The sequence below is a fragment of the Microbacterium sp. I2 genome, from assembly GCF_051364985.1.
Classification (GTDB): domain Bacteria; phylum Actinomycetota; class Actinomycetes; order Actinomycetales; family Microbacteriaceae; genus Microbacterium.
Map to the genome: position 1 here is coordinate 173,015 of NZ_JBLWIH010000009.1, position 115,343 is coordinate 288,357.

The following is a 115,343-nucleotide window of genomic DNA, read 5'->3' on the forward strand; positions in this document are numbered from 1 at the left end:
GCGGGAGTCGGCGAGGAATCGCTGCAGGGCTGGAAGGAACTCGTCGATCTCGGCGACCACGTCTTCGTCTCGGGCGAAGTGATCTCGAGCCGTCGCGGCGAGCTGTCGATCATGGTCGCCGACTGGCGCATCGCCTCGAAGGCGATCCTGCCACTGCCGAACATGTACTCCGAGCTGAGCGAGGAGAGCCGGGTTCGCAGCCGTTTCCTCGACCTGATCGTGCGCGACCGGGCCCGCGAGACGGTGCTCGCACGGGCGAAGGTCAACGCGAGCCTGCGCGAGACGTTCGCGGCGCACGACTTCGTCGAGGTCGAGACCCCGATGCTGCAGGTGCAGCACGGCGGGGCATCCGCTCGTCCCTTCATCACGAGCTCCAACGCGTTCGACGCAGACCTCTACCTGCGCATCGCGCCGGAGCTGTTCCTCAAGCGTGCGGTGGTCGGCGGTATCGACCGCGTGTTCGAGATCAACCGCAACTTCCGCAACGAGGGGGCGGACTCCACGCACAGTCCCGAGTTCGCGATGCTCGAGGCCTACCAGGCGTACAGCGACTACAACGGCATCGCCGACCTCACCCAGGAGCTGATCCAGAACGCCGCCGTCGCGGTGACGGGGTCGACCACTGTCACATGGGCCGACGGCACCGAGTACGACCTCGGCGGGCAATGGGACCGGCTGTCGATGTACGAGTCGCTGTCGGAGGCCGCGGGCCGGAAGATCACGCCCGAGACACCCCTCGACGAGCTCCGTGCGCTCGCGGCGTCGGCCGGCGTCGAGGAGCCGCCGCATGTCATCCACGGCAAGCTCGTCGAGGAGCTGTGGGAGCACTTCGTCAAGGCGGAGCTCACGCGCCCCACGTTCGTCATGGACTTCCCGCTCGACACCAGCCCGCTCGTGCGCGAGCACCGCAGCATCCCGGGCGTCGTGGAGAAGTGGGATCTGTACACCCGCGGCTTCGAACTGGCGACGGGATACTCCGAGCTCGTCGATCCGGTCATCCAGCGCGAGCGCTTCGTCGAGCAGGCCAAGCTCGCCGCCCGTGGCGACCTCGAGGCCATGCGCATCGACGAGGAGTTCCTCCGGGCCCTCGAGCACGGCATGCCCCCGACGGGCGGCATGGGCATGGGAATCGACCGGCTCCTCATGGCGATCACGGGGCTCGGCATCCGCGAGACCATCCTGTTCCCGCTGGTCAAGTAGCACGCGGCGGCAAGCCGAGCGCGTCACAAACGCTCGGGCCGGCGGAACGCCCAGTCCGGCAGGTGGCCGGCGTGCACGAACGACAGCACGATCTCGGACAGGCCGTGCTCGGGCTCGATCTCACAGGCCTGTGCGGCATACGCCTCGGCGTGCGTCGATCGGCCGAGCGCCCACGACAGCCACGCGCACATCGCGAGCGGTCCGGGGCGCGACGCGCGGGGCGCGTCCGCGGCGATTCGGCGGACGAGGTGCAGCGCCGCCTCGAGGCGGCCGGGATCCGGCCGGTCGCCCTCTCCCCACATGCGCATGGCCAGGTGGGTCGGGTACTCCTCGCCGTTCTCCCACCGCAGCTGCGCGTCGAAGGCCTCGTCGCCGTGCGCCATCGTGCCGCTCCACTGCACGAGGGCGACGTCGCGCAGCGACGGGCGCGACAGGCACCACACCAGCACGGCGGCGCGGTACGGGTCGACGGCGTCGAGGTTCCAGGTCAGCGCGTCCTCGAAGAGGTCCGGCAGGTCGTCGAGCAGGCACACCGCCTCCAGCGCCAGCGGATCGATGCGCGCGCCGGCGCCCGCCACGGCGGACCCGGTTTCGGCACGGCCAGCGCCGCCGTCCGGATCAGTGTCGTCCGGTTCCACCTCGTCCGGATCCGTGTCGTCCGGAGCGAACGGGCCTCCCGGCCGGCCTCCGTCAGTGCCGTCGGGGCCGCATAGCACCGCGACGGCGGCCTCCAGCGAATTCAGCGCCCGGCCGACGAGCTCCCGCTCGGCGAGGTCGACGGCGGGAAGGTCGGCGCCCGATGCCTGGTCGCCCACAGGCGCCGGCAGCTCCGCCAGCTCCGGCGCCACCGCCGCAAGATCGGCGAGTGCGCGTCCAGCATCGGGACACGACGGGTCGAGGTACGAACCCCACGCGTCGGCGGCGACGCACAGCGCGTCGACGACGCGCAGGCCGCACTCGTCGGCGCGGCCGGCGAGCGCCTCGGCGAGCTCGCGGTGCGGCATCCCGTCGTGCTCCGCGAAACTCGCTCCGGTATACGCGACCGCCGCGAATCCGTCCGCTTCGGCAAGACGGCAGACCATGCCGATGACCGTGGAGGCGACCGCGTCGGCCGAGGTGCTCGCCGGGTCGGGCAGATCGATCCGCATCGCCCCGAGGGTGCGCGACCCGTGGAACGGGATCACGACGAGGCTCCGCGTCGGGTGGTAGCCCAGCATGCGGGGCACGAAGGAAAGGAACTGCGCGGCATCCGCCGCCTTCACGATGGTGGTCGTCATGTCGACCGACTCTCGGGCCGCGACGGCTCGCCGCGGAAGACCTGTGGATGGATGCCGCCCGCCCCCGCGCTCCCACCCCGCCTGTGGAGGAACCGCCCATAGGCCCGGCGTATCCTGGAGGGCATGGACGACTACTGGCTCGCAGTGCTGTGGACTCTGCTGCCGACCGTCGTCGTCAGCGCGATCTTCTTCTTCGTGCTCCGCAGCATCATTCGCGCCGACCGCAACGAGCGGCGCGAGTACGCCCGCATCGAGGCCGAAGAGCGCGCCAAGCGCGGCCTGCCTCCCGCCGCCTCCGAGCTCTGACCCCGGCCCCCACTACGCTGGGGGAACCGCGCCGTCCGGCGACGTGTGGAGGGGGCCAGGTGATATCCATCACGATCGATGCGACGTGGTGGGTCCTTGTCGTCTTCGTCGTTGATCTCGCCATCCGCATCGCGGCGATCATCATCGTGCCGCGCAACCGCAGGCCGACGGCCGCGATGGCCTGGCTGCTCGCGATCTACTTCATCCCGATCATCGGCGTGTTCCTGTTCCTGCTGATCGGCAACCCGCGGCTGCCCCGCAAGCGCCGCCGCAAGCAGGAGCGCATCAACGAGTACATCCACGACACGAGCGAGTCGCTCGACTTCGGCACGCTCCGCCCTCACGCGCCCGACTGGTTCACGTCGCTCGTGACCCTCAACCGCAATCTCGGCGCGATGCCGCTCGCGGGCGACAACTCCGCCCACCTCATCCCGGGCTATCAAGACAGCCTCGACGCGATGGCCGACGCGATCCGCGAGGCCGAGCGCTACGTGCACGTCGAGTTCTACATCTTCCAATCGGATGCCTCGACCGACAACATGTTCCGCGCGCTCGAAGAGGTGGCGGCGCGAGGCGTCACGGTGCGAGTGCTGCTCGACCACTGGGCCAACCGTGGCAAGCCCTTCTACCGGCGCACACTCAAGCGGCTGGACGCGATGGGCGCGCACTGGCATCTGATGCTGCCGGTGCAGCCGTTCAAGGGCAAGTACCAGCGACCCGACCTGCGCAACCACCGCAAGCTGCTCGTCGTGGACGGGCGCATCGCCTTCACCGGCTCGCAGAACATCACGGACTCGACGTACAACCTCAAGAAGAACATCCGGCGCGGCCTGCACTGGGTCGACCTCATGGCGCGGATCGAGGGCCCGGTCGTGGCATCCGTCAATGCCGTCTTCCTGAGCGACTGGTACAGCGAGACCGACGAGGTGCTCACCGACGAGATCGATCTGTTCGACGTGAAATCCGGCCCCGGCGACCTCGACTGTCAGATCATTCCGTCCGGCCCCGGATTCGAGTTCGAGAACAACCTCAAGCTGTTCGCAGCGCTCCTCTACGCCGCCCAGCGCCAGATCATCGTGGTGAGCCCCTACTTCGTGCCCGACGAGGCGCTGCTGCTCGCGGTCACCACGGCGTGCCAGCGGGGCATCCATGTCGAGCTGTTCGTTTCGGAGGAGGGCGACCAGGCGATCGTCTACCACGCCCAGCGCAGCTACTACGAGGCGCTGCTGCGCGCCGGCGTGAAGATCTGGATGTACAAGAAGCCCTACATCCTGCACACCAAGAGCCTCACGATCGACGACGAGGTCGCGATCATCGGCTCGAGCAACATGGACATGCGCTCGTTCGGTCTGAACATGGAGATCTCGATGCTCGTGCGCGGCGAGGAGTTCGTCCGCGAGATGCGCGTGGTCGAGGACCAGTACCGCTCCCTGAGCCGCCACCTGACCCTGGAGGAATGGGAGAAGCAGCCGCTGCGGTCCACCGTCCTCGACAATCTCGCGCGGTTGACCTCTGCCCTGCAGTAGGCGGAGGATCGTGACCGGGGTGTTATCGAAGGCCTGAGATTTCCGGCCCGGTTGCGACACCATAGGGGGGACGGATGCCTGGCCTCACGGCATCCCGGATCGAAAGGCCCTCGCATGCCACGTCGCTCAACTTCCGCCCTGGCCGGATCGTTTCTGGTGCTTCTCGTCGCCGGCGCTCTGACCGCGTGCGCGTCCACTGCCGGTCCCGGCTCGCCGGCCACGCCGTCCTCCAGCGCGGGCGGCTCGTCGGGCGGTGCCGGCACCGAGATCGAGGTCGATGCCGCATGGCTCGACAACGGCCGCATGATCGGGATCGTCACCGAGGGATCGTCCACCTGCGTCCCCACGGCCGGTGAGGTCGCGCTCAACGGCAACGTGCTCGAGGTCGAGCTCGTCGACCCGCCCGCCGACACCGCCTGCACACGCGACCTCGTGCCGCGCGCGACGGTCGTCGGGCTGCCCGAGGGCGTCGACCCCACACAGGAGCTCGAGATCCGCGTGACGTACGGGGACAACCACGGCGACACCGACCTCGACGGCGTCGCCGGCCTCGACCCCAGCGGCGAGACCGACTACCTGCCCAGCGCCGGCTGGACCGACGACGACGGCGAGTTCATCGTGCTGACGTGGGGCTCGTCCTCGTGCGTGCCGGCCGTCGAGGGAGTCACCGCCGCCGGGTCCGAGGTGACCGTGACGTTCGCCACGCCGCCCGCCGACCAGGTGTGCACGATGGACATGGCCCCGCGCGGCACGCTCGTCCAGGCCGAGGGTCTCGACGACGACTCCGAGGCCTTCGCGATCCTCACCGGCGCCGAGTTCGACAACATCCGCATCCCCATCATCGGCAACGACTGACGCGTCGGATTCCGGATGCCGCGAGCCGTGGCATCCGGAATCGTCTCGCCTGTGCCCCGCGGCGAGGGATCCACCGCTGTGTCGGCTCTGCTGCTCGGGTCTCCGCCCGGCGGAGGTTCGGCCCGGGATCGGAGTATCTCGCGCGAATCCTCCGCCGATGCCGCGATTCTCCGCCGGGCGGGAGCGCGTTTCTCCGCCCGGCGGAGGCGCGCTCCCGCGTGGCGCTGCGCCCGAGACGCGGCCAGGGTCAGAGCGACGCGTCGGCGCGGACGAGGAGGTCGCCGATCTCGCAGTCCAGGGCGCGGCAGATCGCCGACAGCGTCGAGTAGCGGATAGCCCGGGCCCGGTCGTTCTTGAGGATCGACAGGTTCACGACCGAGACGCCGACGAGCTCGCTGAGCCGGGTGAGCGTCATCCCACGCTCGAGCAGCAGCTCGTCGAGCCGGCAGTGGACCCCGCTCGGTCCCTCATCCTCCGCGGGGGTCACACCAGTCCTTCGGTCTCGCGCTGCAGGCGGGCGCCGATCGCGAACGATGCGGCGACGAGCGCCAGCGCGAAGCCCCAGCCGACGGGTGCGAGGTCGAGCTCCACGAGGAATATCCAGAAGACGTCCGTGACTTCGGGAGAGGTCGCTGCGAGGTCGTCCACCAGCATCGCCCGACCGAAGGCGCCGAGCAGCTGGCCGAAGAGGCCGCCTGCGAGGACGAGGCAGGCGACGACGCCGATCGCGTTCGACATCGCGGGACGGAACGGCCGGGCCCGCATGAGCGAGACGCCGAGCCACCACGCGACGATGCACACGCCGATGGTCGCGAGTGCGGGGAGCGCCTGCTCGAGCAGCAGCATCCAGCTCACGCCGGCCGGAAGCGAGGTGAAGGTCACCTCGGCCGTCGCGTAGGTCGCCGCCGAGATCTCGGGGACGTCGGCCAGTGCGGTCACCTCACCACCGGTCACGGGCATGCGGATCGTCGGGTCGCTCCCGAAGATCGCGAATGCGGCGCGGACGACCGCCACCAGAGCCGCCACCGCGACGCTGACCGCGCCGGTCGCGATCAGTCCCAGGGCGAAGCCTTCGCCGCGCGACACGTGCGGGCGTGCTGTCGTTGACATCGGATCACCATTCCATATCGATAAACGTTGTTATCGAAAAACGATAATCCCATCGGATGCCGGAGGTCAAGGTGTCACCAGAAGTCCAGACCGCTATGCCCACGGCGAACACGGGTATGCGGCATCCGCCCGCTGGTTACCCTCGATGTAAGGCGCCAGCAGTGCATCACCGCAACCGTGCGCCCCGGAGGAAAAGACGATGTTCGAGAGATTCACCGACCGTGCCCGTCGTGTGGTGGTGCTCGCCCAAGAAGAGGCGAAGATGCTCAACCACAACTACATCGGCACCGAGCACATCCTGCTCGGGCTGATCCACGAAGGCGAGGGGGTCGCCGCCAAGGCGCTCGAATCCCTCGGCATCTCGCTCGACGCCGTCCGCGAGCAGGTCCAGGACATCATCGGTCAGGGCCAGCAGCAGCCGACCGGGCACATCCCGTTCACGCCGCGTGCCAAGAAGGTGCTCGAGCTCAGCCTCCGCGAGGCGCTGCAGCTCGGCCACAACTACATCGGCACCGAGCACATCCTCCTCGGCCTCATCCGCGAGGGCGAGGGCGTTGCCGCCCAGGTGCTCGTCAAGCTCGGCGCCGACCTGAACAAGGTGCGCCAGCAGGTCATCCAGCTGCTCTCGGGCTACCAGGGCAAGGAGCCGGCCGCCGTCTCGGGCGCCGCGAACGAGTCCGCGACAGGTGCGCAGGGCGGCTCACAGGTGCTCGATCAGTTCGGTCGCAACCTGACGCAGGCCGCGCGCGACAACAAGCTCGACCCGGTGATCGGGCGCGAGAAGGAGATCGAGCGCGTCATGCAGATCCTGTCGCGCAGGTCCAAGAACAACCCCGTCCTCATCGGCGAGCCCGGTGTCGGCAAGACCGCCGTCGTCGAGGGTCTCGCACAGGCGATCGTCAAGAACGACGTGCCCGAGACGCTGAAGGACAAGCAGGTCTACTCGCTCGACCTCGGCTCGCTCATCGCCGGCTCCCGCTACCGCGGTGACTTCGAGGAGCGCCTGAAGAAGGTCACCAAGGAGATCCGCACGCGCGGCGACATCATCGTCTTCATCGACGAGATCCACACGCTCGTGGGTGCCGGTGCCGCCGAGGGTGCGATCGACGCCGCGTCGATCCTCAAGCCCCTCCTCGCGCGTGGCGAGCTCCAGACGATCGGTGCCACGACGCTGGACGAGTACCGCAAGCACTTCGAGAAGGATGCCGCGCTCGAGCGCCGCTTCCAGCCGATCCAGGTTGCCGAGCCGAGCCTGCCCCACGCGATCAACATCCTGAAGGGGCTGCGCGACCGCTACGAGGCGCACCACAAGGTGCAGATCACGGACGGCGCCATCGTCGCCGCCGCGAACCTCGCCGACCGCTACATCGCGGACCGCTTCCTGCCCGACAAGGCGATCGACCTGATCGACGAGGCCGGCGCGCGCCTGCGCCTGTCGATCCTGTCGAGCCCGCCCGAGCTGCGCGAGTTCGACGACAAGATCGCCAAGGTCCGCGAAGACAAGGAGCGCGCCTCCGAGGACCAGGACTTCGAGAAGGCCGCCGGCCTGCGCGACGAGGAGAAGTCCCTCCTCGCCGAGCGTCTGCGCCTCGAGAAGCAGTGGCGCTCGGGCGACGTCGCGAGCCACGCGGTCGTCGATGAGGGTCTGATCGCCGAGGTGCTCGCCCAGGCCACCGGCATCCCGGTGTTCAAGCTCACCGAGGAGGAGTCGAGCCGTCTCGTCTTCATGGAGAAGGCGCTGCACCAGCGCGTCATCGGCCAGGAAGAGGCGATCGCCGCTCTCTCCAAGACGATCCGTCGTCAGCGCGCGGGCCTCAAGGACCCCAAGCGCCCCTCGGGCTCGTTCATCTTCGCCGGCCCCACCGGCGTCGGAAAGACCGAGCTGGCCAAGGCGCTCGCCGAGTTCTTGTTCGACGACGAGTCCGCGCTGATCTCGCTGGACATGTCGGAGTTCGGTGAGAAGCACACCGTCTCGCGTCTGTTCGGTGCCCCTCCCGGATTCGTCGGGTTCGAAGAGGGCGGCCAGCTCACCGAGAAGGTGCGCCGCAAGCCGTTCTCGGTCGTGCTGTTCGACGAGATCGAGAAGGCCCACCCCGACATCTTCAACTCGCTGCTGCAGATCCTCGAAGAGGGTCGCCTGACCGACGGTCAGGGCCGCGTCATCGACTTCAAGAACACCGTGATCATCATGACGACCAACCTCGGTTCGTCGGCGATCGCGGGAGGCCCGGTGGGCTTCCAGGTCGAGGGCGATCAGGGCACGACCTACGACCGGATGAAGGGCAAGGTCAACGAAGAGCTCAAGCGCAACTTCAAGCCCGAGTTCCTCAACCGCGTCGACGACATCATCGTGTTCCCGCAGCTGAACAAGGGCGAGCTGGTGCAGATCGTGGATCTGTTCACCAAGCGTCTCGGCGAGCGGCTGCTGGACCGCGACATGACGATCGAGCTGTCGCAGGCCGCGAAGGAGAAGCTGATCGAGATCGGCTTCGACCCGGCGCTAGGCGCGCGGCCGCTGCGTCGTGCGATGCAGCGCGAGGTCGAGGATCGCCTGTCGGAGAAGATCCTGCACGGCGAGCTGAACTCCGGCGACCACGTGACCGTCGACGCCGAGAACGGCGAGTTCGTCTTCGAGAACGGCCCGCGCGGCGAGAAGGTCGCCGTCGGCGTCGTCCACAACGGCGAGATCACCGCGACCCCGGACCTCGCGGCGAACGCGTAACCACTGACGAGAGAGAGCGGATGCCGCGGCTAGAGGCCGCGGCTGGGCCCCCGCCCCCCGAGGCTCCGGGCGACGCGCCAGCGGCGCCTGGAGGGGAAGCGGGGACCGCTCTTCGTCTGTCAGTCCGAGAACACCGCACGCAGCGCGGGCGCCACGTCACGGTGCGTGCGGATCACGCGGCACCGTCCGCGCCCGCGCGCTGCGAGCTCTCTGCCGAGCGGCAGGTCGTGCTCGCCTGAGACATCGAGGAGCACGTCCAGGCGCGGCAGGCGTGCGGCGATCGGCCGTGGATCGGGTCCGGCGTTGTGTACGCAGTCCGAGAGGAGCAGGACCCGGGCGTCCCGCGCCGGAACGCGCGCGAGCTGGCGAATGGCGAGCTCGAGGGGGAATCCGACGTTCGTCAGCCCGCGGGCCGGGAGCCGCAGCAGGGCATCGAGCACGCGATCGGGGACCACCGGATCGCCCAGGCTCAGCAGCAGCGCCGCGTCCGACCAGAACGCGATGGCGGCCAGCGCGTCGCGATGAAGTTCGCCGGCGAGCGCCCCGACCGTGGCAGCCGCGGTGCGGATGCGCTCACCGCGCATCGATCCCGAGACATCGACGAGGAGCACGACCGATCGCCGCGTCCGGACGCGCTCGCGGACGATGATGTCCTCGTCGTCGGGCACCGGCCGCTCGGCCAGGACCTCGATCGTCCGATCCAGGTCGATGTCGTCCGAACCGGCGCGATACGGAACGCTGAGGAGTTCGCCCACGCCCCGTCGCGAGGTGACGTCCCGCCGCGCTCGCGGCACGGCGAGCCGGGCGGCGATCTGCCGAGCCCGGGCGCGGACAGCCGGATCGATGGCCCGAGCGTCGTCGGGCACCGGCACGACCGTCCCGGCCTCGTCGGTCTGCGCAGCGGCCGTCCCGCCTGGCGCCGCCGGTGCCGCCCCGCGGTCGCCCGATGCCGGCATCACGAGCCCCGCCGATCCGGGGGAGACGTCGAACACCTGCGGAGGCGCGTCGAGCTGCTTCGGCCGACGGCGGAGAGGCGTGCCGCGCGTCGCCGCGCCGCGCTTCTCACGCGCAAGCGGGGAGTCTGCCGCGACTTCTCTTCACCCGGGCGCCGCCTGGTGCGGCTCGAGGATGAACCGGTCCTCCCAGATCTCGCGGAGCAGGCGCTCCGGCGTCGTCTCGGCGGCCTCATCGAGATGGATGCGGCCCGAGAGAGCGACGATCATGGCGTCGAAGACCAGCTCGGCGTAGTCCGTGGCCGTCGGGTCCTCGAGGCCGCGCAATGCCGCGAGCTGAGTGGCCACGAGCGTCGTGTCGATCGCCCCTCGCACGCTCGAGCCCTGACGGACGTCGGGATGCCCGCGGGTCGCGCGAGTCACGGCGACCGCGTCTTGCAGCATCCGCTCCCCGAGGGCTCCCATGGCTCCTGTCCGCAGCGCGACGATGCGCTCCTCCGCGTCGGCGTCCTGGTAGTCCACCGAAAGCCGGTTGAGACGATCGTGGACGCTGGTCGAGAGCCGCGTCGTGCCCACGTTGTCGTACGGATTCATGGACGCGATCACCCGGAACGACGGCGCAGCCGTGATCCGTCCGACGCGGGGGACCGCGATCGAGCGGTCGGCCATCGCCGTCAGCAGCGTGTTGAGGGTGTCTTCGGGTGCCCGGTTGAACTCCTCGATGTACAGGAAGCCGCCCTGTTGCATCGCCTCGACGAGCGGGCCCGGAACGAAGTTCTCTGCCGAGTAGTCCTCACGCAGCACCCGTGCCGGATTGTGATGCCCGACGAGCTTCGCGGGAGTCAGATCGGCGTTGCCTTCGACGAACATGAGCGGGATGCCCCATTCCCCGGTGATGGCGGCGAGCATCGTCGTCTTGCTCGTGCCGGGGGGACCTTCCAGCACGATGTCGCGTCCCGCGGCCACGGCCGCCAGGGTGAGCTCGAGCTCACGCTGGCGGCCGATGATCCGCTCGGCGATCCGGTCGTGACTCCGGCGCAGGTCGGCGGTGCTCGCCGAAGCATCCATCGTCGACGTGCTCACTTGACGGCGGCCCCGGCATCCACCGGCAGAGCGACGCCGGTGACGTACCGGGCCTCGTCGGAGGCGAGCCACAGCAGTGCGTTGGAGATGTCGACCGCCTCGACCCACGGAATGGGGAGAGCATTCATCTGGGTGGCGGCATCCGCGAAGTCCTGCTTGGTGGGATGTTCCAGATCGGGCCGGAACAGCCGGTAGATCTGCTCGTTCTGCACCATGTCGGTATCGACGGTCGTCGGATGGATGGAGTTCACCCGGATCATGTCGGGCGCAAGCTCGAGGGCCAGCGTGCGCATGAGCCCCACCACGCCGTGCTTGGCCGAGACGTAGTGCGCGATGTTCTCGTACGCGAACAGCCCCGCGTCGGAGCTCGTGAGGACGATCGAGCCGCCTCGGCCCCCCGTACGCAGGTGCGGGATCGCCGCTTTGACGGTGCGCCACACACCCGACAGATTGATGTCGAGCATGTTGGTCCACTCGTCGTCGGGGATGTCCTCCGACTTGTTCGGGCTGCCCGAGATGCCCGCGTTCGCGGACACGATGTCGAGCCGACCGAGCTCGGCGACGCCATGGTCTACCACTGCCTTCAGCTGTGCGAAATCGCGCACGTCGGCCTTCTCCGCCACGATCCGCCGATCGAGCGCCTCGACCTGCCGCACGGTCTCTGCCAAGTCCTCCTCCGTGGCCGGATCGTACGGATTCTCGGGGATCGCCTCGCAGATGTCGATGGCGATGATGTCGGCGCCCTCCTGCGCGAGGCGCACGGCGTGCGAGCGCCCCTGGCCGCGAGCGGCCCCCGTGATGAAAGCGACCTTTCCTTCTACCCGTCCCATGTCTTCTTTCCCTTCTCCAGGAGTGTCGGAATCAGTACTGCGTGTTGCCGGCGTCGACGGTCATCGAGAGCGCCGTGACGTAGCGGGCCTCGTCGCTCGCGAGGAAGAGCACGGCGTTGGATTGGTCGCGTGGCTGCGTGGTCTCGATCGGCAGCATGTTCGTGAGCATCCCGCCCACGCGAGGGTGCTTCTCCAGCAGCGGCGGGTACGCATCCGCCATCTCACCCATCGCGGTCTCCACGCCCGTCGGGTGCAGCGTGTTGACGCGGATGTTGTGCTCGGCCAGCTCCGTCGCGAACGCCTTGCCGAGCCCGGTCACGCCGAACTTCGACGCCACGTACGGGGTGAGGAACGGCAAGCCCTTCAGTCCCGCGGCCGAGCTGGTCAGGATGATCGACCCGCCGCCGGCGGCGATCAGGTGCGGCGCGGTGAGCTGGACCGTGTTGAACACCCCGGTCAGGTTGGTCGAGATCGTCGTGTCCCAGATCTCCGGGGTCACCTCGTCCCACGGCGCGATGATGCAGATGCCGGCGTTGCCCACGACGATGTCGAGTCGGCCGAGCGCCGCGACTCCCTCGTCGATCGCTGTCTTGAAGGCGTCGCGGTCGCGGACGTCGGTCACGCTCGCGACGATCCGCCGGTCGAGCGCCTCGACCTGGCGGACGGTCTCGGCGAGATCCTCCTCCGTGGCCGGCGAGTACTGCAGGCCCTGGACCGGACCGCAGATGTCCACCGCGATGATGTCTGCGCCCTCTTCTGCCAGGCGCAGGGCGTGGCTGCGGCCCTGCCCGCGTGCGGCTCCGGTGATGAGGGCGACCTTGCCGTCGACTCTTCCCATGTGTGCTTCTCCTTCGGGTCAGGTCCCGGCCTACTTGACCGGGTCCGGGTTGTAGCCGGGTTGCAGGAGATGGCCCGCGTCGACCGGCACCGAGATGCCGGTGACGGCCGAGGCCAGCTCGGAGTTGAGCCACAGTGCCGCGTCCGCGATGCGCTGCGGCGAGAGGAAGCCGGCGCCTTTCAGCGCGTGGAAGGAGTATCCGGCCTCGAGCATGTCCGCCTCCGTGCCCTGCCCGGCCGGTTTGCCCGACATCATGTCCCACGCCCCCTGCCAGCTCGTCATCGGAGTGAGGATGGCGCCGGGATGAACGGCGTTCACGCGGATGCCGTGCCGCGCGTACTCCAGCGCGAGGGTCTTCATGACGCCGACGACGCCGAACTTCGCGGCGCAGTAGTGGACGTAATTGGCGCCGGGCTCGAGTCCGTTGATGGACGACGTCATGACGATCGACCCGCCGCCGCGCTCCATCATGTGCGGCAGCACCGCCTTGGCCGACTTCCAGACCCCGGTGAGATTGACGGCGATCATGTCGTCCCACATCTCGTCGGTCATCTCGTGGGCCGGGGCCAGTGAGAAGATCCCCGCGTTGGCGATCAGCGCGTCGATTCTGCCGAGTTCGGCAATGCCCTCGGCCACCGCGCGGTCGAGGTCGGCCTGGCGGCGAACGTCGCCCACGACCGACACGATTCTGCGATCGAGAGCCTCGACCTGCTGGGCCGTCTCGTCGAAGTCCTCCTGGGTCGCCATCGGATAGTCGACCGTGCCGATCTGGTCGAGCGTGTCCATGATCACGACGTCGGCGCCTTCACGCGCGCTGGTGACGGCGTGTGCCCTGCCCTGTCCGCGCGACCCGCCGGTGACGAACACGACCTTGCCCTCCAGTAGTCCCATGCTCCCTCTCCCTTCTGATCGCGGGCACGCCGCTGCCACCCGAGTGAGCGCACAGCCGGATCGGCGCCCACGTCATCGCGGGCGTGCAAGGGCTGCGGGCTCAGCGGGAGTCGGGGCGGCTGCCCTCCTGCTGGCATCGTTCGATGCCGGTTGACTCGGGGTCGTGCGGTGATGCCGGCGCGAACGCGCCGAGGCGGTGAGAACGCCGCGCGGACCGCGCACCAGCCAGGGCTACCCCAGCCTGCGGCGTCCGACGGGTACCGGCATCCATCTGCGATGCTCCTTCTGCGAGGTCCGCCCTCATTGGCGGATCTCCGTAGTGGCACGATACTAATGACACTCGGTGCCTAATGGAAGGGGCCGGATGAACCACCTCGACGCTCCCGCCGCGCGTCCCCGCATCGGGCGCTCACCCGCGACCACCCGTGGCGAGCTCAGTCACATCGCGCTGGGGCTGTTTCTCGAGCGCGGTTTCGACGAGACCACCGTCGATGACATCGTGAAGGCCGCGGGCATCGGGCGGCGCACGTTCTTCCGCTACTTCACATCCAAGAACGACCTGCCGTGGGGAGAGTTCGACGACCTCTTGGACGGGATGCGCGCGCATCTTGCCTCGGTTCCCCGCGATGTGCCGCTGATGGAGGCGCTCCGCCAGGCCGTCGTGGAGTTCAACCGGTTCCCGGCCGACGAGATCCCCTTCCACCGGCAGCGCATGTGGCTGCTGCTGAACGTCCCCGACCTCATGGCCCACTCCACCCTGCGTTACAGCGGGTGGCGGCAGGTCGTCGCCGAGTTCGTTGCAGATCGGCGCGAAGAACCGGCGAACTCGCTCGCGGCGCAGGCGATCGCCTGGGTCTGCCTGAGTCTGTGCCTTGCGGCATACGAGCAGTGGCTCGAGAGGGAGGACGCCGACCTGCTCGACTTGCTCGATGAGGCGTTCGACCGCATCGCGGAGGCGTTCGGCGAGGTCTAGCCGCGAGGGAACCGGGGAGGGGGCCCGCGAGGGCACGAAGCGGGCTCTACGCTGGTTCGATGAGCGAGTTCACGGTGCGGCCGGCCCGCACGAAGGACGTCCGTGGCATCCAGGCGATCCTCGAGCCGTTCGTGCAGCGCCGGATCCTGCTCGGCAAGGACCTCGTCGTGCTCTATGAGGCGACGCAGCAGTTCGTCGTCGCCGAGGACACCGACGGCAACCTGGTCGGATGCGGCGCGCTCCACGTCATGTGGGAGGACCTCGGCGAGATCCGCACGCTCATCGTCGTCGACGAGTGGCTGCACCACGGCGTCGGCCGTGCCATCGTCGAAGCCCTCGAAGACAACGCCCGCACGCTCGGGATCTCGCGCCTGTTCTGCCTGACATTCGAGGTGGACTTCTTCACCCGCCGCGGGTTCGAGCCGATCGGCGAGCAGGTCGTCGATCCCGACGTGTACTCGCAGCTGATCCGCTCTCCCGACGAGGGCGTGGCGGAGTTCCTCGACCTTGCGCACGTCAAGCCGAACACCCTCGGCAACACGCGCATGCTCAAGCAGCTCTGAGGCGGGACACCGCCGCCGGGCTCAGTCGAAGAGGTCGCTGAGCCAGTGCTCCTTCTTCTTCTTGCGGTGGTAGCCCTGGTCGTATCCCTGCTGTCCGTAGCGCGGATCGTACGCCTGCGGCTCGGGGTAGCGCGGGTCGGCGTAGCCGCGATCCGGCTGTCCGTACGCGGGCTGCCCGCCGTAGGCAGGAGGGGCAGGAGCGGCCGGGGCCGCCGGGCCGACCGGGCCGGCGGGACCGGCTTCGCGCTCCGCGCGCTCGAGGATCTTGTCGAGCTCGCCGCGGTCGAGCCACACGCCGCGACACGTCGGGCAATAGTCGATCTCGACGCCCGAGCGTTCGCTCATGACGAGCACGGATCCATCGGTGGGGCACTTCATGGGGTCCTCCTGGGGTCGATCCGACCCTAGCGATCGGGGCTCTCCGTCTCCTGTGAAACCAGGCTGTCAGCGCGCCGACCAGAGGGACGAATGCCTCGGCCTTACCCTGTTGTCATGACCGGCACGCCCGCCCGACGACGCCACTCCCCAGCGGTGTATCGTCGTCGCCGGCTGGTGCTGATCATCGCCCTCCTCGTGATCGCGGGAGTGATCTGGCTGCTCATCGCGCAGCCGTGGCGAGGGTGGGGCGCCGAGAGCACCGGTGACGACGCGCGGCCGCAGACTCAGAACACGGCGACCTCGCTTCCCGTGCCGACGTCGCCGCAACCCCATCCCACCGGGACCGGTGCCGTCGAGGGGGCGGTCGTCGAGGGCACGTCGGCCCCGTCGGCCACGCCCGGGGCGACTCCGACCGCGCAGCCGTGCGTCGCCGGCGACATCGTGGTCGAACCCGTCACGACCCAGGATTCGTACACCAGTGATCAGAGCCCGCAGTTCCTGATCTCGCTCACCAACAACGGCGCCGACTGCACGCTGAACGTCGGAACGAGCGCCCAGTCCTTCACGGTGACCAGCGGCAGTGACACGTGGTGGAGGTCTACCGACTGCCAGAGCGAGCCCAGCGACATGATCGTGCTGCTCGGTGCCGGCCAGACGGTCACGAGCGCCGCCCCGCTCACCTGGGATCGCACTCGCTCTGCCGTCGGTACCTGCGACGACCCGACCCGTCCGCGAGCACCTGGCGGCGGCTCGTCGTACCACCTGGCCGTCGAGATCGGCGGCATCGCCTCGACGCAGTCGAAGCAGTTCCTGCTCTACTGAAGATCCGCCCGGAAGTACGGGAAAGATCACGCTGCAGTCCGCAACTCGTCCGCTGCACTACCGGCCGCATGCCCTTGACGCCCCCTCGGGCTTCCCGTCACCCGGACGAGTTCGAGGGGACTTTCGTTCTGCTGCGTTCAAGGCCTATGAGCCCGCAGCAGTCTTGCGTTCATTGCGTGGAGAACGTAGACCACGCCGATTCGCGTATGCCAAGGTGAGCGTGGCTCTATGACACGGCCCGGCCATCCCCAGTGGCCACACAGTGGGTCTGAGCGCACCGCCCCCAGCGGAGCGCACGCGTCGTAGATGCCCGGTCCCCCTCGAGCTCGGGTCGTTGTCAGGCTACGGGCTCGAGGGGGTCCGCTTAGAAAGCGTCCGCGCATGCCCGGCCGTTCCCCAGTTTCCCCAGTGGTTGGTCGTGAGGCGAGACTCCCACAGTCTCCCCAGTGCCCCACAACGTCACCACGATCAATGTAGCGTGTCCCCCAAAAGGGGGACATCCAAATCCGGGCATCTTGCGGAAATCTTGCGTTCTCCTTCACCGCCCGTTCAGGCGACCGCGCTCTCGCGGCCAGATCGAGCTCGTTGGAGTCGGCGGACGAAAGCCCGTGCTCGTGCGCGACTCGAGCTAGCTCGCGTCGCGACCGTCTCGTGCACTTCATCGACGGTGTGGTTGGCGAGAGAGGGAGCGATCGGAGGGCCGCTTGGCTCCTGGGCTCAGCGCCTCGCCAATGAGTTCTCGCTGGCCAGAGCGGCCACGGGCTAGAGTGATTCCGATTCCGGCCCTGAAAGTCGCCGCCGCGGTGCCCCCAGCATCATGGCCCGAAACCCCAGTGCCGGGCCGCGACCGCCCCCAGCGGTCATGGCGGTGAGGGCGAGGAATCAGGTCCCTCGGGTGCCGAGCACGGCACCCGAGGGACCCTTGCTGCGAAGTTCAGTGGCCCCAGATTCCCCAGAAGATCCCAGCTACTCCCCAGTGCACCATCCACGACTCCCCAGTCGTCGGAGGGCACTCCAAGATAACTCCGCAGCGGCGCTTTGTCCACCATTTGGGGGACACGGTTTGGCGGCATGTCAAGGCGGGTATTCCACAGTACGAATGCGGGGCGGCCGTCCCCCCGGATCGGCCCGCCCCGCGTCCCCGTCCGTCACGGCTTGTCGCCGAAGACCTCTTTCTCCATCGTGTCGTAGCCCTCTTCCTGCGGGTCGCGGTGCTCGCCGCCCGACAGGGCGTACTCCTCTTCGGGCGAGAGCACGAGGCGGTGGCGGAAGAAGAAGGCGAAGCCGGCGAGCAGTACGACGTACACGATGCCGATGGCGATGATCGCAGGCAGGAACGTCGGGTTCAGCAGGAAGCCGACGAAGATCAGCAGGGCGATCGCGGCGGCGATCACAGCGCCGGTGATGCCCCACGGGCTGAGGTACGGTCGCTCGGCGTTCGGGAACTTGCGGCGCAGGATGATGAACGAGACCATCTGCAGGAAGTAGGCGAGCACCGCTCCCCACACCGCGATGTTCAGCACGATCGCGCCCGCGACGCTGCCCGACCCGCCGGCGAACTCGATGATCAGGAGCGCCACGAAGCCGATGACCGCACCGACGACGAGAGCCACCCACGGCGTCTTGCGCTTGCCGGTCAGCGACAGGAAGCGCGGGTAGTAGCCGGCCCGCGAGAGCGAGTACATATTGCGCCCGTACGCGAACATGATGCCCTGCAGCGACGCGAGCAGTCCGACGAGTGCGAACAGGGCCAGCACGGCCGCGAGCCCGTCGCCGACGATCGCGCGGAAGCCGTCGAGCAGCGGCTCGGCCGCGACGCCGGTCGCTTCGGCTCCCAGGACCCCGGTGTTGAGGAAGAGCACAAGGAGGCCGGTGACGATGAGTGTGCCGCGGGCCCAGAAGCCGGCACGCGGGATGTCGCGGACCGGGTCGTGCGACTCCTCCGCGGCCAGCGGCAGCTCTTCGATGCCGAGGAAGAACCACATCGCGAACGGCAGGGCGAACAGGATCGGAAGCACGCCGTGCGGCAGGAACTCGGTCTGGCCCGGGTCGGGCGCGATGTCCCACAGGTTCGCCCACGAGAAGGCGCCCGAGAAGATCGCCATCACCGAGAAGACGAGGATGATGCCGATCGAGATGATCGAGACGACGATGGCGAATTTGAACGAGATCGCGGCGCCTGCGGCGTTCAGCGCGATGAAGACCAGGTACAGGATGATCCACCACACCCAGCCCGGCAGCGAGACGCCCAGAAGCTCGGATGTGATCGCGTCGGCGTAGGAGGCCGAGAAGAAGACGATGACGGCGGTGGTCGCGACGTATTCGATGGTCTCGGCGGCGCCGGTGATGAGGCCTCCCCAGGGCCCCATCGCCGACCGCGCGAAGGAATACGCGCCCCCAGTGTGCGGCATGGCGGCCGCCATCTCGCCGATCGAGAAGATCATCCCGTAGTACATCGCCACGAGGATGACGAACGCGATCAGCATTCCGCCGAAACCGGCGAAGTCGATCCCGAAGTTCCAGCCCGAGAAGTCGCCCGAGATCACCGCCGCGACCGCGAGCCCCCACAGCCCCCAGACACCGGCGGAGCGCTTGAGCCCTCGCCTCTCGAAGTAGTCCTGACCGGCGCGGGTATAGGTCGCCCCAGCGACCTTGGCCGAGTCCTCCCTCGCCGCGGGAGGATTGCTGGGCTGTGGTGCACTGCTCGCTTGGGACATCGGTCCTCCGGGAGTCGGATACGGACGTGCGCTCGGGTCGGCGCCACGATGCGCCTGCGCTGATTGTGGTGCCTATTGGTGGGCTGTGTCTACCTTTGAATCGAATTTCCCCATAGAGTGATCGCGTGAGCGCGGTTCGGGGGAACCGCGCTCGCGACGCGCAAGAAGCCGATAAGAGGAGGACGGATGCCGGGCAACCTCACCGTCGAGCAGCTGAACGACCGCATCGCGGCGGGCGAGATCGACACCGTCGTCGTGGCATTCGCCGACGCGCAGGGCCGTCTCTCCGGCAAGCGGGTCTCGGCCCGGCTGTTCCAGGAGGAAGTGCTGCCTCACGGCGCCGAGGCCTGCAACTACCTGCTCTCGGTCGACGTCGACATGAACACCGTCGACGGCTATGCCATGTCGAGCTGGGACACCGGCTACGGCGACATGATGCTGCGCCCCGACCCGGCGACGTTGCGCGTGCTGCCGTGGCACCCCGGCAGCGCATTCGTCATGGCCGACCTCACGTGGGAGAACGGCGACCCGGTCGCGCAGTCGCCCCGCGACATCCTGAACCGCCAGCGCTCTCGCCTCGCCGACCGGGGTCTCGTCGCCTACTCGGGCACCGAGCTCGAGTTCATCGTCTTCGACGACACCTACCGGGATGCCTGGGCCAAGGGTTACCAGGGGCTGACACCCTCGACCGACTACAACGTCGACTACGACCTGCTCGCGTCGGGACGGCTCGAGCCGCTGCTGCGTGACATCCGGCGGTCGATGGATGCCGCGGGCCTGTACACCGAGGGCGTCAAGGGCGAGTGCAACCTGGGCCAGCAGGAAATCGCGTTCCGCTACGCCGAGACGCTCGAGACCGCCGACCAGCACGCCCTGTACAAGAACGGCGCGAAGGCCATCGCCGACGCCCACGGCAAGTCGCTCACGTTCATGGCCAAGTTCAACGAGCGCGAGGGCAACAGCTGCCACATCCACCTGTCGGTGCGGTCGGACGAAGGCGAGCCGGTCATGGCCGGTGACGGCCGCCACGGCTTCAGTCCGTTCATGGAGCACTGGATCGCCGGCATCCTGGCCACCCTGCGCGAGTTCACGCTGCTCTACGCGCCGAACATCAACTCCTACAAGCGCTTCGCCAAGGGATCGTTCGCGCCCACCGGCATCGCGTGGGGCATCGACAACCGCACCTGCGCGCTGCGGGTGATCGGCCATGGCTCGTCGCTGCGGGTCGAGAACCGCGTGCCCGGCGGCGACGTCAATCCGTACCTCGGCATCGCTGCGATCATCGCGGGCGGCCTGCACGGTATCGAGCACGAGCTGCCGCTGCCCGACCCGCTCGCCGGCAACGCGTACACGTCGGGCGTCGACCACCTGCCGACGACGCTGCGTGAGGCCGCGCGGCTGTTCGACGAGTCGGCGATCGCCCGCGCCGCCTTCGGCGACGACATGGTCGAGCACTATCTGAACCAGGCGCGCATCGAGGTGGAGGCCTACGACGCCGTCGTGACGGACTGGGAGAGGGTGCGTGGCTTTGAACGGCTCTAGGCGTCCGGTGGTCGGCCTGACGACTTACCTCGAGCAGGCCAAGCAGGGGGTCTGGGACGTGCGCGCCGCCTTCCTCCCCGAGCAGTACTTCGACGCCGTCACCGCATCCGGCGGCATCGCGGTGCTTCTTCCACCGCAGTCGGGTCCGGATGCTGCCGCACCGGCGGTGCTCGACGGTCTGGACGGACTCATCCTCACCGGGGGCCTCGACGTCGACCCTTCGCTGTACGGCGCGGAGCGGCATCCGCTCACCGACGCTGCCCGGCCCGAGCGCGACGCGTGGGAGCTGGCGCTGTTCCGCGGCGCGGAGGAGCGGCGGATGCCGGTCCTCGCGATCTGCCGCGGGCTGCAGCTCGTCAACGTCGCGCGCGGCGGGACACTGCACCAGCACCTTCCCGAAGCCCTCGGCACCGAGCGCTACCGCGTGGGCGGCGGCGTCTTCGCGACGAACGAGGTCGCGGTGCAGGACGGTTCGCGGCTGGCCGAGCTCGTGGGCGGTGGGCCGATCGAGGTCCACAGCTACCACCACCAGGGCGTCGACCGGCTCGGCGACGGTCTCGTCGTGACGGCGCGCACCGACGACGGACTGGTGCAGGCAGTCGAGTCGGACGGCGACGGCTACCTCGTGGGAGTGCAGTGGCACCCCGAGGAGAACCGCGAGGATCGCCGGCTGTTCGCGGGACTCGTGGCCGAGGCATCCGTCTACGCCGAACGCCGACGTGAAGGAGCCCTGGCATGAGCGCCACCTTCACCCTGATCAACCCGGCGACGGCGCAGCCGATCGGCGAGGTCGCACGCGCTTCGGTCGACGAGGTCGACGCCGCCGTCGCGCGCGCCGTTGTCGCGCAGCGTGCCTGGGCCGGGCTGCCGCCGGTCGCCCGAGCCGACGCGCTGCGGTCGTTCGCCCGGGCGGTCGAGTCGCACGTCGAGGAGCTTGCGCAGCTCGAGGTGCGCAATTCGGGGCACCCGGTCGGTTCGGCCCGCTGGGAGGCCTCGCATGTCGCCCAGGTCCTGAACTTCTACGCCGGCGCGCCCGAGCGGCTGAGCGGGCAGCAGATCCCGGTCGCCGGAGGGCTCGACGTGACGTTCCACGAGCCGTACGGGGTCGTCGGGGTGATCGTGCCGTGGAACTTCCCGATGACGATCGCATCGTGGGGCTTCGCGCCCGCGCTCGCCGCCGGCAACGCGGTCGTGCTCAAGCCGGCCGAGCTCACCCCGCTCACGGCGATCCGGCTCGGCGAGCTCGCGCTCGAAGCCGGTCTGCCCGAGGGTGTCTTCCAGGTGGTGACCGGCTCGGGTTCGGTCGTCGGGCAGCGGTTCGTCTCGCACCCCGATGTGCGCAAGGTCGTGTTCACGGGGTCGACGTCGGTGGGGACGGATGTCGCGGCCGGCTGTGCACGAGAGCTCAAGCCCGTAACGCTCGAACTCGGCGGCAAGAGCGCGAACATCGTGTTCGCCGACGCCGACCTCGAGAAGGCGGCCGCCTCGGCGCCGGGCGCGGTGTTCGACAACGCCGGGCAGGACTGCTGCGCGCGCAGCAGGATCCTGGTCGAGCGCTCCGCGTACGACCGCTTCCTGGAACTGCTCGAGCCGGCCGTCACGGCGTGGCGTGTGGGCGACCCCGCACAGGAGGGGACCGACATGGGGCCCCTGATCTCGGCATCCCATCGCTCCACCGTCGAGGGATTTCTCGGCGGTGCCGACGTCGCCTTCCGCGGGTCGGCTCCAGACGGCGACGGGCCGCTCGGCGACGGATTCTGGCTGCCGCCGACCGTCGTGCTCGCCGAGCGCGGTGACCGTCTCGCGCGCGAGGAGGTGTTCGGGCCGGTCGTGGCGGTGCTGCCGTTCGACGACGAGGCCGATGCGATCCAGCTTGCGAACGACACGATCTACGGCCTGGCCGGCTCGATCTGGACCGAGAACCTCGGCCGCGCCGTGCGGGTCGCGCGGGGTGTGAAGAGCGGCGTGCTGTCGGTCAACTCGCACTCATCGGTGCGCTACTGGACCCCGTTCGGCGGCATGAAGGCGTCGGGCCTGGGCCGCGAACTCGGACCTGACGCAGCCGAGCACTTCACCGAGACCAAGAACGTCTTCTTCGCCACGGAATGAACACCCTCGCCCACCGCGCCGGCGCGCGACGAGATGAACGCATAGAGAGAGAACACGATGGATCTGACGCAGCGCCTGAAGGATCGGGTCGCCATCATCACCGGGGGCGCGTCCGGGATCGGGCTCGCGACCGCGCGGCGGTTCGCCGCGGAGGGAGCGAAGGTCGTGATCGCCGACCTCGACCCGCAGACCGGCGAGGACGCGGCATCCGACGTCGGCGGCGTCTTCCGCAGTGTGAACGTCGCCGACGAAGCGCAGGTCAACGACGTCTTCGACGGCGTCGCCGCGGAGTTCGGGCGCCTCGACATCGCGTTCAACAACGCCGGGATCTCGCCCGCCGACGACGACTCGATCGAGACCACCGAGCTGCCGGCGTGGGACAAGGTGCAGGACGTCAACCTCAAGAGCGTGTACCTGTGCTCGCGCGCGGCGCTGCGCCACATGGTGCCGGCCGGCAGGGGATCGATCATCAACACGGCGTCGTTCGTCGCTCTGCTGGGCTCGGCGACGTCGCAGATCTCGTACACCGCCTCCAAGGGCGGCGTGCTCGCGATGACCCGCGAGCTCGGCGTCCAGTTCGCGCGCCAGGGCATCCGGGTGAACGCACTGTGCCCGGGGCCGGTGAACACGCCCCTCCTGCAAGAGCTGTTCGCGAAGGATCCCGAGCGCGCGCAGCGCCGGCTCGTGCACGTGCCGATGGGCCGGTTCGCCGAGCCCGAGGAGATGGCGGCCGCCGTGGCGTTCCTCGCTTCGGACGACGCCTCGTTCATCACTGCGACCGCGTTCGTGGTCGACGGCGGCATCACCAACGCCTACGTGACTCCGCTATGAGCGGGGCCGTGGTTCGCAACTCAGTCCCGGCGGCCGCCGCCGGCGCTGCAGGCGGCGTGTCGTGGGTGAGGCCTCGCGCGCAGACTGCGTTGCGAACGGCCGGGGGGCGGCGATGACCGACGCGCCGCTGCACGAGGTGCGCAAGGCCGTGTACCGCCCGGTGCGCGAGGGCAATGCCCTCGAAGACACGATCGCCCGGCTGGTCCAGACCATCCGGCTCGGCGTGGTCGCGCCGGGCGAGTCGCTGCCGTCCGAGCGCGAGCTCGCCGTGCTGTACGCCGTCAGCCGCGACACCGTGCGGGAGGCGATCCGCGAACTCGCCGACACCGGATACCTGGTGCGGCGCCGCGGCCGGTACGGCGGCACGTTCGTCGCCGACCCGCTGCCGCAGGCGCCGCATCCTGACGACGTCGATGCGTCCGACCTCGAGGATGTGCTCGGCATGCGCCGCGTCATCGAGGCGGGTGCCGCCCGGGCCGCGGCTGCTCGCACCCTCGAACCGGCGGCCCGCGATGACCTGTGGGCACGGTACGAGGCGGTGGCCGCGGCATCCGAATCCGACTATCGCCGACTCGACACCCTGCTGCACCTGGCGATCGCCGAGATCGCCGGCATCCCGTCGCTCGTCGCGCTCGCCGCCGAGAATCGCGCCCGCGTGAACGAATGGCTCGACACCTTCCCGCTGCTGCGGCGCAACATCGAGCACTCGAACGCGCAGCACGAGCGCATCGTCACCGCGATCCTCGCGGGGCGACCGGATGCCGCAGAAACGGCGATTCTGGAGCATCTGGCCGGGTCCGAGGCCCTGCTGCGCGGCTTCCTCGCCTGACCGCCGCCAGCCGCCGACGCCTCGTCCGGGCGTCGTCGCCGAGGCCTCGCCGCCGAGCCGTCGCGAATGGCCGTGTGGGGGACCCCACATGCGGTCACATGCGACGGTTCGGCGCCCGCGCGGGCGCGGTCGCGGGAGAGGTGGGGCGGGATCGCGGAGACGACTCGATACCCTGGTGGGGTGGCAGGAAAGAAGCGTGCGAAGAAGGAACCTCTCGAGTTCCGCAACGTTCTGCTGAGTGACGCCCTGCAGACGCAGGACATGGCCGCCGTCGCCTTCGCGCTGCGACACGGACCCACGGTGGTGCCCTTGATGCGGCCGGGTCAGCGCGACGACCCGCGCGATGCCGGCGAGGTGTGGACCTACCGAGACCCCAAGAGCGGCGACGTCGCCCTGCTGCTGTTCAGCGACGCCGCGCATAAGCCCGCGACCCTGCCGCCGGGCGTCGCCCTGCAGTCGCCCGCTTGGCTGCGCACGTTCCTCGGCGCTCACGAGGACGAGATCACCACGGTGTTCTTCGACATCGCCGGTCCCCACCCGATGCAGGCATCCCCCACCGACCTCATCGCCGCTCTCGACGCCTGAACGGACGCGTCGAGGCCGCCGGATCGGCGAAACTCCGGGTTCTGGGTCGCGCCCGCTCCCTCGACTGTGGCACGCTCGCCGGATGGACTACCTCGTCGTGGGCATCGTGTGCGCCGCCGGTCTGGTCATCCCGCTCGCGCTCGGATACGCGCGCGTGCGGAACGATCGTCGTCCACGCGGTCGCTGACGCGGGCGGGGATCAGAAGTCCGGAGCCTCTTCCCCGGGACCGCTCCTCGTCCGGACTCGCACATCGGAAAGGGCGCTGCGCAGCTCTTTCGACCGGTTGTCGATGACGTCGCGATAGCCCAGACGAGCGGCTTCGGAGCGACGCTGCGCGGCCTGGGTCACCGGCCGGATCTCGCCCGCGAGGCTGAGCTCGCCGACCGCGGCGATGTGCCGCGGGATGGCGCGTTCGGTGACCGAGCCTGCGACGGCGAGGGCGATCGCGAGATCGGCGGCCGGTTCGGTGAAGCGCACACCGCCCACGGTGGAGACGTAGACGTCCTTGTCGGACGTCTTGATGCCGGCCTTCTTCTCGAGCACCGCCAGCACCATCGCCACGCGTGCGGCGTCGACGCCGTTGACGATGCGCCGAGGGTTGGGCGCCTTGGTCTCGATGGTGAGCGCCTGCACCTCGACGGGCATCGCCCGGCGGCCCTCGAGGGCGATGGCGACGCACGTGCCGGCCTCGGTGCTGCCGTGGCCGAGGAAGAGGGCGCTGGGGTCGGCGACCTCGGCGATTCCGGCGCCGGTCATGTCGAAGCATCCGACTTCGTCCGTCGGCCCGAAGCGGTTCTTGAGCGCGCGCACGAATCGCAGCGAGGTCTGCCGGTCGCCTTCGAACTGGCAGACGACGTCGACGAGGTGCTCGAGGATGCGCGGCCCCGCGATCGACCCGTCCTTGGTGACGTGTCCAACGATGATCGTGGGCAGACCGCGATCCTTGGCGACGCGGATGAGCGTGGCGGCGACTTCGCGGACCTGAGACGGATGCCCCGCCATGCCCTCCGACATCGCGGACGACACCGTCTGCACCGAGTCGACGATCAGCAGCTCGGGCTTCACTTCATCGACGTGTCCGAGGATCGTTGCGAGGTCGGTCTCGCTCGCCAGATACAGCTCGTCGTGGAGGGCACGCGTGCGCTCGGCGCGCAGCCGGACCTGGGCCGTGGACTCCTCGGCGCTCGCGTAGAGGACACGTCGCCCCGCTCGAGCAGCCTGCGCCGCGACCTCGAGCAGCAGGGTCGACTTGCCGACACCCGGTTCGCCCGACAGCAGGATCGCCGCGCCGGCGACCAGTCCGCCACCGAGGACGCGGTCGAACTCGCCGACTCCGGTCGTGCGCCGCGGCGCGTCGGTGGTGTCGATGCGGGTGATCGGCTGGGCCGAACGTCCCGCGCCGGGGGCGACCGGCGCGACTGAGCGCGTGAGTCCGGTGGGCTCGGATGACTCGACCACGGTGCCCCACTGCTGGCACTCGCCGCAGCGCCCCACCCACTTGAGCGTGGTCCAGCCGCACTCGGTGCACTTGTAAGGCGCTGACTGGGTGGATCGGCGCGCAGCGGGCATGGGATCAGCGTACGGGCGAGGGCGGACATCGATGGATGCCGCGACCGCGGGTGGCGGCATCCATCCGCTCCGACTGCCGGGTGGTCAGCCCAACGCTGCCGCGAGAGCCTCGAACACGGCAGGTGCCGGTACCTCGCCGGAGGGCAGCGGCACGTCGGTGTTCGCGACCACGACGATCGTGGCGTCCTCGTCGTAGCTGTGGAAGACCGACGTCGTGAACCCGGGGATGGTGCCCGAGTGCCCCCACCACCCGTCGGGACGCTCACCCCAGCCGATTCCGTAACCCGACTCGGCATCGTTCGGGGCAGGCGAGGACAGGATGGAGTCCCGGCGCAGCTGCTGCGTCTCTTCGTCCAGGACGCCCTCGCCCGTGAACAGCGCGTGCGCCCAGAGCGTCAGGTCGTCGAGGGTCGAGACCACCTCGCCGGCGGTCGATGCGAAGGACGGGCTCCAGTCCGTGGCATCCTCCACTGGTCCGGTCGGATTGCGCTGATTCGTCAGTCCGACGAGGTGGGGCTCGTCGATCGCGGCCGAGCCGCCGGGATACACCGTGTCTGCCATGTTCAGCGGCTCGAACAGTCGCTCGGCGAACACGTCGGCGATCGGCTGCTCGAGCACGCTCTCGATCACCATCCCCAACAGCACGTAGTTCGTGTTCGAGTACTTCCACACCTCGCCCGGCGCACCGTCCACCGGCAGCGTGTTTGATGCGTCGACGAGTTCCTGGGGAGTGAAGAGCACGAACGGGTCGCCGAAGTACTTGGCCTCCCAATCCGGATCGAGCGAGTAGGACGGGATGCCGCTGGTCATGTCGGCGAGCTGCCGCAGCGTCGCCGCGCCGTTGGGCGAGTCGGGAACGTACTGCGAGATCGGGTCGTCGAGCGAGACGAGCCCTTCCTCGACGAGCTGCAGCAGGATCGTCGCGGTCATCGTCTTGGTCAGGCTGCCGATCCGTGTGCGGTCGTCCGGGGCGGGTGGCGTGTCTCCGTCGGGCGCGGCCGATCCGGAGGTTCCCGTCCACGTGCCGTCGGCCGTCACGACGCGTGCGATCACGCCGGCGAACTGCTCGCCGCGCGTGTCGTCCAGGGCGGCTTGGAGCGCCGCCGCGGTGTCTGCGGGGAACTCCGCAGGCGCCTCGGTCGGAGTGGGCGTCGACGTGGCTGCCGGCGCCGCGCCGGAGCATCCGGTCACCGCCATCGCCGCTGCCAGCGCGAGAGCGAGCGCGCCGAGACGCATGCCGGACGTAAGTGTGTGTGTGCGCACGAGGACCCCCGAGTCGTGAATGCGCTTCGACGCTATCGAGCGCACATCGGCGACACAGGGGACCTGAGTCGCCGGTCTTCGCGATGGAGGGAGCGCGGGTCAGCGCGCCGAATGCGGGCGCTCCCGCGCGCCTCCGGCTCCGAGCGGGTCAGTGCCGCAGCGACTCGGCGACCTCACGCAGCGTCCCGGCGGAACGGTGGAACAGCTCGAGCTCGTGACCGTCGAACTGGGTCTCGCGGACCGGCACGGCGCCGGCGGCGCTGACGACCGAGGGCACCGACAGTGCGACGCCATCGACACCGTGGAAGTCGTGCAGCACCGGCGAGACCGGCATGACGGCGTGCTCGTCGTTCAGGATCGCCTCGATGATTCGTGCGCTCGACAGCCCGATCGCATAGTTGGTGGCGCCCTTGCCCTGAATCACCTTGTAAGCGGCATCGCGCACGTCGACCGCGATCCGGTCGAGCTCCTCCACCGTCATGCGGTCACCTCGCGGCGTCACCCAGTCGAGGATCGGCACCGTGCCGATCGTGGCCTTGGACCACAGCGGGAACTCGGTGTCGCCGTGTTCGCCGACGATGTAGGCGTGGACGCTCGACGTCGAGACACCGGCGCGTTCGGCGAGCTTCCACCGCAGCCGCGATGTATCCAGGACGGTGCCCGACGCGAAGATCCGCTCCGGGGGCAGGCCGGTCTCCTCCTGGGCCAGCACGGTCAGTACGTCGCACGGGTTGGTCACGATCACATAGATCGCGTCCGGGGCGGCTTCGAGCAGCTGCGGCATCATCTTGCGGATGATGCCCGCATTGACACCGGCGAGCTCGATGCGGGTCTGCCCGGGGTCCTGCTTGGCGCCCGCGGTGATCACCACCACGTGCGAACCCTCGACCACGGCGACATCGCTGCCACCGGTGATGTCGCTCGAACCGGTGAACTGCGTGCCATGGGCGAGGTCGAGCACTTCGGCTTCGACCTTCTGCGTCGCGATGTCGTACAGCGCGACGTGCCGGGCCGATCCGCGGATCAGCGCCGCATACGCCGCGCTGGATCCGACGCTGCCGGCTCCGACGATGGTGACTTTGGAGTTCTCGATCACGGCCATGCCGCCAGTCTTGCAGGGGTCCGGATGATCACGGTACAGCAGCCGTGCGCGGCCGGCGCGCGGCATCCGTTCCCCGTCTTCAGGCGGCGGGTTCGTCGTCGGGAGTGACCGCGTGCGGAGGGTTGCGGATGCCCAGGAACGAGACGATGCCGCCCCCGATCATGAGCACCGCCGTCACGATGGCGGCGCGGTGGAATCCGTCGAGGTCGAGCGAGCCGCCGACGATCGCGGCGAGCGCGGCGATCGTCAGGAGTCCCGCGACACGGGCGACCGCGTTGTTCACGGCAGACGCGATGCCCGAGCGCCCGGATTCGATGGCACCGAGGATGGCCGACGTCAGTGGGGCGACGGTGAGCGAGAGCCCGAGGCCCATGATGATCATGCTGGGCAGGACCTGCCACCAGTACGAGAACTCGGTGCCCACGGTGAGCAGAAGGAGGGCGCCGATCCCCATCGTGATCGGGCCCACGGTCATGAACAGGCGCGGCCCCCAGCGGCCGCTGAGCGCGCCGACTCGAGAACTGAGGAGGATGAGGAGGATCGTCATCGGCAGGCTGGCCAGCCCCGCGAGGGTCGCCGGAAGCCCTGCGCCCTGCTGCAGGTAGACCACCACGACGAAGCCGTTGAGCGACAGCGCGCCGTAGATGAAGAGAGTCGCGACGTTGCCCGTCCAGAAGTTGCGCACGCGGAACAGGTCGAGGGGCAGGATCGGGCTGCGCACGGACCGCTGCCGCAGCACGAAGCCGGTGAACAGGGCGAGTCCGGCGGCGAGCGGGATCCAGATCGCGGGCGAGGCCCACCCGAGGTTCGGCTGCTCGATGAGCGCGAACACCATCGCACCCAGGCCCAGCGTGCACAGAACGGCGCCGACCCAGTCGACCGAGGCATCCGGCTTCCGCACATCGCGGATGCCGCCACGTGCGAGCAGTATCAGCGTCGCCGCGATCGGCAGGACGTTGATGAGGAACACCAGCCGCCACGACAGCAGGTCGACGAAGACGCCGCCGATCAGCGGACCGACGATCATCGCGGTCGTCGTCATGGCTGTCCACGTGCCGATCGCGCGCCCCTGCGCCGGCCCGGTGAAGTTCGAGGTGATGAGGGCGAGCGAGCTCGGCACCAGGAACGCGCCGGCGGCGCCCTGCACCGCCCGGGCGATGATGAGGAACTCGGCGGTGGGTGCGGCGGCGATCGCGACCGACGCAATGCCGAAGCCGATGAGCCCGATGCGCAGCACGAGGACGCGGCCGTACGCGTCGCTCACCGATCCCGCGACGAGGATGAGGGCACCGAGGGTGATCAGGTAGGCGTCGACGACCCATTGCTGCGTGGTGAGTCCGCCGCCGAGCTCATCGCTGATCGCGGGCAGCGCCACGTTGACGACGGTGCCGTCGAGGAATGCCACGAACGAGGCGAGGATCGCGATCCACAGGACCGAGCGCTGTGTCGCGCTCATGCGCGACGTCGTCGCGAGAGGTTTGTCGGCCACGTGGTTACCGTACGCCCCGTGGAGGACACCGGGGCGGCATCCGTTCGAGTGCGCGCAGCAAGGCTTCCGGCCCTGGCCGCGCAGGGCTACACTCGCGGGCAGACGGGCGACGACGGAGCCGTCGGGGCGAGGCGCGATGGACGATCCGATGCAGCCGGTGATCCTCGTCGCCGAGAAGGACGCGCTCTCTGCGGGCCAGGACGTCGCGGAGGTCGTTCGCCGTCGCTTCGGTGCAGACTATGCAGTGGTCCGTGCGGATGCCGATCCGCTCGCCTCGCTCGCGAGGCTCGCGTCCGAAGGTCGCCCTGTCGCGCTGGTCCTGGCGGACGACGACAGAGCGAGCGCGGCGGGCGAGACGCTCTTCGCGCAGGCGCGGCGGCTGTTCCCCGACGCGCGGCGCGGGTTGATGCTGACATGGGGCTCCTGGGCCGACCCCGCGACCGCACAGCAGGTCCTCGCGCTGATGTCGCAGCTGCAGATCGACTACTACGTGGTGCGTCCGCACGGTCCGGCCGACGAAGACTTCCATCGCACCATCACCGAACTTCTGCGTGAGTGGCACGTCGCCGCCGGTGGTCGCGTCGGATACACCGTGGTCGGTGAGGACCACGCGCCGCGTACGCACGTGCTTCAGCAGCTGCTCTCACGCGCGGGCGTGTCGGTGGCGCAGGTGGATCCCCATTCCGATGCCGGCGTGCAGGTGCTGACGGAAGCGGGCATCTCCTACGCAGGAGCGCCGGTCGTCCGCACCGCGGACGGCCGCGTGCTCGTCGATCCCGACGACGCCGAGATCGCCGCGTCGCGAGGTTACGGCACGGCTCTGCCCGACCGGCCGGTCGACGTCGCGATCGTCGGTGCGGGGCCGGGTGGCCTCGCCGCCGCCGTCTATGCCGCGTCAGAAGGGCTGTCCACGCTGGTGCTCGAGCGCGAGTCGCTCGGGGGACAGGCGGGGGGCAGCTCGCTGATCCGCAACTACCTCGGCTTTCCTCGTGGGGTCAGCGGTGCGGAACTGGCCGACCGCCCGTACCAGCAGGCGTGGGTCTTCGGTGCGCGGTTCTGCCTCGCCCGCGCAGTGACCGGCCTCGAGGTGGACGACGGATTCCTGCTCCATCTGGGCGAGGAGCGGGTTGCCGCCGGTGCCGTCGTACTGGCGACCGGGGTGTCGTACCGCAAGCTGCGTGTGCCAGGGCTGGGGCGCTTCGTGGGCGCGTCGGTGTTCTATGGTGCGTCGTCAGTGGAGGCGAAGGCGCAGCGCGGGCGCGTCGTGTTCGTGATCGGTGGCGGCAACTCCGCAGGACAGGCGGCGCTTCACTTGGCCAGGTACGCGGCATCCGTCGCCCTCCTGGTGCGGGGACCGTCGCTCGCCGCGAGCATGTCGTCGTACTTGATCGAGCAGCTGACGGCACTCGGGGTGCAGATCGTGACCGACAGCCGGGTGGTCGATGCTCACGCGGATGCCGCGGGGGAGCGGCTCGCACAGATCGAGATCGAGCATGTTCCCACCGGTGATCGCCGGCGCGTGGCGTGCGAGGCCGTGTTCATCACGATCGGCGCGCGCCCGCATACCGAGTGGCTCCCTCCAGAGGTGATGCGGGATCGCTGGGGCTTCGTCTTCACGGGTGCGTCGGAGGCCGACGAGGACGCGCCGGAGCCGTGGGCCGGGCGCGTCGTACCGGGCCCGCTCGAGACTTCCGTGCCCGGGCTCTACGCCGTCGGCGACTCGCGCCGGAGTTCCGTGAAACGCGTTGCGTCGGCGGTGGGCGAGGGCTCGGTGGTCGTCTCGTCGGTCCACCGGCACTTGAGCCGAAGAGGCGCTCGGAGGCCGTGAGCCCGCCGATGTCGCGATTCGCGGGCGTGCGGGCGGTGACGTACACTTGTCGGCGGTGACGTGTCCGAGCGGCCGAAGGTGCAACTCTCGAAAAGTTGTGTAGGGTAACCCCCTACCGTGGGTTCAAATCCCACCGTCACCGCCACGCCAGAAGCCCCCGAGATCCGCAGAATACTGCCGGAGTCGGGGGCTTCTTTCCTACTCGGAGATATCCGGCGGCAACACGGTGGCAACAATCGAACTAGAACGGGCCTGGTCGAGGGCAGCTGAGACCCGATCTAGATCGTCGTCGAAGAGGTCGGCATAGGTGTCGAGGGTCATGGCTGCGGACGCGTGCCCAAGCATCCGCTGTACTGCTTTGACGTTCGCCCCGGCGCTGATAGCGAGGCTTGCGACTGTATGGCGGAGGTCGTGGGGAGAGATTCGTGGGAACGTCGGGTCGTCCTTCTGGGCCCGCTTCACTGCGGCGGCGAACCAACCATCCTGCGACTGCGGTCGGCGATGATGTCCTTCCTCCTTGCCGAACACGAGCTCATCAGAGTCCTTGCCCGCGCATGCGACTCGAAGCGGGGTGGAGTGGCGGAGGCTGCCGACGGCGCGTGCGCCCCATCCGGGTTCCACGTGGATCCGCCAGGCCGAGCGCAACGAATGGTATGTCGAGGGCTTCACGATCGACTCGCGTGCAGCGAGCCACTCCTCACCGACCTTCGCTATGGTGATGCGCGCGTCGGTGGGGTTGATGTAGTCACCGCGCGCCTTGGCCGTTTCCACCTGCGCTAGGTAGAGGTCCGCCTGCTTCTTGGCCGGCAGGTCGCGTTTGCCGGTCAGTTCGCCGCGGAGTCTGTAGCGCGACGTGCGGTGTTCAGGAGGCCCAATTCGTGGGCGCGTGCGAGTGCGGCGTGACGTCGGCTGACGCCGAGCTTCTTGTAGATGCTGGCGATCTGGCTGCGTACGGTGTGGACGGACACGCTGAACTTCGCCGCCGTGGCTGCGGCGGTTTCGCCTTCGTCGAGAGCGTGCAGGACGGCGAGCTCCCGTGGCGTGAGGTCCACGATGGTGACGTCGAGCGAGAGATTCGCTTGTACGTCGGCGCGGACAGCTAGGAGTGGATCAGGGAGGCCCGCGAGGTCAGCGAGCGTGGAGATTTCTTCCCGCGTGGCGGTGAGGAAGGGCTTCACATGCGCGGTTGAGGATCGCATGCGCACTGCAGCCTGGAAGGCTCCTGCGGCGCGGTCGGCGTGCCCCGCCCTGAGGTGCGCGACGGCCATAGTCAGGTGCAGGGTGATGACATCACCCAACGACAGGGACTCGCTGGTCTGGTGAAGCGCGCGGGCGGCGGTGCGGATGGCCCGATGGTGGTGACCAGCAAGCAGCTGGGCCCATGCCGTGTACTGCGCGGGAAAGCGGCCAGCGCTCACGCGGGCGAGATTGAACACTCGGCTGGCTTCGTGCGTGCGAAGGAGCAGTTTGGCTTCGGACCGAAGCAGTACCTCGCCGACAAGACCGTAGTCCATCACGGATTGCGCACCCTGCGCATGGCGGGCGGTTTTCAACCGCGCGAGCCCTTCATAGGGCTCGCCGAAGACGGCGTCATAGTTTGCCCAGGCGTAGGCGATGAATGGCCACAGTTCGAGTTGCTGTGTCGCTGGCCCTGCTACGCGGAGATGATCCAGGGCAAGGTCGGGTTCGGCTTCTTCGGTGGCGATGATCGCTCGCGCGAGCTTCGCCCCGAGGGTGGTGAAGTGCTCAACCCAACCGGGAAGCGGACCGGCCGCTTCCATTCGCCCGATCCAGCGTTGCGCGACGTCGAAGTGCCCGCGCAGGGCTGCGATGAGGGCGAGGTTGGCCGCCGCGTTCGCGCCGGCGAAGTGCGCAGTCGGTGCGGAGCCTGCTTCTGCATACCCACGCTTGTAGAGGTGGATCGCCCGGTCAAGATCACCGCTGAGCATTGAGGTCAGGCCTCGCTGTGTGGAGAGCCAACCGGGTTTGCTGCGTGCTTGCTCGGGATCCCACGGCAGAGGGCGTTCAGCGTAGAAAGTATGTGCTCGTTCGTCGACCCAATCACCCAGCTGTTCCGCACGCCGATAGGCGCCTTCAGTACGTGTCGCGATGACCGCGAGGGTTCCGGCAGTCTGCAGTTCACTGAGGTTGTCGAACTCAGCCAACCGGCCGGCATACTGGCGGGCTTGAATACCGATGTCTTGAACGATCCTCGCGAATTGCGTATCGAGACCCGCAGCGGATCGGCGATGGTGGGCGAGGACGGCCAGGTGTAGCAGCCGCGGTCGGCGGGCGAAGACCTCCGAATCGAGCCGGCTGACGGCGTCGATCACCTCTGACGCGAAGCGTGTCGGCAACCAGTACCACAGTACGTCGAACAGAGCCTCGATCTGATCGACGTCTCCCGACAGGAGCGTTTCACGCACACGACCCTCATCCAGGATCTCCAATTCGGGGCCATGACTCACACGCACGACCTTCACACAACTCAGAGGGGGAGAGGTCTACCGGTTAGTGAATTTACTAATGAAGTTTTAGCTAGCTACATAGGGAAACCGCTGATCTCCGGTCACATAGATGTGGACATTGCGCGCGTGGGCCCATCGCCCCGCGTCTGAATCGGGGGATCCAATGGACGACGTACGAAGCCATGGCTCAGCGACGGGAATCGGGGCACGGCGCGCAGCGCGTGCCGCACGACAAGACGCGCGTCAACGAGTGAGACGCTTCGTTTCCGCGGTGGTGGTTGCGACGCTCGCCATCACTGGCATGACGATCGGCACCGCCGTCCCAGCGATGGCGGCTCCTGTCTACGAGATCACCGCACGCTGGGCCGAAGAACCACCCGCGACGGTGCGCAGCGGCGATGTGCTCAACGCCGAGTGGCGTGTCAACGTCAACGACGACGCGGCGGCTCCGTCTAATGAGCCTGTCGACAACGTCAACTTCACCCTCACGATCGACAACGGAACCTTCGATGAGCTGCCCAGCAGCTGTCTCACCGATGGCGTCGACCCCGCCTCGAGCATCTCCGACGACGGCATGACGCTGATCTGCAACATCGGCACGCAGAACCAGGGCACCGCTCACGTGGTACAGACCCCGATCCGGGTCGACGGGGAGACGGGAAGCCAGCTCACCGGATCTGGCTCCATCGAGGGAGGCGCGGCCGACCTCGCCCCTGTCGACATCGTGAACGACTTCGGCATGGACATCCGTTGGGCGGTCGCCACGAGCAGCTATGACCTCCAGGGTTATCCGGCAAACCCGACGGTGGACCTTGACCTGCAGTGGACGCTCAGCAAGGACAGGCACAGCGAGCCCGGCCCCCAGACTGTCACCTATGACCTCAACATCACGGGTGCAGCGTCGAGCATCTCAGTCGGCGCGCAGCAGTGCACCCCGTTCACCACGGGGATAGCCAACGGACACCCCTGGTCGGGCGGATCCCACCCGGCAGAGGCGATGGTTTCGCCGGTGACGACGTGCACCATCCAGCAGTTGAGCGCGAACATGTTCCGCCTCACGCTCTCCGGCATCGATTACGAGCCGGCCGCACTGGCCACGCAGGACTCCACCGGCGCGGGGCTACCGGTCGACGAGGTCGCGCTGGCCAGCGGCTCTATCTGGCTGCGTATCGTTCCAACCACCGCCGGATCGGTCACACTGCAATCTTCTGCTCCGACATACTCCTCGGCTTCCGGGACTTCGACCGCACAGGATGACCCCGCCAACAACTCGGTTACCAAGACTTGGTTCTACCCCGGGACGTTCACCTCACCGTGGTCCCGTGCACACACCGGTTCGGGCGGCTCGAACTTCGACAGCACCTACGTGGTGTCACCGGGAACGGAAATCCGACAGACACTCCTGACCGGGCTTCCCGGCATGGACCGACCCGACAACCTCCAAGTCGGCATGTGCGCGCCAATCGATACGCGCTACCTAACGTTCCAGGAAGTCATCCCTGCCCCAGGCATCCCAGGCTCGGTGACGCAGTACTACGTCGGCAATCACCCGACCGTCACCTCGACCAGTGCCGGGTACAACCCGCAGGCGTTCCCGGAATGCGGTGGCACGGCGGGATGGGTGAACACCCCACCGGCTGACCTCGGCACAGTGAAAGCCGTGCGCGTCACAATGACCCAGGGACAGGCGGAGGCGGCACCGCTTCCCGGGCCGAACGCGGGATGGTTGGTGCAATACCGAGTGAAGGATGACGTGGCCGTCGGTCAGGACATCTGGAGCTTTATGTACAGCCAGGATGGCACCGGCTGGACAAACCCGGGAACGTGCGCCACGCCAACACCCGGACTTCGCTATCCCTGCACGCTCGGTGCTTACCGAGACCTCGTGCGGATCGTCACTGCGACCCCGTACATCGAGAAGGTGGCCGACCGCGCGGCGGTGAACCCCGGCCAGCCCGCGGTGTTCTCGTTGAACTACTCGGCGAACGTTCCGAGCAACCTCCCTGAGGCCGTTGACGGGTATCAGATTGTCGACACGCTGCCGCTGGGTATGACCTACGTGGACGGCTCGGCGACTCCCGCCCCTGTGGTAGCAACCGCCGGAGATGGCCGGCAGGTTCTGACGTGGACACTGGATGGTGTCGAGACCAACGTCACGCACGCGCTCACCTACCAGGCCGTCGCCGATTTGAGCGTTGAGCCAGGCACGGTGCTCGAGAACTCGGCCGTCGCCTCAGTCGGCGGTGTCACGTCACTGCCCACGACGGCCCAAGTGACAATCGCCTCGAACGGCTACACGTCGATCGGGAAGGCTGCGGATACCCCGTTCATCCCGAACCCGAACGGTGACGGGACGGGCGAGGGTTCGTGGACGGTGACGCTGCGGTCCTTCGACCCGCTGCCGCAGGACTTCACGGACACGATCGACATTCTGCCGTTCAACGGCGACGACCGTGGAACCGGATTCGTCGGTGACTACTCGCTCACCTCAGTGGATGCGGCTGGCGGGGCGACGGTGTACTACACCACCGCCGACCCGGCCACGCTGTCCGATGACCCTGGCGACACTTCCAACGGTGCGGCAGGTGACCCCGCGGGCAACAGTGTGGGATGGACCACCACGTTCACCCCGGATGCCACCGCTGTTCGTGTCATCGGACCCGAGCTTGCTGCGGGCGCGACGCAGCAGTTCACGGTGAACATCGCCACCGACGGTGTCGAGGGCGGCGACGTGCTCGTCAACCGCGCGCAGGCGCGAACCGAGCACACCGAGCTCGTTATGCGCACGTCGGCGCCGATCACGGTGGCGAACTACTACTCAGCGGCTCTGAAGAAGTACGTGCTGGGCAACGACGGCGAGTGGCACGACGCCAACACGGTGGAGGACTACCCGACGTACCGTGTGGGCGACGAGGTGCCGTATCGGATCGTGATCGAGAACACCGGCCAGGGGACCCTGACCGATCTGGAGATCACCGACAGTCTGTTCCCGGAGGGTTCGTTCACGGTGGGCGAGCTGGCGCCGGGGGCGACCGAGATGCACGAGTACACGGTGACGCTCACCGGCGGCGGTTCGGTGGTGAACACGGCGTGTGGTGCGGCGGCGATCCCGGGTGATTCGGGTGTGGCGCCGACGATCAACTGCGACCCGGCTGGGGTCGAGGTGGTGAACTACTCCACGGTGAAGTCGTCCGACCCCGCGTCCGGGACGGTGCTGAATCCGGGTGATGAGGTGACGTACACGGTGACGGTGACGCAGGAGGGCACGGTTCCCGCGGTGGCGCAGTTCACCGACGACCTGGCGGAGGTGCTGGACGACGCTGATCTGACGGCGGGCCCGACTGCTTCGGTAGGGGCTGCGACGATCACCGATGGCGTGCTGTCGTGGAACGGCACGGTCCCGGTCGGTGGTGTCGCCACGGTGTCCTACACGGTGACGGTGAAGGACTCGGCAGCCCTCGCGGAGGGTGGCAGCTACTTCCTGGAGAACGGGGTGGCGAGTCCGGGATGCCCGGATGCGGGCTGCCCGCCGGTGGAGCACCCCATCGCGGATTACACGGTGGTGAAGTCGTCCGACCCCGCTGACGGTTCGAACGTCGACGAGGGCGACACCATCGAGTACACCGTCACGGTTACCCAGGTCGGCGAGGCCGAGTATGACGGTGCGTCGCTGGTCGACGACCTGACCGATGTGCTGGATGACGCGACCTGGAACGACGAGCTGTCGGCCAGCGCGGGCACCGCCACCTTCGACGCGGCGACGCAAGTGCTGTCGTGGTCGGGCGACCTGGCCGTGGACGACGTGGTGACCATCACCTACTCGGTGACAGTCACCGGTGCCGGAGACACGCACCTGCACAACGTCGTCACCAGTGATGGCTGTGCTTCGCAGGAGGTCTGTGAGACGGAGCACTACACCGCCACATACACGACGGTGAAGACGTCCGACCCGGCGTCGGGCAGCGATGTGCAGATCGGCGACGTCATCGAGTACACGGTGACGGTGACGCAGTCGGGCCTGGGCCGTGTGGTGGCGCAGTTCTTCAACGACGACCTCACGGGTGTGCTGGATGACGCGACGTTCAACAACGACATCGTCGCGTCGGCGGGCACCTTCACGTACGTCGACGGGGTGATCTCGTGGACCGGTGACCTCGGTCCGGGTGATGTCGCGACGGTGACGTACTCGGTGACGGTGACCGCTGCCGGCGACACGCTGATCGGCAACACCGTGCAGTCGCCCGGCTGTGAGACGGCTGCCGAGTGTGAGACCGAACACCAGACCGGCCGGTACCGCACCGTGAAGACCTCGGATCCCGAGCCCGGCTCGGACGTGCAGATCGGTGACACCATCGAGTACACCGTCACGGTGTCGCAGATCGGTGCCGCCGCGGTGGAGGACGCGTCGTTCACCGATGATCTGACCGCGGTGCTGGATGACGCGACGTGGAACGACGATCTCGCCGAGAGCGCGGGGACGGCTGACTACATCGCACCGACGGTTTCGTGGTCGGGCGACCTCGCGGTGGATGCCGTGGTCACGGTGACCTATTCGGTCACGGTGACCGGTGCCGGTGACATGACGTTGACCAACGTGGTCACCAGCGACGGCTGCCTCGACGAGGCGGACTGCACGACCACGCACCAGACCGGGAACTACACGGTGGCCAAGACGTCTACCCCAACCCCGGGCAGCGATGTGGCGGTGGGTGACACCATCACCTATACCGTGACGGTCGCGCAGCGGGGACCGGGAGCCGTGACGGGGGCGTCGTTCGATGACGACCTGTCGGCGGTGCTGGACGACGCGAGCTGGGATGATGCGCTGGTTGCGAGTGCGGGCACCGCGTCGTTCGACGCGGATGCCGACGCCCTCGAATGGACCGGTGATCTTGCGGTGGGTGCGACGGTGACGGTCACCTACTCGGTGACGGTGACCGGTGCCGGTGACATGACGCTGACCAACGTGGTCCTGCCCGGTGAGAACGGTGAATGCGTGCCGGCGGCGGACGGGAACCCCGACTGCACGACGACGCACGAGACCGGACGGTTCACGTACTCGAAGATGGCCGACCCGATCCACAACAGCGACGTGCAGGCCGGTGACACCATCACCTACACGGTGACCGTCACCCAGGTCGGCCCCGCCGCGGTCGCGGCATCCGTCGTGGACGACCTGTCGGACGTGCTGGACGACGCCGCCTACAACGGGGATGTCGCGGCCACCGCGGGGACGGCCGCCGTCGAGGGATCAACACTGTCGTGGGCCGGTGACATGGCACCGGGCGACGAGGTGACGATCACCTACTCGGTCACCGTGACCGGGGCCGGCAACACCACCCTCGCCAACGTGGTCACCTCCGACCTGCCATCGGGGGAGTGCGTGCCCGCGGCAGACGGGACAGAGGAGTGCCGCACCATCCATAAGACCGGTGGCTACGTCTACGCCAAGACGTCCAACCCCGCATCCGGAACCACGGTTCGTGCGGGTGACACCGTGACCTACACCGTCACCGTCACCCAGCGCGGCCAGGGCTCGGTCACGGAGGCAGTCGTCACCGACGACCTGTCCGGAGTGCTGGACGACGCGGCGTGGAACGACGACGCGGCCGCCAGCACCGGCGAGGTGGTCCGCGCGGGCAACACCCTCACTTGGACCGGGAACCTGGGGGTCGGGCAGATCGCCACGATCACCTACTCGGTGACCGTGACCGCCGCCGGCCCCGCCGAGCTGCGCAACGTCGTCACCAGCCCCGACGAGCGCGCGATCTGCGACCCCGAGGGCGTGTGCACCACGACCCACGACGTGCCGCCGCCGCCGTTGGCGGTCACCGGTGGCACCCTCTCCGCGTCCATCGTGCTCAGCAGCATCTTCCTCCTGCTCGCCGGTGGGGCAGCGCTCGTGATCAGCCGTCGACGTCGGTCGATCACGGTCGTAGGGGAGAGTCGCGACCACACGATGTAACCAGGAGAGCCCAAGGCTCGACCCCCAACGAGGAGCTTCTCGCTGGGACATTCGCAGCGCCCCGCCGGGATCCAACCGGCGGGGCGCTGCGAGTGAAGGATCTCGCGGCATTGAAGCGCGATCTTCGGGGGCGAGAAGATCAATGCAAGGGTGAATCCAAGAGCGCGCCGCGAAGCATCGCGATGAAGCGCTCCGCGTCGAGGAAGTAGTTCGGATAGGCATTCCGCAGCCCGGCAATGCTGTTCACCGACACCAGCACCACGTCCGTTCCCTCATCCGACTCTGCCTCTAGTCCGGCGTACGCCGTGATGGCTTGCTCCGGTGTGCGGAAGCCGGATGCCACAACTTCCTTGTCGCGGACATTCAAGCTCAGCAGGACAAATCGCGCGTTCTGGAGCGCGGTCTCGGTGACTTCGAGGGTTTGCGAGTACGCATTGAGCCTGTCGAGCACGTTGAGTGATTCGTCGTGGTCTCGCAACCGTTGCCGCAGCTGGCCTAAGTCGTCACTGGTGCCGGGGACTGCTTCGGCCGGTACTGGTAGATCATGTGAACGCCCCGGTACCCAGACGGTGCCGGTTCACTGATGTAATCCTTCTCGCCAACGAGGCTGTGCTTATGGCGGGCGTCGCGGAACTTCTGTTGGACCGCTTTGACGGCAGGGATGCCGCCGAGGACGGCTCTGCAACCGCCAAGGTCCTGCATTCGATCGAGGCTCATGTCTTCGAAACGTTCGAGCTTGTGGACGATCGATGGGAGGCGCTTCACACGTTGCGCGACGAGCGCGTAAGGGTCGACCTCTGCGGCTTTCCTTCGGAGGCTCATCTGCATCGTGTTCAGCGGGAAAGCGTGCGAGGAACGCCAGTTATTGGCTACAGCGATGGCGTGCTGTCGTTCCGCAGGCTTGACGCGTGCGTCGCGCAGCGTTGCGCCGGCGCGACGGATCTCGCTCTTGGAATGCGCTGGTTTCGTCCACGTTGTCACGCCGCTCATGCTAACGGTGACGTTCGAGCCCCACCCGGCGAGTGACGATCAACGATGCTGCCGGAAACGATCGTTTTCGGCGGCAGAGTCGACGTCAACGACCAGGCGCACGACACGCCGGAATTGATCCGCCGAAACCCCCTGCCGAAACCGAATCGCGCCGGAACGTCGGCAGTACCGTTTTCGGCATGGCACACGAAGTCGGCTACACCCGAGTCTCCAAGCGGGAGCAGAACCCCGACGCGAAGGAGGCGGAGCTGCGCACCGCCGGCTGCGAACGAGCGTTCGTCGACCACGGCGAATCCAGCCGTGTCGCCGACCGCCCGCAGTGGCTCGCCTGCCTCGACTACCTACGACCGGGGGACACGCTCAAAGTGCGCCCGGCTCGATCGCCTCGCCGGTAGTGAGCGCATCCTGATCGAGACGCTGCAGGAGCCTCTGTAGTGGGTGCCGGTGCGCCAGCGCTCTATGGCGGTCTGGAAGCGCTCGAGCCAGCCGATCGGGCCGTAGCCGGCGTCGACGGTGTCGTACGCGGCCACCCATGAGGTGTGCAGCGCGGACAGCTCCTCGACAAGCCCGCCGTGCCTCCACCAGCAGTCCGGATCAGCGTCACCGGGACGTTGAAACGAGCGGTGAGCTACTCCACCCAGTCTCGCAGCGCCGCCCACACCGCGCGGGCTTCTGACGGGGTGAGCTCACGCCAGTTCACGACTTCCGCGCCCAGGGGCTCTGAGGACCCATCCCGGTCGCCGGGTCGAACTCGTAGAGCTCCGCGGAGCCGGTGTCGTAGTCGAGTGGATCGGTCATGCTGTCGTCTACTTGGTGAGCCTTCTGGCGGAGCTTGCGCAGCGCGATCGTGCTGGCATCGCGGCGGCTGCGGTGGTTCGCGAGGACCTTGTCTCGCTCGAGCAGTGGGTGTGCGGCGCGAGAGAGCAGGGAGAATGTCTGTGGCAACAGGGTGGCAACAGACGAACTAGAACGAGCCCCGCGCCGCTGATTGAGGGAGGCGCTCGATCTGATCGAATCGGCGTGCATCCAGGGTTTGACATCGGTGCAGCAGTCGGGCCGATGGGTTCAAATCCCACCGTCACCGCCGTGAAAACCCCTGTTTGTCAGGGGTTTTCTCCTTTTCGGAGCGGCTCGTGAGAAGGAATGAGAGAGAACGCACGCTAGAACGGGTGTGATTGGTGTCAATCGGACGTGGTTCCTGCGCCTTCGTAGTCGATCCCGTTGTGCTGGCAGCCATGCTCGAGAACGACGGCTCCCTCGGAGTTCTGGATGAGCTTGCGGTCATCCGGGGCGCGTTTGGAGGGGGCATGTCCGCCGAGGCCGCTGGTCGGCGAGCTGACGATCAGCTGCGAGAGCTGCGCACCGCTCTCGCTCGCATGGAGACGTCGCTGCAGGATCTCGATCATTTCCCCGACGCGGATGCCGACTTCCACTTTCTCGTGATGGCGCTGTCGGGAAACCAGCTCGCGAGCAGTGTCACCAGGATGCTCTTCCAGCGGGCATGGCAGATGGCGAAATTCTCCGCGAATCAGTCGTCCGAGGCTCACGAGCTGACGCCTTCTGAGCATCGACGGGTGTACGAGGCGATCGCCGCCGGGGACGCCGAAGCCGCGGAAGCTGCGATGAAGGCGCACACCATCGACCCCTGGCACCGTCGCCGACTGGCGACCCAGCGCGACAGGTAACTCCGGCTAGCGTCAGATGGGGCTTACGGGACCCTCCAAGCGAGGAATGTCGCGTGTCCGTGAACGTGGAGCCGCCCACTCGACTCCGTTGGCGATCACACGCTGGATGTCGGGGTGGTGGTAGACGGGGTATTCCTGGTCGCCGGGGCTGAAATAGAAGATTCGCCCGCGTCCGCGCGTGAAAGTGACGCCCGAGCGGAAGACTTCACCGCCGCTGAATGAGCTCATGAAGATCGTTTCGTCCGGGGTGGGGATGTCGAAGGGTTCTCCATACATCTCCTGCTCCGCGATCACGATTGGGTTGGGTACGCCGTCTGCGATCGGATGCGAGGGGGTCGCCGTCCAGACGAGCTCTCGGTCGCCGGAGCTCCTCCACCGCAACGTGGCGGTCGTGCCGAGCAGGCTGGTGAAGATCTTCGACCAGTGCCCCGAGTGAAGCACGATGAGCCCCATACCCCCGAGCACGTGCGTCTTCACTCTTTGCACCACCGCGTCGTCGACCGCGTCGTGCGCCTCATGTCCCCACCAGAGCAGAACATCGGTGTCGGCGAGGGCCGCCTCGGTGAGGCCGTGCTCCGGATCGGCGAGCGTCGCGGTGCGCACCTCGGAGTCCGACAGCAGCTGCTGTAGAGCGTCCGCGATCACGCGATGGATGCCATCCGGGTAAATTCGTATGACTTTCTCGTCCCGAGTCTCGTGGATGTTCTCGTTCCAGACAATCAGGTTCAGAGCTCGCGTGGTCATATATCCACGCTACTTCATCATCTTCGCCGCTGATCAAGGCGATCATCGCTGACGAGTCCGGTAGAAAGAACAGGGCGAAGTGATCAGATGACTGCATCCCGAGTGCGATGCACCCCATGCGGCTGATGACAACCCAAGGCCCGCTCGAGTCGAACCAGGTCGGGTCGATGCTCGCTCACGAACACGTGGTGGTGGCCGACCTTCGACCGTTGGGTGAGCACGAGTCCTCGCTGTTGCATCCGATCGACGCGATTCGTGCCCTCATCGAGCCCGAGGTGAGGGCCGCGCTCGCCGTCGGTGTCACGGCGATCGTGGAAGCGACGCCGGTGGGAGTCGGGCGCCGAGCGGATGCCATCGAGGCGATCTCGAAGGCGACCGGGATGCCGTTCGCGTTGGCGACGAGAATCTACCGTGAGCCCTGGGTCCAGGCTGGGTGAGACGATCTTCCTCGGCGCGATTGACGGAATGGATGCTCGGCGAGCTGTAGGAGAGTGTCGCCGGAACCCTCACCTCGGCGGCGTGGATCAAGCCGAGTGCGAACGACGGCAGGATGACCGCCGAAGAGGAGCGCATCCTCCGCGCTGCGGCTCGAGCGGCTGTCGAGACGGGTTGCGCGATCGGAAGTCACACCACGCGCGCCGACGTCGTTGAGGCCCAGCTCGGTATCCTCGAGCATCAGGGCGTTCCCACCGACCGCTTCATCTGGATCCACGCCCAGGCCGAGCCCGCACGGCCCGGCGCCGACGGCTGGCTGAGCGTGGATGCTGGATCGAGCTGGACTGGATCGGGCGGTGGCCCACAGACGACGAATACGCTGTCCTCATCTCGGACCTCGTCGAAGCCGATCTCACGGACCGCATCCTGCTGAGCCAGGACTACGGATGGTACGACCCGGGCGATCCCGACGGAGGCCTCGCGTGCGGTCCGTATACGAGGATGCACGAACGCTTCCTCCCTCTCCTGCGGGAGCGCGGATTCGATGAGGAGATCCTCGAACGGCTGACTGTCATCAACCCGTCCCGTGCGTCCGCCCCCGTCTAGTCCGAGGTGCCGCCCGCCGACGAAATATCAGATGATTCGGAGCGAGGTGTCGACAATAGGGAGCATTGTCCGAGCCGAGCGACCCTAGTCACGCAATTCATAAGATGATTTTGCTAGCATCGCGACGCGGGACGGATCAGCGAACCGCTCAACGACGAGGGGCTTTTGCATGTCGAGTCGCACTTCTTTCTGGAGTTCGTCCATGGCCGACGACTGGGAGCATGGCCTCGTCGCGGGTACGGGGTCTATCGGCGCGGTCTTGTCGGGTACGCCCGAGCGTCACGCGATTCACGTCTGCCACGAGGAGTTCTTTCTCCCGGTCAACGCCGCGAAACGCGCGCCGCGCATCGCGCCGGGTCTGGCCGACGTGCGAGCCGCCGCGCTGGCGGGCGACACCGCCACCGCCGCGGCGATTGCAGACAGGCTCGCGCGCGAAGACGGCTACGGCGGCACCTTCATCTGGACGGATCCATTCACCTCCATCGCCGAGCTCAGCTGGACGCCCGATGGGGCGGGGCCGGCGATCGACTATCGGCGTACCGGTGACTTCGAGACCGGCCGTGTCGAGGTCGGCTGGTCGGATGCGCGTGGCTCGAGCACACGCATCGCCCTCGTGCCCGACAGGGCGAGCAACGGGATGGCGGTGCAGCTCGTCTCTGATGCAGAACGGACGGGAGTGCTCGGTTTGGGCCTCGGCGACGATGCCTCAGGTATCGATGCTCCGTTCGCCACGGACTACGCGGCGTTCCTCCACCCCGCTCGCCCCGAGATCTCCGGCAGGACCATGGCGCTCGACGTTCGGGTCGATGAGGCCGCTCTTCCGCCGTTTGTGCAGGAGAACCCCCCGAGCCCCTGGGCGCCTCGACACGTGAGGATCCTCATCGATCTGCCCGATGACGTGAGCTTCGAGGTCGTCGCAGGGGGTGTGCGCCTGAGCCTGCGCGCCGGGCAGATGGTTCATCTGCCGATTCGGATCGAGCTGAATGGCGGACTCGCTCAGGCGACAGCGCCGAACGGCACGACGCACGCCTCGCTGTTCGGCGCGTCCTCGCTTGATCTTCACAGCGGCATCGACGACGACATCTCATACGACGAGGTGCTCGAGCGCGCGCGAGCGGGCGATGCGCAGGCTGTGCTTTCCGCGGTGGAGTTGGCGTTCGCCGCTGGCCGGCACACGATCATTTCGTCGACGGGTGTACTGCCGCCGACCCTCGTGGGGATCTGGCAGGGGACGCGACGTCCGGCCTGGTCGGGTGACTGGACGCAGAACGGTAACGTGCAGCACGGCGGGGTAGCGTCGCTGGTCGCGTCGGGAACCCCCGCGCTCTTCACCTCGTATCTGCGGGCGATCTTCCGCCACGTCGATGACTACGCGGCGAACGCTGAGCGTGTGTTCGGTGCGCCGGGATGGATGCTGCCCGCGCGATTCAGCTCGCATGGCAACAGCAACCACTTCGCCGCGGACTTTCCGCACCAGTTCTGGATCGCCGGCGGCGCATGGGTGCTCCGGATGGCGTGGGACCAGTTTGCCGTCACGGGTGATGTCGCGACGTTGCGCGAATACGCGTGGCCGCTCGCTCAGAACGTGATGGGCTTCGGGATGGGCGTCGCTTTTCGGACCGATGACGGTAGCCTGCACTTCGCTCCCTCGTACTCCCCCGAGAACACACCGGGCAACCGGACGAACCCGATCGCCGTGGATGCCACCATGGACATCGCCGCATTCCGAGACGCGGCGCGACTCGCGATCAGAATCGCCGATGTGCTCGACGAAGACGCTGATCGCGACGGTTGGCGGGCTTTCGCCGACTCGCTCCCTCCGTATCGGGTCGCGCAGGACGGCACGTTCGCGGAGTGGCTCGATGAGACCATCGCGGAGGAGATGGCGCATCGGCACGTCTCTCAGCTGTACCCGTTCTGGTACGAGGAGGACGAGGCCGCCGGATCCCCGGAACTTCGCGAGGCGGCTCGCCAGACGATCTCTCGCAGGCTCGCCTGGCGGGACGAGAAGCCATGGGCTCCGCCCCGGGGCCGCAGCGAGATGGCCTTCGGCCTGGTCGGACTCGGCCTGGCCGCGGCACGTCTGGGAGACGCCGATGCCGCGCGGCGCTGCGTCGAGTCCCTCGCTCGCGACTACTGGCGCCCGAACTCCGTTTCGACGCATGACGGCGACGCGATCTTCAATGTCGACGCCAGCGGCGGGCTGCCGGCGGTCGTGATCGAGATGCTCGTGCAGTCCGGCCCCGGCACGCTGGCGCTCCTGCCCGCCGTGCCGTCGTCCTGGCCCTCGGGTTCGATCCGTGGTGTGCGGGCCCGCGGAGGCATCATCGTCGAACACCTCGCGTGGGGTCCCCACGGAGCATCCGCTACGCTTCGGACGGCTCCCGGCTCGGAGGCGGCGCGAAAAGACGACCTCGTTGCGGTCGTCGGCCCGGACGGCCTCACTCAGACCGTCGACCTGGGGGCCGGGGTGGTGACATTCACCTGGCCGACGCAGGCATGAGCGGGGGAATGCTCGCCGACCGGACTAACGGAAAGATTAGATCAATAATGGATGGATCAACTGCTACGGCGCGAATCTTTCGCTTACCCGTTCTTGTTGACACTTATTGATCTGACGTTTAGGGTTCTGTGTGAGCCTGCAGTGCTGCAGAAAGGATGCCACAGCCGATGACACACCGTCTGAGCTTCAACTACCCGAAGACGGGTGTGCGACCCTTCGTGGGTGAACGGCGGGGATTGACATGGTGATACCTGGCGGAGCCGGCCTGGACGTCGGCGGAGTGACCAGAAAGATCCGGACGGAGAAGAGCTCGCGGGGCATCAAAGGCCTCAGGCGCAGCTTCCGGCGGCACTGGCAGCTATACCTGCTCCTGCTGATTCCGCTCGCGTACTTCGTGATCTTCAAATACGTGCCGATGCTCAACACGGTTATTGCGTTCAAAGATTACAACGTTGTAGACGGCGTGTGGGCGAGCGACTGGGCCGGCTTCAAGCACTTCGAGCGCTTCTTCAACAACCCGGTGTTCTGGCCCGTCTTGCAGAACACCTTCATCCTGTCGGCGTACGTCGTCCTCGCCAGCTTCCCGGTGCCGATCATCCTCGCGCTCGCGCTCAACGAAGTCCGCTTGAAATTCTTCAAGTCCACTGTGCAGATGGTGGCGTATGCGCCGTACTTCATCTCGACGGTCGTCGTTGTGTCGATGACGATCCTGTTCCTCTCTCCACGCATGGGGATAGCGGCCGACGTCACGCAGTTCTTCGGGCTCGGCACCATCGACTTCCTGAGCGACCCCGACTACTTCCGCCATATCTATGTCGTCAGCGACATCTGGCAGACGATGGGCTACTCCGCCGTGATCTACCTGGCGGCCCTCGCGGGAATCGACCCAACGCTGTACGAGGCGGCCCGCGTCGACGGCGCCAGCCGATGGCAGAAGATTCTCAACGTCGACATCCCCGGGCTTCTGCCCACGGCCATGATCGTCCTGGTGCTCGGCGTCGGCAACGTCATGGCCATCGGGTTCGAGAAGGCGTATCTCTTGCAGAACAGCCTGAATATTTCGCAATCCGAGATCATCCCGACGTACACATACAAGGTCGGTTTGCTGGGGGCCGACTTCAGCCAGGCCGCAGCCATCGGTCTCTTCAACGGTGTGATCAATCTGGGCCTGCTGCTGGGGGTCAACGCGCTGGTCAAACGACTGACAGGAAACGGACTGTGGTGAACTCGACCGCACAAGAGCCCAGAGTCGAGGCCTCGGTGCCTCGCGAGCCTCGAACGAACGAGCCCAAGCGGTCTCGGCGCATCAAAGAATCTTCGACCGACCGCGTCTTCATGGCCGGCGTGTACATCCTGCTGACCACGTTGCTGCTGTGCGTCCTGCTTCCCTTGATCTGGATCGTCGCCAGCTCCTTCAGCGACCCCCTGGCGGTTTCGTCCGGTCGTGTGGGGTTCTGGCCTGTCGACTTCACACTCGAGGGCTATCAGCGCGCACTGGGTGACAGCTCGATTCTCACGGGGTTCGGCAACTCGCTGTTTTACACCGTCGTGGGAACGGCGATCAGCCTCACTCTGACCGTTGCCATCGCCTATCCGCTCTCGCGCAGCGCGCTGTGGGGGCGTCGCGGTATCACCCTGTTCGTCATATTCACCATGCTGTTCGCTGGGGGGATCATCCCGACCTACCTGGTCGTGCAGAACTTGGGCATGCTCGATACCCGCTGGGCGCTCATCCTGCCGCAGGCCATCGGGGTGTGGCAGGTCATCATCGCCGTCGCGTTCTTCCGCACGTCGATCCCCGATGAACTCTACGAGGCGGCGCAGTTGGACGGAGCGAGCGATCTGAGATTCCTGTGGACGGTCGTCCTCCCTCTGTCGAAGCCGCTCCTCGCCGTCATCGCGCTGATGTACGCGATCTACCAGTGGAACTCCTACTTCGACGCGCTGCTCTACCTTCGGGATGAAGATCTGTATCCGTTGCAGCTCGTGCTCCGCAACGTCCTCATCCTGAACCAGACGGCGCCCGGTCTAGACGCGGCGGCAGCCATGGAGCGCCAGCAACTGGCCAACCTGATGAAGTACTCGCTCATCGTGATCTCGACGGTCCCTGTGATGCTGGTCTACCCGTTCGTCGCCCGATTCTTCAACAAGGGGATCCTCGTGGGCGCGGTGAAGGGCTAAGACATCGTGACGGATCCGCACCGCCTCAGCTGGCGCCCGGGTGCCCTCGAGTTGGACCTCGATCTTTCGACAGACCGCGCGCCGTCCATCCGACGCCTTGCCCGCGTCGGCGACGACCTCATGTCGGGAGAGAACTCGGCCATCCCGATCGCCGAGGTCCATATCGGCGGAGAAGGCTCGGGCACGTCATCCTCGGAGCGCCTGGCGGGAAGCGCCGTCGGACTTCGGCTGCGAACGACAGGCCACCGCACCTGGGCCGATGGCGACATGGCTCATCTCGAGGTGACGGCGCGTGATGGCATCTCGGGAATCCAGGTGAGAGTGCAGTGGTCCGCCTGGCCGGACCTTCCGGTCCTCCGTTGCGAGACGGAGATCATCGCCGGTCACGAGGTCGTCGATCTTCGCGCGGTCTCATCCGTGGCCCTCGGCGGGATGTCGGAGCCTGGTGCGTCATGGTGGCACGATCACGACGTCAGTTTTGCCCACAACACGTGGTTCCGCGAGATGGTCTGGCAACGGAGAACACCCGCGGAGCTCGGACTGGATGACACGGGGTTGCGGGACTGGGGCATCCCGAGTTCTCGCGCGTCCTTCAGCCTCGGTCAGAGGGGCAGCTGGTCCACGGGGGGGCATCTGCCCATGGGGATTCTGCGTCCCCGGACCTCAGCTGGTCGCTTCCTGCTGTGGCAGATCGAACACAACGGGGCGTGGCGATGGGAGATCGGCGACCAGGGCGACGCTCTCTACCTGGTTGCCGGTGGCCCGACCGATCAATCCGCCGCGTGGATGCGGCGGTTGCAGCCGGGGCAGCGATTTACTTCTGTGCCGGCGACGTTGGTCGTGGGAGGAAGCGACGACGACATTTTCGGCGCGTTGACCGCGGCGCGACGTCGGACGCGTCGACCGCACCCCGACAACGAGAACCTCCCGGTGATCGTCAACGACTACATGAACGCGCTCGGGGGCGATCCCACTCTCGAGAATCTTCCCCCGTTCATCGACGCAGCGGCGCGGGCGGGCGCCGAGGTCTACTGCATCGATTCGGGCTGGTACACCGACGGAGGGCAGTGGTGGCACGATCTGGGTTCTTGGGAACCATCGTCTCGACGGTTCCCGGACGGCCTCGACGCGATCACTCGCCTCATTCGCGAAGCGGGCATGGTGCCCGGCCTGTGGCTGGAGCCCGAGGTGGTATCGGTCGAAAGCCCCGTTGCTCGGCAGCTGCCCGCGGATGCGTTCTTCCAACGAAACGGTGAGCTCGTCATCGAGTCGGGGCGGCTGCAGCTCGATCTGCGGCATCCTGCTGCGCTCGCCCACATCGACGGAGCGGTCGAGCGACTGATCGCCGACCTGGGCCTCGGGTACCTCAAGTTCGACTACAACATGGACGTCACCCAGGGCACCGACGTCAACGCCGACAGCCCGGGCGACGGTCAGTTGGGCCATCAGCGTGCGTTGCTGGCGTGGGTACGTGACCTCATGGACCGCCACCCGGGCCTCGTCATCGAGAGCTGCGCGAGTGGAGGCCAGCGGATGGATGCCGCCACGCTGTCCGTCCATCCGGTGCAATCGACGAGCGACAATCAGGATCCGCTGTTCACAGCGGCGATCGCGGCGGCCGCCCCGACCACCGTGACCCCCGAGCAGGGCGCCGTGTGGGCTTATCCGGACCCGTCATGGACGGATGAACGGATCGCCTTTACGGTCGCGAGCGCTCTCCTGGGTCGAGTCCACCTTGCCGGCCGGATCGATCGGCTTTCCAACCCTCAGATGCGTCTGGTTCAGGAGGGCATCCTGGCATACCGGACGGCGCGTCCACGCATCCCGAAGGCACTGCCGTTTTGGCCCCTCGGACTGCCGGGATGGCACGACCCCGTCGTCGCACTGGGGCTGCGCGATGCCGACGGAGAACTCCTCACCGTCTGGCGTCGATCCGGTTCCACCACGGTGCGCGTGCCCCTCGAGCGCGTCCCCGATCGAACGTGCGCCGTGGATGTCGTCTTTCCGACGAGTCTGCCGACGAACGTTCACTGGGACGCGAGCTCCGGCGACATCGTGCTCGAGCTGCCTGACGAGCCGGCAGCGCGCACTCTGCTCGTGCGATGGGTGGCGCCGGCCGGTCGGTGACTGGCCGGTCGGTGACTGGCCCGCCGGTGGACTCAGTTCGCGGCGACGTCGATGGACGTGGTCGCCGAACCGAGACGCTCGCGGCGCGCGGTCACGTCGATTCGGCCGGGGCCGGTGGGCTGCACCACGGCCAGCGCGTGGCCGCGGAACGCGTGGTGTCGCTCGTCGGTGTAGGACTCTGAGGTGACGGGCGCTGCCGACCCGAAGCCCAGCAGGCGACCGACACCACGCACCTCTATCTCCAGGAGTTCCTCGTCGTCGCCGGCCAACGTACCGTGGTCATCGACGACCTCGATATCGAGATAGAGGAGGTCACTGCCATTCGCGGAGACGCGTGTGCGGTCCGGTCGGATGACGATGTGTCGGGATGGCCGTGACGTCTGAAGCGCGCAGATCTCGCCCGGTTGATCGCCACGGCGAGCGACGGCCTCGACGGTGCCGGGCTCGTACACGGTCGTGAACACGGCTCGGTATCGGTGCGCCGCGCCGCACGGCAGCGTCCCCGCCGATACGCCGTTCACGAACAGCTCGACCTCGTCGGCATCGCTGTACACCTCGATCTCTACCGGGGCCCCTTCCCATCCGGGCCACGTCCAGCTTGCGAAGCTGTCTGTCCATGACCACGGCGCGGGCCTTCTTTCCCGTCCGTGGGTCGCCGGGTTACGGACCGCGATGTAGGGAGTGGAGCGCAGCCCGAACACGATCTCGCGGTAGTAGGAAGCGGGGCGCCGCCTGCCGGTGATGTCGATGTCGCCCGCCCAGGACGCGATCCACGGGTAATTCGCCAGAGAGCCACCGGCGTTGTCCTGACCCGCGTAATGCGGCCGCCCGATCCCTGGCTCTCCGAGATGGTCCATGCCGGTCCACGTGAAGTCGCCGATCACGTGGTCGTTTACCAGAACGGACGACCACAGCTCGTCGATGCGCGTCGGGAACGTCTCGGTCCCCACGATCACGCGGTGGGGGAAGGCGTCGTGATCGGGCGCGTAACGCGAGTCCAGATAGTTGAGCCCAGCGATATCGAGAGCGGCGAGCGGCTCGGCGGTGAGAGCGGTCACCGCCGCAGAGACGCCGAGCGCGTTCATCCGGTCGGCCAGCGAGGCCATCATGCCGTTGATCTCGGTCACCTCCGCTCGCGCCCACTCGGCGAGGTCCTCGTTGTCTCCGTCGATCTCGTCTGCCATGACCAGGAGCGCGCCGTTGACGCCGCTCGTGACGAAGCGTGTCGGGTCGAGTGCTCGCGTCTCGGTGGCGAGTCGCCGCACCCACGCCGCGCCGGCTCCCGTTCCGATCTCCGGGATCTCGTTGCCGATCGAGTAGGCGAAAACGCTCGGATGGTTGCGATCCTTCTGCACCATCGCGGCGAGGTCGGCGCGCCACCAGTCGGGAAACGCGAGGGCGTAGTCGAAGTCGTGCTTGGTCCGCGTCCACATGTCCGTCAGCTCGTCCATGACCAGGACACCCAGTCGGTCGCAGGCCTCGAGCATCGCGCGACTCATCGGCTGGTGGGCGCTGCGGATGGCGTTGAATCCGGCGGCCTTCAGGATCTCCACACGACGGTGCTCCGCCCGATCTATCGTCATGGCCCCGATGATGCCGTTGTCGTGGTGCACGCACGCGCCCCGCAGCTTCACCGTCGCGCCGTTGATCCGCAGGCCTCGCACGGCGTCGAGTGTCAGATGCCGGATGCCGAATGTCGTGGAAGCGGTGTCGCGGATCTGCTCGCCGGCCAGCAGGGTCGACTCGACCCGGTACAGCGCGGGTGACTCGAGCGACCACCGCTGGGGGCGCGAGATCAGCAGCCGCTGATGAGCGATGGCGTCTTCGCCGGGCAATATCGTGACCGGGATCTCGTCGGTGGCGACTTCGAGGCCCTCGGGATCGAGGATGCGAGTTCGCAGCCGGCACGTCGAGGGAAGACGGTCGCCGTTCTCCAGCGTCGTATCGATCTCGATCATCGCGTACTCGTCGTCGATGTCCGGAGTCGTCACGGTGACGCCGTCGAGAGCTATATGAACCGTGTCAGCGACGACCAACCACACCGGCCGGATGAGGCCCCCGCCCGAGTACCACCTCGAGTCCCGGTGCGCCCGCGCTTCGACGCGGATCGTGTTTTCGGCACCGTAGCGGAGGTAGCCGTCGAGACAGACCGAGAAAGTGGTGTACCCGGCGGGGCGGTGCCCCACCAGGTCTCCGTTGACGTAGATCGAGGCCGAGCGATACACGGCCTCGAACTCCAGCAGAACAGTGCGCTCGCGCCACTCCTCCGGTGCGTCGAAGACCCTGGTGTACTCCCAGGCGCCGCCGGCGAAGTAGCCGGTCGCCCGGAGCTCGGGGTCGTCTCGGCGTACTGTCGACACGACCGCGTCGTGCGGAACGGTGACCTCTTCGGTCGGGTCCTCGCCGTCGGAACCGGCGAACCGAGTCCGGAATCGCCATCCGTCAAACAAGCCCTGGCGGATCACCGGCTGAGCCCTCGGTGGCGTTGCGCCCTGCCGGGCGTGCCGTAAGGGTAGTCATCGATTGCCGGCGCGCTGACCGCGGTGAGCTTCTCCGACTCCTCGGCGGTGAGTTCGAGTTCGACCGCGCCGAGATTGTCGCGCATTTGCTCCACGGATCGCGCCCCCAGGATGACGGAGGTGACCCCGGGCTGCGCCACGAGCCACGCCAGCGCCACCTGCGAGGACGAGGCACCGTGCGCCTCGGCGATCTCCGCCACGGCGTCGACGATCTGCCAGGTGCGGGGGTCCTCGTTCCGCTGCTTCCATGCCTCCATGCCTCGCTCGGGATTCTCTCCCAGGCGTGTCGCGCCCTCAGGCCGCACATCGCGAAGGTACTTGCCGCTCAACCATCCGCCACCGAGGGGCGACCACGGAAGAAGGCCGATGCCGGCGTCCAGAGCGGCCGGAACGATCTCGTGCTCGATCCCTCGGACCAACAGGCTGTACTGGGGCTGCAATGTCACGGGAGCGCTCCAGCCGCGCCGTTCGGCGAGCATGGTCGCCTTGGTGAGTTGCCACCCGGTGAAATTGGAGAAACCGTAGTATCCGATCTTCCCCGCAGAGATGGCGTCGTCGAGGAAACTCAGGGTCTCGTCGACCGGCGTGATCGCATCCCAGGCGTGCATCTGGTACAGGTCGATGTGTTCGACGCCGAGACGGCGCAGAGACGACTCCAGGGCGGTTCGGAGGTGTCGTCGCGAGGTGCCCACCTCGTTGGGGCCGGGTCCCGTGGGAAACCGGCCCTTGGTTGCCAGCACGATCCCCGCAGCCTCGGAAGGGTGAGCGGCGAGCCAGCGACCGATGATCTCTTCGCTGCGACCCGCGCTGTAGATGTCTGCCGTGTCGATCAGGTTGCCGCCCGCGGCGACGTAGAAATCGATGATCGCGTGCGACGTGGGCTCGTCGGCCTCACTGCCGAATGTCATCGTTCCCAGCGCCTGCTCGAAGACGACGGTGCCGCTCCTGCCGAGCGTGCGATAGGGGGTCCGGGCGAGGTGTGGCGTTGTCATGCGGAGAGATGCTCCATCTGGTGTCGGCGAAGGACGAGGCGCCCGCGCAATCGTGGACGGCAGGGCGCGTCATGCGTCCGGAACGGAGGAGGACGACGGGGGAGAGCGCGAGCGGCCGCGCGAGACCGCCCGCACTTCCGCCGACACGATCTCGCTGAATCGACGGGCGTGTGATGCGCGCTCGTTCATAATGGCTTCTCCTCGATTGGCCCGTCATCGTCGACAAACCGAACGCAGCCAGATCGCAGCATAGGTCTGATGATTATACGACGTGCGCCTGAGGCTGCGCAGCTGGAGTCAGCAATATCGCCGGACGATATGCCGCCGCCCGCCGCCGTGACCCAGTTCGGCTCTTTATTTATCTGATCTCTGGGTCTTTCGCCCGCTACGCCCGTACACTGACTGCGTGGCCGCAGACAATGACGATTTCCCGACAGGTCCGGGATCGCGATCTGACCACGTGATCGACCACGTCAAACGGATGATCGCCACCGGTGAGCTCAAGGCGGGCGATCGACTGCCCATCGAGAAGGATCTGGCTGCGCAGCTCGGTGTGTCCCGGGGGTCGCTCCGAGAGGCTGTCCGGTCCCTCGCGACGCTGGGCGTTCTCGAAACGCGCCAGGGCGACGGCACGTACGTCACGCAACTCGACCCGGGATCTCTGCTGAGACCCCTGGAATTCTGGGCCGGTCTGCAGGAGGCGACGAGGTCGGTCGACATCCTCGCGGTGCGCCGCGTGCTCGAGACCGAATCTGCCGGTCTCGCGGCGGTGCGACTCAGTGATGCTGAATTGGACGAGTTGGAAAGCATTCTGGCCGAGATCGACGCCGGATTGGCGACGGGTGAACTGGGTCCCGAGTCATTCATCGACGCCGACGCGGCCTTTCACCGCCGGATCGCTCTGGCCAGCGGCAACGCCGCGCTCGCGGCTCTCATCGACAGCCTGATGACGCGTACCCTGCGCGGCCGACTCTGGCGAGCCATCACAGAACGAGACTCCGTCGGGGAGGCCCACGCCGACCACCGGGCAATTCTCGCAGCGCTCCGCACCCGCGATGCTGAACGTGCCCGCATCCGGATGGCGGCGCACCTGCTCGGCGTCGAGCTGTTCGCCGCGGAGCATCCCGTCGAGGACAGCCTTCCCCGGGCGTTCGAACCCGAATTGCCGATCTAGACCACCAAGACGTTCTCGGTGCTGCGATCGAGCCAATAGGTGCCGTGCGGGTACTGGTACTGCTCGATCGTTGTTGGATGCAACTCGGCGCTGTACCCGGGCTGTGAGGGCAGCACGTAGTGCCCGTTGAGAACCTGCACCGGGTCGACGAAGTGTTCGTGAAGGTGGTCGACGTACTCGGTGAGGCGCCGGTCGAGCGAGCCGGAAACCGCGACGTAGTCGAAGATCGAGAGGTGCTGGACGAGCTCGCACAGGCCAACGCCCCCGGCGTGCGGACACACCGGTACGCCGAACTTGTGCGCCATCAGATAGACGGAGAGGATCTCGTTCACGCTGGCAAGACGCGCCGAATCCAGCTGGCAGAAGTCGAGGGCCTCGGCTTGGAACATCTGCTTGAAGAGCACCCTGTTCATACCGTGTTCGCCGGAGGCAACCCCGATCGGTGCCACACCACGACGGATGGCCGCATGCCCGAGCACATCGTCCGGACTCGTCGGTTCTTCGATCCACAGAGGGCGGAACTCGGCCAGTGCGTTGATCCAATCGATCGCCTGCGGCACATCCCACACCTGGTTGGCGTCGATCATCAGCTCTGCGTCCCACCCGATGACCTCGCGAGCGATCCGAAGTCGGCGCCGATCCTCGTCGAGATCCTGGCCGACCTTGAGCTTGAAGTGTCGGTAGCCGTCTGCGACGGCCTCGTGCAGCAGAGCACGCAGCTTGTCGTCCGAGTATCCGAGCCATCCCGCGCTCGTCGTGTAGCACGGGTACCCGCCGCGCATCTGCAGATCACCGATACGCTGCTGCCGATGGGGTTGGCCCGCGCTCAGGATCTGGAGGGCCTCGTCGCGGGTGAGCGCATCCGACAGATAGCGCAGGTCGGCGGCATCGACAAGCTCTTCGGGGCTCATCTCGACGAGGAGCCGCCAGAGGGGTACCCCGGCGCGGCGGGCGGCCATGTCCCACACGGCGTTCATCACGGCGGCCATCGCTAGGTGCACCACGCCCTTTTCGGGCCCGAGCCAGCGCAGCTGGGAATCGGATGCCAGTTCGCGGTAGACGCCGCCCAGGTCGTCCAGGATAGCGTCGACATCTCGCCCGATGAGGGGTTGGGCTCGCTGGCGCGCGGCTTCGACACAAAGATCGTTCCCGCGACCGATCGTGAACGTGAATCCGTGTCCCGAGAGGACGCCGTCCGTCTCCAGGACGACGTAGGCGGCGGAGTAGTCGCCATCCTTGTTCATCGCGTCGGAGCCGGAGGCGTCGAGCGAGGTGGGGAAGCGCACGTCGTGTACGCGGACACCGGTGATGGTGGTCATCAATCATTCCTTCATAGATAGCCGGAGAACTTCTTCGTTCGGCTGGTGCTCCGAAATCCGCTCTCCCGATCCACATCGATCTGCAATGGATCCAACGTTCACGACAAAGATCGGATGTTTGTATCCTAGCCCGTATGCGGCCAGTACGTTCGACGAATTCCTTGCCTGGCCGTCGGATCTGGGCGATTCGGGCCGGAATAGGCCCACCGACACTCGAATACGTTTGATGAATGGCGCTAGGGTGGTTCGGGCGGGGCCAGCGGAGCGCCGAAGACAGCGACGATCGGGAGCCCGTACGATGACAGAAGTCAAAGTGGCTCTGGTGGTGCGCGGCGGCTGGGACGGGCACGAACCGGTCGAGACCACCGAGTCGGTAATGCCCTTCCTCTCGGCCCAGGGTTTCGAGATCCGCATCGAAGAAGGCACCGCGGCATATGCCGACGAGGAGTTCATGTCTTCGGTCGACCTCATCGTGCAGGTCAACACCATGAACACGATCGCCGATAAGGAACTCGCCGGGCTCACGCGGGCCGTGATCGGGGGCGCGGGACTCGCCGGTTGGCACGGCGGCATCGCAGACTCTTATCGCAACAGCGCGGACTACCTCCAGCTCATCGGCGGGCAGTTCGCGCACCACGCGGCCGTGCCGCAGGAGGAGCGCACCGGCCAGCAGTCCGATCACTACCTGGACTTCACCGTGAATATCGTCGACGCCCGCCGGGAGCATCCCATCGTCGCGGGCATCGAGGACTTCGACCTGCACACCGAGCAGTACTGGGTGCTCTCGGACGCGTACAACGACGTGCTGGCGACCACGCAAATCGTGCACCGCCCGTTCGACGCGTGGATCGAGCGTTCACGGTTCCGGTGGTGTGGACTCGGCTCTGGGGGGCCGGGCGCATCTTCGTCTGCACGGCGGGACACAAGCTCGACATTTTGAACGAACCGCCCGTTCGCACGATCGTAGAAAGAGGACTTCTATGGGCAAGCCGATGAACTCTGACGCACCTCTCCGGGTGGGGCTGGTCGGTGCCGGCTTCATCTCGCGCATGTACTTCGACACCTTCCAGCAGATCCGCGACGAGGTGCGGTTGGTGCGCGTGGCCGACGTGGATGTCGAGCGCGCGGCCGCTGCGGGAGGAGCGCAGGGAGTGCCGGGTGGAACCGTCGACGAACTCATGGCGGATCCTGATGTCGATATCGTCCTGAACCTCACCATTCCCGCGGCGCACGCGGAGGTCGCAATTCGTTCGCTGGACGCGGGCAAGCACGTCTACGGAGAGAAGCCGCTCACGGTCACGGTCGCGGAGGCGCGGACGATGCTCGATCTCGCCGATCGGCGAGGCCTCTGGGTCGGCTGCGCGCCGGACACCGTGCTCGGTACCGGCATACAGACCGCGCGCCGGGCGGTCGACGAGGGGCTCATCGGGCGCCCGATCGCGGCAACAGCGACGATGGCGATCCCGGGACACGAGGCCTGGCACCCCAACCCCGATTTCTACTACGCGCCGGGCGGGGGTCCTCTCTACGACATGGGTCCCTACTACCTCCACGCCCTCATCACGCTGCTCGGACCGGTCGCGCGCGTGTCCGCATCGGCGTCGCGTCCGCGCCAGGAACGCATGATCGCGACGGGCCCGCGCGCCGGCGAGCGAGTGCCCGTCCTCACGGACACGCACATCACGGGCCTGCTCGAACACGTCGGGGGTGCGGTGACGACCCTGACGATGAGTTTTGACACCGTGGGGACGCGCGCGGTTCCGATCGAGGTGCACGGCCTGGAAGGATCACTGCTCGTGCCCGACCCGAACGAGTTCTCGGGAACCACCTCCGTCAAGCTCCGGGGCGAAGACTGGAAGCCACTGCCCGTCTCGGCCGGCTACGAGAACAGCTCGCGCGGGTACGGTCTGCTCGACTTCAACCGCACTCCGGCAGGCGAGGTTCCGCGCGCCGACGCGGGAATCGCATTGCACGCCCTGGAGATCATGGAGACCATGATCGAATCGTCCGCGCGCGGTCGACGCCTGGACCTCGGCCCCGCGGCGGATCGGCCCCGCGCCGTCCCGCTCACATCGCTCTGAGGGATCGGACCCCGACTTTCATCGAGAGACGGGGTCCGATCCCGACGCTTGCATCAGGCCCAGCTCGCGTCGGTCTGGAAGGTGTGTCCGGGGGCGGCTTCGGACTTGATCCGCTCATCGTCCGAGCCATCCGCCGTCTACGGGAAGCGTGACGCCATTGACGTAGTCGGAAGCGCGGGATGCCAGGAAGACCGTTGCGCCGCCGATATCGGATGCTTCGCCCCAGCGCCCCGCCGGGATCCTCTCGAGGATGCTTCTCGACCGTTCGGCGTCACCGCGAAGCGGAGCGGTGTTGTCGGTGGCGATGTAGCCGGGAGCGATGGCGTTGACGTTGACGCCGTGCGGCGCCCACTCGTTCGAGAGAGCCTTCGTGAGTCCGGCGATGCCGGACTTCGCGGCCGTGTAACCGGGCACGTTGATTCCGCCCTGGAAGCTCAGCAGCGAGGCCGTGAAGATCACCTTGCCTCTGCCCCGAGCCATCATCCCGCTGGCTACGGCTTGAGCGAGGAGGAACGGGCTGCTGAGGTCCACCTCAAGGACGCGGTCCCACAGGGCTATATCGTGCTCGGCAGCGGGCTGCCGCTCGATCGTGCCGGCATTGTTCACGAGGATATCCACGTGGCGCTCGCGCAGCGCGGCGGCGAGTTCTTCGACGGCTGCTCGGTCGGCGAAGTCGCACGCCAGCGACGCAAATCCGCGACCGTGTGCTCGCACAGCGCGCGATACAGCGCTCTCGGGCGCGGCCTCGCGGCTGCTCACCGCCACGATGTCTGCTCCGGACGAAGCCAGCGCATCGGCCATGGCCAGGCCGATGCCGCGGCTGGCGCCGGTGACCACGGCGGTACGTCCTGAGAGGTCGAACAGCGCCGCGGTCATCGCTCGCCCCCCACCGCAACCAGGAGCTTCAGAGCCTGCCCGCCCTCGAGCTGCTCGAATGCCTCGCCGGTGTTCTCGAGATCCACGATCCCCGTGATGACGGCATCGGTCGGGATACTGCCCCCCGCGAGCAGGTCCACGGCGGTCTCGAAGTCCTGACGCTGGTAGACGCGGGCCCCGAGCAGTCGCAGTTCTCGCCAGAACACGCGCTGCAGATCGATCTCGCGCGGCTGAGAGTGGATCGCGACGACCACGATCGTCCCGCGGACCTTCGCCAGTGCGGTCATCCCTTTCACCGCGGCGGCAGCGCCAGAAACCTCGAAGACGACGTCGGCGCCCGCGCCCGATGTCCACCGTTCCACCCATTCGACCTGGTCGACGGCGCGGGGGTCGATGGTAGCAAACCCCAGGTCCGCGATGGATCCGCGTCGGCCTGCGTCGGGCTCGATCACGACGACCTCTGCGCCGAAGTGCCGGGCAACGCTGGCGATGAGCACGCCGATGGGGCCACCCCCGATGACGACCGCTTTGTCGCCGACCGCCAGTTCCGAGCGACGTACGTCGTGGACGGCGACAGCGACGGGCTCCACCAGGGCCGCGTCGCGCAGCGAGAGCTCGTCAGGGAGACGGACGACGGCCGAGGCGGGAACGTTCCACAATTCCTGGAGGGAACCGGGCGAGTCGATGCCGATGAAGTCGAGATTCTGGCAGATGTGTTCGTTGCCGGCGCGGCATGCGGGGCAGGTTCCGTCCCACGCGAGCGGCATCACGGTGACGCGGTCTCCCGAGACCCAGTCGTCGACGCCATCGCCGAGCGCCTCGACGACTCCGCTCATCTCGTGCCCGAAGACGAGCGGATGGGTGACGCGAGCGTCCATGTCGCCGTGGAAGATGTGCAGATCAGTTCCGCAGAGGCCTGTATAAGCGACCCGAATCTGCACCTCGCCGCCGACGGGAGCGGTTTGCTCCAGCTCGACGGGTGCGACGGTGCGGGCCGAAACATAATGGAGTGCGCGCAAGAGTCGGTTCCTCTCCAGTGAGTGACGCCGAAAGCGACGACCCTTCCATCCTAGGACAGGTTCTCCCATAGATCAGATGTATAGTCAGGCGTCACGGCGCGCGGCTCCCTCGATTGCTCACTACGAGCGGCGAGCGCGCAATATGAGTCGTGCATACATCGGATGTTATCTTCGCAGTCAAGGAGGACGAGATGCGAACCCGCGAGACGTCGAGGGTGCCGGAGCTCACCGAGATCGCTTTCGGTGGTTCGCAGATCGGCAATCTCTATCGAGAGGTCGACGACGCCTCGGCCCGAGCGGCTGTCGACGCCGCCTGGGACGCCGGGGTGCGGTACTTCGACACCGCTCCGCACTACGGATTGGGACTATCCGAGCGTCGACTCGGTGACGCCCTACGGGACCGGTCGCGCGACGAATATGTGCTGTCCACCAAAGTGGGCCGGCTCCTCGTGGAGAATCCGGATGGCGCGGGCCGACGGGATGACGGCGGGTTCGCCGTGCCCGCCACGCTCCGGCGGCACTGGGATTTCAGCCGCGACGGTGTCCTTCGATCCGTCGAGGCGAGTATTGACCGACTCGGTCTCGACCGGATCGATATCGCCTACCTCCACGACCCCGACGACCATTGGGAGGCGGCTTCGACGACCGGTGTGGGAGCGCTCGTAGAGCTGCGCGAGCAGGGCGTGCTCGGAGCGATCGGCGCGGGCATGAATCAGGTCGGTATGCTCGCCGATTTCGTCGAGCGCTGCGATATCGACGTCGTCATGGTTGCGGGCCGATACACGCTGCTCGATGACGCTGCTGCCGACCGATTGTTGCCCGCCGCCGCCGAGCGATCCGTGGCCGTCGTGGCCGCGGCCATCTACAACTCGGGGCTGCTCAGCTCGCCCCGTCCTGCCGTCGACGCAAAATACGACTACACAGCCGCTCCGCGCGACCTCATCGAGCGCGCTCACGCCATCGCAGACGTTGCCGAGCGGCACGGCGTGGATCTGCCCAGCGCAGCGATCGCCTACCCGCTTCGGCGCTCCGAGATCACCTCCGTGGTTGTCGGTCTTCGCACCGTCGCGCAGGTGGAATCGACCCTCCAGCGCTATCGCAGCCGCATACCGGAAGCCCTCTGGAACGAACTGGTTGCCGTCGGGCTCGAGCCCGCCTAGATGGCGGGAACGCCGCCATCTCGGCGGGCACGGGGGAAATATGCCCGCAGCGCTGTCTGCGCGGAGACCGCTGGCCAGGCCGTGTCGGGAACGATTCGCCGAACCCGCGCGACCCACTCCGCAAAGCTCCCGCCGACGCCAAAAGATGTGCTCACCGGCCAGTCGCTGGCGATCATGGCACGCTCGGGCCCGAAAACGTTCAACGCGTGCTCGAGGAACGCATCGACGTAACGGGTGAAGGCGGCGGAGTCCTGCGACTCGGCAGTCAGGCCTGACAGCTTGACATACGTCTGCGGGCGAGCAGCCAGGTCCGCCAGGGCGCTCGCCCACGCCGTGCCCGCCATACTCCCGATCCCCTCGTCGACCGGGGGCTTGCCGAGATGATCGAGCACGACCGTCAGTTCGGGCGCTGACTCCAGGAGGGCGGTGAGCGCGCGCACCTGACCGTGTCGAATGCACGCGTCGAACGTCAGGCCTCGAGCCGCGACAATGCGTAGTCCTTCGGCGATCGCGGAAAACCGCTCAGGGGCAGTGTCCTGCAGCAGGTGGCGAACCCCGACCACCTTTCCGATGGCGACGAGACCGTCCAGCTGGGCGATGACATCCGCCGAGGATCGTCCGAGGTCGGCCCCCGCCACGATGCCGACGAGTTCGGGCCAGTGCAGGCCCGACACCCACCGAGCCTCGGCGATCGGGTCGGCGCCGTCATCGGCCGCCTGCACAAAGATCGCTCCGGTCGACTGCCCTCCGCCACGCGAATACTCTGCCGGAAGCATGGGCCGATTCACGACCGAGCCTTCCAACCACGCATAGCTGCCCACTCGCGGGTCCCACACGTGCACGTGGGCGTCGACTAACGTCACGGAATCTCCTGGTCTCACCAATGGCCATTCTGCACCCAGCCGCGCGCTGCACAGACAATCGGGGGGCGAAGCATGCGCCTCACCCCCCGATCAGTGTGTGCGGTCAGAGCGCCGCGTCGTACGCCGCCTGCCAGATCTCGAGGTAGCGGTCGACACCCAGCCCCTGGAGGCCTTCCAGGTAACTGTTCCACTCGCCGTCGTTGTTCGGGTCACGTACCCCGGTCACGAACTCGGCGGTCGATGTCGCGACGTTGCTCTCGATGTTGGTCGTCAGAGTGGACAGCTCGCTTCCTTCCTCGACCGGCACCCAGAGGTCCCAATACGGGAAGATCGCGTCGGATTCCTTGCCTTCATAGAGTTCGGTCGCCTCGAAGAGTCGACGCTCGAAGCCGGGCTGTGTGTTGATGTCGAGCGGCGCCACTTGCGCGTTGCGGAATTCCGCCGTCTCGAACACCTGGGCCATCGGACCCCAGCTGCCGTTGTAGTCGGCTTCGTTCTCCTCGTCGACCAGGATGTCGAAGAAGGTCGCCTCGAGATCCTGGTCGAGTGCGATCTCTCCCTCCTCAGCAGCGCGCCAGCCGATGTCCTCTACGCCGAACTCGCCTCGCATGTGCCCTTCTTCCGTGAAGAGGTAGTCCATCATCTCCATGATGATCCTCTGCTCGGTCTCGTCGGCGGCTTTCGTGACGACGAAGGTGGCACCGGGGGCGCTCGGCAGCTGGTACGTGGCGTGCGGACCGTCGGGGCCCTCGAGCGGCGGGATGGGGAAGTACTGGTTGTCGCGACCGTCCTCCTGGCCGATGCTGACGAACAGTCCGGAGTGGATGACTGTGCCGCCGCCGACGATCACTGCGTCGGCGTTGTTGCCCGTGCCCTGCATCGCGTCGTCACCCTGCGAGAATGCGGCGGAATCGATGAGCCCCGCCTCCCACAGCTTGTTCAGGAACTTCAGCCCCTCGCGCCAACCGTCCTGCATCGTCTGCATCTGCACCGTGTCGCCGTCGAGTCCCAGTGAGACCGGCTGCCCATTTGCATTGGCTCCGGTGTTGAAGGAGTTCGAGATGAACGCGTTCATGATGTACGGCACGACCGACCACTGCGAGCTGCCGGTGATCGGGATTTCGTCCGCGACTCCATTGCCGTTGGGGTCCTGCGTCTTGAAGGCCATCATGACGTCGAAGAACTCGTCGGGCGTTGTCGGCGCCTCGAGTCCGAGAGCGTCCAGCCACTCCATGTTGATCCAGAACTTGTACGGGTAGGAGCAGTGGAAGCAGTCATTCCACTGCGGCAGACCCCAGATCGTGCCATCGGGTGCTGTGGCGAGCGTCTCGAAGCCGGGCTCGGCGGCGAGCGCGTCGGCGATATTCGGCGCGTACTCGTCGATGAGGTCGTTGAGGGGCAGGATGACGCCTTGGTCGCCGTAGCGCTGCAGCTCTGCCTTGTTGAACTGTGATGCCCACGGGACGAGCATGTATGCCTCGGGCAAGTCGCCGCCGGCCAACGAGATCTGGCGTGCCTCGTTCGCCGCGCCCGACTCATAGCCGGTCGTTTCGAACTGGATGTCGACGTCGAACTTCTCCTCCATGAGGAGGGTGAAGGAGTTCGTGTTGAGATCCATCTGGCCACCCTGCTCGCCGAAGATGGTGATGACCTCCTGGTCGTCTTCCCCTCCGGGGGTGCAGGCGACGAGTCCGGCGGCTAGGGCCGTGACTGCGGCGATGCCGACGACCGAGCGACGGGTGATTCGCATCTTGTCGGACGTGTGTTGTCTAGACAATGTCTTACCTCTCTGTGATTGCTAAGGGCGTGCTGTGGGACGAATGACACGGCGCGGGGCGCGGCGCGTCACACCAGCATCGACGGCTTGGTGACGATGAAGATGATGATGAACGAGCATGTGAGCGGGCCGATGAACCCCGCGAGGGAGAGCGGTGCCATCGCAGCCGTCTCGCCGAATTCGCACCTGGATCTGCGCGATTCCAGTCGTGATCGGACGTCGTACGCAATCCCCAGCAGCACATCATCCGAACTCTCCCTTCTGCAACGTTGCAGATATTCCATCACCGTAAACGTCTGATCATTCCGTGTCAATATGTCTTGCGCAGTCCCCACTACTCGCCGCAGCATGCCCCATGTGTGCTCCTCCTAGGCGTTGCAGTACTGTAAACATCGGATGATCTCGATGAGGGCATTGGTGCCCGTATCGCGCGACACAGAGACTTGAGGACGCAAGATGACCAACACCCCTGAGTGGAACGACCCTGCCGTGTACGAATGGGGGACCGAGCCCGCTCACGCCTCGCTCATGCCCTACGAAACGCACGAGCAAGCCCTACGCGCCGATCGCCTCGATTCGCCGTTTCGCCTGAGCCTCGATGGCGAGTGGAAGTTCCGTTGGTCGGAGAACCCGGCGGCGAGGATGCTCGAGTTCGCCGGCGACGGCGTCGATGACTCGGATTGGGATACGATCCCCGTCCCATCCTCCTGGCAGTTGCACGGCTACGACTTCCCCATCGGGACGAATACCGTCCTGCCGTGGACCGGGGCCAACGGAAACAACGAACAGCCGCAGCCCACCGGCGACTACCCGCACGCCCCGACCTCGTACAATCCGGTCGGCCAGTACCGCACGGCCTTCGAGCTGCCAGAGGGGTGGGCGCCGCGTCGCACTTTCATTCAGTTCGCTGGCGTGGAATCCGCCTACTACGTCTGGATCAACGGTCACAAGATCGGGTACCGCGAAGACAGCTACACATCGGGCGAATTCGACATCACCGCCCACCTTCGTCCCGGACGCAACGTGCTCGCGGTCGAGGTATACCGCTGGAGCACAGGTTCGTATCTCGAGAACCAGGACAACGTGCGGCTCTCTGGCATCTTCCGCAGCGTCTCGCTGATCTCCCGATCGCCGGTGCTGATTCGCGACTTCACCGTCCGCACTCACTTGGACGACGAATTCGTCGACGCCGTACTCGAGGTCGCCGCAGACGTCCGCGACTACGCCGGTGAGAGCACCGGGCTCACCTACAGCGTCCGGGGCCGACTCTTCGACGCAACAGCGACCGAGGCCCCCGAGGTGTGGGCGGGAGCCGCGAGTGTGCATCTGGCCGCTCCGGGTGCCGATGCGACTGTCGGACTCTCGACGCCCGTGCGGCAGCCGCGGCTGTGGTCTGCCGAACACCCAACCCTCTACACCGTCGTCCTCGAGTTGTGCGACGAGGCTGGATCGGTTGTCGAACGGGTTTCCACACGCGTCGGCTTCCGGCGTGTCGAGGTCGTCGACGGCGTCCTGCTCCTCAACGGTCAACCGCTGTCACTCCGAGGTGTGAACCGTCACGAGTGGAGCCCGCGGACCGGACGCACGCTCAGCCGCGAGGACATGATCGCCGACATCCGGCTTATGAAGCAGTCGAACATCAACGCCGTCCGCACCTCGCACTATCCGAATGACCCCCGTTGGTACGAGCTCGCCGACTCGTATGGACTGTACATATTCGACGAGGCGAACAACGAAACCCACATCAACCGCATCGATGAGGACGGCAAGCCCAACATCCCCGGCGATCGTCCAGAACTACGCGACCCGCTGGTGTGGCGGATGCAGAACGTGGTCGATCGTGACAAGAACCACGCGTGCGTCATTGCCTGGTCGATCGGCAACGAGTCCGGCGTGGGATCCAACCTCCAGGCCATGTACGACTGGGCTAAGGAACACGATCCGACCCGCCCCGTCTGCTACCAGGATTCAACCGGCTCCGGTTCACGCATCGTTCCGACGGAACTCTCCGACTTCGACGGAGACTTCTACCCGCCCGTCGCCGAAATGGTCGCGCGAGCGGAGCGCGACCCTAGGCCGTATGTGCTCATCGAGTACGCATTCGCCCAGGGAAACTCCTCCGGTTATCTCGATGAGTACTGGGCAACCATACGAGAAAACCCGAGGCTGATGCCAGGCGGGTTCCTCTGGGACTGGGCCGACAAGGGCCTGTGGTGGAAGGTTCCCGGACGGCCCGGTGAGGAGTTCCTCGCCTACGGCGGCGATTGGGGCGATGACCCCACCGATGAGAGCGCGCACATGAGTGGCCTGGTGCTTGCCGACCGAACATCGACACCGAAGCTGGAAGAGGCCAAGCTCGCCCACCAACCCGTCAGCATCGCCCTCGTCGATCCGGACACCTTCACCGCACGGCTCACGAACGAGTACCTGTTCACGAGCTTGGACGGCCACAGACTGGAATGGGCGATCACCGAGGACGGAATCGCGATCACCAGCGGATCCGTCCCCGGCGATCAGCTCTCGATAGCTCCCTTGCAGAGCGCCGACGTCACCCTTTCGGGCTCGCTGCCGGAGCAGCTCCGGGCCGGTTCCGAATACCGGCTGGAAATCTCCATCGTGCTCGACGCTCCCACCTCGTGGGCGGAAGCAGGCCACACCGTGGCCAGGGCGCAATTCGCGCTTCCCGTCGAAGCTCCCGCCCTCCCGCTCGTGCGGTCGTCGGAACTGCCCTCGCCGGAAGTCCGCCAGACCGACGAGATGATCGAAGTCTCCGGCGACGACTACGCGGTCAAGATCGACCGCTCCACCGGCCGACTCACGTCTGTGCAGTATGACGGGCGCGAAATACTGGCGAGCGACCTGATGCCGAACTACTGGCGTGCCCCGAACGATCCGGAGCTGTCGATCCCCGAATTCAGAGAGACCCTGCCGGAGCCGTCTCTCCCCTGGCGCGGTGTCGGTGAAGACTGGGCTATCAGCGGGATCGAAACGGCGTCCATTCCCGGTGGGGTCCGGGTATCCGTGCACGGAAGCGTGACCACCACGGTGCCGTTCCGTCCCAGCAACGTCATTACGACGTCGGCCCAGTCGATCGTGTACACGATCTACGGCAACGGGCAGGTGGATGTGCTGTCGACCTTCGAGCCGGTACCCGACACCCCCAACCCGCAGGTCGTGGGCACGACATTCGGGCTCCGGCCCGAGTTCGCGAACATCGAATGGTACGGCCGAGGCCCGTGGGAGTCGACAGCTGACCGTCTGAGTTCGGCCTTCTTCGGTCGCTACTCAGGATCGGTCGCGGACCAGGTCACCCCGTACAGCCGACCGCAGGAGAGCGCCAACAAGGCCGAGACCCGCTGGGCCGCTCTGACCGACGACGCTGGCAGGGGAGTGCTGCTGGTCGCTGGCGGAAGCATGTTCCTGAACGTTCAACCGAACAGTCCGGACGAACTGGCCGGGCACGGCCACTGGCACGAGGTGCCTGAATCGTGGCGGACCGTCGTGCGGGTGGATGCTGCGCAGGAGGGCATGCAGGGGGGCAACTGGGACGTGCTGAAGCGTCCGGAGAAATACAGCAACACTCCGGCCAAGGGGCCGTACAGCATCCACTACCGCGTCCTGCCCCTTCTCGAAGGGCAGGATCCTGCGGCTGTGGCGAGGCAGTACGTGGAGGCCGTGGAGGAGTCGTGACTCGCGCTGAGGGCCGCCGGAGCCCGATGAACAGCCAGAGTTTGTTCGGGCCAACGGGCATCTCCGTTTCTGAGCTGTGCGACACCACGGAACTCGCCGTGGAGCCGACCGGCCGGGACGCTGCGTGCGCACGCGTCACAGTCACCAACAGCGGCGCTGTCGCGGGCAAGCACGTCGTGCAGGTCTACATGTCTACGGTCGCGGGTCCTGTGCGGCGACCTCTCCGCGAACTGCGCGGATTCACGAAGGTCAGTCTGGTGCCCGGCAAGACCCGCACCGTGACGGTCCATCTCGATCGTCGAGCCTTCGCCTACCGGGACATCGAGCTAGGTCGTTGGGTTGCGCCCTCCGGCGCATACAGAGTTCGAGTATGTGCAGACGCGTCGACGGTTCTGACCGAACGGGCGATCAATCTCGCAGGCGACTCGGTCATCCGTGAACTGAGCATGGAGTCCACGGTGGGGCGTTGGAGCAGCTCATCGATCTGAGCAAGACGACTGCGCCGGCGCTGTGAGAACTGTGATGCGCGACGACGATACCGGTCGGGACGCATCACCGTCGATTGCGCCCGTGTCTCACGTCACCGATGTCGTCCGACATGTCATCGACGAGACGGTCGACCGCAGTGTCGTGACGCGGTGTCTGCTCGGGCTCTTATTGACGGCGACCGTCGCGCATACGGCAATGGGCCACGCCACAGCCGCCCATGAGTCCCTGACGCGGAGGGGAAAGTCAGCAGCGCGCAGCTGTGTCAGGCGCGCAGGACGCGCTCAAGCCATCGGGCCCGAGCGTCTCGAGCGTCTCGAGAGAGTGGGGCGTCAGGAGCCAGGGCATCGAAGCCGTGCACTCCGCCGGGCCAGACGTGTAGCTCAGCGTCCCCTCCAGCTGCCCAGATTCGTGCCGCGTAGGCGACATCCTCGTCGCGGAACGTTTCCGCGGATCCTACGTCGATGTAGGTGGGCGGGAGCCCTGACAGATCGGTAGCCCGTCCAGGGGATGCGTAGATGGGGACGTCCTCGCGTGGCATGTCACCGAGGTACGCGGCCCAGCCGGTTGCGTTCGCCGTCCGGTCCCACGCGCCGCTGCCGACCATCTGATGTCCGGAGGCGGAGTCGTTCCGGTCATCGAGCATCGGACAGATGAGCATCTGACCGAGGAGATCCGGACCTTGGCGGTCCCGGGACAGCAGGGCTGTTGCGGCGGCGAGGCCACCACCAGCACTGACACCATCGATGATGATCCGCGTGGGATCGAGCCCGAGTGCTGCAGCGTTGGCCGCAACCCACTCCAGTCCGGCGTACACGTCCTCAACGGCAGCGGGATACCGGTTCTCAGGGGCAAGACGGTATTCGACCGCGACGATTGCCGCGCCGACCCGTGCCGCGAGCGGCGCAAGCGCTGGGAGGACGTCGGTGGCTGCGCCCAGCACCATTCCGCCGCCATGCACGTGGTAAATGACTGGAGCCGATACAGCGTTGGTTGGCCGGAGGACGATGAGCTCCAGCTCGTTGCCTTCCGGGCCAGGTGCTTGATGACGGCTCAGGTCGAGCAGGCCATCGAGTGTGAGAGCTGCCTCCGTGTGCACGACTGCCAGCGCGCGCAGGGCGGGCACCTCTTCGTGCGACATCGTCGTCACAATGTCGGATCGCGTCGCGACCGCGTGTGCGATGTCGCGGTCCAGGGGTGGCCGGCGAATCTCACCGACGGAAGGTGGGCGGGACCCTTTGGGTGCGTGCGACACTCGGTCTCCTGGACATGATGGTGCTAAATCGGGTTAGCAGTCATGTTCAACCAGCCGGGGGCCGGATGTCAAGCCAGGCATGACGCGTGCGTGCGGCCAACGACTATTGCTGGACTCGAACCGAGTTGCGCAGTCGAACCGGTAAGTGAAGTCGCTCCAGGACGGGGTCCTCGGGTCGGGCGTCATCAAGCAGAATCTCGATGGCTCGCAGCCCCAGCTCATGATGTGGGATCGCGAAGGTCGTGAGCCCGGGGTGAAGCCAGCTGGCGAGTTGGTGGTCGTCGAAGGAGACGACCGAGAAGTCGTCTGGGACGGCAAGACCGTTCTCGGAAATGGCCTGGTAGGCGCCGAACGCCAACCGGTCATTGAAGGTGATCAGCGCTCCGCGCCTCACTCCCGAGGAGATGAGCTCTGAGGTTGCTCTCCAGCCGTCCAGCGGGAGCCAGATGGCAGATCTGTGTGCGCTGGCTGGTGACAGCCCCTCTGCGGCGAGTTCCTCGAGGATGCCCGCCAGGCGCTCCCGACCGGCGATCGTGTCCGGCGCCACGTCGCTGATGGCGGGCCCTGCGCCGATGAGGTGGATCTCGCGATGGCCCGCATCAAGCAGGAGCCGAACCGCTTCGCGCCCCGCGCTGAACTCATCTGGGATGACCGCGGAAGCCATCTGGCCGTCTGCGCTGGGCACGGTGTTGAGCAAGACGACTCGCTTGTCGGCGAGAGACTTGGGCAGCGTGCGTTCCCTCGTGAACATGGACGCGATGACCAAGCCATCGACCTGACGATCGAGCATCGCCTCCGCAAGGAGAGCCTGTTGTTGGTCATCGCCTTCGGACTCGCCGATGAACAGCATGTATCCGTGTCGGCGGGCACCCTCGAGTGCGCCCTTGATCATGTCGCCGGCCAGCTGAGACGTCGCGACCGTGTCCGAGATGAACCCGATCGTGCGGCTTGTGCCGCTGCGAAGGCTTGCGGAGACCATATTGGGTCGGTAGCCCAGTTCCGATGCGACGCGTCGCACGCGTTCCTGGGACGCCTCCGAGATTCTCAGCTCCGTCCCGCGGTCGGAGAGGACGAGCGACGCGGTGGTTCGAGAGACACCTGCGGCTTCGGCGACGTCGGCGAGCGTCACGCGTCTGGTGCTCACGGTGACCTCCTTCCCGTGATACTAGCGACGAGAGCGGGACCGCCATCTATTCGTTATCCGGATCAGTTGACAACAACCTCGAAAATGGCGCATCATGACCATGCTAACCCGATTTAGCATGCGCCATCTGCACCGGCTGTCGCATCAATCACTGCGGTCTTGAAAGGAGACACAGGTGTCTCACATGCAAAAGTCCCTTCGCCCGCTTGTCTTGCTTGGTGCGGCTACTGCCGTGCTCGGTCTGGCGGCGTGTGCCCCTCCCGGCGGATCACCGGCCCCGGCATCCTCCAACGGCTCGAGTAGCGGGGAGGCCGCATCCTGTGGTGACGAGGACGTGGTTCTCAGCGGCTACTTCGAGACCGGATTCCCCCTTCCCACGGCGCTGACTGAAGAGTTCACGAAGCAGTACCCGAACGTGACGTTCGACATTCGCGAAGACCAGTTCGCGGTCATCACGCAGAACGCACCCCGCGTCCTGCAGGACTCGCCGCCGGACCTGATGCGCCTGCCTCAGATGTCGGAGCTGGCTACCGACGGTCTGCTCCTCGACCTCGACCCGTACGCCGAGAGCTTCGGCTGGACGGACTGGCCGCCGTCGCAGCTGTCGCAGCTGCGCGTTGACGACGAGGGCCGCCGCGGGTCCGGACCGCTGTTCGCGCAGGGGCTCAACTACTCGATGACTGGCGTGTTTTACAACAAGGAGCTTGCCGAGCAGATCGGAATGGACGGGGCCCCCAAGACCCTCGACGAGTTCGACGCGGTCCTTCAGGCAGCAAAGGACGCCGGCATCGTTCCGATTGCCCAGTTCAACGGCGGCGCCACCGGCGGCCTCGCGTTCCCGTTGCAGGGCCTGATGGCCTCGTACGGCGACCCGGAGGCCATCAACGAGTGGATCTTCCAGCAGCCCGATGCCACAATCGACACCCCGGAGAACCTCGCTGCCGCAGAGCACCTGCAGAAGTGGATCGACGCGGGATACTTCGCGTCGGACATCAACTCGATGGACTACGCACAGATGATGAGCCGATTCATCGGCGGAGAGTCGCTGTTCATGTTCAACGGCGACTGGGAGTCGGGCAACCTCGATAAGCAGATGCCGGGCAACGCAGGCTTCTTCCTCGTGCCGCCGCTCGAGGAGGGCGGCCAGATCGGCGCGATGTCGGCGCCGCTCACGTTCGGCGTCGCGGCCGCGGCGGAGAACCCGGACTGTGCGGCCTTCTTCCTCGACTGGACGGCGACCAACGATGACGCTCGCGCGCTGACCGTCGAGGTCGGCGGCTCGCACCCGATGGGGCCGGCTGACGCGTTCATGCCGGAAATCGAACCGGGCTCCACGACGGAGGCCACGTTGGCTGCTGGCGCGACGATGAGCGAGGCGAACGGTGCGATGGACTTCATCGCCAATGCCACCGGCGCGATCTACGCGCAGAGCTGGACGCCCAACCTCCAGAAGATGGTCGCGGGAGAGCAGACGCCTGCTGGCCTGCTCGAGTCGGTGCAGGCTGACTACGAGAGCCAGGTCGGGGACTAACCTCAATGGCCGAAGTTCGGACAGCTGCTGCGCCGGTGCAACCCACCGGCGCAGCAGCGCTCAATAGCAACACTCTTCGTCGTCGGCGCCGGATTCGCCACGTCCGTATCCTCAGCGCGTACGGACTCGTCCTTCCCGCCGCCGGCTTCTACATCTTCTTCGTTGTTCGACCCATCATCCTGTCCGCGCAGTTCTCGTTCTACAAGTGGAACGGCATCGGTCTGGCTGAGTGGGTCGGGATCGACAATTATCTCGAGGTATTCAACAACCCCAAGCTCGTCGGCTCGATCCTCAACGCGTTCGAGCTGATTGTCTACTTCAGCTTCATCCCGGTGGCTATCGCTCTGCTTGCCGCCAACCTCATTCGCGCGATTGCGACCAGCAAGCTCGCAGGTGTGTCACGGACAGTGCTCTTCCTTCCGCAGGTGATCCCGCTGGTCGCAGCCGGAATCATGTGGAGCTGGCAGCTGTCCGTCGACGGCCTCGTCAACCAGTTCCTCCGGGTCATTGGTCTAGGGAGCATCACGCGTGCGTGGCTTGGAGACTTCAATACCGCGCTGCCCGCCGTCGGCGTAATCGGCGCGTGGGTCCTTGTCGGCCTCTGCCTCGTGCTCATTCTCGCCGGCATGACGAAGATCGATCCGGCGCTGTATGAAGCAGCTCGGATCGATGGCGCGGGAGCGATTCGTGAGTTCTTCGCCATCACTCTGCCGGGAGTCCGTCAGGAAGTAGCTGTCTGCGTGACCGTCACGGTGATTGCAGCGCTGGCGAGCTTCGACATCATCTACATCTCGACCCAGGGGGGCCCAGGTGACAGCACCTTGGTTCCGGGACTCCAGATCTTCTACCTGGCGTTCTATCAGAGGGAGATCGGCACAGCATCTGCGTTCGCGATCGTGCTCATGGCCCTTGTGCTTGTCGTGGTTCTTCCCCTTCAGCGAATCCTTCGAGGCAAAGAATCGTGATTGTCCACGCCCGTGAAAAATGGGCCGGCCGTGTCGTGCTGGTTGTCCTGATGCTCGTCACGATCCTCCCGTTCGTCAGCCTGTTTGTGACGGCCCTCCACGAACCCGGTACCTATCCGCGCGGACTGGAATGGCCGGAAACCCCCCATTGGGGCAACTTCGTTCTCGCGTTCCAGTCCGCGAACATGCCAGCGCTGCTCGCATCGAGCTTCCTCATCGAGCTGGGTGTGGTGCCCATCGCTGTCCTCATCGCAACATTGGCGGGGTTCGCGCTCGGCCACTTGAAGCCCTGGGGTAGCGGCGCCGTCTTCATCTTCTTCCTGCTCGGACTGACGCTGCCGTTCGAGGGCATCATCACTCCGCTGTATTTCCAGGTACGGGAGCTCGGCCTGCTCAACACGCGGTGGGCCATCATCCTCCCGCTCATCGGCTTGTTCATGCCGTTCGCCGTGACGTGGATGCGTGCCCATTTCGTCACCATGCCGCAGGACCTGTCGGAGGCGGCGCGGGTGGATGGAGCGACGACGTGGCAGCTGTTCTGGCGGATTCACGTGCCCCTGTCAGTGCCGGCGATCTCGTCCCTGGCGATCCTCCTTTTCCTGTGGACGTGGAATCAGTTCCTCCTCGCGATTGTGCTTGTCAATGATCCCGAAAAGCGGACGATGGCTGGAGCCCTCGGGGCGTTCCAGGGTCGGTACGGGACGGACATTCCGTTGCTCTGTGCAGGGTCGCTGCTCATCCTGACCCCCACCCTCATCATCTTCCTGATCTTCCAGCGTCAATTCGTCTCCGCGCTGATGCAGGGGTCGCTCAAGGGCTAGGGGTGGAGGACCCAGGTCGTCGGGTCATGCGACGAACCTCGCCCTGCTGCACCGCGGCCTCCACACATCATCGTCTCGATACAACGTACGAAGGAGCCTGGAGTGGCGTTCAGCCTCGATGAGCACTGGGTATGGGACTTCTGGGTAGCCGACGACGGCGACGTGTTCCACCTGTTCTACCTTCATGCCCCGAAAGCGCTCGGAGATCCCGAACTACGGCACCGATTCGCCCGCATCGGTCACGCGACATCGGCCGATCTGCACCACTGGACCGACCATGGCGAGGTGCTCGGACCCGGTACGGAGGGGAGCCACGACCAGACAGCGACATGGACGGGCTCGGTCGTGCAGGGAAACGACGGCGTCTGGCGGATGTTCTACACGGGCGCGTCGTTCGAATCTGATGACAACCACAGGAACATCGAGACCATCTGCCTCGCTACGTCTCCTGACCTCTTCGTTTGGACGAAGGACGCCTCCTTCTCACTCTCGGCCGATGCCCGGTATTACGAGAAGCTGGGGGAGAGCGACTGGCCGGAGGAAGCGTGGCGCGACCCATGGGTGTACCCAGATCCCTCCGGGCACGGCTGGCACATGCTCATCACCGCGCGCGGCAAGTCGAGTGGTCTGCGCAGCGGCGGAGTAATCGGTCACGCGTGGTCCGAGGACCTCGAGACGTGGTCCGTGCTACCGCCGCTGGGGCCCGCCTCCGAGACGTTCGCGCACCTCGAGGTGCCGCAGATCGCTGAGATCGGCGGCAGGTCGGTTCTTGTCTTCTGCGCGCCGCGCACGACTGCGGACGACGACGGCGCAATGCAGACGTCGGGGGTCTGGGCCGTAGACACTCCCGGTCCCCCTGCTCCCGTCTGGGTGGATGACGCCGAGCTCCTCGCTCCTGCCCCGTACTACGCCGGAAGAATCGTGCAGGACCGAAGCGGTACCGCCGTGCTTCTGGCCTTCATCGGTTCATCAGGATCCAGCTTCGAGGGCACGATCTCTGATCCCATCGCGCCTGAGGCGGTGATGCGATGAGGACGGCAGACGCTGCTGACGCAGTCGTCTCCGACGCCGTCGAGGTGCTGGTCATCGGTGAGTCGATTGTAGACATCGTGATTGACGAAGCTACGGGCTCGGAGGAAGAGCACGTTGGCGGTTCGCCCGCCAACGTCGCGATCGGAGTCGCCCGCCTCGGCCGAAACGTGACGCTGTGCACCGCGCTCGCGAACGATGCTCGGGGGCATTTCGTCGCAGCTCACCTCGCGTCCTCAGGCGTGAACATCGATCCGAACTCGTGGACGCTGATGAAGACATCGACGGCACGAGCGGTCGTGGCCGCCGACCGCTCCGCGACTTACGCCTTTCAAGTCGAGTGGCCGCAGCGGATGTTTCCTTTCAGTGGCAATGAGAGGCTCCTTCACGTCGGCTCCATTGCCGCCACCTACTGGCCCGGCGCGCAGGACGTTCTGGCAGCCGTGGAGCAGAGCGCGGGTCATCGGCTGATCTGCTTCGACCCGAACATCAGGCCCGTTCTCGCGGGCGCTCATCCGCAGGAACTGCAGCAGGTGGAGGCGGTCGCGTCCATGTCTGATGTCGTGAAACTCAGCCATGAGGACGCAGGGTGGCTGTATCCCGACCGTGAGCCGGACGGGGTGCTCGACCGACTGCTGGCGCTCGGCGCTCGTGTTGTCGTGCTGACCCGTGGGGCCGCCGGCTCGCGCATCGCCCCGGCACTCGCGCGTGGATATCGACGCTCCGCAAGTCCGCGTCCAGGACACCGTGGGCGCGGGTGACAGCTATTCGTCCGCGCTCATAGACGCGGTTCTAGGAAGCCCGTCCATCCTGGCCGACGCGACCGAAGCGGAGCTGAGCCGCCTAGGCAGGTATGCCGCAACGGCCGCAGCCGTAACGGTGCAGCGCGTGGGCGCGAACCCTCCCACACGCGCGGATCTGAGCCAGTGTTACCGGGAATAGCGTTCGTCGCGGCCGCCATCACGGCACATTGACCGGTTGGCAGCTGCTGGCGCAGGACTCCGGCGCCCAACCGGGCAGGTACGACGTATGGGATCACAGGAATGCGCCGCCTGCCGCTTCGATCCTCTGCCCGGTGATCCATGCCATTTCGGGCCCGAGGAGGGCCGCGACGGCGAGTCCGATGTCGTCAGGACGCCCGACTCGGCCGAGCGCAGTGTTGTTGCTGATGTACTCGCGCAGTGCTTCGCTGTCACGCATCGCTCCACCGTTGAAGTCGGTCGCGGTCGGGCCGGGAGCGACCGAGTTGACGCGGATTCCTCTCGGGCCGAGCGCGATTGCCAGTGTTGCGCTCAGCGATTCCAGCGCGGCTTTCGACGCGGAGTATACGAGGCTGGTGGCGTCGGCCTGCCTCGTCATCTGTGTACTGACGTTCACGACGCCGGCGCCTGGCGGCATCAGGTCCACAAGTGCCTGTGTGAGGAAGAGTGGACCGCGAGTGTTCACCGCGAAGGACTCCTCGTAGTCGTCGAGTGTCAGCTCGTCGAAGGTGCGAAACACTCCGATGCCCGCGTTGTTCACCAGCGCGTCAAGCGTCGAAGCACGCGGATCGCGCAGACGTCGCTCGAGGCTCTCTCGGAATGCAGGGAATGAGGCCGTGTCGGCGAGGTCGAGCGGCATGCTGTCAGCCTTGCCTCCGCGCTGTCTGATCGCCTGCAGGGTGGCGTCAGCATCGGCGGTCTGAGGACGATGCGTCACCACCACATGGAAACCCCGGTCTGCGAGGGCTTCGGCGATGCTGCGGCCGAGACCTCTGCCCCCGCCAGTCACCAGCGCGGTTCGGACTCCAGCCGCCTTGCCGGTCGTGGCAGCGGTCATCGCCGGTCTTCCAGCCGCACTCGCGAGTCCTCGAACCGCACGTGCATCAGCGGCGAGCCGCTCATCCATTGATCGATGGATTCCACGGGCTGCGCGATGTAGGCGCTGTGCCGTGGCTGATTCAGATCCGCGATGATCGAACTGAAAATGTGGCGACGCTCCGCCGGGTCGGGGACCGGTTCCGCCCGCGCCGCGAGGTCAGCCCTGACGCCGTGCTTGAGATGAAAGGTGAACTCCGGGTTGGCGAGCAGGTTCGCGTACCAGTCCCGCACTGCCGGCTGGGTGGTGAGATAGATCTCGCCGTCGACGCGGTAGAACCAGATCTCGATCCGGCGCTGCCGTCCGCTCTTCGCGCCAGTCGTCGTGATGTCGATGGTCCTTGCGGACGCAGACGACTGCGGGGTTATGGCCAGTGCGCGCTCGATTCGATCGTCCATGGTGCGCTGCTCCTCCTCCTCAGACTGCTGCTCGATGGGGCGTTCCTGAGACGCCGCTCGAAGTGAGTGGCTCATCTCACCACCATGGCAGATCATCATATAGTGAGTCAAGCCACTCACCTTTATATTCGCGGCCGGCTAGACTGCTCGCATGGGAGAAGCGGCCCTCACCTACCACCAGCGAGTCGCGGGCGAGAAGCGATCGGCGATCATCGCGTCCGCCACCAGACTCTTCGCGGCGGACGGATACGGCAGCACCTCGCTCGCGCGGATCGCCGAGTCCGCCGACGTGTCGACGGCCACACTCTTCAAGCAGTTCCCGACCAAGGCCGACCTGTTCGAGGCCATCGTCACCGAGTTCTGGGGACAGACCGCTGCGCCACCCCTCTCCCCGAGCCCCACCGACCCGCAGGCCGGCCTCACGGCACTCGGACGGCGGTATGCGGAGCTGCTGCGGCGACCGGGCATGGCCGGCCTGCACCGCATGGTCATCGCCGAGGCGCCCCGATTCCCGGAGCTGGCCCGCATCCAGTTCGACCTCGGCAAGGAACCCTTCTTCGAGCGCGTCCACGCCTACTTGACCGCCGCCACCGAAGGAGGTGCGCTCCGCGTGCCGAACGCGACCATCGCGGCCACCCAGTTCCTCGGGATGATCTCGAACGTCGTGTTCTGGCCGAAGCTGCTGCTGGTCCAATGGGATCCCACGGAGGACCAGGTCGATGAGGCCATCACGGGCGCCGTGACCATGCTCATCGCGACCTACCACGCTTGATCGTCAACAGATGAGAGTCTCGCCCGTTCGTGCCGTCCTCCCGGTGTGATGATCGATCGCGGCCGACGGGAGTCTGACGCCAGAGGAGTCTGAACTGGGCTCGTGGACACACCTCGAGACGCGCTCTACCTGGTCGCGAGTGGACCGACGGACCAGAACGCGGCCTGGATGCGGCGGCTCCAACCGGGTCAGAGCTTCCAGTCCGTGCCCGCGACGCTGGCGCTCGGACAGGACGACGACGAGGTCTTCGGAGCGCTGACGGTCGCGCGGCGGCGCGTGAGGCTGCCGCATCCGGACCATGATCGTTCTTCCAGCGTGACGGGCAGCGTGTCATCGAATCGGGCAGACTCCTGCTGGATTTCCGTCATCCGGCTGCGCTCGCGCACATCGACGCGGCCGTGGAGCGACTCATCGCCGACCTCGGGCTGGGTTATCTCACGCACGGCACTGCCGTTCTGGCCGCTCGGACTGCCGGGGTGGCATGACCAGGTCGTGGCCTTGGGGCTGCGTGATGCCGAGGGTGAACTCGTCACGGTCTGGCGCCGTTCAGGTCCCACGACCGCGCGTGTTCCCTTCGCCCGGCACGCGGGGGTTCCGCTCTCCGTCGACGCCGTCTATCCGACGAGCCTGCCGACGAGCGTGCATTGGGATGCCGCTGCCGGCGAGCTCGTACTCGAACTGCCGGAAGAACCGGCGGCGCGCATGCTGCGGGTTCGGACAGCTGGGACCAGCGGTCAGGCGAGCTGAAGCGAGACCGTCGCGTAGGAGTGCGGGGGCAGCTCGATGCGGATGCCGTGGCCGAAGTCGTTCGCGACATCCTGGATCGGATGGTTGCGTACGTCGACGGCGTCCGGCGACGCTGCGGTGTTGTGGGCCTGCACGGTGTCGCCGGTGAGGAGCCGCGCAGCGCTACGAGCCACGCGACGGCCGCGGAGATCGAGCATCACCTCGTGCGACTGCGTCGCGTCCAGGTTCGACAGCGAGATGAGCGCCTCGTCGTCCTTCGTCGAAGCCGAGAGTGACAGGAGGTCGAGTTCTGATCCGTCCTCGAGCGTCCGACGACCGACTCCGTGCATCCTCACGTCCAGGGCGCGCGCGTCGTGATGGGCACGGTTCATCTCGAACACGTGGTACGTGGGCGTCAAGATCAGCTCGTCCGTCTCCGGGTCGGTGAGGAGAACCGATTGCAGCACATTCACGGTCTGGGCGATGTTCGCCATGACGAGGCGATCCGCGTGGCGGTGGAACGCGTCGAAGTGCACGCTCGCGACGAGCGCATCACGCATCGTGTTCTGCTGGTACAGGAACCCCGGGACGGTTCCCGGCTCGACGTCCCACCACGTTCCCCATTCGTCAAGGACGAGGCCGATCGTCTTGTCGGGGTCGTAGACGTCCATGACATCTGAGTGCCGGCGGATGCGCTCCTCGGTGCGCTTGGCTGTGAGGAGCGTCTCGTAATACCAGGCCGTGTCGAACTCTGTCGCCCGCCCGCGCCCACTCCATCCCTTGCCGGGCACCGTGTACTGATGGAAGGAGATCGCGTCGAAGAACGGCTTGCCGTCGTTGCGCGCCATGCCCTTCATCAGAGCGTCCGTCCAGCCGTAGTCACCGGCATCCGCTCCGGCCGCGATCTTGTACAGCCGGTTCCCGGACTGGTCCCTGAGATAGGTCGAGTACTGGCGAGCGAGTTCGACGTACGCCTCGGGACGCAGCTGCCCTCCGCAGCCCCACGGTTCGTTGCCGATGCCCCAGAACGGGACGCGCCACGCCTCGTCCCGACCGTTCTGCCGACGCAGCGCCGCCATGGGCGAGTCGTCGTCACGAGTCAGGTACTCGACCCATTGGCTCATCTCCTGAACCGTGCCGGAGCCGACATTTCCGCTGACATACGGCTCCGCGCCCAGCATCTCGCACAGCTGCATGAATTCATGCGTACCGAACGCGTTGTCCTCGACGATGTCGCCCCAGTGGGAGTTGACCATCCGAGGGCGCTCTTGACGAGGACCGATGCCATCGCGCCAGTGATACTCGTCGGCGAAGCAGCCGCCGGGCCAGCGGAGGTTGGGAATGTCCAAGCGCCGCAGCGCCTCCACGACGTCGTTGCGGATCCCGTGGGTGTGGGGCACCGACGAATCCTCCCCGACCCAGAACCCGCCGTAGATGCAACGGCCCAGATGTTCCGCGAAATGGCCATAGAGATGGCGGCTGATCGTGGCGCCGGGCGCATCCAGATCGACCACGGCACGTGCGGACTCGCTCATCGTTCTCCCTCATCATTCATCGCGGCGATGTGTCGCTACTTTATCGATACATTTCCTTGGCCCCGAACGCTTGCACCCGGGCCGCAGTGGTGGTTAGTGTATCGTCAAACCAACCCTTCACCTCGCGAGTCCGAAACCCCGGAGCGCGACAGCGACCGAGTCGCTCAACGATGCAAAGGAGTATCAGTTGGCCACGCAATCGCCTGCCCAGCTCGGCCCGCTCGCCCAGCTCGCCCAGCACCAGACCACCCGACGCGCGTTCCTGGGCATGGCTGCGACAGCCGGAGCCGCCTTCGGGCTCGCTGCCTGCTCGTCGCCTTACAACGACGCCAAGACACTGACCTTCACCTTCTGGGGCAACGGGCCGGAGAAGACCGCGGTGACGGACGTCGTGAGGACGTTCGCAAAGAGCGTCGGCCTCACGCCGAAGGCGCAGAACATCCCGGTCACCGACTACGAGACGAAGCTGAACACCCTCGTGGCCGGCTCCAACCCTCCGGACGCCGGATACATCAACCCCGGCGCTGCGATGCGGTTCGGTGAGCAGGGCAGGCTGGTCAACGCGCTGGACTATCCCGACTTCGACCAGTTCATGCCCAGCGTCGTGCACTACTACGAGCCCGACAAGGCCGTCAGCCAGATCTGCATGGAGGCATATGCGCTGTGGTACGACAAGGCGGCCATGCGTGAGGTGGGCATGGATGCTCTGCCGACGACGCCCGACCAGGTCATGGGGTGGGATGCCTTCATCGCCCTCGCCGACAAGCTCACCGTCGACGACGAAGGGCGCCACCCCAGCGAGAGCGGGTTCAATGCGGATCGCGTCGAGCGGTACGGCTTCGGCTCGCCGACATGGCTCGCGCCCTACTCCGTGCTGCTGAAGACCGCCGGTGTGGACATGTTCGATGCCGAAGGGACGCGGTGCTTCTTCGACACGGAGGAGGCCATCGCCGTCTTCCAGGCGATCAACGACATGATCTTCGAGCACCGTGTCTCGCCCAACGGAGCACAGATGGGCGAGATCAGCGGATCGATCGCGAGCGGCCGCGTCGCCATGAACCTCGACGGACAGTGGACGCTGATGGACCTCAATCCCATCCGCAAGGAGAAGGGGTTCCAATTCGACGTCGGCATCGCCCCCTCCTTCGGACAGGGGGCATGGACAGCCACGATGTCGAACGCGAACGGCGTCTTCTCGAGTTCCGACAACAAGGAGGACGCGATGCAACTGCTGCTCCAGCTGTCGGACCCGGCGCAGGTTCCGCTCTTCGAGCAGGGTCTGTGGATGCCGGTGCTCGACAAGTTCTACACGGACGACGCACTCCGCGCGGGCTGGATGGACAACGACGACCACCCGGCCGGCTATCGCGCGGCGGTGGCCGACATGGCGTTCGACAACCAGTTCACGTACCCCGACTTCCGCATCAAGAACTGGCCCGAGATCGATGCGGCAATCGCGGGGTTCTTGACCACATTCGTGTCGGAGAAGACCGACGTTCGTGCCACCTGCAAGGCGATGGCTGAGGCTGTCAACCCGCTCATGCAGGGCGCGTATCTCGACACGCTGTGACCGTGTGCTGTTCGCGGTCGAGTGAGCCGCCGACCGGCCTCCGTGCCGGTCTCGAGAGGAGCCGACCATGACTCTCGTCGCCAGACGCGGTCGACCCCGTTCGACTGGACTGGCTCGCACCCAGGCCGTCTGGGGGTGGGGCTTCGCGCTCCCCGCGGTCATAGGGTTCGTCGTCTTCATCGCGGGCCCGATGGTCGCGTCGTTCTTCGTCGGAATGACGGACTGGACGATCGGGGGCGAGCCGGAGTTCATCGGGCTCGACAACTACGGTGCGATGCTGCAGGACGACGTCTTCTGGAAATCCCTGCGCGCGACCGCCTACTTCGCGGCGCTCGCCGTCCCCCTCAGCGTCGTCGTCGCGTTCCTCGTCGCCGCGCTGCTGAATCGGGCCGGACGCGGGCGTGGGATCTTCCGCACCGTCTTCTACCTGCCTGTCCTCGTGCCCCCCGTGGCGTCGGCCGTTCTCTGGCTGTGGATCTTCGCCCCCGACAACGGTCTGGCAAACACCCTGCTGAAGCTCGTCGGCCTCCCACCGCTGCGCTGGATCTACGACGAGGCGACCGCGGTGCCTTCGCTCGCCATCATGAGCGCATGGGCCTTCGGGAACATGGCGCTCATCTTCTTGGCCGCCCTCCAAGGGGTTCCGCGCGAGCTGCTCGAGGCCGCGGAGATGGACGGGGCGAGCCCGATCCGACGGGTCTGGCACGTCACGATTCCACAGGTGAGCCCGATCATCCTCTTCAATCTCATCACGGGGATGATCGCCGCGTTGCAGGCGTTCGACACCGCCTACGTCATGACCGACGGTGGCCCGAACTACGCGACGTCGTTCTACGTCTTCTACCTGTTCCGTCAAGCGTTCAAGCTGGGAAACCTGGGTTACGCGAGCGCGCTGGCCTGGATTCTCTTCCTGGTCGTCCTGGTGGTCACGGTCATCCTGTTCCGGACTGCCCGCCACTGGGTGTTCTACGAGGCGGAGGCGAAATGAGCGTTCGCGAAGTCGTCGACATCGACGCTCTGACTCAGACGGAGGAGGACTCTCGACCCGCGCGCCGTCGCGGGCGACCGCGCCGGCGGTGGTCGACCGTCGTCGTCTACGTCCTGCTCATCGGCGTCGGCCTGACGTGCTTGCTTCCCTTCTATTGGCTTCTGCGCAGCTCGCTGATGAGCGACGAGCAGATCTTCACCTTCCCGCCTCAATGGATTCCCGATCCCATCACGTGGTCGAACTACTCCGGCGCCTTCGAGGCGGCACCGTTCGTCAGGTACTTCCTGAACACCCTCACGATCGCGGTTCTGGTGGTCGTCGGAACGCTGCTCTCCACGTCGGCTGCCGCATTCGCCTTCTCACGCCTGGTGTGGCCGGGTCGGCGAATCGTGTTCGGTCTGCTTCTGTCGAGCCTGCTGCTGCCGTGGGCGGTGACGCTCGTGCCGAGCTTCATCGGCTGGCAGTGGCTCGGGTTCGTCGACACGTTCGTGCCTCTCACGGCGCCGGCATTCTTCGCGGCCGGGCAGGGCTTCAACATCTTCCTGCTGAGGCAGTTCTTCCTGCAGATACCGATAGAGCTCGACAACGCCGTCTACGTGGACGGCGGAAGTCCCTGGACGGTGTACTGGCGCGTGATCCTGCCGCTGAACAAGGGACCCCTGACCTTGGTGGCGATCTTCTCCACCATCTTCGTGTGGAACGATCTGCTCGGACCCGTGATCTACCTGAACAGCGAAGAGAACTACACGCTGTCCCAGGGGCTGGCGTCGTTCACGGGCACGTACACGTCGGATTGGGGCTACCTGATGGCCGCCACGCTGATCGTCATCCTTCCGGTGGTCGTCCTCTTCTTCTTCGCTCAGCGGCACATCATCGAGGGTGTCGCGCTGACAGGGCTGAAGGGCTGAGCGTGGCACTCAATCGCGCACTCGCCCATCTCGCCGACTGGGCTTTCTGGGGTGCGATCGTTCTCGTTCTCGCGTTGCCGGTCGTCACACTGCCCGTCGCGATCGCTGCGGGAATCGCCGCAGCGAACCACGGCGGTTTCGTCCCTGCGCTGAGGGCGGCTCTGTCGACAACCCGTCACGCGTGGGTTCGTGGATCGATCGCGGGCGCGCTGCTCATTCTGCTCACCGCGTGGGGACTTCTTCTGGTGACCATCGACTTCGGAGCGGAGGGGAGGACCGAGGGTGCCCTCAGCCGCGGGATCGGCACGACGTTGATCGCCGCTGCGCTGTTCGCCGCCCCGTTCATCGCGTGTGCTCTCACTGGCCGGTCATCTGCCCGGCGGTGGGCGCGCAGTGCGCGACGGCTGGCCGTGCTGGCACCGCTCCGAGGCCTCGCCCACGTCGGCCTGTCGATCATCGCCGTCGCTGCGACAGCGCTGTTCCCAGTCCTCGTGCTCCCCGTCCTCGGGGCGGTCGTCGCGAACGCCGCGGCGATACCCGCTTCGGCGGCGCGCCGTCTCGAGCGCGCCGGCGCCGATCTCACGCGTGCGCCGGTTGCGCGTCCGTGATGGGAAAGTAGACGCTGAACCGCTGATCCTCGATCTCGTGCAGCGGAAGGAAGCGAATCGATCTCGCCTGGCCGACCGTGCGATAGCGCAGCAGCCACTGGGTCCATTGACGCTCGTTGTCGGGCACCAGGATCGACTCGGGCGATGAGCCGCGCGCAGACAGCGACGGCTCGTGATCCACGAGTCCGGCGAGCACCACGGGCCCGGACGCGAAGGCAACGGTCTTCGGCTCATCGGGAATCGGGATGCTGCGAAGCGCGGTGGGCAGGCTGAGCTCGACGACGGTGTCACCGCCGCGGTGTCCGACGTGCGCGAAGCCATCCGCCAGCGAAACCGATGTCCCTTCGCTCACCTGGACGCCGACCTCGCCGGCAACCCACTCCGGAATCCGGATGCGAACCGGTGCCGCCGCACCGTCGTCGGAACGGATCGTGACGCGAGCGAGCCATCGATCGGGGCGGTGACGGGCGCCGGCCTGACCGGCGTTCGCATCCGGTCCGACACGCATCGCCGTCTCCAGCAGCTCGACCTGCACGTCCAGCACGTGCGCGGCGACGGTCACCTGCGCGCGGGAGGGTATGAACTGCGCGACGACGAGCGCATCGTCCTCGGCGGCATAGAACGCCCACTGGCTATGACGCGTGTGTGCCTGGACGAGCGTTCCGTGACAGCACCAGAAGTCCTCGGTGGCGCTTCCCCAGTTCTTCTGCGCCCCGCCCTCGAGGGGGAGGAAGTACGCCACCGCGCCGGACCGAGGGTGCTGCTGCGCGAGGACGCCGTTGAAGATGTTGCGTTCGATGTAGTCCAGACACGACGTCTCTCCGGTCCAGCGGAAGACGACATCCGCGAGCCGGATCATGTTGTAGACGGTGCAGTGCTCCTGAGTCTTCTCTCCTCGGCGCGCGGCGAATTCGAACGGAGGCGTCCAGATCTCGCCCGAGGTCTGCCCGCCGGTGCAGAACGTGCCTCGACGCGGCACGGCCCAGTTCCAGTACGCGAGGACGGCTGTACGCCACTTGTCCTCGCCGGTCACCTCGTACGCGCGTGCCGCGCCCAGTATCTCGGGGATGCTGGTGTTGGCGTGCATGTTGGTCAAGACGTCTTCATCTGCCAGAAGGGGGTCGAACAGCGAGCGTCGATAGTAGAGACCGAGCAGGGTCGTGTACTTGGCGTCGCCGGTGATCGCGAGCAGGTCGGCCCACACCTCGAGCATTCCGCCCGTCTCGACGTCCAGGATCGCCTGAAACGAATCGTCGTCGAAGGACGCCGCCCAGCGGAGTATCCAGTCGGCGGCGCGATCCGCGATGCGCAAGGCTGACTCGTCTCCGAGGTCGCGATAAACGTCGACCAGGCCCATGAGTGTCTTGTGGATGGCGTATTGCGGCGCCCACACGCTGAGTCCGCGCGCAAGCCGGTCGAGATACGTCCGCGGCGTGGCAAAGACCCACTCGCCACCGTTCTCGTGTTGACACCGCTCCAGCCCGAGCAGCACGTCATCGAGGGCGACGCGCAGTGCCCGGTCACCCGTAGCAGCGATCTCGCGCGCGGCCGCCGACATCCAATGGCCGAGGAAGTGACCACGAAGAAGCGAGCCGGGCGTCTCCCAGCCCCAGTGACGGTCCAGGCCGCGATCCCGCGGGTCGGCCGAAGAGGGATGCAGATGCCAGGCCTGGTCGCCGATCCCCGCCTCGATCAGAAAATTCTGCAGGAGATTGTCGACCCGGAGCGACAACAGGTAGTCGCGATTGAGGGATCGACGTTTGTCGAAGAGGCCTGGGAGAAGCCGGATGACGGCGGGTTCCAGGGACGTGTGCTGCATTGCGGTCCTCTCGGCGTTCGAGCATTAGTGTAACGTAAAACCACGGCCGCTCCCGGGTGCCTCAGTCGGCTCAGGAGTTTGCGTGCCGGAGTAGGATTCGCGGGTCGGAGGGAGAGTCGTGCCGTCATCGGAATCGGGCGCCATCGCGCGCAAGACGACGATGCGCGATGTCGCGCGCGAGGCTGATGTGTCGATCATGACGGTCTCGAATGTCATCAACGATCGCGATGGCAAGGTGAGCAGCGAGACGCGCGAGCGTGTCATGAGCGCCATAGCGCTCCTGGGCTATCGCGTGAACACGTCTGCGAGGTCGCTCCGCAAAGGACGCACCGGCGTGGTCTGCCTCGCGGTTCCCGCTGTGGCGTCGCTGTACTACGGAGAACTCGCCGAACGGTTGTTCTCCGCGTTCCGAGCGCGCGGCATCCATCTCGTCGTCGAGCGCACCGTCGAGGCCGTCGAAGCCGAGCTGGCTTCGCTCAACGACGCCCACCTCGAGGGGTATGACGGCCTGATCCTGACGGTGGCCAAGGGGGAGGCCGAAGACCTCGATCGAGTGAGCCCGAGCAAACCCGTCGTGCTCATCGGCGAACGTGCGTTCTCGCGACAGTACGACCACGTGCTGATGGACAATATCGCCGGCTCGCGTCTGGCGACGTCTCATCTTCTGGCGACCGGCGCTCGCCGGATCGCGCTCATCGGCGGACGCATCGCCGATCACGACGGCATGCCCGAACTGCGCACGCGCGGCTACATGGCCGCGCTGGAGGAGGCCGGCGTTCCCATCGATCCCGCTCTGGTTGTCGAGAGCGGCTGGACGCACCGTGACGGCTATCAGGCCACGACCGGTCTTCTGAACACGGATGCCGCTCCGGACGCGATCTTCGCGCTGACGGATGCCGCAGCCTTGGGAGCGATCCGTGCCCTGCGCGACCAGAGCGTCAGGATTCCCGATGAGGTCCAGGTGATCGGCTGGGACGCGACGGAGATCGGGGAGTACTCCGTACCGCGGCTGACGACGATCGATCCATCGAACGATGCGATGGCTGAGTCGATTGCTTCGCTGCTCATCGCTCGCATGGAGGACCCGGAGCCCGACAGTGAGCGTCGAATCGTCATGACGCCGTCGTCCGTGCTGGTTCGGGAATCGACCCGTGAGATCCGGGGCGACGGAGTTGTCTGAGCGAGGGTTTGATTCCAGAGGAGACGGAGTGGTGAGCGACCGGTGATGCGGGTGCTGGTGTGGGGAGAGAATCACCACGAGAAATACGATGCGAGGGTTCAGGAGATCTATCCCGAAGGCATGCACGGGACGATTGCCCGTGGACTGACCGAGCGGCTGGGCGCGGACGCGACGGTGGAGACTGCAACGCTGGACGAGCCGGAACACGGGTTGTCCGAGGAACGCCTCGCCCGGACCGACGTGCTTCTGTGGTGGGGCCATCTTCGTCACGATGCCGTTGACGACGCCGTCGTCGAGCGGGTGCACCGCCACGTGCTGGCCGGCATGGGATTGATCGTCTTGCACTCGGGGCACTTCTCCAAGATCTTCATCCGGCTGATGGGGACGACGTGTTCGCTGCGCTGGCGGCAGGGTGACGACCGCGAACTGGTATGGACTGTCGCGCCCACGCATCCGATCGCAGCCGGGGTGCCCCAGCCGATCGTGCTCGCCGCTCAGGAGATGTACGGAGAACACTTCGATGTTCCCGTCCCGGACGACCTGGTCTTCGTTTCCGGCTTCAGCGGCGGGGAGGTGTTCCGCTCGGGCATGACCTACTCACGCGGTCACGGTCGGATCTTCTACTTCTCCCCCGGGGACCAGGACTATCCCGTGTACCACGACGCCGCCATCCAGCTCGTGCTGGCGAACGCCGTGCGGTGGGCGTTCCAGCAGCGGGAGCGCGTCGTGCCGCGGATCGCGATGCACCGCGTGAACGACTTCGACACACCGCGGGAGTGGGATGGGAGCGTGCTCACGTGAGGAACGTCGTCGTCGTCGGCGCGGGCGGGATGGGTCGTGCGTGGATGGACGCGATCGCGCGGCGGGCCGACACCCGGGTCAGCGCTGTCGTCGACGTCGACCCGGCGGCAGCTCGCGGCGCGGTGGAGCAGCGCGGCTGGGACATACCGACCATGCAGACCGTGGATGAGGCTCTGGCGCTCGTCGAGGCGGACCTGCTCTTGAACGTGACGGTGCCGGAGGCGCACTTGGCGGTATCTTCAGCCGCGCTGCGAGCAGGAGTCCCCGTCCTCAGCGAGAAGCCGGTCACGCCGACGGTGCGGGACGCCCTGCAACTCCTCGGTCTCAGCAAAGCGACCGGCGTGCTCCTGGCGACGAGCCAGTCGCGTCGATACTCCTCCGGAGTACGGCTGTACCGGCAGGCCGTGACTGACCTGGGCAAGATCGGCCAGCTGGACGCTCAGTTCTTCCAGAATCCGCGGTTCGGGGGGTTCCGCGAAGAGATGGATCACCCGCTGCTGGTGGATATGGCGATCCATACCTTCGATCAAGCGCGCTACATCCTGGACGCAGACCCAGTGTCGGTCTATTGCGACGAGTTCAATCCGCCATGGAGCTGGTACCGCGGAGCGGCCGCGGCGCAGGCGATCTTCCGCTTCGCAGACGGCACTCGTTTCTCGTACTCGGGGAGCTGGTGTGCGGACGGTTTGACCACGTCGTGGAATGCCACATGGCGTGCGTCCGCCCAGAGCGGTGCAACGCGATGGGACGGCGAGAGGGGGGTCGTCGTCGAGAGGGCCGACGGCGACGTGCGGGAGCTGGAGGCGAGCGACGGCGACGAAGGGCTGGACGCCGCACTTGCCGAGTTCGTCGCCGCCCTCGATGGGGGGCCGCATCCGTCCGGCGAGATCTCGCGGAACGTATGGAGCCTCGCAATGGTGGAGGCCGCCATCGAGTCGTCTCGATCCCAAGCGCCGGTGCTCTTCGCAGATGTGTTCTCGGCCGCGCTGGCTTCGGCGCTCGAGGTCGCTGACGCAGACGTCGCGGCCGCCTTGCAGAGTTCGCGAGACCTTCTGAAGATGCGCTGACCGCGTCGGAGGGGTTCGTCAGGCGGACTCGCGTCCGATCCCGTTACGTTCATCGGGATGGAAGAGGCGGGGTCGGAGCAAACCGCGCCCTCAGGAGCGTCATCGCCCGCTGAACGGGCCTGGCAGCTTTGCGAGGGCGATCGGGTCGTCGCCGAGACAGGTACCCGCGCTCGGGTGGCGCGCGTAGCATGAGGGCATGCTGACGGTGATCGTGATCCTCTTGGTCGTCTGGGCGGTCCTGGCAGTTGTGGGATTCGCTCTTGAAGGGCTGCTCTGGCTGGGGATCATCGGAGTCATCCTCTTCATCGGCACGCTCGTCTTCGGCTTCGTGCGTCGAGCCGCCGGCCGCCGAGGCAAAGGGGTCTGACCCGCCGCTCCAACACGCGGGATGGCGTCGCAGCTGCGCGCCCTGGGGAATCCAGTGAGCTGCCCGTGAGTTGCTCTGACGTAGACCGCCAATATGAAGGGCAGACTCTGTGCCGCAGCGCGATTTCGACAAGCTCACCGAAGCCGACCTCCGGGACGTGGGAAGTGTCAAGTGGACCATGTTCCCCGACACCATCGGCGCCTTCGTCGCGGAGATGGACTTCGGTCTCGCTCCCGCTGTCAACGGTGCGTTGAAGGCGGCGCTCGACAGCGGGCTGACGGGGTACCTGCCGCAGCAGGTCGCGCAAGACATGTCCAAGGCGACCGCCGCCTGGTACGCCGACAACTACGGATGGGAAGTGCCGGCTGACCGCGTCCACCACGTCCCCGATGTCATCGCTGCGTTCGAGCTGGCGATCGAGAGATTCACCGAACCCGGCAGCGCTGTCATCGTCCCTACGCCCGCATACATGCCGTTCCTCTTCGTGCCCCAGATGCACGGGCGTGCCGTGATCGAAGTCCCGAGCGTCGAGATCGACGGCCGGATGACGATGGACCTCGACGCGATCTCTCGCGCCTTCGATGACGGAGCGGGACTCGTCGTCCTCTGCAATCCGCACAACCCGCTTGGCACGGTCTTTCGCCGGGAAGAGCTCGTCGCGCTCTCGGAGGTCGTCGAGGTCAAGGGCGGCCGCGTCTTCGCCGATGAGATCCATGCCCCGATCGTCTACAGCCCTGCGAAGCACATCCCGTACGCGTCGATATCGGACGCTGCTTCATCTCACACCATCACGGCGGCGTCAGCGTCCAAAGCGTGGAACCTCGCCGGCCTGAAGTGTGCGCAGGTGATCCTGTCGAATGACGCGGATGCCGCGACATGGGAGGCGTTCGGCATGTGGGCCGGGCACGGCACGTCGACGCTGGGAGTGCTCGCGAACACGGCGGCGTACACGGCGGGCGGTCAATGGCTCGGCAACGTCCTGGAGTACCTCGACGGCAACCGCCGCTTGCTCGCTGACCTCCTGCGCGAGCATCTGCCTCTCGCACGCATGATCCTGCCCGAAGCAACGTACATCGCCTTGATCGATCTGCGCACCTATGGGATCGAGGGCGACCTCGGCGAATGGTTCCGAGAGAACGCGGGGGTCGCGATGACCGACGGTGCCGCGTGCGGCGAGGCCGCCGTCGGGCACACCCGCTTCGTCTTCGCCCTCCCTCGGCCGTTGCTCCAGGAGGCAGTGCTGCGTATGGCGCGGGCGGTGGACGCTCACCTCGCCGAAAGCGACACCGCGGCCTAGAAGGGTCGACTCCGCGGCCTTGACCCTGACGCAGCGTCAATCCTTACGCTGACGGCGGAGGGAAGAGTCATGGCCGTCATCGAAGCGTCGGAGCAGGACGTGCGCAGCATCCGAGTCGCTCTCAGGGGCCCGGCGCAGCGAACGGTGGTCGTGGACGACCTCGAGAACATCGCGACGGCGGTGCGCTCGGGCGTGGACATTCGCGCTGTGTTCTCGACGGACGAGTCCGAGGCACCCGAGGTGCTCGACCTGCCCGTGCGTCGGCTCAGCAGAGGTCGCGCTGCAGAGCTCTTCGGCAATGAGAGGGTGTCCCGCACGTTCGCGCTTGCTGTAGCGCCGGCATCCGCCTCGCTTGACGACCTTCGGAGACGACCAGGGGATGTCGTGGTGCTGGACGGTGTGCGCTTGGCGGGAAACATCGGGGCAGTGGTGCGCACAACGGTTGCACTGGGCGGAGCAGGTGTCGTCCTGCTCGACTCCGGGCTGCCGACGATCTTCGATCGGCGCCTCATTCGAGCGAGCCGAGGATTGATCTTCGCACTGCCCACCGTGACCACGAATCCGCGCAGGCTGCTGTCGTTCTTGCGCAGTGCTGAACTGCCCCTGTTCGTCGCGGACTCGCAAGGAACCATGAGTGTCGACGACTACGCCGGGGTTGAGGGACGGACCGCGGTCGCGTTCGGCAGCGAGCGGCGTGGATGCTCGGAGATCCTTCGCGCGGCAGCCGCGAAGATCGTGTCAATCTCCACCTCCGCCGAGGTGGATTCGCTGAATGTCTCGGTCGCTGCGGGGATCGCGATGCACGCGCGTCGCCACCACAACCGAATCGATGCGCGTGTATACGCTCACTGAGCTCTGTCGACGCACAGGCATCAGCGCGCGGACGCTGCGCCACTACGAGCGGCTCGGCCTTCTCTCACCGACGGCGACCACCGAGCACGGTCGACGCCATTACGGCGGACGCGAGCTCGAAGTGATCGCGGAGCTGCAGATGCTCGTCATCCTCGGGCATGCGCTCAGTCGACGACCGGCCGTCGGGCACCTCGATGAGGTCTGTCGACAACTTCACCGACACCTGGATTCGATGGAGCAGTCGATGGCAGCGATTCGCGCCGAGGTCTCGCGATTGGCTCGTCCCGGGGAGGGAGCTCTGAGCGAGGAAGACCTGCTGGGCATCATCCGGGCGCTTGTCACCGGGACGAGACACGCGCGAACAGCATGACCACGGTATCGGCCGCCTCAACCGCCCGGGCCGCCCGGGTCGATCGGGGCGCCGTCCCCGTTGTCGGGCAGGTCCCCGCGCTCTACCGGAGCAGCCGGAACTTCGGGAAGGTCGGAGAAGAGGAGCTCCAATTCGGCGTCTGACGGCACGTGCACGGCCTCCGCAGCGGCCAGGAGATCCTCGGACGGAGCATTGTTCATCCCGGTCACCATGATCAACGCACCGTCGCGAACCGCGACGTACTCGTGCACGCCGCCGCCGGATCTGTGCCAGATTCCAGCCTCCTCGGTGCACGTCACGGGTCCGTCGGGTGCATCCCACAGCGGTATCCCGGCGCAGGAAGCCGCCGTCAGTTCGCCGCGGTCCGTGCGGATGGTCAGCATGGCGCCCGTGGTCTGGTTGAACCACGTGGCAGACATCCCTTCGGCGGCACCGGTGCCGACCGACTGCGGCGCGAGATCGTAGCCGTCCACTTCCGTGGTGTACACGAGTTCCGGTGCGATTCCGACGGCGCTTGCTCGCCCGGCGATCGCGTCCGGGTCTGCGGCATCCGTTCCCGCCATACCCGATGCGCACCCACCGAGCGACGCGGCGATGAGGGCGACGATGACGCTGAGGGTCGCTGGCGCGATCGCACGGAGCGGACGTGTTCGAGGCATGAGAGCATCCTTCCTCACGCGCGCGTCACCTTGCTCGCGACACGGTTGCGCGAGGTCGGCGACGAGGTCCGTCCCACGCCCGCCGCCGTTAGGCTTCTGCGGATGGACTTCGTGTTTCTCCACGGCGGCGCGGCCGCCGGAAAGCTCACCGTAGCGAGAGAGCTTGGCGCGAGTTTGGGCTTCGCAGTCTTCCACAACCATCTGATCGTCGACGCTCTCACCTCGGTCTTCACCTTCGGAACCGCGCCGTTCGTCAGACTTCGCGAGCAGTTCTGGCTTGCCACCTTCGAAGAGGCAGCCGGCAACGGCATCTCGACCGTCTTCACGTTCGCGCCTGAGTCCACGGTGCAGGCCGGCTTTTCGGAGCGCGTCCGGTCCTCCGTCGAAGCACATGGCGGCCGCATCCACTTCGTCGAACTGAAGGTCAGTCCTCAGGAGCAGGAACGCCGCATCACGTTGCCGAGCAGAACGGAGTTCGCCAAACTCGCCAGCGTCGAGACCTTGCGCCGCTTGCGAGCCGAGCAGTCGGTGATCGAGCTCCCACCGTCCGATCTGACGATCGACACCGATCGCACGTCACCTGCTGAGGCGGCGGATCTCATCATCGGCACCTTCGGGCTGAGCCCGGTCAGCCCCGTACCCCGGTATCCACGGTCGGCGCAGGGCGACTAGGTCACAGGTCCCTCCGATTCAGCTATGCCTGCCTGCGACTTCCCGTGCGCAGCTGCGAACCGTCCGGGCGTTGTCCCGAGTACTTTGCGGAAATGCCGGGTGAGGTGCGCCTGGTCGTAGAAGCCGGCTTTCACGGCGACAGAGGCCGGCGTTGCGCCGTCGAGCAGCAGTCTTCGCGCGAGGTCGACCCTCCGGCTGGTCACATAGCGGTGCGGCGGTGCTCCGAACTCTGTCGCGAAGGCGCGCGCGAGGTGACCGGGGTGGGCACCTAAGAGCCGGCCGGCCTCAGCGAGTGTGACGCCGTCGACAAGACGAGCCTCGAGCAGATCGCGCAGACGTCGGGCGACGGTGCTGTCGGGCGTGTCGCGAAGGTTCTCGCCGACGTCGGTCGCGAGGCGGGACGCGAGCGCGAGGAGTGTCGCTTCTGCCGCGAGTTCCTCGCCGGGGGTTGCCAACGCTCGGTGCGCGCGGCGGGCCGCGGGGACGAGATCGATGCGACCGGGCTGATCCACGATGCGGCCGACGCGTCCCTCCGGCATCCAGGATGCGTGGAGGTACGCGACGCGTTTGCGGAACCCGGAACTCTGGGGTGCAGCGCGCCCATCGTGCGCGACTCCGGGCGGCAGCAGCGTGACGGCCGACGCGTCAGCGATGCGTGCCCGGCCGCCGAGTTCGTAGGCCACCGCGCCCTCGTCGACGAGAAGGATGGCCCAGTCGGCGTGCACATGCGGGGGATACGCGTGATCGGTCATGCGGGCATGAAGCACCTCACGCACTCCGGGGACGGCGGGATGCCAGGCCTGCATCCAGCTGTCGTCACCCATGCGAGAAACGTACAAGACCGACTCACTGCGGGCAGCGGATCATCGGAGGATGATTGACGAGCCCGTACGTTTCTCCACCCGAATCGCCCTGGTGCTGCGGGATGATTTGCTGCCTTGGCAGGCGGTGAACGTCGCCGCGTTTCTTGCAAGCGGTGTCGCCGTCCAGCATGATCTCTTGGGCGAGCCGTACGTCGACGCCGAGGGCGCCGAGTATCTGCCCATGTTCGGGCAGCCCGTTCTCGTGCTGCAAGGCGACGGTGAAACGCTGCAGGGAGTTCGGGCAAAGGCCATGGTGCGTCAGCTGCGCGTCGCGGTCTACGACCGGGGAATGTTCTCCACCGGTCACGACTCGGCGAACCGCGACGTGGTGGCGCGCGCCGCCGGTGCTGATCTGGACCTCGTGGGTGTCGGGATCCACGGCGCGAAGAACGCCGTGGATCGCATCCTCAAGGGTGTGGCGCGCCACCGCTGAGCCTTCGACGCCAGTGGATTGCACAGCATCCCGAAATCGCGCTCGCGGTCGAGAGGGATGCCGCAGGCGCGGGAAGCGTCGCCGGGTTCAAGGATCCAGGCGGCAACGTGTTCTACATCTTCGACCAGCCCGCACGCTGAGAGCCGGGTCGCCGCACGCCGGGCGCGGACGCCCGCGATCGAGTGGCGCGGGCTGGATCCGCCGCGCGCCACTCGATCCCGGACCGCACGCTCAGACGCGGCTCATCGTCGACGGATACCCGCCGCCCCCGGGATAGACCCACTCGCCGATCATCTCTCGGTCGTCGTCCGAGAACGTGCCCCGGAAGTACGCCGGACTGCCCTTGGCGCCCGCCCAGATCGTGAGGGTGTCGCCATCGAGCTCGTAGACGTAGTCGAACGTGTTGCCCTGCGAGTCGTAGAAGCGCGATGCGACGTCCTCGCCGACCGGCTCTCCAAACGGGTGCAGGTTGCCGATCACTTCGAAGCCCTGCACCTTCTGACCGAACTGCTCCAGGTCCACGTCCTGGATGAGGAAGAACCCTCCGAGAGCCCACTTGTAGGTGACTCGGCCCGGCGCTCCTCCGGTGACCGTCCATTCGCCGACGAGCCGGTCCAGCGCGGCCAGCTGTGTGCTGGGCGTCGCGAGCTCGCTCTGGTAGCCGTCGATCTCGGGCGTCGTGTTGTCAGACATGTCATCTCCTATCGATTGGGGCGGCCGGATGCCGCTTTCACAGGTCACGACGGAGCCGTCATCGTGTTCTCGACATCGAGGTCGAAGAATCCGGCTCGGCGAATTCCGGCGGCGATGTCAATCCGACGCGGCCGGCTCCGTGGTGTCTTTCGATACCCCCGTCCGGGGGTCGAGAAAGGAAGGCACCATGACCATCGACACGACAACAGGACGCACCGTGATGGCGCCGCTCCTTCGAGTGTCCGCGTGACGCGCGCCGATATCCTGCCCGTGCACACCTCAGCGCAAGGGAGAACCGTGAAGTTCCTGCTGCTCAGCTACACACCCGCCGATTCGTGGGATGCCGCCACCGCCGACACGCCCAGCCAGGAGGCGCTCGATGCCTTCGCCGCTTATCAGAAGTTCGAGGCGCGCCTGCGGGAGACGGGCGAGTTCGTTCTCAGCGAAGGACTGGGGCATCCGGCCGTCACGACGACGGTCCGCAAGACGGCGGACGGCGTCATCGCGACCGACGGTCCGTTCGCCGAGCTCAAGGAAGTGCTCGCCAGCTTCGCCATCCTCGAGTGCAGCAGCATCGAGCGTGCGCGCGAGATCGTCGCCGAGATGGTCGCTGTGCTCGGCGAGCCCATGGAGATCCGTCCGATCATGGGCGACGACTTCGCGTGAACCACCCGTCCGACGGCCGGCGCATCGAGGACCTGCTCCGCGAGGAGGCGCCACAGGTGCTCGGTGCGCTGGTCCGCCGGTTCGGACGCTTCGACGCGGCAGAGGATGCCACCCAGGAGGCCCTCCTCGCCGCATATCGCACGTGGCCCACTGACGGCATTCCCACCGAGCCGCGCAGCTGGCTGATCAGGGTCGGCTACCGCAAGCTCGTCGATCTGCTGCGCTCTGAGGACGCCGACCGGCGCCGTGAACACGACTGGATCGCCGGCGACCCCCGCGTTGTGAATCCCGCCGAACCCGGACCAGCCGTCGTCCACGGCGACGACAGCCTGGAACTGCTCGTCCTGTGCTGTCACCCGACGCTCAGCGCGCCCTCGCAGATCGCCCTCACCCTGCGCGCCGTGGGTGGTCTCACGACTGCCGAGATCGCGCACGCGTACGGTGTGACCGAGAGGACGATGGCCACCCGCATCAGTCGCGCCAAGCAGAGTCTCAAGAAGGCGGGTGCGCGATTCGAGCTGGGCGCTACGGGCGACCTCTCGGAACGGATCACCGCTGTCGAGCGGGTGCTGTACCTGATCTTCAACGAGGGATACACCGCGACGGCCGGGCCCGATCTCACTCGCGTGGATCTCACGAGCGAGGCGATCCGGTTGACGCGTCTGCTCGTGAGCTCGCGACCCGACGATCCGGAGGCCCATGGCCTGCTGGCTCTCATGCTGCTGACAGAGGCGCGACGAGATGTCCGGCAGCTCGACGACGGGCTCGTCCCGCTCGAGGATCAGGACCGCGCGGGCTGGGACAGACGGCTGATCGAAGAAGGCACGCGACTGATCGAAGCCGCGTGGGCGCGTGAAGCCGTCGGGACGTATCAGCTGCAGGCTGCGATCGGCGCCGTCCACGCGAACGCTGCGACCGCGGCCGACACGGACTGGCCGCAGATCGCGGCGCTCTACCTCTGGCTCGAGCGTCTCGAGCCGACCAACCCGATCCGGCTGAGCCGTGTCGTCGCGGTGGCGCGGGCCTTCGGTGCTCTGCGTGGTCTCGCGCTCCTGGACGAGCTCGATCGCACGCACTCGCTCACCGTTGACCCACTGACGGCCCTCCGAGCTCAGATCGTGAGGGCGCATCTGCTGGACGAGCTCGGCGATCACGATGCCGCCCGGGCCGGCTTCGCAGCCGCCGAGCAGCTCGCGACCAACGACGTCGAGAAGCGATACCTCGCCGAGCGCGCACGTCCTTGACGTCGCCGTGGTCAGCGCGGCGCCCGGCGCGACACTACCGCCTGGCGCACCGGTTCCCCAGTGGGGTGGGGCGTCGCTCCGCGTACCGGCCCGAGACGTGGTCGTGCGCGCCGCTCGCAGACGCTGATCTTCGAAGCGGAGAAGGAACCCGCGGGCGTTACCTCGCGACCCGCTCCGTCACGGCGCCCAGCCGTGAGACTGCAGCCACGACAGGCACAGGGCCGTCCACGCCGAGGCGGTGCCGGCATCGCGCGCGAGGCCGAGTGCATGGTTTCCGCGTTCGAAGATGTGCGTCTCGTGGGGAACGCCGGCGCGCGCGAGGGCTGACGCGAGCAGGTAGGCGTGCTCGACCGGCACGACAGTGTCGCCGCCGGTGTGCCACAGGAAGGTGGGCGGCGCCTCGGGCGCGACGAGACGGTCGAGCGAGGTCGCCGCGCGAAGGGCGGGGTCGGCGTCCTCGCCGAGCAGGTTCACCCGCGAGGCGCCGTGCGTGCCGAGCTCCATCGAGACGGGCGGGTAGGCGAGCGCCACGAAGTCGGGTACCTCGTCGCGCTCGCCGTCCGGCGCGTAGGCGGCCAGACCCGCCGCGTGCCCGCCCGCCGAGAAGCCCATCACGCCCACGGTCTCGACGCCTGTCGAGCGCGTCGCGCGGATGGCCTCCCGGATCGCGAGGAGCGGAGCCGGATGCCGCGTCAGGACGGGATAGCGGAAGACGGATGCCGCAACCCCGGCCGACGCCAGCCACTCGACGATCGGCTCCGACGAGCGCTCCGCATGCATCGCGTAGCTCCCGCCCGGCAGCACCAGGACGTGCACCGACGCGCCGCTCACTGGGGCACCGCTCGACCCCGCTGCCGGAAGTCCTCGAGCACGCGATCCCACGGGAGGACACCGCTTGCCTCGGCCCACCGCTGCCACGCCGCCTCGAGGTCGGCGACGAGCCCGGGATTCTCGGCGGCGATGTCAGCCGTCTCGCCGCGGTCGGTATCGATGTCGTACAGCTCCCAGGGGCGGCCGTACTCACGGACGAGCTTGAAGCGTCCGCGACGGGCGGCAGCGTTCCCCATGTGCTCCCAGCACAGGGTCCGCTCCGCCAGAGCATCCCGCGACGCGGGTTCCCTCCAGATCTCGAGCAGGCTCGCCCTCGGCCTCTGGACAGGATTCCCGACGGCATCGAGGATGCTGGGCACGATGTCGGTGATATGGGCGGGTGCGTGCGCGACGGCTCCGCCGGCGATCCCGCCGGCCGGCCAGTTCGCGATGAACGGGGATGCGATGCCGCCCTCGTGGACCCAGCGCTTGTAGAGGCGGAACGGCGCGTTCGAGAGGTGCGCCCACGGCCGTCCGTAGCTGGAGTACCCCGCCTCCGGGCCGGGACGGATGCCGGGCTCGTTCCCGACCTCGACCTCGATGCCGTCCCGCGTGAGCGGCGGGCAGATGTCGGGGTTCATGCGTCGTCCCGAGAACGGCAGCTCCTCCGCGCACGCGCCGTTGTCGGAGCAGAAGACGATCAGCGTGTCGTCGCGCACGCCGTGAGCCTCGAGCGTGGCGACCACACGGCCGATGCCGCGGTCCATGATCTCGACCTGCGCCGCGTAGACGGCCATTCGCTCGGCCTCCCACTCCTGGTCCGCAGCATCCGTCCACTCCGAGACCTCGGGGTCGCGCGCCGAGTCCACGGCAGGCGTGATGCCGAGTTCATGAAGCCGCTCCGCGCGCTCTTCCCGCAGCCGGTCCCAGCCGGCGCGGTAGCGGTCGCGGTAGCTCGCGACATCCGCTTCGCGCGCGTGCAGCGGCCAGTGCGGTGCCGTATAAGAGAGGTACAGGAAGAACGGCGTCTCCTGCTGCGCCGATCGTCCGACGAAGTCCGCCGCACGGCGGGACAGGTCGTCGGTGAGGTAGTAGTCATCGGACGGCTGCTCATCCACGCGTCGCTCCCCGTCGTACAGCGGGGGCCGGTAGTAGCTGGAGGCGCCGGGGAGGATGCCGTAGAACTCGTCGAATCCGCGACGGGTCGGCCACGTCTCGTTCGGTGCGGAGATGTCGGAGGAGAGGTGCCACTTGCCGACCAGTGCCGTTGCGTATCCCCGAGCCTTCAGCAGCTCGGCGATCGTCGGGACCTCGAGGCTCAACGATCCCGCATACCCGTGCGGTCGGTCGTCGGTCGTGAGGATGCCGATGCCGACGGAGTGGGATTCCCGGCCGGTGAGCAGAGCCGCGCGCGATGGGCTGCAGCGCGGGGTCGCATAGAACGCGCTCATGCGCACGCCCGACGCGGCGAGACGGTCGAGGTTCGGGGTCTCGATCTCGCCGCCGAACGCACCGGCATCCGAGAAGCCGAGGTCGTCGGCGAGGATGACGATGATGTTCGGTGCGGTCATGCAGCCGTTTCACCGCCCTCGAGGAGCACCGAGCGATACGGGGCGATGAACGCTTCGAGCGCACTCCGCTCGGCTGCCGTGCATGCCGCGAGCGGCGGGGCCACGTGCGGCGGCAGCAGACCGAGCAGGTCGAGGATGGCCTTCACCGTGGGGACGCCGGGTCGGATGCCGTGCATCCCGGTGAGCGCCGTCGTGACCCGCTGGGCTTCGTCCGCCGCCGCGTCATCGCCCGCCCGCTGGGCGGCGACGAGCCGGAGCGACAGCGCGGGTGCGACATTGCCGGTGCCCGGCACGATGCCGTCCGCGCCGAGACGCAGCCCCGCCACGAGCGCGGTCTCGCCGCCCTGACTGACGCCGAAGTCAGGACGCGACTGCTTGAGGGCGACCAATCGCTCCAACGTCTCGAGGTCGCCGGAGCTGTCCTTCACTCCGACGACGTGCGCGAGGTCCGGAAGCTGCCCGATGACGGCCGGGCTGATCTCGCTCGTGTAGCGCGGCAGGTTGTAGACGATGACCGGGATGCCGAGGCGTTCGAACCGGCGGTAGTGGTCGAAGATCTCGTCGTCCCGGTGCCGGAAGTAGAAGGGAGGACACAGGGCGACGGCATCCGCCCCCCCATCGACCGCGATCGTGCCGCGTTCGAGCGCCTCCGTCGTCGCGGGCGCGGTGGCGTTGACGACGACGACTCCGTCCGCAACGCGCTCGCGCCAGGCGGCGACCATCTCGGCGACGTACGGTGAGAGGCTGCTGGTGGCGAGCAGCGGTCCCTCGCCGTTGCTGCCGAGCAGCATGAGCTTGGTGACACCGGCGCCGGCCATCGCGTCCAGCAGCCGCGTGCTGGTGGAGGCATCCGGCATCCCGTTCTCATCCAGACCCGTCACCAACGGCACGACGAGTCCGTTCAGCAGTTCGGTGCCGTTCATCAGTAGGGCCGCACTTCGGGAAGATCGGGCCACGCGAGCTCGATGCCCGCCTCGGTGAGCCGGGCCTGGAAGTCCGCGAGCTCGCCGGCGTCGTTGCGCACCCCGGACGGCGTGAGCCCGCGTTCGAGGCAGTGGGCCGCGAGAAGCCCGGCGACCTCGCCGACGTTCCACTCCACGGGGTGGAGCCGGAAGCAGCCGTTCGTGATGTGCGTCGTGCCGATGTTCTTGCCGGCGGGCAGCAGATTCGTCACGCGCTCGGGGATGAGCGCCCCGAGCGGGATCTGGAACGGGCAGCTCGCGACGTCGATGTAGTTGTCGCCACCCGTCGAGGGGTGCAGGTCGATGCGGTACATGCCGATGCCCACGCTATCCGGGTAGTCGACCGCACCGGCCTCGCCCCGGACGGCGAACGAGAGATCCTGCTCGACGACCGTGTACTCGGCGCGGATGCGGCGGGACTCCCGGATGTACGGCGCCTTGGCGAAGCCGTCGTGCGTCCCCATGACATCGGGGCGCAGCCGCAGACCCGGCCAGCCGCGGCCGCCGTCGGGACGCGGTGCCTCGGTCTGCAGCCAGTAGAGCATGCTCGAAGCCAGCTCGCGGCTGCCGTCGAGGTGGCGCTGCTTCTCGTCGTCGTCCACCCCGATGAGGCCGCCGTCGAGGTAGTCGATCATCGGCCAGTTGACGATCGTCACCTCGCTGTCGCAGAAGCCGGGCTCGAACACGTCGCGTGAGACGATGCGGCGGAAGGCCCACAGTTCGCGGTCGCCGGGATCGACGCTCTGATCCGCGACGACCTCGCCCGCCTTCTCGTGCGGCACGAAACGGCGCTCCAGCGGCTCGAGCGTACGGGGGTCCGGCGCCGTGAGGCCGAGCAGCGGCCCCGGCCAGTAATCGGGGCGGTACGAGCGCCAGTAGTCGTAGCCGGCCGGGCGTTCGATCGTGTGGTCTTCGCCCTCGCGGTACTCGAGCGCGAACACCCACGAGAAGGCCTGCATGTTGTCGGGCTGCGCCTCGTCCGAGGCGCTCGGCTCTCCGGTCTCGTCGCGCGACTCGAATCCCGTGACGAACTCGGTGCCGGTGAGGGGCAGCAGGTCGCCGAGTTCGGTCGCGTCCAGGAAATATCGGGCCTGCACCGTGACGTCGCCGCCCGGGCCGCGCAGCGTCACCGCGGTGACCTCGTCTCCGTCGGTATGGGCCGCCACCGGGACGTGGTTGTAGAGGACGCGCAGGCGACCCGACGTCAGGTAGGGCGAGACCAGGGACTCGAGAACGGATGCCGCGACACGCGGCTCGTGACAGAGCCGGCTGACGCGCCCGCGCCCGGGATTGAGCTCGAGGTCGGCCATCGCCTCCTCCGTGAGCGGGTACCAGCGGCGGTAGTGCTCGCGGATGCCGTCACGCAGGGCGCGGTAGGTGCGTGTCGCGCCGAACCGCTCGATCCACGGGTGCTCGTCCGGCGGGACGCCCTGGCTCGTCAGCTGACCGCCGATCCAGTCCGTCTCTTCGCTGACGATCACGCGAAGCCCGCTGCGCGCGGCACTCAGGCTCGCCGCCACACCTCCCAGCCCCCCTCCGACGATCAGCACATCGCACGTCTCGACCCCGATTTCAGCCAACGCATTCCCTTTCATCGTGCTCATGTCGCAGCATCCGCTCATGCCTCCGCGCCGGACAGATCCAGCGCGGCGGCCAGCAGGTTCCGCGTGTACTCGTGCTGCGGTGCGCCGAAGATCTGCGCGGCGTCGCCGGATTCGACAAGCTCGCCGTGGCGCATGACCACCACGCGGTCCGCGATCTGCCGCACGACGCCGAGGTCGTGCGAGATGAACAGCATCGAGAGGCCGTGCTCGCGCTTGAGATCCACCAGTAGGCGCAGGATCTGGGCCTGCACCGAGACGTCGAGGGCCGAGACCGCCTCGTCGCACACCAGCAGGCGCGGCTTCATCGCGAGAGCCCGAGCGATGCTGACCCGCTGGCACTGTCCGCCCGACAGCGCGGACGGCCGGCGATCGGCGACACCCGAATCCAGCCCGACGTCGTCCAGCAGTGCCGCCAGGGCCTTCTCGCGGGCACGCCCGGGTGCGATCGCGGGATTCGTGCGCCAGACCTCGTTGATGATCGCGCGCACGCTCATGCGGGGGTTCAGCGATGACCGCGGGTCCTGGAACACCATCTGAAGCTCGCGCTTGAGGGCGGCAGGACGGCGCGAGACTACGTCGAGGGGAGTGCCGCCGAAGGTCATCGTGCCCTCTTGCGGATGCTGCAGACCTACGACGCAGCGGGCGACGGTCGTCTTTCCCGACCCCGACTCGCCGACGAGCGCGAGAGTCTCGTTCTCGCCGAGGGTGAACGAGACCTCGTCGACCGCGCGACGCGCGGGCGGTGCGCCGGGCTTCTCACGCCGCTTGCGGCTGAAATCGACGACGAGGTCGCTCACCTCGAGCAGGGCGGCGCTCATGCCGGGACCTCCTCAGCGAAGTGGCACGCGCTGCGACGGCCGGGACCGACTTCGAGGAGTGCGGGGTCCACGTCGCGGCAGATATCGCGCGCCATCGGGCAGCGGGGGTGGAAGGCGCACCCGGTGGGACGTGCGCGCGGGTTCGCGGGCGCGCCGGGGAGCGGGTCGGCGATCGCGCTCTTCGCGCTGACCGAGGGCACACTGTGGACGAGGGCGCGGGTGTACGGATGCTTCGGGCGTCGCAGGAGCTCGCTCGCGGGCCCGCGCTCGGCCACCCTGCCGGCGTACATCACGACGAGGTGGTCGGCGACGTGCGCCATCACACGTAGGTCGTGGCTGACCAGCAGCATCGCGGTGCCCTCGTTGTCGCGCAGCGAGCGCAGCAGGTCGAGGATGCGGGCCTGCACGGTGACATCGAGGGCGGTCGTCGGCTCGTCGGCGAGGATCAGCTGCGGCGTGCCGGCGAGGGCGAGCGCGACCATCGCGCGCTGGCGCATGCCGCCCGAGAACTGGTGGGGATAATCGCCCGCGCGTGCAGCGGGATCGGGGATGCCCGCCCGCTCCAGCAGTGCGACGGCGGTGCGCTGGGCTTCCGCGCGACTCGATCCGTTCGCGCGGAGGATCTCGCCCACCTGCTTGCCGATGCGCTGCGTCGGGTTCAGGGCGGCGAGCGGGTCCTGGAAGATCATCGAGATCTCACGACCGCGAACCCTGCGCCGTTCGTCCTCGTTCATCGTCAGAAGGTCGCGGCCGCGGAAGCGGATGTGCCCGCCTGTCGTGGAGCCGGGAGGCAGCAGTCCGAGGACGGCCATGGCCGTCATCGTCTTGCCGCTCCCGGACTCCCCGATCAAGCCGGTCGTGGTCCCCGCCCGCATCGAGAACGAGACGTCGTCGATGATGCGCACGGGACCGTCCGCCCCGGGGACGTCGACCGTCAGGTGCTCGACCTCCAGCAGCGGCGGTTCGGTGCTCCGCGCATCATTCACCGACGATCCCCGTTCCTACTCGGCTGCGATCGTGATGCCGGAGAAGTCCACACGACCGTCCGGCGCCGGCACGAATCCCTGGACGTCACTGCGCCAGACGTACGCGGTCTCGGGGAACATCGGGAACATGCCCACGGCGTCACCCCAGATGATCTCGATCGCATCGGCGTAGAGCGCCTCGCGCTCCTCGACGTCGCTGATCGAGCCCGCCTCGGCGAGGAGCGCGTCCAGCTCGGGGTTGCAGTAGCCCATGCGGTTGGCGGCACACGTGTAGAGGCGGCCGAGGTTGGTCGCGGCGTCGAAGCCCGCCGAGCCGATCTGCTGGATGTTGATGTCCCAGTTCAGAGCGAGGAGGTCTTCGAGGAACACGGCCTGCTCCTTCTCGAGCACTTCGACCTGCACACCGATCTCGGCGAGATCGGAGGCCACAGCCTTCGTCACCTCGGCGAACTGCGGCTGCGAATACTGGAAGCGCAGCACCGTCGAGTAGTCGAAGCCGGCCTCATCCAGGGCCGCCTTCGCCGCGTCGGGATCGAACTCGACGAGCTCTTGCGGCGCATAGCCCAGGACGTTCGGTGCCACGGGAGAATCGGCGATCGTGCCCGTCTCGGGGAACAGGCTCGTGACGATCGTCTCGAAATCGACCGCCTGCCAGATCGCCCGACGCACCTCGGCGTCCGCGAGAGCCGGCGTCGAGCTGTTCATCCACATCGTCAGGACCGCTGCGGTGGGCTCTGTCTCGACGACGAGTTCGCTGTCCTCGCGGAGCATCGTCACCTGGTCGTCGGGCATACCCCACGCGGCCTGGATCTCACCGGTCTGCAGTGCCGTGATCCGCGCCGCCAGCTCGGGGATCGTGCGCAGCTCGAGCGACTCGAGAGTCGGCACCTCGCCCCAGTAGTTCGGGTTGGGCACGAGCTGGAGCGACGAACCGGGCACGAACTCCTCCACCATGAAGGGGCCTGATCCGATTGGCTCCGCGAAGCTGGACTCGTCCACCCCGGCGGGCGTGACCGAGAAGTTGACCAGCTTGCCGAGCAGCGCGGCGTCGGAGGCCGGGGGAGTGAAGACGACCGTGCGCTCGTCAGGAGCAGCCACGGTGTAGTCCTTGAAGTTGCCCGCCAGCGGACCGGCCAGCGCCAGGACGCGTTCGAACGACGCCACGACATCCTCCGACGTCACGGGCGTCTCGTCCGAGAACACGATGTCGTCGCGAAGGGTGAACGTCCATTCGCTCGCGTCTTCGTTGGCCTCCCACGACTCCGCGAGCTCGCCCTCGAATTCACCTGCCCCTGTCGTCTTGATCAGGTTGCTGTAGATCGACTCGGCCGCAAGGCCCGTGCCGCCGTCCTGCGACAGGGCGCCGTGCGGGTCGAGACCCTCGATCGGGAACTGCACGCCGACGACGAGCTCCTGCTCTTCGGCGAGTGGCGCATCCGATTCCGCGGGGGGCGTCGCTGTGGTGGTGCACCCGGCGAGCGCGAGGACGGCGATCGCCGCGCCCACGACGGAGAGTGCGGTTCTGGTGCTGTGCATGTCTTTCTTCTCCTTGTGTGACTTCGTTGTCGGGTTCATCTGTGATCACCGCTGGTGAATCGGGCGGTGAGCCGGTCTCCGAGCAGTCCTGCGCAGATCACCAGTCCGCTCAGGGCGATGCCGGGAAAGGTCGAGATCCACCACGCGCTGCCGAGGTAGGTGCGTCCCTCGGCGATGGTCTGCCCCCACGACACCGACGAGGGCGGCAGGCCGAGACCGAGGAAGCTCAGCCCCGCTTCGGCGAGCACCGCGCCGGCGAATTCGGTGGTGGCGAGGGCGACGATCGGCCCGAGGACGAACGGCGCGATATGGCGGCCGAGCAGGAGTGGCGTGCGCACCCCGATCAGGCGTGCGGCGTCGACCCACGGGCGCTCGCGCAGCGTCAGGGCGAGCCCGCGCGACAGCCGCGCGAAGCCGATCCAGTTCGCCACCGAGAGGGCGATGATCACGACCATCATGCTGCGGTCGAACACGCCCGTAATGATGATGGCGAGCAGGATGCCGGGAAACGCGAGCAGCACGTCGATCAGGCGCGACACCGTGACGTCGATCCAGCCGCTGAAGTAGCCGGCGATGGTGCCCAGCAGCACGCCGATGAACCCCGAGATGGCCACGACGCTGACGCCGATGATCAGGGACGTGCGGGTGCCGTACACGAGCTGGCCGACCATGTCGCGGCCCAGTCCGTCGGTGCCCAGCGGGTAGAAGGCGCCGTCGGTGCCGACCGAGCCGGGCGGCAGCAGACGGTCGCCGACCGAGGTGAAGACGGGATCGTACGAGATCACGAGCGGGCCGATGAGGGCCACGAGCACGTACACCCCGATGATGCCGAGGGGGATCAGACCGGCGGTGGCGCTCATTCGCCGCCCGCGGCCCGCGAAGACGCTGGTCAGAGAGATGGCGGTCATGAGCGCACCAGCCGGATCCGCGGGTCGAGCTGCGCGTAGAGCAAGTCGACGGTGAGGTTGAGGACCACGACGATCGTCGCCGCGACGAGAGTGCCTGCTTGGACGATCGCGTAGTCGCGGTTCGATACGGCTGACACCAGCAGCGTGCCCAGGCCCGGCCAGGCGAACACGTTCTCGACGATGACGGCCCCGCCCAGAAGGGCACCGACCTGCAGGCCGAAGATCGTCACGATGGGGATCGACGAGTTGCGCATCACGTGGCCGGTGAGCACTCGACGCTCCGAGAGTCCCTTCGAGCGCGCGGTCTGCACGTACCCCTCCGACATCGTCTCGACGACGCTGCTCCTGGTGATGCGGGTGAGCAGCGCGATGAACGGCGCGGCGAGCGTCACGGCGGGAAGGACCAGGTGTGCCCAGCTGCCGGTGCCCGAGCTGGGCAGTACCTGCAGTTCGAGCGAGAACAGCAGGATGAGCATGATGCCGACCCAGAACGTCGGCATCGCCTGCAGCGTGAGGGCGAGGCCAGAGATACCGCGGTCGCGCAGTGACCCCGGGCGTGACCCCGCGAGTGCGCCGAGCACGAGACCGAGCAGCGCGATGGCGGTCGCTGCGAGAGTGAGTTCGATCGTGGCCGGAAGCCGGCTCATGACGAGCTCGAGCGCCGGTTGGCCGAAGCGATAGGAGTCGCCGAAGTCGAGCTGCACCACCTTGAGCAGATACAGCCCGTACTGCACCGGCAGCGGCGCGTTCAGGCCGAGCTCCTCCCGCAGAGCCTCGACTTCCTCGGTGGTCGCGTCGGGTCCGAGCAGGATCGTCGCCTGGTCGCCCGGCACCATGCGGACGATGATGAACACGAGCGTCACGGCGCCCCAGATGATGAACAGTCCGCTTCCGAGGGCACGGAGCAGGTATCGGGTCACGTGTACGCCGAGACGGACGAGGCGAGCGCGATCGAGTTGCCGTCGACCGGTTCGCAGGGCAGCAGTTTCTGCAGCGGCCCCGCGTCGCGGTCCTCGAGGAGGGTGATGAGCATCCGGACCGCCTCCTGACCCATCTCAGCCCGCGGAAGTGCGAGCGAGGTCCAGATCCGGGTGGGGGTCGGCGCCGGCGCTTCACCGAGGAAGGCGACCGACAGATCGGTGGGGATGCGGATGCCGGCGGTCGCCGCCGCCTGCTCGAGGGCAGGACCGATGTCGTCGGACTCGCGGGGCTCCACCAGGATCGCGGTGATCCCGGCATCCATCCACGAACGCAGCAGATCGGCGTCGATCTCGGATCCGTCCCCGACCTGGTGCACGAGGTCGGGGGTGAAGGGGAGGCCGGCTGCTTCGAGACCCTCTCGGTGACCGGTGGCACGGTCGATGCCCGGCTCGGCTCCCTCGGCGCGGCGCACCAACAGGATGCGGCTGTGGCCCATCGCCGCGAGCCGCTGCACCATCGTCTTGGTGGCTTCGGCGTAGTCGGCGCCGACGTACGAGAGATCGACGCCCTCGACTTCGCGTCGGCCGATGAAGACATACGGGAAGTCTTCGCGCGACAGGCGCGCGAGCTCGTCACGCGCGAGATGGCGACCGAGGAGCACGCATCCGTCCGACTTGAGCAGCCTGTTGGATCCTCCGGCGTAGATGCTGCGCTCGGTCGATCCGCCCGCCGACGTGAACAGCAGCATGTCGTAGCCCAGGAGTGCGGCCTCGGCCTCGACGCCCTGCAGGAACGGGAAGTAGAAGTCGCGCTCACTCACCGGGAACACAGGCTCGAACGTGTACAGGCCGAGGATGCGGTTGCCCTTGCCGCGCAGACTGCGCGCGGCGGTGTTGACCGTGTAGCCGAGTTCCGCGATGACGGCGAGGACCGCCTCGCGCCGGTCGGCCGACACCTGCGAACCGTGGCCGTTGATCACGAGCGACACCGTCGCCTGCGACACCCCCGCACGCCGCGCGATCTCGACCTGTGTCGGACGGCGGCTTCCCTGTCGTGTCCCCAACTGAACGCTCCGTTACGTATTAGAAAGTAGGCGGTCATGACTGTATATGAGCCCTCTCCGAGACGTCAAGCGGCCATTCGAAGGCGATATCGGATCGAGATTCGCCCTTGCAGGGCTGTTCCGGATGCCGTTACCCTGCCAATCACTAATACGAAACGAAACGCAGACCGAAACGAGCGAAGGAGCTCAGTGAAGCTCGCGACCTTCCTGCACGAGAACTCCGAGCGGTGGGGATTCGTGATGCCCGACCCCGTCACATCGGCGCCGCGCATCGTCGAACCCGCGCGCGCCGAAGCAGCGCTGTCCACCAGCGGCGGCGCGACGAGCGGCTACGCCGCGAGCCGGGCGAGCTTCCTGGGCGACTGGCCCGGCACCCTGGCGGACTTCCTCGCGCTCGGCGATGAGGGCATGGCTGTGCTCAGTCGCCTGGAGCAGTTCCTCACGAGGTTCATCGCGCAGTCCGACGCGACGCTCCTGGGCACCGTCTCGCACGCGGTCGCCGATGTCGAGCTGCTCGCGCCCATCCCTCGTCCGCGGTTGTGTCTCGGGCTCGTCAGCAACTCGCCGTCGTTCGCCCGCGCCAACCCGCGCGTCGGGCATCTGAACCTCTTCCCGGTGGCGCATCAGCGCCCCCAGGGCAGCATCGTGGGTGCGGGCGCCGCGGTGCTCATGCGCAACGGCCATCACGATCCCGTCATGTCGTTCAACGTCGAGCTCGGCGTGATCATCGGCCAGGGCGGGCGCGACATCCCACTCCACGAGGCGATGCGCCACGTCGCCGGCTACACGAACGTCACCGACGTGGCGGGCACGTACTACTACGGCCGGGTGCCCGGGAACGCGGGTCGCGGCTACAGTCTGCCGCCCGAGTACGGCGACTGGTTCTTCCAGGCGACCGCGTCCTGGGGCGGGAAGATCGCCGACACACTGTGTCCGGTCGGGCCGTTCCTGGTCACGAAGGACGAGGTCGGCGATCCGTACGACCTCCTGGTGTACACACGGCAGGACGGGCTCCGACGAGACCGCGCGCACACGTCCGCGACCATCCTCGGCGTCGAACGGGTCATCCAGTGGTACTCGTCGTTCGCCACGCTGCAGCCGGGCGACATCCTCCATCTCGGCACGCTGGGCGTCGACGGATTGCCGATCCCGCGCGAGGTGATCGAGAGCCGCGAAGTCGTGATCGAGTCCGAGATCGAGCAGCTCGGTGTCCTGCGCAACCCCGTCCAGGCGGTGCCCGTCGGTGAGCGCGTGCCGTTCGACCGGCATCCGTCGTATGCCATCCGGCGTGCGGCTCAGGAGCCGCCGACGGATGCCGCCGCCTGGCACCCACGCGATGCCCGGCATGTGTTCACGGCGTTCGGCAATCACGCCGGCTCACCGGACGAAGGGCTGCCTCGGCTGGAGATCCCCCGCTTCTTCACGGGACCGGCGACCTCTCTCGGCGCAGACGGATCCCGTGTGGTCCTGCCGGCGCGCGCGACCGTCGTGGACGTGACGATCGAGCTCGCGGCGGTGGTCGGTCGGCTCGCGTCGGACGTCGACCCCGGCGAGGCCGAGTCGTACCTCGCCGGTTACGCGCCCGTCGTGTCGCTGTGCGACGAGTCGTTCCGCGACGCCGTAGCCGAACCGGCCCGGCTGGGCGAACGGCACATCCCCGCGGTGTACGGCCGGTGGGGCGACGGGTTCAACGTGGTCGGCGCGCTCGAACCTCGAGCCGGGACGTGGCGAGGCCGCCGCATGCGTCTGGAGGTGGGCGACGCGTCCGCCTCGGGCTCCACCGACGACTACCTCGACGGCGCGGCCGAGCTGCTCGCGACCATCTCGGCGGTGACGACACTCTTCCCGGGCGACGTGATCCTGCTCGGCCGCACCGCTGCCACGCTCCGGCTGCCGGCGACCGGGGGCGTGGTCACGGGAGAGATCGAGGGCCTCGGCCGCGTGCGCGCCGAGATCCTCCGAGCCGGTGCAGACGGGCCGACGGACGGGGAGGCTTCCGTATGACCGCGGGCCGCGGCATCCGTCGGAACCTCCTCTTCCTGCACTGCCATGACCTGGGACGCTTCATCGGCACGTTCGGCGTGGCGACCGTGTCGACGCCGAATCTCGACGCCCTCGCGGCGCGCTCTGCGGTCTTCGACCGCGCGTTCGCGACCTCGCCGCAGTGCAGCCCCGCGCGCGCCTCGCTGTTCACCGCGACGTATCCGCAGCGCAACGGCGTGCTCGGACTGACCCATTCGCCGTTCGACTGGGACCTCGCCGATCCGTCGTCGCATCTCGCGTCGCGGCTCAAGGCAGAAGGATTCCGCACCCACCTCATCGGCGTGCACCACGAGTCCCGTGTGCTCGAGGAGGACGCCGTCGCGCGGCGACTGGGGTTCGACCGTGTGGAGTCGACCGGCGTGGGAGGGGCGCGGGCGGACCGGTCGGGAATCGTGGTGGCCGACCGGGCCATCGACGCACTGACGCGGTACGCCGACGATTCCCAGCCCTTCTACCTGCAAGTCGGGTTCTTCGAACCGCATCGGGCGCCGGATCCGCGGGACTCACCAGGCGTCATGGGATTCCTCGGCGACGGCATCGAACCCGATTCGTCTCGCGGCCACACGGTGCCCGGCTACCTGCGCGACGACGAAGGCGCCCGCGCCGAGATCGCCGAGCTGCAAGGAGCGGTGCGCTACCTGGACGAACACGTCGGTCGCGTGCTCGACGCGCTGGAAGGGCTCGGGCTCGCGGACGAGACGATCGTCGTCTTCACCACGGATCACGGTCTCGCGCTGCCGCGCGCGAAGTGCACTCTCTACGACTCGGGGCTGGAAGTCGCCCTCATCATGCACGTCCCTGGCAGGGAAGCGTGGACGGGTGTTCGCGTCGACGGACTCGTGAGCCACCTCGACGTGCGGCCCACTCTGCTCGACCTGCTCGGGCTCCGACCCGACGGCGACTCGGACGGCGTGAGCCTCGTGCCGGCGGTCGAGTCCGCGGCCGCCACGCACCGTCATGTGTTCGGGCAGCTGACCTACCACGAGTACTACAGCCCTCGACGCTCGGTGCGGTCCGGCCGTCACAAGCTCATCGTCAACTTCGACAACGCGCCGAACCCGATGGACGCCACGCAGTCGTGGCTGCGGCGCAGCTCGCCGCGCGATCTGGCCAAGGGCGGCATCCGCACCAGCCGACTCATCGAGCTCTACGACCTCGAAGCCGATCCCGGCGAAGAGGCCGACGTCGCCGCGTCGCCCGACCACGCCACCGTCCGCGACGAGCTGGCTGCGGCGATGCTCGCGTGGATGCGCGACGTCGACGATCCGCTGATATCCCAGGGGCCGCGATCCCCGCACCATGCCGCGGCCGTGCAGTTCCTGACCACCGCGGTGCATGAACCACTGAAGGAGAAGTACGAGGAATGTCAACGCTCAGTAGACGCCACGTGATCGGTGCGGCAGGCATGGCCGCTCTCGGTGCCACCATGGCCGGACAGCTGTCCCCCTCACAGTCCGCGGCCGCGGCCGAGGCCGCCGCCGACGCGGTGATGGGGACGACCCCGCAGGAGTTCGGTGCAGTCGGAGACGGTGTCGCGGATGACACCGACGCGATCCAGCAGGCGATCGACGCGCAGCTGACCCGCCCCAACAAGATCGTGTTCTTCCCGCCCGGGACCTATCGCATCACACGAACGCTCGTCGTGCCCGACGTCGAGGGTCTCGGCGGCGACAACTTCAACCGCATCGTCCTTGCCGGCGCCAGCACGATGAGCTCGCGGGTGTCGATCATCGACGTCGACTTCGACGGCACCGGGCTCGAGATGCGCGCGCCGCTCGCCGCCTTGCGCGGCCTCGCCTTCGTCGCACCGGCGAGCCTCAAGAACACCGTCGCGGTGCAGTCGGCGCGCGATGCGAATCGGGTGGGCGCGAACACCGACGACGTCGACCTCGTCGTGACCGAGTGCACGTTCATCGAGTTCTACCTCGCGCTCAGGCACGTCGGCCGCGGTCTCGTGTTCACGAACAACCTGGTCGCCGTCGGGGACTTCGGCATCGATATCTCCTGGCCGACGGCCGGCGTATCCGGGACGGGCGTGCACCTGCTTCCGTACGGCATGCGCAAGTGGCTCATCGAAGGCAACCACTTCCACAGCATGGGCACGGCCATCCGCACCACCGGTGAGAACGCCGCGAGCTTCCGCGGGGCGATCATCGCGAACAACGTGCTCGACATCGGACGCCGGCTGTTCGAGGGCGGCATCATCAACTCCACGTTCTCGGGCAACGTCGTCGAGAACGGCTCGGGCGGACCGCTGATCAACGTCACGGCCGGCGGCACCAACCTCACCTTCACGGGGAACGTCCTGGGCGGCGGCGAGCCGACGGGCGGCGGGCGGCCGCCGTACTCGATCGCTTTCGACACGGCCGTGCAGGCCCGCAATGTGACGATCACGGGGAACACGTTCAACTGGCTCACGCGTTCGCCGCTGTACTTCGCGGCAGCGGCATCCGAGGTCACCGTCTCGGCCAACTCGTTCGACAACTGGAACCTCGATCAGGACGATCGCTGGGGTGCCGTCCGCATCAACGGCGACGCCGCGGATGTATCGATCCTCGGCAATCTGTTCGGGGCGAACCCGGTCGCCGCGGCACCGCCGGTCCGGGTGATCGGGACGATCACCCGTTCCACGATCACCGGCAACACCTTCGAGAACACGGCGGGTGTGCTCTGGGCAGGCGCTGTCGGCGCCGACAACGTCATCGAGCGGCGTCGCGCCGGCGCGATGGAACAGGAACTCACGGCGGCGGCCAACGGCGCGCTGATCGTGCGGGCGACGACGACCGGTGCGCACCAGGTGGGGGCAGACGCCTACGGTGCGTTCGTCGCGGCCTCCGATCAGAGCGGCGGTGCCGGACCCGGGGTGAAGGGCGGCATGCGCATCGTCCCCGTGAACGAGGTCGGGTCCACAGCCGTCGACCTGCTCTGCTCCACCGACGATGAGAACGGCGTCGCCGCCATGCGCGTCGACATCACCGGCATCACGCCGACCGCCGACAACGCCCGCGACCTCGGTTCTGCTGAGAACCGCATGCGCACGGTGTTCGCGCACGGCGTCCAATTCGCAGCGGGTCCGAGGCCGCAGCCCGTCGCCGGGGCGATGGCGATGGTGTCCGATGGCGCGGGCGGCAGCGTGCTGGCGGTGTCGGACGGAACCACCTGGCGGCGGATCGTCCTGG

The 115,343-nt window shown here is 67.2% G+C and carries 100 protein-coding genes, 1 tRNA gene and 2 pseudogenes (2 of these 103 running past the window's edge); 58 read left to right on the forward strand and 45 right to left on the reverse strand.

The window, feature by feature from the left end:
- Nucleotides 1-1,200, forward strand: the 3' portion of a protein-coding gene (gene lysS / locus ACLKM7_RS07890; protein ID WP_436446602.1) for a lysine--tRNA ligase. The gene continues 327 nt to the left of window position 1, outside the view; 1,200 of the gene's 1,527 nt are visible here — the last part of the coding sequence; its start codon lies off the left edge, out of view; the stop codon is at nt 1,198-1,200.
- Between the two features lie 23 nt (nt 1,201-1,223).
- On the opposite strand, the gene ACLKM7_RS07895 is transcribed toward lysS, so the two are convergent.
- On the reverse strand, nt 1,224-2,477 hold the full coding sequence (locus ACLKM7_RS07895; RefSeq protein ID WP_436446603.1) for a DUF4192 family protein: 1,254 nt from the start codon (nt 2,475-2,477) through the stop codon (nt 1,224-1,226).
- 123 nt (nt 2,478-2,600) lie between these two features.
- Between ACLKM7_RS07895 and ACLKM7_RS07900 the strand changes: the two genes are divergently transcribed.
- The 3 genes from ACLKM7_RS07900 (at nt 2,601) to ACLKM7_RS07910 (ending at nt 5,164) form a co-directional block, all read left to right on the forward strand.
- Nucleotides 2,601-2,783: a hypothetical protein gene (locus ACLKM7_RS07900; protein WP_168913555.1), complete on the forward strand. Its 183-nt coding sequence runs from the start codon at nt 2,601-2,603 to the stop codon at nt 2,781-2,783.
- 59 nt (nt 2,784-2,842) lie between these two features.
- Nucleotides 2,843-4,309, forward strand: a complete 1,467-nt coding sequence (gene cls / locus ACLKM7_RS07905; protein ID WP_436446604.1) for a cardiolipin synthase — start codon at nt 2,843-2,845, stop codon at nt 4,307-4,309.
- Between the two features lie 114 nt (nt 4,310-4,423).
- On the forward strand, nt 4,424-5,164 hold the full coding sequence (locus ACLKM7_RS07910; protein WP_436446605.1) for a hypothetical protein: 741 nt from the start codon (nt 4,424-4,426) through the stop codon (nt 5,162-5,164).
- A gap of 247 nt (nt 5,165-5,411) precedes the next feature.
- Here ACLKM7_RS07910 and ACLKM7_RS07915 read toward each other — a convergent pair whose 3' ends face one another.
- Nucleotides 5,412-5,651, reverse strand: coding sequence for a helix-turn-helix domain-containing protein (locus tag ACLKM7_RS07915; protein ID WP_436446606.1), 240 nt, complete (start codon nt 5,649-5,651; stop codon nt 5,412-5,414).
- A complete protein-coding gene (locus ACLKM7_RS07920; RefSeq protein WP_436446607.1) occupies nt 5,648-6,274 on the reverse strand; it encodes a hypothetical protein in 627 nt (208 codons plus the stop codon). Before ACLKM7_RS07920 ends, ACLKM7_RS07915 begins: the two co-directional genes overlap by 4 nt.
- 199 nt (nt 6,275-6,473) lie before the next feature.
- Here ACLKM7_RS07920 and ACLKM7_RS07925 point away from each other — a divergent pair, with 199 nt between their 5' ends.
- Nucleotides 6,474-8,996, forward strand: coding sequence for an ATP-dependent Clp protease ATP-binding subunit (locus ACLKM7_RS07925; protein ID WP_168913562.1), 2,523 nt, complete (start codon nt 6,474-6,476; stop codon nt 8,994-8,996).
- Nucleotides 8,997-9,115: 119 nt separating this feature from the next.
- On the opposite strand, the gene ACLKM7_RS07930 is transcribed toward ACLKM7_RS07925, so the two are convergent.
- The 5 genes from ACLKM7_RS07930 to ACLKM7_RS07950 form a co-directional block, all read right to left on the reverse strand.
- Complete coding sequence (locus ACLKM7_RS07930) at nt 9,116-9,988, reverse strand: vWA domain-containing protein (RefSeq protein ID WP_436446608.1); 873 nt, start codon at nt 9,986-9,988, stop codon at nt 9,116-9,118.
- A gap of 105 nt (nt 9,989-10,093) precedes the next feature.
- Nucleotides 10,094-11,032: an AAA family ATPase gene (locus tag ACLKM7_RS07935; RefSeq protein ID WP_436446609.1), complete on the reverse strand. Its 939-nt coding sequence runs from the start codon at nt 11,030-11,032 to the stop codon at nt 10,094-10,096.
- Nucleotides 11,029-11,862, reverse strand: a complete 834-nt coding sequence (locus ACLKM7_RS07940; RefSeq protein ID WP_436446610.1) for a mycofactocin-coupled SDR family oxidoreductase — start codon at nt 11,860-11,862, stop codon at nt 11,029-11,031. Before ACLKM7_RS07940 ends, ACLKM7_RS07935 begins: the two co-directional genes overlap by 4 nt.
- 31 nt (nt 11,863-11,893) lie before the next feature.
- Nucleotides 11,894-12,700: a mycofactocin-coupled SDR family oxidoreductase gene (locus ACLKM7_RS07945; protein WP_436446611.1), complete on the reverse strand. Its 807-nt coding sequence runs from the start codon at nt 12,698-12,700 to the stop codon at nt 11,894-11,896.
- Nucleotides 12,701-12,730: 30 nt separating this feature from the next.
- Nucleotides 12,731-13,591: a mycofactocin-coupled SDR family oxidoreductase gene (locus ACLKM7_RS07950; protein ID WP_436446612.1), complete on the reverse strand. Its 861-nt coding sequence runs from the start codon at nt 13,589-13,591 to the stop codon at nt 12,731-12,733.
- A 364-nt stretch (nt 13,592-13,955) separates the two neighbouring features.
- Here ACLKM7_RS07950 and mftR point away from each other — a divergent pair, with 364 nt between their 5' ends.
- Together mftR and ACLKM7_RS07960 are read left to right on the forward strand one after the other, a co-directional pair.
- Nucleotides 13,956-14,564, forward strand: coding sequence for a mycofactocin system transcriptional regulator (mftR, locus tag ACLKM7_RS07955; RefSeq protein ID WP_436446613.1), 609 nt, complete (start codon nt 13,956-13,958; stop codon nt 14,562-14,564).
- 59 nt (nt 14,565-14,623) lie between these two features.
- Nucleotides 14,624-15,127, forward strand: coding sequence for an amino-acid N-acetyltransferase (locus ACLKM7_RS07960; protein WP_436446614.1), 504 nt, complete (start codon nt 14,624-14,626; stop codon nt 15,125-15,127).
- A 21-nt stretch (nt 15,128-15,148) separates the two neighbouring features.
- Here the strand turns inward: ACLKM7_RS07960 and ACLKM7_RS07965 are convergent, their stop codons facing one another.
- The gene (locus ACLKM7_RS07965) at nt 15,149-15,505 is read right to left on the reverse strand and encodes a zf-TFIIB domain-containing protein (protein ID WP_436446615.1); all 357 of its coding nucleotides are present in this window, start codon (nt 15,503-15,505) and stop codon (nt 15,149-15,151) included.
- Nucleotides 15,506-15,619: 114 nt separating this feature from the next.
- Here ACLKM7_RS07965 and ACLKM7_RS07970 point away from each other — a divergent pair, with 114 nt between their 5' ends.
- The gene (locus tag ACLKM7_RS07970) at nt 15,620-16,327 is read left to right on the forward strand and encodes a hypothetical protein (RefSeq protein WP_436446616.1); all 708 of its coding nucleotides are present in this window, start codon (nt 15,620-15,622) and stop codon (nt 16,325-16,327) included.
- Nucleotides 16,328-17,475: 1,148 nt separating this feature from the next.
- On the opposite strand, the gene ACLKM7_RS07975 is transcribed toward ACLKM7_RS07970, so the two are convergent.
- Nucleotides 17,476-19,044, reverse strand: a complete 1,569-nt coding sequence (locus tag ACLKM7_RS07975) for an amino acid permease (protein ID WP_436446617.1) — start codon at nt 19,042-19,044, stop codon at nt 17,476-17,478.
- A 186-nt stretch (nt 19,045-19,230) separates the two neighbouring features.
- On the opposite strand from ACLKM7_RS07975, the gene ACLKM7_RS07980 reads away from it, so the two are divergent.
- The 6 genes from ACLKM7_RS07980 to ACLKM7_RS08005 all read left to right on the forward strand — a co-directional run bounded on the left by ACLKM7_RS07980 (nt 19,231) and on the right by ACLKM7_RS08005 (nt 24,940).
- Nucleotides 19,231-20,586, forward strand: a complete 1,356-nt coding sequence (locus ACLKM7_RS07980; RefSeq protein WP_436446618.1) for a glutamine synthetase family protein — start codon at nt 19,231-19,233, stop codon at nt 20,584-20,586.
- A gap of 7 nt (nt 20,587-20,593) precedes the next feature.
- On the forward strand, nt 20,594-21,325 hold the full coding sequence (locus ACLKM7_RS07985) for a gamma-glutamyl-gamma-aminobutyrate hydrolase family protein (RefSeq protein WP_436446619.1): 732 nt from the start codon (nt 20,594-20,596) through the stop codon (nt 21,323-21,325).
- Nucleotides 21,322-22,695 (forward strand): aldehyde dehydrogenase family protein, encoded by a 1,374-nt coding sequence (locus ACLKM7_RS07990; protein WP_436446620.1) that lies wholly within the window; start codon nt 21,322-21,324, stop codon nt 22,693-22,695. Before ACLKM7_RS07985 ends, ACLKM7_RS07990 begins: the two co-directional genes overlap by 4 nt.
- A gap of 57 nt (nt 22,696-22,752) precedes the next feature.
- A complete protein-coding gene (locus ACLKM7_RS07995) occupies nt 22,753-23,526 on the forward strand; it encodes a 3-oxoacyl-ACP reductase (RefSeq protein WP_436446621.1) in 774 nt (257 codons plus the stop codon).
- Between the two features lie 112 nt (nt 23,527-23,638).
- The gene (locus ACLKM7_RS08000; protein ID WP_436446622.1) at nt 23,639-24,355 is read left to right on the forward strand and encodes a FadR/GntR family transcriptional regulator; all 717 of its coding nucleotides are present in this window, start codon (nt 23,639-23,641) and stop codon (nt 24,353-24,355) included.
- Between the two features lie 180 nt (nt 24,356-24,535).
- Complete coding sequence (locus ACLKM7_RS08005) at nt 24,536-24,940, forward strand: dehydrogenase (RefSeq protein ID WP_436446623.1); 405 nt, start codon at nt 24,536-24,538, stop codon at nt 24,938-24,940.
- Between the two features lie 199 nt (nt 24,941-25,139).
- On the opposite strand, the gene radA is transcribed toward ACLKM7_RS08005, so the two are convergent.
- From radA to ACLKM7_RS08025, 4 genes are all read right to left on the reverse strand, one after another.
- On the reverse strand, nt 25,140-26,510 hold the full coding sequence (radA, locus tag ACLKM7_RS08010) for a DNA repair protein RadA (RefSeq protein ID WP_436446624.1): 1,371 nt from the start codon (nt 26,508-26,510) through the stop codon (nt 25,140-25,142).
- 84 nt (nt 26,511-26,594) lie between these two features.
- A complete protein-coding gene (locus ACLKM7_RS08015; RefSeq protein WP_436446625.1) occupies nt 26,595-27,773 on the reverse strand; it encodes a serine hydrolase domain-containing protein in 1,179 nt (392 codons plus the stop codon).
- 148 nt (nt 27,774-27,921) lie between these two features.
- Complete coding sequence (locus tag ACLKM7_RS08020; protein ID WP_436446626.1) at nt 27,922-28,875, reverse strand: L-lactate dehydrogenase; 954 nt, start codon at nt 28,873-28,875, stop codon at nt 27,922-27,924.
- Between the two features lie 79 nt (nt 28,876-28,954).
- A complete protein-coding gene (locus ACLKM7_RS08025; RefSeq protein WP_436446891.1) occupies nt 28,955-30,331 on the reverse strand; it encodes an MFS transporter in 1,377 nt (458 codons plus the stop codon).
- 169 nt (nt 30,332-30,500) lie between these two features.
- Between ACLKM7_RS08025 and ACLKM7_RS08030 the strand changes: the two genes are divergently transcribed.
- Both ACLKM7_RS08030 and ACLKM7_RS08035 read left to right on the forward strand, forming a co-directional pair.
- Nucleotides 30,501-32,192 carry an FAD-dependent oxidoreductase gene (locus ACLKM7_RS08030; protein ID WP_436446627.1) on the forward strand — a complete coding sequence of 564 codons (1,692 nt, stop codon included), beginning with the start codon at nt 30,501-30,503 and terminating at the stop codon, nt 32,190-32,192.
- A 54-nt stretch (nt 32,193-32,246) separates the two neighbouring features.
- Nucleotides 32,247-32,337: transfer RNA gene (locus ACLKM7_RS08035), tRNA-Ser, on the forward strand.
- A 53-nt stretch (nt 32,338-32,390) separates the two neighbouring features.
- On the opposite strand, the gene ACLKM7_RS08040 is transcribed toward ACLKM7_RS08035, so the two are convergent.
- Both ACLKM7_RS08040 and ACLKM7_RS08045 read right to left on the reverse strand, forming a co-directional pair.
- Nucleotides 32,391-32,963: a tyrosine-type recombinase/integrase gene (locus tag ACLKM7_RS08040; protein WP_436446628.1), complete on the reverse strand. Its 573-nt coding sequence runs from the start codon at nt 32,961-32,963 to the stop codon at nt 32,391-32,393.
- 53 nt (nt 32,964-33,016) lie between these two features.
- Nucleotides 33,017-34,618, reverse strand: a complete 1,602-nt coding sequence (locus ACLKM7_RS08045; protein ID WP_436446629.1) for a response regulator transcription factor — start codon at nt 34,616-34,618, stop codon at nt 33,017-33,019.
- A 343-nt stretch (nt 34,619-34,961) separates the two neighbouring features.
- Between ACLKM7_RS08045 and ACLKM7_RS08050 the strand changes: the two genes are divergently transcribed.
- The gene (locus tag ACLKM7_RS08050) at nt 34,962-40,625 is read left to right on the forward strand and encodes a DUF7507 domain-containing protein (protein ID WP_436446630.1); all 5,664 of its coding nucleotides are present in this window, start codon (nt 34,962-34,964) and stop codon (nt 40,623-40,625) included.
- A 139-nt stretch (nt 40,626-40,764) separates the two neighbouring features.
- Here ACLKM7_RS08050 and ACLKM7_RS08055 read toward each other — a convergent pair whose 3' ends face one another.
- Nucleotides 40,765-41,076, reverse strand: a complete 312-nt coding sequence (locus tag ACLKM7_RS08055; RefSeq protein ID WP_436446631.1) for a hypothetical protein — start codon at nt 41,074-41,076, stop codon at nt 40,765-40,767.
- Between the two features lie 44 nt (nt 41,077-41,120).
- The gene (locus ACLKM7_RS08060; protein ID WP_436446632.1) at nt 41,121-41,606 is read right to left on the reverse strand and encodes a RelA/SpoT domain-containing protein; all 486 of its coding nucleotides are present in this window, start codon (nt 41,604-41,606) and stop codon (nt 41,121-41,123) included.
- 188 nt (nt 41,607-41,794) lie between these two features.
- Between ACLKM7_RS08060 and ACLKM7_RS08065 the strand changes: the two genes are divergently transcribed.
- The gene (locus tag ACLKM7_RS08065) at nt 41,795-42,010 is read left to right on the forward strand and encodes a recombinase family protein (RefSeq protein WP_436446633.1); all 216 of its coding nucleotides are present in this window, start codon (nt 41,795-41,797) and stop codon (nt 42,008-42,010) included.
- Nucleotides 42,011-42,850: 840 nt separating this feature from the next.
- Nucleotides 42,851-43,300: a FadR/GntR family transcriptional regulator gene (locus ACLKM7_RS08070; RefSeq protein WP_436446634.1), complete on the forward strand. Its 450-nt coding sequence runs from the start codon at nt 42,851-42,853 to the stop codon at nt 43,298-43,300.
- Nucleotides 43,301-43,312: 12 nt separating this feature from the next.
- Here the strand turns inward: ACLKM7_RS08070 and ACLKM7_RS08075 are convergent, their stop codons facing one another.
- Nucleotides 43,313-44,044 carry a ThuA domain-containing protein gene (locus ACLKM7_RS08075; protein ID WP_436446635.1) on the reverse strand — a complete coding sequence of 244 codons (732 nt, stop codon included), beginning with the start codon at nt 44,042-44,044 and terminating at the stop codon, nt 43,313-43,315.
- A 125-nt stretch (nt 44,045-44,169) separates the two neighbouring features.
- Here ACLKM7_RS08075 and ACLKM7_RS08080 point away from each other — a divergent pair, with 125 nt between their 5' ends.
- From ACLKM7_RS08080 to ACLKM7_RS08110, 7 genes and pseudogenes are all read left to right on the forward strand, one after another.
- Entirely contained in the window at nt 44,170-44,481 is a 312-nt protein-coding gene (locus ACLKM7_RS08080; RefSeq protein WP_436446636.1) for a hypothetical protein, read from the forward strand.
- A gap of 68 nt (nt 44,482-44,549) precedes the next feature.
- Nucleotides 44,550-44,912 (forward strand): annotated as a pseudogene (locus tag ACLKM7_RS08085) (hypothetical protein); the annotation flags it as partial.
- Entirely contained in the window at nt 44,828-45,085 is a 258-nt protein-coding gene (locus ACLKM7_RS08090) for a hypothetical protein (protein ID WP_436446892.1), read from the forward strand. The pseudogene ACLKM7_RS08085 and the gene ACLKM7_RS08090, both read left to right, overlap by 85 nt.
- A gap of 202 nt (nt 45,086-45,287) precedes the next feature.
- Nucleotides 45,288-47,588, forward strand: a complete 2,301-nt coding sequence (locus ACLKM7_RS08095) for a glycosyl hydrolase family 95 catalytic domain-containing protein (RefSeq protein ID WP_436446637.1) — start codon at nt 45,288-45,290, stop codon at nt 47,586-47,588.
- A 241-nt stretch (nt 47,589-47,829) separates the two neighbouring features.
- Complete coding sequence (locus ACLKM7_RS08100) at nt 47,830-48,813, forward strand: ABC transporter permease (protein WP_436446638.1); 984 nt, start codon at nt 47,830-47,832, stop codon at nt 48,811-48,813.
- A 110-nt stretch (nt 48,814-48,923) separates the two neighbouring features.
- Nucleotides 48,924-49,769 (forward strand): carbohydrate ABC transporter permease, encoded by an 846-nt coding sequence (locus ACLKM7_RS08105; protein ID WP_436446639.1) that lies wholly within the window; start codon nt 48,924-48,926, stop codon nt 49,767-49,769.
- A 6-nt stretch (nt 49,770-49,775) separates the two neighbouring features.
- Entirely contained in the window at nt 49,776-51,896 is a 2,121-nt protein-coding gene (locus tag ACLKM7_RS08110) for a glycoside hydrolase family 36 protein (protein WP_436446640.1), read from the forward strand.
- Between the two features lie 32 nt (nt 51,897-51,928).
- Here the strand turns inward: ACLKM7_RS08110 and ACLKM7_RS08115 are convergent, their stop codons facing one another.
- Both ACLKM7_RS08115 and ACLKM7_RS08120 read right to left on the reverse strand, forming a co-directional pair.
- Nucleotides 51,929-54,256, reverse strand: a complete 2,328-nt coding sequence (locus ACLKM7_RS08115) for a glycoside hydrolase family 2 TIM barrel-domain containing protein (protein WP_436446641.1) — start codon at nt 54,254-54,256, stop codon at nt 51,929-51,931.
- A gap of 101 nt (nt 54,257-54,357) precedes the next feature.
- A complete protein-coding gene (locus ACLKM7_RS08120) occupies nt 54,358-55,407 on the reverse strand; it encodes an aldo/keto reductase (protein WP_436446642.1) in 1,050 nt (349 codons plus the stop codon).
- Between the two features lie 406 nt (nt 55,408-55,813).
- Here ACLKM7_RS08120 and ACLKM7_RS08125 point away from each other — a divergent pair, with 406 nt between their 5' ends.
- Complete coding sequence (locus ACLKM7_RS08125; RefSeq protein WP_436446643.1) at nt 55,814-56,581, forward strand: FadR/GntR family transcriptional regulator; 768 nt, start codon at nt 55,814-55,816, stop codon at nt 56,579-56,581.
- Here ACLKM7_RS08125 and ACLKM7_RS08130 read toward each other — a convergent pair.
- On the reverse strand, nt 56,578-57,900 hold the full coding sequence (locus tag ACLKM7_RS08130; RefSeq protein WP_436446644.1) for an enolase C-terminal domain-like protein: 1,323 nt from the start codon (nt 57,898-57,900) through the stop codon (nt 56,578-56,580). The two genes, ACLKM7_RS08125 and ACLKM7_RS08130, sit on opposite strands and share 4 nt — an antisense overlap.
- Nucleotides 57,901-58,198: 298 nt before the next feature.
- Here ACLKM7_RS08130 and ACLKM7_RS08135 point away from each other — a divergent pair.
- Nucleotides 58,199-58,896: pseudogene (locus ACLKM7_RS08135) on the forward strand (ThuA domain-containing protein).
- On the forward strand, nt 58,893-59,981 hold the full coding sequence (locus tag ACLKM7_RS08140; RefSeq protein WP_436446645.1) for a Gfo/Idh/MocA family protein: 1,089 nt from the start codon (nt 58,893-58,895) through the stop codon (nt 59,979-59,981). Before ACLKM7_RS08135 ends, ACLKM7_RS08140 begins: the two are co-directional and overlap by 4 nt.
- Nucleotides 59,982-60,095: 114 nt before the next feature.
- On the opposite strand, the gene ACLKM7_RS08145 is transcribed toward ACLKM7_RS08140, so the two are convergent.
- On the reverse strand, nt 60,096-60,857 hold the full coding sequence (locus ACLKM7_RS08145; protein WP_436446646.1) for an SDR family oxidoreductase: 762 nt from the start codon (nt 60,855-60,857) through the stop codon (nt 60,096-60,098).
- Nucleotides 60,854-61,876: a zinc-dependent alcohol dehydrogenase gene (locus ACLKM7_RS08150; protein WP_436446647.1), complete on the reverse strand. Its 1,023-nt coding sequence runs from the start codon at nt 61,874-61,876 to the stop codon at nt 60,854-60,856. Before ACLKM7_RS08150 ends, ACLKM7_RS08145 begins: the two co-directional genes overlap by 4 nt.
- A 191-nt stretch (nt 61,877-62,067) precedes the next feature.
- On the opposite strand from ACLKM7_RS08150, the gene ACLKM7_RS08155 reads away from it, so the two are divergent.
- The gene (locus ACLKM7_RS08155; RefSeq protein WP_436446648.1) at nt 62,068-63,036 is read left to right on the forward strand and encodes an aldo/keto reductase; all 969 of its coding nucleotides are present in this window, start codon (nt 62,068-62,070) and stop codon (nt 63,034-63,036) included.
- Here ACLKM7_RS08155 and ACLKM7_RS08160 read toward each other — a convergent pair.
- Together ACLKM7_RS08160 and ACLKM7_RS08165 are read right to left on the reverse strand one after the other, a co-directional pair.
- Complete coding sequence (locus ACLKM7_RS08160) at nt 63,033-63,899, reverse strand: amidohydrolase family protein (protein ID WP_436446649.1); 867 nt, start codon at nt 63,897-63,899, stop codon at nt 63,033-63,035. The genes ACLKM7_RS08155 and ACLKM7_RS08160 overlap by 4 nt on opposite strands.
- A gap of 103 nt (nt 63,900-64,002) precedes the next feature.
- Nucleotides 64,003-65,649, reverse strand: coding sequence for an ABC transporter substrate-binding protein (locus ACLKM7_RS08165; protein ID WP_436446650.1), 1,647 nt, complete (start codon nt 65,647-65,649; stop codon nt 64,003-64,005).
- 483 nt (nt 65,650-66,132) lie between these two features.
- Here ACLKM7_RS08165 and ACLKM7_RS08170 point away from each other — a divergent pair, with 483 nt between their 5' ends.
- Together ACLKM7_RS08170 and ACLKM7_RS08175 are read left to right on the forward strand one after the other, a co-directional pair.
- Nucleotides 66,133-69,366: a glycoside hydrolase family 2 TIM barrel-domain containing protein gene (locus ACLKM7_RS08170; RefSeq protein ID WP_436446651.1), complete on the forward strand. Its 3,234-nt coding sequence runs from the start codon at nt 66,133-66,135 to the stop codon at nt 69,364-69,366.
- Between the two features lie 26 nt (nt 69,367-69,392).
- Nucleotides 69,393-69,854, forward strand: a complete 462-nt coding sequence (locus ACLKM7_RS08175; RefSeq protein WP_436446652.1) for a fibronectin type III-like domain-contianing protein — start codon at nt 69,393-69,395, stop codon at nt 69,852-69,854.
- Nucleotides 69,855-70,117: 263 nt separating this feature from the next.
- On the opposite strand, the gene ACLKM7_RS08180 is transcribed toward ACLKM7_RS08175, so the two are convergent.
- Both ACLKM7_RS08180 and ACLKM7_RS08185 read right to left on the reverse strand, forming a co-directional pair.
- Nucleotides 70,118-70,993 (reverse strand): alpha/beta hydrolase, encoded by an 876-nt coding sequence (locus tag ACLKM7_RS08180; protein WP_436446653.1) that lies wholly within the window; start codon nt 70,991-70,993, stop codon nt 70,118-70,120.
- A 217-nt stretch (nt 70,994-71,210) separates the two neighbouring features.
- Nucleotides 71,211-72,236 carry a LacI family DNA-binding transcriptional regulator gene (locus ACLKM7_RS08185; protein ID WP_436446654.1) on the reverse strand — a complete coding sequence of 342 codons (1,026 nt, stop codon included), beginning with the start codon at nt 72,234-72,236 and terminating at the stop codon, nt 71,211-71,213.
- A gap of 349 nt (nt 72,237-72,585) precedes the next feature.
- Here ACLKM7_RS08185 and ACLKM7_RS08190 point away from each other — a divergent pair, with 349 nt between their 5' ends.
- The 6 genes from ACLKM7_RS08190 (at nt 72,586) to ACLKM7_RS08215 (ending at nt 77,539) form a co-directional block, all read left to right on the forward strand.
- On the forward strand, nt 72,586-73,782 hold the full coding sequence (locus ACLKM7_RS08190; RefSeq protein WP_436446655.1) for an ABC transporter substrate-binding protein: 1,197 nt from the start codon (nt 72,586-72,588) through the stop codon (nt 73,780-73,782).
- 5 nt (nt 73,783-73,787) lie between these two features.
- Entirely contained in the window at nt 73,788-74,747 is a 960-nt protein-coding gene (locus ACLKM7_RS08195; protein ID WP_436446656.1) for a carbohydrate ABC transporter permease, read from the forward strand.
- On the forward strand, nt 74,744-75,568 hold the full coding sequence (locus ACLKM7_RS08200) for a carbohydrate ABC transporter permease (protein ID WP_436446657.1): 825 nt from the start codon (nt 74,744-74,746) through the stop codon (nt 75,566-75,568). The genes ACLKM7_RS08195 and ACLKM7_RS08200 overlap by 4 nt, the downstream gene beginning before the upstream one ends.
- A gap of 102 nt (nt 75,569-75,670) precedes the next feature.
- Nucleotides 75,671-76,600 carry a glycosyl hydrolase family 32 gene (locus ACLKM7_RS08205; protein ID WP_436446658.1) on the forward strand — a complete coding sequence of 310 codons (930 nt, stop codon included), beginning with the start codon at nt 75,671-75,673 and terminating at the stop codon, nt 76,598-76,600.
- Between the two features lie 44 nt (nt 76,601-76,644).
- Entirely contained in the window at nt 76,645-77,358 is a 714-nt protein-coding gene (locus ACLKM7_RS08210) for a PfkB family carbohydrate kinase (protein WP_436446659.1), read from the forward strand.
- On the forward strand, nt 77,345-77,539 hold the full coding sequence (locus ACLKM7_RS08215; protein ID WP_436446660.1) for a hypothetical protein: 195 nt from the start codon (nt 77,345-77,347) through the stop codon (nt 77,537-77,539). Before ACLKM7_RS08210 ends, ACLKM7_RS08215 begins: the two co-directional genes overlap by 14 nt.
- A 93-nt stretch (nt 77,540-77,632) precedes the next feature.
- On the opposite strand, the gene ACLKM7_RS08220 is transcribed toward ACLKM7_RS08215, so the two are convergent.
- Together ACLKM7_RS08220 and ACLKM7_RS08225 are read right to left on the reverse strand one after the other, a co-directional pair.
- A complete protein-coding gene (locus ACLKM7_RS08220) occupies nt 77,633-78,415 on the reverse strand; it encodes an SDR family NAD(P)-dependent oxidoreductase (protein ID WP_436446661.1) in 783 nt (260 codons plus the stop codon).
- Complete coding sequence (locus ACLKM7_RS08225; protein WP_436446662.1) at nt 78,412-78,927, reverse strand: nitroreductase/quinone reductase family protein; 516 nt, start codon at nt 78,925-78,927, stop codon at nt 78,412-78,414. Before ACLKM7_RS08225 ends, ACLKM7_RS08220 begins: the two co-directional genes overlap by 4 nt.
- 76 nt (nt 78,928-79,003) lie before the next feature.
- Here ACLKM7_RS08225 and ACLKM7_RS08230 point away from each other — a divergent pair, with 76 nt between their 5' ends.
- Both ACLKM7_RS08230 and ACLKM7_RS08235 read left to right on the forward strand, forming a co-directional pair.
- Nucleotides 79,004-79,624, forward strand: coding sequence for a TetR/AcrR family transcriptional regulator (locus ACLKM7_RS08230; protein ID WP_436446663.1), 621 nt, complete (start codon nt 79,004-79,006; stop codon nt 79,622-79,624).
- A gap of 102 nt (nt 79,625-79,726) precedes the next feature.
- Nucleotides 79,727-80,371, forward strand: a complete 645-nt coding sequence (locus tag ACLKM7_RS08235; RefSeq protein WP_436446664.1) for a hypothetical protein — start codon at nt 79,727-79,729, stop codon at nt 80,369-80,371.
- Here ACLKM7_RS08235 and ACLKM7_RS08240 read toward each other — a convergent pair.
- A complete protein-coding gene (locus ACLKM7_RS08240) occupies nt 80,359-81,885 on the reverse strand; it encodes an alpha-N-arabinofuranosidase (protein WP_436446665.1) in 1,527 nt (508 codons plus the stop codon). The genes ACLKM7_RS08235 and ACLKM7_RS08240 overlap by 13 nt on opposite strands.
- Before the next feature lie 187 nt (nt 81,886-82,072).
- Between ACLKM7_RS08240 and ACLKM7_RS08245 the strand changes: the two genes are divergently transcribed.
- The 4 genes from ACLKM7_RS08245 (at nt 82,073) to ACLKM7_RS08260 (ending at nt 85,959) form a co-directional block, all read left to right on the forward strand.
- The gene (locus ACLKM7_RS08245; protein ID WP_436446666.1) at nt 82,073-83,455 is read left to right on the forward strand and encodes an extracellular solute-binding protein; all 1,383 of its coding nucleotides are present in this window, start codon (nt 82,073-82,075) and stop codon (nt 83,453-83,455) included.
- A 67-nt stretch (nt 83,456-83,522) separates the two neighbouring features.
- Nucleotides 83,523-84,443, forward strand: coding sequence for a carbohydrate ABC transporter permease (locus tag ACLKM7_RS08250; RefSeq protein ID WP_436446667.1), 921 nt, complete (start codon nt 83,523-83,525; stop codon nt 84,441-84,443).
- Nucleotides 84,440-85,351 carry a carbohydrate ABC transporter permease gene (locus ACLKM7_RS08255; protein ID WP_436446668.1) on the forward strand — a complete coding sequence of 304 codons (912 nt, stop codon included), beginning with the start codon at nt 84,440-84,442 and terminating at the stop codon, nt 85,349-85,351. Before ACLKM7_RS08250 ends, ACLKM7_RS08255 begins: the two co-directional genes overlap by 4 nt.
- A 2-nt stretch (nt 85,352-85,353) precedes the next feature.
- The gene (locus tag ACLKM7_RS08260) at nt 85,354-85,959 is read left to right on the forward strand and encodes a hypothetical protein (protein ID WP_436446669.1); all 606 of its coding nucleotides are present in this window, start codon (nt 85,354-85,356) and stop codon (nt 85,957-85,959) included.
- On the opposite strand, the gene ACLKM7_RS08265 is transcribed toward ACLKM7_RS08260, so the two are convergent.
- Nucleotides 85,931-87,778: a beta-L-arabinofuranosidase domain-containing protein gene (locus ACLKM7_RS08265; protein WP_436446670.1), complete on the reverse strand. Its 1,848-nt coding sequence runs from the start codon at nt 87,776-87,778 to the stop codon at nt 85,931-85,933. The two genes, ACLKM7_RS08260 and ACLKM7_RS08265, sit on opposite strands and share 29 nt — an antisense overlap.
- Before the next feature lie 118 nt (nt 87,779-87,896).
- Between ACLKM7_RS08265 and ACLKM7_RS08270 the strand changes: the two genes are divergently transcribed.
- The 7 genes from ACLKM7_RS08270 (at nt 87,897) to ACLKM7_RS08300 (ending at nt 93,712) form a co-directional block, all read left to right on the forward strand.
- Nucleotides 87,897-88,958, forward strand: a complete 1,062-nt coding sequence (locus ACLKM7_RS08270) for a LacI family DNA-binding transcriptional regulator (protein WP_436446671.1) — start codon at nt 87,897-87,899, stop codon at nt 88,956-88,958.
- 45 nt (nt 88,959-89,003) lie between these two features.
- Nucleotides 89,004-89,759, forward strand: a complete 756-nt coding sequence (locus ACLKM7_RS08275; protein WP_436446893.1) for a ThuA domain-containing protein — start codon at nt 89,004-89,006, stop codon at nt 89,757-89,759.
- Entirely contained in the window at nt 89,756-90,826 is a 1,071-nt protein-coding gene (locus tag ACLKM7_RS08280; RefSeq protein ID WP_436446672.1) for a Gfo/Idh/MocA family protein, read from the forward strand. Before ACLKM7_RS08275 ends, ACLKM7_RS08280 begins: the two co-directional genes overlap by 4 nt.
- A gap of 196 nt (nt 90,827-91,022) precedes the next feature.
- Nucleotides 91,023-91,193 carry a hypothetical protein gene (locus ACLKM7_RS08285; RefSeq protein WP_436446673.1) on the forward strand — a complete coding sequence of 57 codons (171 nt, stop codon included), beginning with the start codon at nt 91,023-91,025 and terminating at the stop codon, nt 91,191-91,193.
- A gap of 109 nt (nt 91,194-91,302) precedes the next feature.
- Nucleotides 91,303-92,490, forward strand: coding sequence for a MalY/PatB family protein (locus tag ACLKM7_RS08290; RefSeq protein ID WP_436446674.1), 1,188 nt, complete (start codon nt 91,303-91,305; stop codon nt 92,488-92,490).
- 69 nt (nt 92,491-92,559) lie between these two features.
- Nucleotides 92,560-93,342 carry a TrmH family RNA methyltransferase gene (locus tag ACLKM7_RS08295; RefSeq protein ID WP_436446675.1) on the forward strand — a complete coding sequence of 261 codons (783 nt, stop codon included), beginning with the start codon at nt 92,560-92,562 and terminating at the stop codon, nt 93,340-93,342.
- Nucleotides 93,326-93,712 carry a MerR family transcriptional regulator gene (locus tag ACLKM7_RS08300; protein ID WP_436446676.1) on the forward strand — a complete coding sequence of 129 codons (387 nt, stop codon included), beginning with the start codon at nt 93,326-93,328 and terminating at the stop codon, nt 93,710-93,712. Before ACLKM7_RS08295 ends, ACLKM7_RS08300 begins: the two co-directional genes overlap by 17 nt.
- A gap of 17 nt (nt 93,713-93,729) precedes the next feature.
- Here the strand turns inward: ACLKM7_RS08300 and ACLKM7_RS08305 are convergent, their stop codons facing one another.
- Complete coding sequence (locus tag ACLKM7_RS08305; protein WP_436446677.1) at nt 93,730-94,371, reverse strand: hypothetical protein; 642 nt, start codon at nt 94,369-94,371, stop codon at nt 93,730-93,732.
- 102 nt (nt 94,372-94,473) lie between these two features.
- On the opposite strand from ACLKM7_RS08305, the gene ACLKM7_RS08310 reads away from it, so the two are divergent.
- Nucleotides 94,474-95,043 (forward strand): hypothetical protein, encoded by a 570-nt coding sequence (locus tag ACLKM7_RS08310; protein ID WP_436446678.1) that lies wholly within the window; start codon nt 94,474-94,476, stop codon nt 95,041-95,043.
- On the opposite strand, the gene ACLKM7_RS08315 is transcribed toward ACLKM7_RS08310, so the two are convergent.
- Nucleotides 95,040-95,867, reverse strand: a complete 828-nt coding sequence (locus tag ACLKM7_RS08315; RefSeq protein ID WP_436446679.1) for a helix-turn-helix domain-containing protein — start codon at nt 95,865-95,867, stop codon at nt 95,040-95,042. The genes ACLKM7_RS08310 and ACLKM7_RS08315 overlap by 4 nt on opposite strands.
- A gap of 49 nt (nt 95,868-95,916) precedes the next feature.
- Here ACLKM7_RS08315 and ACLKM7_RS08320 point away from each other — a divergent pair, with 49 nt between their 5' ends.
- Nucleotides 95,917-96,339: a DUF2000 family protein gene (locus ACLKM7_RS08320; RefSeq protein WP_436446680.1), complete on the forward strand. Its 423-nt coding sequence runs from the start codon at nt 95,917-95,919 to the stop codon at nt 96,337-96,339.
- Nucleotides 96,340-96,570: 231 nt separating this feature from the next.
- Here ACLKM7_RS08320 and ACLKM7_RS08325 read toward each other — a convergent pair whose 3' ends face one another.
- Nucleotides 96,571-97,032, reverse strand: coding sequence for a hypothetical protein (locus ACLKM7_RS08325; RefSeq protein ID WP_168913629.1), 462 nt, complete (start codon nt 97,030-97,032; stop codon nt 96,571-96,573).
- 246 nt (nt 97,033-97,278) lie between these two features.
- Here ACLKM7_RS08325 and ACLKM7_RS08330 point away from each other — a divergent pair, with 246 nt between their 5' ends.
- On the forward strand, nt 97,279-97,698 hold the full coding sequence (locus ACLKM7_RS08330; protein ID WP_343234300.1) for a YciI family protein: 420 nt from the start codon (nt 97,279-97,281) through the stop codon (nt 97,696-97,698).
- Nucleotides 97,695-98,942: an RNA polymerase sigma factor gene (locus tag ACLKM7_RS08335; RefSeq protein ID WP_436446681.1), complete on the forward strand. Its 1,248-nt coding sequence runs from the start codon at nt 97,695-97,697 to the stop codon at nt 98,940-98,942. Before ACLKM7_RS08330 ends, ACLKM7_RS08335 begins: the two co-directional genes overlap by 4 nt.
- A 177-nt stretch (nt 98,943-99,119) precedes the next feature.
- Here the strand turns inward: ACLKM7_RS08335 and ACLKM7_RS08340 are convergent, their stop codons facing one another.
- The 10 genes from ACLKM7_RS08340 to ACLKM7_RS08385 are packed head-to-tail and all read right to left on the reverse strand — an operon-like array spanning nt 99,120 to nt 110,121.
- A complete protein-coding gene (locus tag ACLKM7_RS08340; RefSeq protein WP_436446682.1) occupies nt 99,120-99,773 on the reverse strand; it encodes an alpha/beta hydrolase in 654 nt (217 codons plus the stop codon).
- Nucleotides 99,770-101,323: an arylsulfatase gene (locus tag ACLKM7_RS08345; RefSeq protein ID WP_436446683.1), complete on the reverse strand. Its 1,554-nt coding sequence runs from the start codon at nt 101,321-101,323 to the stop codon at nt 99,770-99,772. Before ACLKM7_RS08345 ends, ACLKM7_RS08340 begins: the two co-directional genes overlap by 4 nt.
- Entirely contained in the window at nt 101,320-102,246 is a 927-nt protein-coding gene (locus ACLKM7_RS08350) for a dihydrodipicolinate synthase family protein (RefSeq protein ID WP_436446684.1), read from the reverse strand. Before ACLKM7_RS08350 ends, ACLKM7_RS08345 begins: the two co-directional genes overlap by 4 nt.
- A complete protein-coding gene (locus tag ACLKM7_RS08355) occupies nt 102,246-103,889 on the reverse strand; it encodes an FAD-dependent oxidoreductase (protein ID WP_436446685.1) in 1,644 nt (547 codons plus the stop codon). The genes ACLKM7_RS08350 and ACLKM7_RS08355 overlap by 1 nt, the downstream gene beginning before the upstream one ends.
- A 14-nt stretch (nt 103,890-103,903) precedes the next feature.
- The gene (locus ACLKM7_RS08360) at nt 103,904-104,707 is read right to left on the reverse strand and encodes an ABC transporter ATP-binding protein (RefSeq protein ID WP_436446686.1); all 804 of its coding nucleotides are present in this window, start codon (nt 104,705-104,707) and stop codon (nt 103,904-103,906) included.
- On the reverse strand, nt 104,704-105,693 hold the full coding sequence (locus tag ACLKM7_RS08365; protein WP_436446687.1) for an ABC transporter ATP-binding protein: 990 nt from the start codon (nt 105,691-105,693) through the stop codon (nt 104,704-104,706). Before ACLKM7_RS08365 ends, ACLKM7_RS08360 begins: the two co-directional genes overlap by 4 nt.
- A 15-nt stretch (nt 105,694-105,708) precedes the next feature.
- Nucleotides 105,709-107,229, reverse strand: coding sequence for an ABC transporter substrate-binding protein (locus ACLKM7_RS08370; RefSeq protein ID WP_436446688.1), 1,521 nt, complete (start codon nt 107,227-107,229; stop codon nt 105,709-105,711).
- A gap of 35 nt (nt 107,230-107,264) precedes the next feature.
- On the reverse strand, nt 107,265-108,137 hold the full coding sequence (locus ACLKM7_RS08375) for an ABC transporter permease (RefSeq protein WP_436446689.1): 873 nt from the start codon (nt 108,135-108,137) through the stop codon (nt 107,265-107,267).
- Nucleotides 108,134-109,057 (reverse strand): ABC transporter permease, encoded by a 924-nt coding sequence (locus tag ACLKM7_RS08380; protein ID WP_436446690.1) that lies wholly within the window; start codon nt 109,055-109,057, stop codon nt 108,134-108,136. The genes ACLKM7_RS08375 and ACLKM7_RS08380 overlap by 4 nt, the downstream gene beginning before the upstream one ends.
- Nucleotides 109,054-110,121, reverse strand: a complete 1,068-nt coding sequence (locus ACLKM7_RS08385; protein WP_436446691.1) for a LacI family DNA-binding transcriptional regulator — start codon at nt 110,119-110,121, stop codon at nt 109,054-109,056. The genes ACLKM7_RS08380 and ACLKM7_RS08385 overlap by 4 nt, the downstream gene beginning before the upstream one ends.
- A gap of 189 nt (nt 110,122-110,310) precedes the next feature.
- Between ACLKM7_RS08385 and ACLKM7_RS08390 the strand changes: the two genes are divergently transcribed.
- The 3 genes in view from ACLKM7_RS08390 to ACLKM7_RS08400 are tightly spaced (each overlapping or abutting the next) and all read left to right on the forward strand, a layout consistent with a single transcriptional unit that may run on beyond the window.
- Nucleotides 110,311-112,125: a fumarylacetoacetate hydrolase family protein gene (locus ACLKM7_RS08390; protein WP_436446692.1), complete on the forward strand. Its 1,815-nt coding sequence runs from the start codon at nt 110,311-110,313 to the stop codon at nt 112,123-112,125.
- Nucleotides 112,122-113,555, forward strand: a complete 1,434-nt coding sequence (locus ACLKM7_RS08395; protein ID WP_436446693.1) for a sulfatase family protein — start codon at nt 112,122-112,124, stop codon at nt 113,553-113,555. Before ACLKM7_RS08390 ends, ACLKM7_RS08395 begins: the two co-directional genes overlap by 4 nt.
- A protein-coding gene (locus ACLKM7_RS08400) for a glycosyl hydrolase family 28-related protein (RefSeq protein ID WP_436446694.1) crosses the window boundary here: on the forward strand, nt 113,528-115,343 show its 5' portion. It continues 14 nt past the right edge of the window; only the first 1,816 of its 1,830 coding nucleotides appear in the window; the start codon lies at nt 113,528-113,530; its stop codon lies off the right edge, out of view. The genes ACLKM7_RS08395 and ACLKM7_RS08400 overlap by 28 nt, the downstream gene beginning before the upstream one ends.

Bases quoted from the DNA above. Each gene is read 5' to 3' on its own strand.
- ACLKM7_RS08165 (WP_436446650.1), bottom strand. From the start codon at position 65,649: ATGCGAATCACCCGTCGCTCGGTCGTCGGCATCGCCGCAGTCACGGCC.
- ACLKM7_RS08070 (WP_436446634.1), top strand. From the start codon at position 42,851: ATGCTCGAGAACGACGGCTCCCTCGGAGTTCTGGATGAGCTTGCGGTC.
- ACLKM7_RS08050 (WP_436446630.1), top strand. From the start codon at position 34,962: ATGACGATCGGCACCGCCGTCCCAGCGATGGCGGCTCCTGTCTACGAG.
- ACLKM7_RS07940 (WP_436446610.1), bottom strand. From the start codon at position 11,862: ATGGGACGGGTAGAAGGAAAGGTCGCTTTCATCACGGGGGCCGCTCGC.
- ACLKM7_RS07990 (WP_436446620.1), top strand. From the start codon at position 21,322: ATGAGCGCCACCTTCACCCTGATCAACCCGGCGACGGCGCAGCCGATC.
- mftR (WP_436446613.1), top strand. From the start codon at position 13,956: ATGAACCACCTCGACGCTCCCGCCGCGCGTCCCCGCATCGGGCGCTCA.
- ACLKM7_RS08140 (WP_436446645.1), top strand. From the start codon at position 58,893: ATGAACTCTGACGCACCTCTCCGGGTGGGGCTGGTCGGTGCCGGCTTC.
- ACLKM7_RS08225 (WP_436446662.1), bottom strand. From the start codon at position 78,927: ATGAGCCACTCACTTCGAGCGGCGTCTCAGGAACGCCCCATCGAGCAG.
- ACLKM7_RS08345 (WP_436446683.1), bottom strand. From the start codon at position 101,323: ATGACCGCACCGAACATCATCGTCATCCTCGCCGACGACCTCGGCTTC.
- ACLKM7_RS08075 (WP_436446635.1), bottom strand. From the start codon at position 44,044: ATGACCACGCGAGCTCTGAACCTGATTGTCTGGAACGAGAACATCCAC.
- ACLKM7_RS08220 (WP_436446661.1), bottom strand. From the start codon at position 78,415: ATGACCGCTGCCACGACCGGCAAGGCGGCTGGAGTCCGAACCGCGCTG.
- ACLKM7_RS07950 (WP_436446612.1), bottom strand. From the start codon at position 13,591: ATGGGACTACTGGAGGGCAAGGTCGTGTTCGTCACCGGCGGGTCGCGC.
- ACLKM7_RS08030 (WP_436446627.1), top strand. From the start codon at position 30,501: ATGGACGATCCGATGCAGCCGGTGATCCTCGTCGCCGAGAAGGACGCG.
- ACLKM7_RS08370 (WP_436446688.1), bottom strand. From the start codon at position 107,229: ATGCACAGCACCAGAACCGCACTCTCCGTCGTGGGCGCGGCGATCGCC.
- radA (WP_436446624.1), bottom strand. From the start codon at position 26,510: ATGCCCGCTGCGCGCCGATCCACCCAGTCAGCGCCTTACAAGTGCACC.
- ACLKM7_RS08175 (WP_436446652.1), top strand. From the start codon at position 69,393: ATGAACAGCCAGAGTTTGTTCGGGCCAACGGGCATCTCCGTTTCTGAG.
- ACLKM7_RS07965 (WP_436446615.1), bottom strand. From the start codon at position 15,505: ATGAAGTGCCCCACCGATGGATCCGTGCTCGTCATGAGCGAACGCTCG.
- ACLKM7_RS08065 (WP_436446633.1), top strand. From the start codon at position 41,795: ATGGCACACGAAGTCGGCTACACCCGAGTCTCCAAGCGGGAGCAGAAC.
- ACLKM7_RS07920 (WP_436446607.1), bottom strand. From the start codon at position 6,274: ATGTCAACGACAGCACGCCCGCACGTGTCGCGCGGCGAAGGCTTCGCC.
- ACLKM7_RS07900 (WP_168913555.1), top strand. From the start codon at position 2,601: ATGGACGACTACTGGCTCGCAGTGCTGTGGACTCTGCTGCCGACCGTC.
- ACLKM7_RS08100 (WP_436446638.1), top strand. From the start codon at position 47,830: ATGGTGATACCTGGCGGAGCCGGCCTGGACGTCGGCGGAGTGACCAGA.
- ACLKM7_RS07960 (WP_436446614.1), top strand. From the start codon at position 14,624: ATGAGCGAGTTCACGGTGCGGCCGGCCCGCACGAAGGACGTCCGTGGC.
- ACLKM7_RS08145 (WP_436446646.1), bottom strand. From the start codon at position 60,857: ATGACCGCGGCGCTGTTCGACCTCTCAGGACGTACCGCCGTGGTCACC.
- ACLKM7_RS08355 (WP_436446685.1), bottom strand. From the start codon at position 103,889: ATGAGCACGATGAAAGGGAATGCGTTGGCTGAAATCGGGGTCGAGACG.
- ACLKM7_RS07970 (WP_436446616.1), top strand. From the start codon at position 15,620: ATGACCGGCACGCCCGCCCGACGACGCCACTCCCCAGCGGTGTATCGT.
- ACLKM7_RS07925 (WP_168913562.1), top strand. From the start codon at position 6,474: ATGTTCGAGAGATTCACCGACCGTGCCCGTCGTGTGGTGGTGCTCGCC.
- ACLKM7_RS08375 (WP_436446689.1), bottom strand. From the start codon at position 108,137: ATGACCGCCATCTCTCTGACCAGCGTCTTCGCGGGCCGCGGGCGGCGA.
- ACLKM7_RS08295 (WP_436446675.1), top strand. From the start codon at position 92,560: ATGGCCGTCATCGAAGCGTCGGAGCAGGACGTGCGCAGCATCCGAGTC.
- ACLKM7_RS08265 (WP_436446670.1), bottom strand. From the start codon at position 87,778: ATGCAGCACACGTCCCTGGAACCCGCCGTCATCCGGCTTCTCCCAGGC.
- ACLKM7_RS08230 (WP_436446663.1), top strand. From the start codon at position 79,004: ATGGGAGAAGCGGCCCTCACCTACCACCAGCGAGTCGCGGGCGAGAAG.
- ACLKM7_RS08395 (WP_436446693.1), top strand. From the start codon at position 112,122: ATGACCGCGGGCCGCGGCATCCGTCGGAACCTCCTCTTCCTGCACTGC.
- ACLKM7_RS08095 (WP_436446637.1), top strand. From the start codon at position 45,288: ATGGCCGACGACTGGGAGCATGGCCTCGTCGCGGGTACGGGGTCTATC.
- ACLKM7_RS08130 (WP_436446644.1), bottom strand. From the start codon at position 57,900: ATGACCACCATCACCGGTGTCCGCGTACACGACGTGCGCTTCCCCACC.
- ACLKM7_RS08325 (WP_168913629.1), bottom strand. From the start codon at position 97,032: ATGTCTGACAACACGACGCCCGAGATCGACGGCTACCAGAGCGAGCTC.
- ACLKM7_RS08315 (WP_436446679.1), bottom strand. From the start codon at position 95,867: ATGGGTGACGACAGCTGGATGCAGGCCTGGCATCCCGCCGTCCCCGGA.
- ACLKM7_RS08360 (WP_436446686.1), bottom strand. From the start codon at position 104,707: ATGAGCGCCGCCCTGCTCGAGGTGAGCGACCTCGTCGTCGATTTCAGC.
- ACLKM7_RS08240 (WP_436446665.1), bottom strand. From the start codon at position 81,885: ATGAGCGAGTCCGCACGTGCCGTGGTCGATCTGGATGCGCCCGGCGCC.
- ACLKM7_RS07995 (WP_436446621.1), top strand. From the start codon at position 22,753: ATGGATCTGACGCAGCGCCTGAAGGATCGGGTCGCCATCATCACCGGG.
- ACLKM7_RS08105 (WP_436446639.1), top strand. From the start codon at position 48,924: ATGGCCGGCGTGTACATCCTGCTGACCACGTTGCTGCTGTGCGTCCTG.
- ACLKM7_RS08020 (WP_436446626.1), bottom strand. From the start codon at position 28,875: ATGGCCGTGATCGAGAACTCCAAAGTCACCATCGTCGGAGCCGGCAGC.
- ACLKM7_RS08080 (WP_436446636.1), top strand. From the start codon at position 44,170: ATGACAACCCAAGGCCCGCTCGAGTCGAACCAGGTCGGGTCGATGCTC.
- ACLKM7_RS08170 (WP_436446651.1), top strand. From the start codon at position 66,133: ATGACCAACACCCCTGAGTGGAACGACCCTGCCGTGTACGAATGGGGG.
- ACLKM7_RS08255 (WP_436446668.1), top strand. From the start codon at position 84,440: ATGAGCGTTCGCGAAGTCGTCGACATCGACGCTCTGACTCAGACGGAG.
- ACLKM7_RS08320 (WP_436446680.1), top strand. From the start codon at position 95,917: ATGATTGACGAGCCCGTACGTTTCTCCACCCGAATCGCCCTGGTGCTG.
- ACLKM7_RS08195 (WP_436446656.1), top strand. From the start codon at position 73,788: ATGGCCGAAGTTCGGACAGCTGCTGCGCCGGTGCAACCCACCGGCGCA.
- ACLKM7_RS07975 (WP_436446617.1), bottom strand. From the start codon at position 19,044: ATGTCCCAAGCGAGCAGTGCACCACAGCCCAGCAATCCTCCCGCGGCG.
- ACLKM7_RS08350 (WP_436446684.1), bottom strand. From the start codon at position 102,246: ATGAACGGCACCGAACTGCTGAACGGACTCGTCGTGCCGTTGGTGACG.
- ACLKM7_RS07945 (WP_436446611.1), bottom strand. From the start codon at position 12,700: ATGGGAAGAGTCGACGGCAAGGTCGCCCTCATCACCGGAGCCGCACGC.
- ACLKM7_RS08275 (WP_436446893.1), top strand. From the start codon at position 89,004: ATGCGGGTGCTGGTGTGGGGAGAGAATCACCACGAGAAATACGATGCG.
- ACLKM7_RS08000 (WP_436446622.1), top strand. From the start codon at position 23,639: ATGACCGACGCGCCGCTGCACGAGGTGCGCAAGGCCGTGTACCGCCCG.
- ACLKM7_RS08250 (WP_436446667.1), top strand. From the start codon at position 83,523: ATGACTCTCGTCGCCAGACGCGGTCGACCCCGTTCGACTGGACTGGCT.
- ACLKM7_RS08025 (WP_436446891.1), bottom strand. From the start codon at position 30,331: ATGAGCGCGACACAGCGCTCGGTCCTGTGGATCGCGATCCTCGCCTCG.
- ACLKM7_RS07910 (WP_436446605.1), top strand. From the start codon at position 4,424: ATGCCACGTCGCTCAACTTCCGCCCTGGCCGGATCGTTTCTGGTGCTT.
- ACLKM7_RS08305 (WP_436446677.1), bottom strand. From the start codon at position 94,371: ATGCCTCGAACACGTCCGCTCCGTGCGATCGCGCCAGCGACCCTCAGC.
- ACLKM7_RS08180 (WP_436446653.1), bottom strand. From the start codon at position 70,993: ATGTCGCACGAAGAGGTGCCCGCCCTGCGCGCGCTGGCAGTCGTGCAC.
- ACLKM7_RS08155 (WP_436446648.1), top strand. From the start codon at position 62,068: ATGCGAACCCGCGAGACGTCGAGGGTGCCGGAGCTCACCGAGATCGCT.
- ACLKM7_RS08285 (WP_436446673.1), top strand. From the start codon at position 91,023: ATGCTGACGGTGATCGTGATCCTCTTGGTCGTCTGGGCGGTCCTGGCA.
- ACLKM7_RS07895 (WP_436446603.1), bottom strand. From the start codon at position 2,477: ATGACGACCACCATCGTGAAGGCGGCGGATGCCGCGCAGTTCCTTTCC.
- ACLKM7_RS08310 (WP_436446678.1), top strand. From the start codon at position 94,474: ATGGACTTCGTGTTTCTCCACGGCGGCGCGGCCGCCGGAAAGCTCACC.
- ACLKM7_RS07980 (WP_436446618.1), top strand. From the start codon at position 19,231: ATGCCGGGCAACCTCACCGTCGAGCAGCTGAACGACCGCATCGCGGCG.
- ACLKM7_RS08120 (WP_436446642.1), bottom strand. From the start codon at position 55,407: ATGACAACGCCACACCTCGCCCGGACCCCCTATCGCACGCTCGGCAGG.